The sequence below is a fragment of the Anaeroplasma bactoclasticum genome (assembly GCF_003550015.1).
Lineage (GTDB): Bacteria > Bacillota_I > Bacilli_A > Acholeplasmatales > Anaeroplasmataceae > Anaeroplasma > Anaeroplasma bactoclasticum.
The window spans coordinates 57,672-173,014 of the sequence record NZ_QXEV01000002.1 but is presented as its reverse complement, the minus strand read 5'-3'; the positions used below and the strand labels follow the sequence as shown (position 1 = coordinate 173,014).

The following is a 115,343-nucleotide window of genomic DNA, read 5'->3' as shown; positions in this document are numbered from 1 at the left end:
CCTTTGGTGTACCAATGCTTTTAATTTCTTCTCTATCTTCAAAGGTATCCATTCCTTCTATTTTATAATCATTTAAAAGCTTTAAATATTCTGGAATATTAATACTACTTGGACAATCATCTACACAATATCTACAGCCTGTACAAGGAATATAAATATCCTCATGGAAGATCTTACAAGCCTTAAATAGAATATCTATATCCTCTTTTGTTAATTTCGTATCATCATTAAATGTTTCAATATTATCTTTTATTTGTTCTAGGCTTGACATACCAGATAGGATAACTAAAACATTATCTAATGTTCTTACAAATCTTAATGCCCATGAAGCAATAGACCAATCTTTATGAGCATGCTTAAGTAGTGCCTCTGCAGGGTGAGAAAGCTTTGCAAGCCTTCCACCTCTTACAGGCTCCATTACCATTGTAGGAATATTTCTATCCTTTAATATTTGGTATTCTTCTTTAGTTTTACTATAATTCCAATCCAAATAATTAATTTGAAGCTGGGCAAAATCCCAATTCGTATAGTCAGCAAATCTTCTTAAGGTTTCAACTGATGCGTGAGATGAAAATCCTAAATATTTAATCTTACCAATTCTTTTCATTTCTAAGAAATATTCAATTCCACCACTTTGAATATAAGAATCAATATTATCATCTGTTAAGCAATGAATTAAATAAAAATCTATATAGTCTGTATTTAATCTTTCAAGCTGTTCTTGAAATACAGCCTTAAAGTCCGGGTTAGCACCATAATTCCATTTTGTTGCAAGATAAAAGGAATCCCTTTTATATTTTTTCATTGCTTGACCTAAAAACCTTTCAGAGTCTCCTTTAGAATATACATACGCAGTATCATAATAATTAATGCCATGGCTCATGGCATAATCAATAATCTCTTGGCTTTTTAAAAAATCAATAGTTTCTGTATTTTCAATTACAGGAAGTCTCATATTACCCATACCTAAGCGAGATAATTTAATTCCATCCTTAAAGCTTTTTACTTCCATAGCCACACCCCTTTTTATAATTCATGCTTTGGATTATTACCTAATTTAAAATCATTAATCTGCTCTACTAATAATTTACCAATATTTGCAAGTGCCTCTTTTGTATTTGATGCAATATGAGGAGAATATATTACATTTTTCTCCTTTATAAGTGGATTATCCTCCTTAAGTGGTTCTTCTTCAAATACATCTGTTAGATAACATAAAATATGATTATCTCTTAATGCATCAATAATATCTGCCTCAGAGACTATTTTACCTCTTGCGGTATTAATTAAAATTACACCCTTTTTCATATAAGAAATAGTTTCTTTATTTATAAAATGATATGTAGAATCATTTAAAGACATACAGATGAAAACAAAATCCTTATCCTTTAGTTTATCTTTTATATCATCATTTCTTTTATATATATCTACATCCATTAATAGTCCATCACTTAAGATATCCTTTAATCTTTTTCCAATATGACCATTACCTAAAACTAAAGCCTTTTTCTTATATAATTCCATTTTGTTTTGCCTTGCAGCCATAAGTGCGAAATATAGGGAATACTCAGCAACACTTTCATAATTTTGATATGGACAGTTAAATACAACTATGCCCTTAGTTTTAGCATAATTGATATCCACCTCTGATATACCTGTTCCATGAATGGCAATACATTTTAAATGAACTGCCTTATCAATAAAAGCTTTATCTATAGTTAGATTTCTAGTAATAACTATATCTGCTTCTTCAATATTATTTATAATTTCATTATCCTTTTTTAATTCATCTAAATAATAGCTATCCATCAATTCTATAAAATATATTTTCATAAATCATATTCCTTTAATTTATTAACATATTTATGATTTGTTTGATCTACTCCAACAGGAACAAAGGTAATATAGCCTAATCTTCCTAAGGATACATCCGTATCCAAATCTGTATCAAAGGTAATACTATCCTTTAATACATCATAAGATCCTATATTATTCTTCATAAATTCTGTTTTATAGCTTTTAATACCTTGTTTTGTAAAACGATAGCCTTTGGATTTATCAAATGAATTAATAGGGAAATTTACATTTAAAACATAATCTAAGGAATATAATTTATTATCCATAATATATTTAATTACTTGATCTATTTCTTTTTTTGCTAAATCAAAGGAGCCATGGTCTGCAGATATAGCAACCCCAGGAATCCCCTCAATAATAGCTTCCTTTGCAGCCCCAACAGTACCAGAATAAACTATATCTGTACCACAGTTTAAGCCATTATTGATGCCAGAAAATACAATATCAAATTCTTTTTTTAATACGCTTGTTGCAAGCCTTACACAATCTACAGGCATACCACTACATGCAAAGCATGAAATACCTGGGATGGCATTGGCTTCTTCAAAGCAAATTGTTCCCATATTAATGGAGTGAGATGCTGCGCTTCTACCTTGGTCTGGCGCTACAACAGTAACATTACCATAAGGAATCATCGCATTCGCTAAAATTTTTATCCCCTCTGCATATACTCCATCATCATTTACAATTAATATTTCCATAACCTCACTCCTTTATAGAATCTATAAAAGCCTTAAAAATCTTTTTAGAGGCATTTTCATTTTCAAGCATATATTCTGGATGCCACTGAACTGCCCACATAAATTTCATTTTAGGGTGATAAATAGCTTCAACTAAGCCATCTTCGGATACTGCCATACTCCTTAAGGATGAGGCAATTCTTCTTAAGGCCTGATGATGTAAGCTATTTACCTCTAGGGAATCTGTTTTAATTAATTCTCCAAGTGGAGAATTAGAAAAAACATAAACCGAATGAGATTTTCTATCATATGGATATTCCATATGATGAATAACCTTAGATGGATGATCCGTAGGTAAATCCTGGTATAAGGAACCACCCTCTAATACATTAATTAGCTGTATTCCCCTACATATACCTAAAATTGGCTTATCATCTCTTTTAGCTATTTGATATAATATCTTTTCTGAATTATCTCTTAAAGAATCAATAGGTCCACATTCATGCTTTCTTTTGGCTTTATAAAACTCAGGGTTTACATCATTTCCACCAGTAAATAAATACCCATCAATTCCCTTATTTAATTTTTCTAATTCCTCTTTTGTTGCTCCATAGGGTAATATTATAGGAATACCACCAGCATTCTTTATTCCATCTAAATACCCTGGTAACATCCAAATAGATTCTTTTTCTTTATCGTACAAAGGTAAAACACCAATAATAGGCTTCATATAATCATCTCCAATATGTTAAATTTTAACATACTCTTTCTTTATAATAAAGAAAAAGCTACATTATTCGTAGCTTTTCATAATCGATACAGAAACATGATCCTTATCTGGATACATTGTACCTGCGTTAATATTTAATAAATTCAATTGTTCTTGAATATATTCTCTATGAACAATGAATATTCTTTGTTTAGAAACAGTATTTAAATGCTGGTATTCTCCAGTTACATAATTACATAAACCAAATAAAATGAAGGAACCACTTTGAGCTATAATTCTTTCATTAATCATACCAACCTTGACATGCCTTGGTCTAAGTAATACATCTGGATTAAAGAAATCCTGATCAAAATATGGAAGCTCATTATATACTTCCGCAACAAATCTTTTATAAGCAATAGAATTCTTATATATAGATGGATCATTTTTCTCTTTAGATTCCATTATTTTTTCATATAATTCTTGCTTATAATTGGTTTCTAATACCGCTAAGGAGGATAATAATGTAACAGCATTAGAATCAGAATATTTCACATTTCTAATTGCCTCATTCATTACAACAACCTCTCCAATGACTAATCCCTTATTCTTATAGCCTTGTGGCTTATCACAGGCCATATATAAGGCAACTAAAGGATTAGAGGTTGTATCTAATAATCTTGTAGGCATTTTATAATGCTGCATTGTAGTTAATATTTCAATATATTTTTTACTTGAAAGCTCATTATAAAATTGTATTTTAAAATCCATATACATATAGGATTCATTATCATAATATTTCTTTTTTCTATATAAAGATGGAACTAAAGTATATTTATAAGAATAATGTCCTCTATAGAATGCTTCATCCTCTTTATTTTTTCTTTTTAATTCCTCTACTGCAGAAATATAATCTCCAACATTACCTATTACATAATTTCCATTAGGAAGTAATGTAACAGACGCTAGTAATGCTTTAAAGCCTACATTATCTAAAAAATCTAATTTAAAAGCTAAATCATCAAAGCTATAATAGAAGGCTAAATCTTCTTTTTTATTCTCCTGATTTACAAATAAATACATAAACCTGTTTTCTTGATTTATGGAATAAACCTTGTAATGAACATTCTCATTTATAATAGGATATATTTCATCATTTTCCATCTTAAATGTATCCATACTTTTAAACTTTAATTCAACATCCTTCCATTCTGTTACAAAAAAGTAACCGAAGTCAGGATCAGCTATAAATACACCATTTATAACCTTATCATCTACCTTAAGCTTATAAATCATAGAAATACCCCCCTCTTATATTACAATTTTATCATATTCTATCTATAAGTGGAAATATGAACTTTGCCAAATCCTTGGCTAATCGTTATATTTCCTCTATTATATGTAATATAAACCTTAGAATATTCTTCTATTCTTTTTAGGGTTAAATCCTTAGGTAGACCATATTTATTATTTTTAGCAACACTTATTATAGATATTTTAGGGCTTACCATATCTAAAAATGCTTTAGAGGATGAAGTATCTGATCCATGGTGAGCAACTTTCAAGATATCACTATCTAAGGATACTCCATATTTATTAACTAAATCATTCTCTTCATCCTCTGTCATATCTCCTGTAAACATATATTTTGTATCCTCTATTTTAAATGTTAATACTATCGAATTAGAATTTGGATCATCATAAGAATTTATTGGACCTAATATATCTATTTTAATAGAATCAAAATAAATAATATTTCCTGATTCTATTTTCGTTAGGTTAATATTTGGCATAATATCATCAAATACCTTATCGGTTTTAGGTGCATATATCTTTTTCACATTCATATTCTCTAAATAATCCTTATAATCACCTATATGATCAGAATCCGAATGTGTAAATAATAATATATCAATATTATTTATTCCTAAGGATTTAAGATAATCATAAGAATTATATGCATCTATTAGCATTACCCCTTTCCCATAGGGTAATTCTATTAAGCAAGAATCTCCTTGTCCACAGTCTATATAGGTTATTTTATAAAAGGGATATACATATCTTAAATTAATAAAAGATATTAAATAAATAGATAGAATAGCTATAGGAAAATATATCTTCTTCTTTTTTTCTATAGCTATAACCAAAAATATAAAGAAAATATAATAAAAGAGTATACCAAATATATTGAATGATGGAACAGCTATAGCTAAATTATAGGATGTTATATTTTCTAAATAGGAATTAATCAATATAAATATATATTTTAATCCATAATCTAATATAGGAAATATAGAAAGTATATAGGTAGAAGGTAATAAAACAAATGGTAAGCATAAGGCAAATATAGGAGATAATAATAAGGATAAAAAGGATATCTTATTGGTCATGTTTATAACTAAGGGGAATGTGGATAAATAAATTAGATAATAGGATTTATATAATCCTTTTAATCTTTTTTCTCCTTTATCCATAAATATTAATACAAAGGAAACTAAATAAGATAATAAAAAGCCTGTATTAAATAATTGGTTTGGATTTAAAAGTAGCATAAATATCATAGATATAGATAATATATCTAGCCTTGTATAGGATACCTCTCCTTTTTTATTCAATGCGCCTATAACTAAAAAGAGTAATGCTCTTAGGGCACTAGGTGGAGCACCTATAATAATGGTATAAGAAATGAGTAAAGTTAAGGGTATTGCCTTTTTATAATATTTAAATACCTTTAATAATATAAAGGCTAATACCTTATATAAAAATAAAATATGTAAACCACTTATCGCTAAAATATGAGAAATACCAAGTATGGAATAGGAATCTTTAATATTTGAATCTAGTGAATCCTCTCCAAAGACTAGCTCTGATACATAAGAGAAGGATTCACTACTTAAATGCTCCTTTAAATAATTCATATAAGAATATTTAATGCTATATGGGGAAAAATATTTCCCCTTTTTTTCTATAGTTTTACCTTTAGCTAAATAATATATTCCTTTTGAATATAGGTATTCCTTATAATCAAAATCTGTATCATAGCTTTTATCTTCTATTTCTTGGAATAGTAAATCTACTTCTATATAATCTCCTACTTCATTCTTATGATTATATTCATTTACTTTAATCTTTACACCTTTATAGAAAAGAATATAGGATGAATCACTATCAATATCATATACATAAGATTCAATATGATTATCTATTTTTATATTTTTCATATAAGAAGGTATTAACCACTCTACAAGAAAAACAAGTATAAATATTAATATTGGTAATAATAGATGAGTCTTTTTAAAAATGAATATTAAATATAATCCTAAAACAATAAAAAATGGCCAATATTTTAAAGATAATAAGAAAAGTAATATAGATATCAAAATGAAATGGAAATCATTACAAAACGGCTTTTTCCTTAATAGCTTCAATAACCTCATTTGAAACTCCTAATATTTTTTTTAAAGTATCCCATGAATCAATTTCATTTGTCTTTCTATATTCCATTATCTTATCCGCTCTTTTTTCTCCTATACCATATAGCATCATAAGCTCATCCTTTGATGCTGTAGATATTTTTATTTTACCTATATCTAAATCTATTTCCTCTTCTATGAAGCACTCATTATCTAAGGATTCAATAAAGATCGTCGTATCCTCATAATATCTTTTCCCTAAATCCTTATCTGGATTACTATAGCTATTAAAATATACTCTTACCTTAGATAGGATATATCCATAGGATGAACCATAAGGTACAGTTATAATTATTTGATCCTCCTTTATTTCTCCTTCTATTTTAATTTCTATAGTATTCTTATTCTTCGTAGTGGTTATAGCTATATCTTCTTTAATTTCTTCTTCAATATTGGAATTTAAATTAGAAATTAAAGATGGCAAGAATGCCAGTGCAATCGTTGTAATTAAAATAATTATGATAATAATGATTTCTTTCTTTTTATACATATTCTTCCTCCTCATATAAATACTAGGAAGAAAGAATTAAAAAATTAAAAAATAGCGGAAAAATCCGCTATTTAATAAATATATTCACTTACTATTTCTTTATCCATGGATAATAAGGTTATCTTATGGTTATCCCATATTGCATAGCCTCTTTTCGAATTATTCTTAGGAATCGTTATAGAACCTGGATTAATTAAATGAAAGCCTCTTATATCATAACTATTATCTGGAATATGGGTATGACCATATAATACTAGCTTAGAATCCCCTTTATATAAATCTAGATGATGGCCATGTTCTAGATGACATTTGATATCATTTATTATTCCATCAAAGGAATCTAGAATTTTGAAATCTAAAACCATTTGGTCTACCTCAGCCTCACAGTTTCCTTTTACACAAATAATTTTATCCTTATATGGATTTAATATAGATATAACCTTTTTAGGGTTATAAAATGCTGGTAAATCATTTCTAGGACCGTGATATAAAACATCCCCTAAAAGTAAAATGTAGTCACATTTTTCTTTATTAAATTCATTAATAATGAATTCTGCTGAATCAAAAGCCCCATGAATATCCGATACAATTAAATATTTCATTCACTTGTAACCTCAAGTAATAGCTTTAATGCTTCATAAACCTTATTAAACTCTTCATCATTTACAGAATCAAAGAATGGCCATGTATAATCCGATACATCTACTAAAATATTGCTAGCCATTTCCTTTGTTTTATCTGTTAGAAATACATGAGTAGATCTAGCATCCTCTTTGGATACCTTTTTCTTTAAATATCCTTTTTCAACTAAACGATTAATAAGTGGAGAAATTGTATTAGTAGATTTATGTAATCTTTTACAAATATCTGTAACTCTTCTTGCCTCAGGATGATGATATACATCTAGAATAATTACTGCTTGAATACTAGATAATCCATAGGGCTCACATAATTCATCTCGAATATTTGTAAAGTAGTTAGATAAGTCTTTAATCATTTCAATGATTTCTCTTCTATTTTCTATTGTATTCTCGTATGCCATATGCCACCTCAAATTAAATTATAAATTTATAATAAATTTATCACTGTTGACATAATTTTTCAAGGGTATTTATGTCAATATCGATGTATTATTGAAAAATGCAAGAAAAAAAGCGGTGAAAATCACCGCTTATAATTCTTATTCAGCCTTGTTAGAGTAATCCTTTGCTGCAAGATAAACGTAGTTGTTATAACGCTTAACTGCATCTGCAAAGTTAAGATCGAATAACTCCTGAGCCCTTGCAGGGTTAACCTTAGTTAACTGAGCATAACGACCTTCGTTCATTAAGAACTGCATGTAAAGATCCTTATTTGGTTCCTTAACATTATCTAACTGCATTGGGTTCTTGCCTTCCTTAACTAGATCAGGGTTGAAACGGAATGTTGGCCAATAACCACACTCTGTAGCCTTCTTAGCTTCCATCTGAGACATGAATAGACCCTTCTTAATGTTATGAGCAATACATGGAGCATAAGCAATTACGATAGATGGTCCATGGTAAGCTTCTGCTTCCTTTAATGCCTTAATTACCTGGTTCTGGTTAGCACCATGAGAAATTGTAGCAACATATACATGTCCATAAGACATAGCGATAGATGCTAAATCCTTCTTGAATGTTGGCTTACCAGCAGCAGCGAACTTAGCAATAGCACCTGTACGGCTAGACTTAGAAGCCTGTCCACCAGTGTTAGAGTAAACCTCTGTATCTACAACTAAGATATTAACATCTTCGTTGTTTGCGATAACATGGTCAAGTCCACCATAACCGATATCGTAAGCCCAACCATCACCACCGATGATCCACTGAGATACCTTAACTAGGTAATCCTTTAAGCTTAAGATTTCCTTAGCATATGGAGCATCAATAGCTTCCATAGCAGCAACGATCTTTGGAGCTAATTCCTTAGTCTTAGCGCCATCAGCTCTATTTTCTCTCCATTCCTTGCATAATGCTTGAGCATCAGCAGGCATAGCTTCTTCATTTAAAGCCATAACAGTCTGGATACGATCTCTTAATGTTTCAACACCCATTCTCATACCGAAACCGAATTCAGCATTGTCCTCGAATAATGAGTTAGCCCAAGCTGGACCACGGCCCTCAGCATTAGTTGTATATGGGCTGGATGGATAAGAACCAGAATAAATAGATGTACAACCTGTTGCGTTAGCAACCATCATACGATCACCGAATAACTGAGCAACAGCCTTAACGTATGGAGTTTCACCACATCCACCACAAGCTCCAGAGAACTCGAATAATGGCTTAGAGAACTGTACGTTCTTAGCGTTATTTGTACCTGCAACATCACCCTTGTATGTTACATTCTTAACTGTCCAATCATAGATTACTTCTTCCTTAGCTTCACGAGAAGCAGCCATTGTATGAGGCTTTAATGCAGGAACCTTTGTAACTGTTCCATCTTCAGCCTTAACTGGCTTACCAGGACAAACTGTTAAGCAGACACCGCAGCCTGTACAATCTAATGTAGATAATGCAAGAGTATACTTATAGCCCTTGAATCCTGTAGCTTCAAGTAACTGAACACCATGTTCTTCAGCTGCCTTAGCTTCAGCCTCATCTAATAAGAATGGACGGATACATGCATGTGGACATACGAATGCACACTGGTTACACTGGATACACTGCTTAGCATCCCAAACAGGAACATCTGTAGCTACACCACGCTTTTCATATGCTGCAGTACCCTGTGGCATATGACAATCCTTACCATACTTAGCAAATGCAGATAGAGGTAAGGAATCACCCTTAATAGAGTTAATTACATCAGCAATCTCACGAACGAATGCTGGACGTGTATTATCAACAACCTTAACATCATCAGAAAGGTTAGCCCAAGCTGGATCAACTGCAACCTCAACTAATCTTGAACCACCCATGTCGATAGCCTTATGGTTCTGATCTACTACATCCTGACCCTTCTTTAAGTAAGTCTTAGTAGCAAATTCCTTCATATGAACCTTAGCTTCTTCATAATCCATAATCTGTTCATTTAGCTTGAAGAATGCTGACTGCATAATTGTGTTAACACCTAGACCAGCACGGAAACCGCACTCTCTAGCTGCAGCATTTGCAGCAATGATATAGAACTTAGCATGCTTCTCAGCTAATAATCTCTTATACTTGTTAGGTAAACGATCTGCAATGTGGTCCTTATCAACAACTGTATTTAATAAGAATGTACCACCCTCACGTAAACCATCAATCATATCGAACTTGTCAAGATATGCATCTAGTGAGCAAGATACGAAATGTGGCTGGTTAACTAGGTATGTAGAACGAATTGGCTTCTTAGAGAAACGTAAATGTAATCTTGTAGAACCACCAGACTTCTTAGAGTCATATGCAGCATAAGACTGAGAATAGAAATCAGTATAGTCACCAACAATCTTAGCGATGTTCTTACAAGCACCTACTGTACCATCAGAACCTAAACCAAAGAATAATAATTCTGTTGTAGAAGGATCTGCAACGTCAACTGGCTTGCCAAGAGGTAAGCTTGTGTACTTGATATCATCATTAATACCAATAGTGAAATGATCCTTTGGATTTCTTGCCTTTAAGTTATCAAATACTGCAACGATCTGTTCTGGAGTTGTATCTTTAGAAGATAAACCATAACGACCAGCAACGATCTTTGGAGCATTTGCCTTGCCATAGAATGCAGCCTGTACATCTAATGCAAGTGGCTCATATAAAGCACCCTGCTCAATTGTACGGTCTAATACTGCAATCTTCTTAGCAGTTTCAGGGATAGCCTTTAAGAACTTATCTACAACGAATGGACGATATAGATGAACCTCTAGGATACCAACCTTTTCACCCTGCTTAGTTAATAAGTCAATTACTTCCTCAGCACACTGACATACAGAACCCATAGCAACGATTACTCTAGTTGCCTTAGGATCACCATAGTACTGGTATGGTCTATATGTACGACCAGTAGCCTTAGAAATAGCCTTCATATACTTTTCAACAACTGGATATACACCCTCATACTGCTGAGCCTGAAGCTCTCTAGTCTGGAAGTATACATCGTCGTTTTGTGCTGTACCACGAGTCTTTGGATGACCTGGGTTTAAAGCTTCCTCACGGAACTTAGCTACAGCCTCTCTGTCTAATAATTTATCGAATACCTTGTAATCAATAGGTTCGATTGTGTTAACCTCATGTGATGTTCTGAAACCATCAAAGAAATGTAAGAATGGAATAGAAGACTTAATTGCAGATAAGTGTGCAACACCTGCTAAATCCATAACTTCCTGAACGGAATTTGAACATAATAATGCGAATCCTGTCTGACGGCAAGCCATAACGTCCATATGATCACCAAAGATTGCTAAGGATTGTGCAGCTAATGTACGTGCAGAAACATGAATAACGCCTGGTAAGCATTCACCAGCAATCTTATACATGTTAGGAATCTTTAATAAAAGACCCTGTGATGCAGTATATGTTGTAGTTAATGCACCTGCCTGTAAAGAACCGTGTACTGTACCAGCAGCTCCACCTTCAGATTGCATTTCTACAACCTTAACAGGCATACCGAATAAATTTTTCTTTCCCTGAGAAGCCCATTCATCTGTATACTCAGCCATTGGAGATGACGGAGTGATAGGATAAATACCAGCTACTTCAGTGAAGGCATAAGATGAATATGCGGCAGCATAGTTACCATCAATTGCCATTCTTTTAACTTGTTTGCTCATTTTTTTCCTCCTGATGAGTTAATAAATTTCCATAGGATATTATAAAACGATTTCGTTATTTATTCAATACCACCAAAGGAAAAAAATCCCATTTTATACATAAGTATAATGTTATCGAAAATTATAAAGAAAAAGTTGGCATTTTTTGCCAACTATTTTCGTGAATTTTAGACTTTTTTTCTGCCTGACGCAATTAATTCCTCTTCATATTCCTTAGGGTTTTTAATCGCATAATTTTGATGTTCCTCTTCTGCCGTGAAAAATGGAGTATTATCAAGTATAGGAACCTTACATTCCATTCCACATTCTAAGGATAAATGATACTTATATTCAATAACTGCCTTCTTTTCTTCCTTATCTGAATTAAATACTGCAGGGCTATAAGAATCTCCTCTATCTATATACTGTCCTCCATCATCAAATGGATCAATATTTTCAAAATAGATATCTACCATTCTTGTATAATCTGTTTTAGTAGAATCATATTCTATTAATATAGATTCTCTATGATGTGTAAGCTGTGCTTTTACCTCTTTATATGTTGGATTAATTTCACTACCTCCAGCATATCCACTTAATACTCTTAATACACCATCTTGGTCATAAAAAGGCCCTGCAATACACCAAAAGCAACCACCCGCAAATAATGCTCTTTTTAATTTACCCTCTTCAAAGGAATAAATACTTCCAGTATCATCACTAGATACAAAAGATGCCTTACCACCAAATAGATTTATAAATATATCGGATACACTTTTACAAACCTCTAAAGTACCATGTACTCCACCAAGCTTTAAATTAAAATCCCATACTGCCTTTATGGCATTCTCTAGCAATTCCAAATCACCAGAAAAATTCATCATTCCACCATAAGGTGCAATAACATATAAGCTCTTATCTTTTTCTATATATCTAATTGCATAGGATTCTCTATTAAATCCTTTAATTACAGATGCTTCCTTTACAATATCTGTAAATGATGCACCACTTGTATATATCTCTACCATAATTACGTCCTTTCAAAATTAAAGGCTGGAAACAATTCCAGCCTCGGTTTTTTATGCTTGAACCTTTACTACGTGCTTTGCTAATTGACCCTTCTCGCCAACTTCAGCATCAAATTCTACTTCTTGTCCTTCTTCTAGTGTCTTGTAGCCTTCGCCTTCAATTGCACTGAAGTGAACAAATACATCCTTACCTTCCTCAGATAGAATGAATCCATAGCCTTTTTCAGCATTGAACCATTTTACTTTTCCCTTCATAGAGAGTACTCCTTTCAAAACCTAACCATCGAATTTTAAATAAATTCTATATTTAATTATATATCAAACCTTATTAAATAACAAGATTATTGTCGTACTTTTTTAGACATTTTACATTATTTTGGTTGTTTTCATATGATAAATAACAAACTTTCTCTTTTTGTGAATTATCTTAAACGAATAAGTCTTTCTCTAATTGAAGATATGCCTTATTTTTACTATAATAAACTCATAGGAGTTTAGAAAAATGAAAAAGAAATTATTAGATTATTTTATAAAATATGTAAAAATTGATACGATGTCTATGGAAGATCAAGATACTATTCCATCTACAAAGAAGCAATTTGATTTAGCTAAGGTTTTAGTTAATGATTTAAAGGAATTAGGACTTCTGGATATTAAACTAACCGATAACTGCTTTGTAACTGCTTTGCTTAAAAGTAACTGCAATTCTAATCTTCATATTGGCTTTATAGCCCATATGGATACAATACCTGGATTTTCAGGTACTAATGTTAAACCTAATGTAATAGAAAATTATGATGGTAATACAGTTAAGCTAAAAGGAATAGAGCTTAACCCTATTCAATTTCCATTCTTAAAAAACTTAAAAGGAAAAACATTAATTACAACCGATGGAACTACAGTACTTGGAGCAGATGATAAGGCTGGTGTTGCAAACATTATGACTATGCTTTATTATTTCGTAAATAACCCAAGCATTCCTCATGTGAATATTCATGTAGCATTTACACCAGATGAAGAAATTGGTGGAGGTATTAGCGCATTTGATATTGAAGGCTTCGGCTGTGATTTTGCCTACACTGTAGATGGTGGAGATTATAAGGATGTAGAATATGAATGCTTTAATGCTTCTTCTGCTAAAGTTACATTTAAGGGACTAGATATTCATCCAGGCTCTGCCAAAGGACAGATGAAAAATGCAGCATTGATCGCTATGGAATTCAATCAGCTATTACCAATAAATGAACGCCCTGAATTTACAGATGGCTATGACGGCTTTAATCACCTATGCTCTATGGAAGGTGAGGTTGGAAGTGCAAGCCTAGTATACATCCTAAGAAATCATAATAAAGATATTCTTAATCGTCAAAAGAATGATTTTTATAATGCAATGGATTTCATCAATAAGAAATATGGAAATAATACTTGTTTAGTTACAATTACTGATTCTTATTCCAATATGGCAGAAAAAATTATGGAAGACCCTAGATGCTTAAATAGAGCCTATGAAGCAATTAAAAGGGCAGGCTTTGTTCCATCTTCTACTCCAATAAGAGGAGGAACAGATGGAGCGAATTTAACAAAAAGAGGATTAAATACTCCAAATTTAGGTACAGGTGGATATAATTGCCATGGCCCATATGAATGTGCATGCTTAGAGGAAATGGAAAATGTATGCCATATTTTAATTGAAATTGCAAAAGAATAATCTGGTTCTTTCTATTTATATACTTTTGGTTATTTTTAAATTATTTTTATTCATATATAATAATATTTAAGGAGGTGCCTATGAGCAAAAAAATATTAACGATTCAAGATATTTCCTGTTATGGAAATTGTTCTACTACAGTTGCATTACCAATTTTAGCTAGATTTGGAATTGAAACAGCAATTCTTCCATCTGCAATACTATCTACCCACACAGGTGGATTTAAGGATTTTACATTCCTAGATTTAACAGATGAAATGCCAAAAATCATTGACCACTGGTGGCATGAGGGTATTAAATTTGATGCTATCTATACAGGCTATATTGGAAACCCTAAGCAATTCAATATCATATTAGATGCTAAAGAAAAATTGTTAAAGGAAGATGGATTATTCATTGTAGACCCTGCAATGGCAGACCATGGAAAGCTTTATACAGGCTTTGATGAATTCACCATTATTGGTATGAAGGATTTAGTAAGCGTTGCGGATTATATATTACCAAATATATCTGAAGCTTGCTTTTTAACTGGAAACACCTATGAAGAGGTACAAGATGATGATTATATCAATCGTCTATTAGCTGATTTATATCAGCTTGGAGCTAAAAACATTATTTTAACAAGTGTTGCTGACGATTATGATTCTCTTGGAGTGATTTCTTATGATGGAATTACTAAAACAACAATCATGAAGGAGCTCATCGATAAAAGCTATCATGGCACAGGAGATATATTCTCCTCCTTAGTTGTTGCAGGAATATTAAATGGTAAGCCAATTAAGGAAAACCTAGATTTTGCAACAGACTTCGTCATGGATGCAATTGATATTACACTTGATGATCCAGACCATGATTATTCTACAAAGTATGAAGAAATCCTAAAAAGAAACATAAAATAAACAAAAAATTAGATAAGGAAAATCAAGTATTAATTTAATAATTTTCCATGTGAATTAACGTATATTATTTAAACCAAGACCAAAAAACCTCAAAAAGAGGCATTTTTAAAAACTATATGGTATAATGTAGATGGTTATTTAAACAAACAACCATTTTTACATAGTGAATGAATTATTCTCAATAGTTTATTCATAGAAGCGACTAAGGCAGCAGGGGACGCCAATCCATCTGCCTTTTTTCTTTTATAGAATTCAACTATCTTAGTATCTCTATTTGTTCTAATCATACATGTGATTGCCAAATATAATAAACATCTTAATTTCTTGTTACCTTTTTTGGATATCTTTAAATGTAATCCAGATATTTGACCAGATTGATATATTTGAGGATCTATTCCTGCATAAGCTACTAATTGACTTGCATTATCAAATCTATCTATGTCACCAATTTCTGCTAATATTCTAGATGCCAAATTATCTGCTATACCAGGTATACTTCTTATAATTTCATAATTTGGTAATTTCTTTGCTATTTCAATTATTTCATCTAAAGTTGTTTCTAAATGCTTTATTTGAGAATTTAGAGTATGAATTACCGTATCAAATTGAGAAACTAAATATGATTTATATGAACATCCTGAGGCACAGTTTTCGGCATAATCCTTTAATGCTTGTGCTTGCTTTAAAGAAAATGATTCTTTATGGCATGTATGCTTTTCAATAAATTTTGCTATTGTATCTAATCTCTTTTTACGGATGATTTCTGGATGAGGATACTCAAGTAGTAATGCTTGAACATAATCAATATATAAATTCTCAAAAATCTTATCGAAACCTGGATAAATAATATCTAACAATCTTCTAAATTCAATCTTCCAGCGTTTCATTTCACCAACTAAAAAGTCATAATATCTGCATTTTTCTTTCAAATCACTATATATTTCATCCATTTTAGAATAAATTCTTAATTCTTTAAGATAAAATACTTTAGCTATTGATGAACAATCTTTCGCGTCTGTTTTAGTTCCTCTAATATCACTTTTCCTAACCTTAGCTGATAGTAGTGGACTAATGATTGTATATTTGAAATCATGCTCATCCAAATAAGTTTGTAATGCTTTGTGATAAACACCTGTTGACTCAAATATTACAATACAGTCTGAATCATATTCTTTTTTTATTGAATCTTTAAGCTTTAATAATTCTTTAAAGCCTTCTAAATTGTGTTCTATCTTTTTAGGCTTTGTTATTGGTTCATCAAAACCTTTAAAACCTTGATAGAAGCTTGAGCCCTTAGAAACATCTAAGGAAATACAAAATCCTTTCATTTTCATTACCTCCAATATTTTTTATTACTTTGAAAGCTAGTTTTAATTTCAATTTAATATTTATACCTATTTTCGTTTGCTTTATACGAGATGAAACTCTCCATTAGATTTAAGCAGATTAAAATAATAAATTGAAATTTGGACATTTTTTTGTACGAGATACATCGCTATTCTCAAAAGAGGTCACGCCCATAGTTTCAAAAACCTTTCTTTAAATCTATGCCTAGATAAAAAGAAAAGCTGAGAGTCAAATATTCTCTCAGCCAGCTTATTTCGATAACGATGGAAAGACCATTGAATAAAGAGTCAAAGCTCTAAATGGTTTTAACGAGATCGCATGTGTGTCTCAATGATTAAATAACTTTCCATCACTATTATTATACATTAATATTAGAAATAAAAAAACCAAGAGATTAACTCCTAGTTTTAGTATACGAAAAGAGGTTGCACGAGCAACCTCTAATTTTTTTATTCTTCTAATCCAGAGTCAGAAAGTACACCGCAAGCAGCAGCAATTGCCTTATATGCATTCTCATCGAAAATGCTATAGTAGCCAGAATCAACTAATACGCTTGAGAATGTATCTGTAGCTTCATGTGGAGCATATAACTTCTTATAATCTTCAACACCTAAAGCCCAGTCTTCTACTGCCTTTGCATAAACCTCAAGTGCAGCAATTGCAGATGTACTATAGCTGATATAGTAACCCTGGTAATTTAATAAAACTAATTCAACCCAGCTATTGAAAATCTTATCAGTATCATAGCTCTTAAGATTTCTTTCAGTACATACATCAGACCAAGCTTTTCTTAAATCCTTTTCAAACTGTAGAGCACCACCATCAACAGCATACTTTGTCATATCCTGTGTATATGCCCACTTTTCAAGCTCATTGATTAAGAAGCCTTCAATAACTGTATTAGACATAGAATAAATCTTATAATTTAAGAACTCTGCTGTAGCAATATCACTTGCTGCATCAGTAGTTGTTAAATATAGATAGAATAGCATTTCATTACCCTGAGAATGAACTTCATTTAAATCCATAGAATAGAATTCAGAATCTTTAGCAGTAATGTGCTCATTATAATGACCAAATTCATGAATGAATGTAGAAATATCCTGACAATCTGGTCCTAAGAACATAAGTGGTGTACCATCACTGAATGACCATACATAACCTGTTACATTATCATTTGGAGTTGCAGAATACCAATAATTTCCACTTGTGAAATAATACTTGAAGTTTTCAGCCATTTCATCGCCAATTTCATTTTCTGCATAATCAGCAAAATACTCGAAATAGTTTCCATAGTAATCTCTGTATAAGCCAAGGAATTCGTTCCATGCGTTTGCATAAACACGAGTAGTCTTAGCATCTGCTTCTGAAGCTGCATCAAACTCCATAAATACACTATATGCATAATCATTAACTGGTACGATATATTCTGCAATATAGTCTGCTAATGCATCAGTATCTGCAACAGTGTATTCTCTACCAAAGTTTTCAGTATAAGCGTACTCTAAATAGTTATCATAATTTACAAAATCAGCATATTCCTTAGCAGCTGTAAAGTATGTAGTTAATGCCTCTGCAGCTGTCTTTTCACCCTTATAGTAGCTTGATAGTGCACCATTCATAGTCTGGCTGATTTCATTTAACTGAGTAGTTGCTTCTGGATTTAAGCCTTCAGCATAAGCTTTAACAGCCTCTACATCTAAATCACCGTTTTCATCTAAGTACTCATCATACTGAGAATAGTAGAATTCCATATACTTATTAGAATTATACGCAGCAAGGTCAATTTCCTCATCCATTGCCCCAAAGTCATCCATTAATGCTTCAAGCTCATCAGCTAAATCATAAGACTCAGGAGTATTATCCTTATCAGATAAAATCTTAGCTGCCTTATATTCATCAACGATATAATAATACTTGTCGCAGAAAGCATTATATAAATCAATAACTGCCTGTGGTTCTAGTTCTTCAGCTGCAATTGCATCAAGTACAGCCTGACCATAAGCTAAATAAGTATCTTCAGTACCAAGCTCATATGTAGTAGCTAATTCTTTACCACTAACATCTACTGGACCTTCCTCATAAATATAATTCATAGCTTCAATCTTAGACTTAAATAATTCATCATCAATAGTCTTAAGCTTAAGCTCATCATCCTTAGCAAGACCTAAAGTTTCAGCAGCGTTTACGCCATTACCAACGATTAATACTTCGTCTTCTGCTACGATTGCAACATCGCCTTCCTTTAATTCTTCAGCCCACTTAACATAACCTACTTCCTTAACATCTTCACCATTTGTTAAGTCAAGCATGAATTCATACTTATAGGCAGCACGGAATTCTTCAGGAGTAACATCAAGCTTTACGGAACCATCTTCCTTAACCTCTGCAACACTAACTTCAAATTCTAGGTAATCAATGTATAAGTCTGCTGCAGATACTTCATTCATATCCTCATCATAAACCTTACCATCAGAACCATAATAAAAAGCCTTAAGACCCTTGCTGACATATGTAGCAGGAGTAGCTTCATAGAATTTGTAAGTAACAGTTTCTGTAGTACTCTCTGTTGTAGTTTCAGTTGTGGTTTCAGTTGTAGTCTCACCAGTGCCTGTTTCAGTTGTAGTTTCTGTTGTTGTCTCACCAGTGGCTGTAGTTGTTTCTACTGTTGTAGTTTCACCAGTTGTTGTCTTAGTATCATCTCCACAAGAAGCTAAAGCTAATCCTGCAAAAAAAGTCATACCAAGAGCGATAAATTTTTTCTTCATAAACAATACCCTCCATTTTCTTTTATGTAAGTAATATTCTATAACGTTTTTGTTTAATTTCAATAACAAAATTAAAATTTTTATCAATGAAAGCGTATTTATTTTGAATAAAAACATCAAAATTAAAAGAAAAAGCCGAACAAACGTCCGGCTAATAGTATTTATTCCATATTTTTTAACAAAGTTAAGGTAACAGATGCACTTCTTTCTGCCATATCTTTTTCAAATTTAAAATACTCTTCTTCTTGATTTTCTTCTCCAATAATATCAGAAATATATCTTAAAACAATAAAATCAATTCCTGCTCTAATACATACCTGGGCAATAGATGCACCCTCCATTTCAATAGCAAAGCCATCTCCAGCTTTAATACCATTTAGCTGATCAAAGGATACAACAAATTGGTCTCCAGAATAAATCTTTGTACACTTATATGGTAATTCTAATCGATTAAAAATACTCTTAACAAAAATTAATAAATCTGGATTAACCATAAACTCTTTTGGAAGTCCTGGTACTTGTCCTTTTTCATATCCAAATGGTGTAACATCTACATCATAGTATAAAAGACTTGATGCGATGACAGAATCTCTTTTCTTTAATGGACTAACACCACCAGCAATACCTGAATTAATAATTAAGCTACACTGGAATTCACTAATTAATAATGTAGCTGCAATAGCTGAATTTACCTTGCCAACTCCACATAAGGATAAAACTACCTCATGGTTATTAATACTTCCTTCATAGAAGGTACAGCCTAGCATTTTAACCTTTCTTCCTTCTCCAATGGCATTTAATAAAATGTCCATTTCGGATTTCATTGCACAAATAATACCTATTTTATTCATTTTTTATCTCCTTAAAAACTTTATTTATATATTTAGAAATATCTAAAGGACTCATACATTCCTCTTCTATTTCCATACTCGCAAATTCACTGGCTCTACCAAGTATATAACAAGAAAGATTAGCTGCTTCAAAGGGTGTAATATCTAAATAAGCTAAAACTCCAGATAATATACCACTTAAGGTATCTCCACTTCCACCCTTAGCTAAACTTGGATTCCCAAAATTAGATATAGAAATACTCTTTCCATCGCTAATAATAGATGATGCACTCTTTAAAATTATAGTTACATCATACATATTTGCAAATTCCTTTGCAATATCTATAGGGTTATTTAATATCTCATTTGTTCCTCTTAAGGATAATCTTTCCATCTCTTTAATATGAGGAGTCATAATAACCTTACATTTTTTATTCTTAAGTGGAGACATACCATATTTTGCAATAGTATTTAATGCATCTGCATCTAATACTAATGTTTTATCATAATTTACTAAAAAATATAATATAACCTCATATAAATCTATTGATATATCCATACCCATACCTATAGCTATAGAATCCATTTTTAAAAGTGGCTTTAAAGCCTCTTCATCATATTTAATATGACCATCTATAGATGGTAAGGATGAAACTATTACCTCAGGATGTCTTAAAGCATATAGCTCATATACCTCCTTTGGTACATATAAATAAGAATAGCCAACCCCCATTTTAAATTGATTTAAGCTACTATACGCTAGCATAGATGCCCCAGGGTATTTATAAGAACCACCAATAATTAAAGCTTTTCCATAGCTTCCCTTATTGGTATTTCTATTTCTTTTAGGTAAAACTCCTTTAAAATCATTTATTTCATTGATATGAACGAATTCATTTGTAGGTGTTATACCTATAGATATAATTTCTAATTTCTTATAAGAATCTAATCCATCATTTAAAAATAAACCAGTCTTAGGATATTCTATAGTGATTAATAAATCTGCCTTTATAAATGCACCATAAGAAATACCACTAGTAGCATCAATACCTGTTGGGATATCCAGTGCTACTATAGGTAGCTTAGAATGATTTACCTTCTCAATTACATCTATATAATTATCTTTTAATTTACTATTTAATCCAAAGCCAATTAAACCATCAATAATTAAATCATAATCTAGCTTAGGTAATTCATAATAAAAATCACCTAAAAATAAATCCTTATTTGTTTTACAATCGATAGATAAATTTTTAGAAACTAAATAAGCATCTACATGAATACCCATCTTTAAAAGGTATCTACCTAATACAAGCGCATCTCCACCATTACCACTAGAGCCTACTAAGAGTAATACCCTTTTAGGATTATAATACTTTAAAGTAACCTTAGCAAAAGAGGCTCCTGCTTCTTCCATTAAATCAATGGATTTTGTTATATTTTGACAGGTATAGCTATCAATTTTTTTCATTACTTCCTTTGTTATAGCCTCCATTGCTACCTCCTACACTCTTTTAGATAAAGTAATAGCTAATCTTCCACTTTTTGATGTTCCGCCAATAGAAGAAACCTTAACTCTTCCTTTATGTCTAACACTAATTTCATCATCTAATTTACAAATATGTGATGGGTTTTGATTTGGAAAATGATTAATAGATACATCTCCTCTTTCTAAGTATTCTAACGCTTCGCTTCTAGATAAGGAATATGCATTTGCGATTACAACATCTAATCTTAAGCTAGATAAAAAATAAACCTTATCTTGATATCTAATTTCATTTTCTATAGGGTAATCTACCTCTTTTAATTCAATTGGAGCCTTACCAACACTTTTAAATTCAGCTAATAAAAAGCTAGATATCTCCTCTGTAACTGCTACATAGCATCTTTTATCTAAAGTAATTACAATATCTCCAACACATTCTCTTTTAATTCCAAGGCCCATTAAAGCCCCTAAAATACTTCTATGATATAATTCATAATATTTTTTATTATAAATTATTTCAAATACACGAATTTTAAAATCTTCCTTTTCTATATCATAAGTAGTTATAATACATCTCTTACGATCCGAATTAATGATTCCTCCATCAAAATATACATTTATATTATTCTCATATTTTGTTAAGGAAAGTACAATACCTTCTTCCGCATCATCTAAAAATGGTAGTAATACTACTCCACCTTCTATTACCCTTTTAATAGAAGATTCTATCCTTCTTTTAAAGCTTTCTAATCCTTCCATAAAATCCTACCTAATCTTATATGAGTGGCTGATGCCTCTATAGCTTCTTTATAATCATCACTCATACCCATAGATAAATATGGAATATCTATTTTATATTTTTTAGAAACTAAATCCCTTAAATCTCTTAATCTTTCAAATTGATTCTTTAAATCCTCGATACTATCACCCTTAATAGCCATCATCATGAATCCTACAATTTTAACCTTATCGAATTGTAATACCTGATTCATGAAATCATCAATTTCCATATATGGTACACCATCTTTAGATTCCTCTAAATTAATCGATACCTCAATAAAGCAGTTTAGTGGTTTTTCTCTTTCCTTATTGATTATTTTAGCTAGTTCTATAGAATCTAAGGAATGCAAGTAATCTATTTTATTAATAATCTTCTTCGCTTTATTTCTTTGTAAATGTCCTATAAAATGCCATGTAGGATTTATATCCTTAAGCTTTTCATATTTATCTAGGAATGCTTCTACTCTATTTTCACCAAAATTTGTAATATTGGCATTATATAAATCTCTCATTTCTATATCCGAAACATATTTCGTTGCTGCAACTATAGTAACATTATTTGGAATAGTTTCTAAGAATTCTTTTATATCTTCTCTTAAATGCATAATTATCGCCTCATGTTAATTATAAATTATATTGTTAAAAAAAGAAATAAGGAACAGTGGGAGCTGTTCCTTATTCCTTAAATTGGGAGAGTTATAGTTTGCTTATGACAGTCATCATATTTTAGGGAGTTTATATGATAACTTATTTCTTAAGCAATTACATTATATTACATAAATCGACATAAATTGTCAAAAAATTATGTGAAATTATATTTTTTTAGACAATTTCACTAAAACGTCTAATAATTGTCGAAGGGTACTGTGTTGAAGGCGTAAAAGATTCGTCATAATCGTTTCTTGAGCTACAAGGAAGGTTTCCAGCACTCTCACAGCCAAATCTTAAACCCCATCCACCTTCATAATTTAAATATTCTTGGAAATCATTATAATGATTATAAGTATAGAAGACATATCTTTCATCAATACTTTTAACATCATAATCACTTACAAATACAAATCTACAAATGTTTCTTTCAATATATTCTCCATTATTATAAGAATTAACTGTTTGTTCTTTTCTACTATAGAATTTATATTTATAGCTACCTGTTGTACCAAAATCTGTTTCAGTATAATATATACTATCTTCACCCATAATATTAGGTAATAATGGCTCATAAGGGTATCTATTTACATCACCAGAAAAGTTTGCTTTATTTACTCTTCCATAAATTCCCCATGTTTCAATACATTCGTTTCTATCGTATGAACTTGTACCATAATTACTATTTGGTGGTAATTCACCAAATGCGAGTAAATATGCTGCTACATCCTCCATTGATACATAACCACATCCATAATATATTGCATGATAAGAGCCAAAGGTATTTGGAATATAACCAATATAATTACCATTAGTAGCTAAAATATAAGTTCCTGTAGATACTCTTATATAAGTATCTTCTTCTTTTATTCCATTATCTAAAGGTAAATAGCCCTGTGGTGTAATATCTCCTGCAATAAAGCCACATTCACTTCTATTTTTAGCATCCTCATAAGTTATTGCAATTTCATAATCATTATAAAATTCATCAAAGGATAAATTTGTATATGGATTAGATACATTTTTAGGCTCATAAAATATTGCAGAAATGTTAGATCCATAAATAGTTAAATCAATACCATATGGATTTGTATCATCTACATTATAAATAATAGTATCTATACCAAAGGCTTCTTCTATAAAGCTAGAATATGTATAGAATTCCTTTTTCTCCTTCGTTGTAGTAGGAGTAACTGTAGTTGTAGTAGTTTCTAGAGTTTCTGTTGTAGTCTCCATAGTACTACTAGTTGTAGTTGTTTCTATATTTGTAGTTGTTTCTGTTAAAGTAGCTGTTTTATTAGCATCTACTCCACAGCTTGTTAAAACAAAGATAGTAAATACAAATGGTATTAAATATTTTTTATTCATTTAAAGCTTCACCGACTTCCTTAATCAATTCATCATAAAAGCCTATAAATTCATGGTCACTGTTTGGAATAATTCTTAAAGATACATTAGAATACTTTTCCTTAAGGTTTATACTATAAGAAATTGGAACTAATATATCTTCGCTTCCATGAATGATTATAACTTTAGTGAATGGATTAAGATTATAATATGATTCATCAGAAATATCAAGAAAATATTCCTTGGTAAATGTCATATTCCATAAATGAAGGTCTTTTCCCTCTTTAATTGGTTTTCCAAAAAACATTTTATTTTTCACACAATCATATATATTAAATGCAGGAGCAAGTAAAATGACTTTAGTTGGGCAAAATAAAGTAGATAAGTAATTTGCAACAAGCCCACCTTGAGAATGGCCTAGTAGAATAAGCTTTTTATATCCTTTCCTAAATCTTTCAATCATAAAGCTAGCATCTTGGATTTCTTTTTCCAATGTCATATCCTTAGAATCTCCATAGGATTCTCCATGACCAATAAAATCGAATCTTAATACATCATAGCCCATTTTTAATATATCTTTAGCTAACTCATTAAAAGGATATATTATAGAAGACATTGTAAGTCCATGAAACATTACAACTAATGTATCATTACCAGCTTTATCATGGATATAATTTATATTATTACCATTATTATTTATTCTCATAGCTTATCATACTTAGCGCTATTACCATAAGCCTTATCCTTAGGGTACTTCTTAGCATTCTTCTCCATTTTCTTTAATATTATTTCTTTAACATCTAAATTTAGTACAGATGCAAGCTGGATACAATAATTAAATACATCCGCAAGCTCCTCTTCTACTTGATTTAAATCATAATCTGTATCACTCCATTGGAAGCACTCAAGTAATTCTCCTGCTTCTATAGAAATACTTTTAGCCAAGTTAGATGGTGTATGAAATTGATTCCAATTTCTTTCTTCTGTAAACTCGTCTATCTTTAATTTTAATTCCTTTAATGAGTCCATTTTTATTCTCCTTTGGGGTCAAAAAATCAGCCATTTTGTTGGCTGATTTCTATTTTATTTATTACTGCAAATATTTATTAGGCTCTTCATATACATATGAAGCATTAGGTACTGCATCTAATTTTACATCATTATTATATTTAACATCTAGTGTTAAATGAATATTTCCACTTGCTTCATCAGGTAGTGGGAAATAAGATGTTGGAACAGCTAGCTTTACTGCTGTAATGATTCTATCTACTCTTTCTAAATTTAATGTAACATTTGTTAATCTACCAGTTTTAGCATTCATAGAGAAAGATAGATTCAATAATGAATTATCATTATTAAACATTAATGATAATAAGGAATCTAAATTTGAAATTCCTAGGCTTTCTTTTAAGCCTAATTTCTTTGCAAGTGCTGGGATTTCCTTTTCATTTAAATCTAAAGCAAAGGTAATATTATCATTTTCTACCTTAGAAATGCTAATACCTATTGTCTCAACAACTGCCTTAATCATTTTATATGAATCACTTTCATAGAAAGACTCGTCAATATTCCCCATAGAAAGTAAAGATTTTGCATCTTCCATATTAAATGGAATTCCTAGGTATTTTAAATAATTTGGAATATAGGAGCCATCTGCTTCTAATAATTCAGTTAAAGTCATTGTTTGATAATCATGAAGTAATGAAGTTGCAACTACACTAGAATAACCCATATTATGCATATCTGCTTTTTCATGCATATGGAATTCATTTTGAAGATTTTCAAGATATTCACCTGAAGTTGGGCTAAATAGCAATTCCTTTGGCGTAGCTGAATCTACTTCAGTATAGCCATATCCTTCATACATAAATACTCTAGCATTAGCAGTTAAAGACTTTCCCTTAATCTTTTGAACTGCCTCTCTATCCTTTTGCATAATTTCATCGGATAATCCATCATATAATGAAGATTTTTCATCTAAAGAAATATCTGTAAACTTTAAAGAAGCAGATCCTTCTGCTAAGAATTTTAAATTATTAAGTAATTCTTCTTCAGCTCTTAACATATCTTCTTCTGATGGTTCCACTTGCATAGAATGGCCCTGATACTGGTGAGTACCAATAGATACTCCAGCTTTTCCGTTCGCATTTAATTCTATATTAAAATTTAATCCATTAAAGCCTGATACATTGATTTTACCATCAAGTGCTAAATCAGCTTCAATTGCATAAAGCTTTTCTTGATCCTCGCTTAATGCATTTTTGGAAGCTAAAACTAAAGCCTTAGATACAGCCTCTGTATCCTCTGTTTGGCTAATCTTATAAGTCTCTCCATTTAAATCCTTAATCTCTACTTCACTAGCTCCACCACAACTTGCTAAAGCAATGCTGCTTAAAGCTAAAGTGGCGATTGCACCACAGCTTAAAATAATTTTTTTCATTTTTTTCTCTCCTCATAATTTAAATTTTTTACTGCCTTTTTCATAATACTACCGTTATTAAAAAAAGTAAAGAAAAACCAGCACTAGGCTGGTTAATTAAATTTATTTAATTAGGATTTAAAGATATCACCAATAGATTCTACTTCTTGATAAGTCTTATCACTCTTTGGATTTTCTGCTACTTTAACATCACCATTATATTTAAAGTTAACTTCAAAAGAAATAGAACCAGATAATTCAAATGGAATTGGAGACATATTGGCTAAAATTTCTTCAACAGATTTATCTTTATTAAATGCGCCACCAATAATTACATTTACTAAAACATTAATCATTTGAGGAACGATATCTAATGCACCACTAGAAAGCTTAAAAGATATTAATCTACCATTTTCAACATTAATAGTAATAGATGCATCTAATAAGGATTTTTCACCAGAGAAGATTGCCTTTGCAATAAGTAATGCATCACTATCATCTAGCTTCTTTACAAATTCAACAACTTCCTTTTCTGTAACATTTACTTCAAAAGTAACATTACCATTAGAAACATTAGATACTTTAACCCCAATAGCTGAAACCATATCAACTAAAGTCTGATAATCCTTTGATTCAAAATAGTTCTCATCAAACTTTAAAGAAGGAATAGATACTCCCATGGAGCCTGTAATTAAAGTGCCATATGTATCATAGAATTCAGTTAAGCTCTTAGTTTGATAATCATTTAATACCTGGCAAACTTGTATAGCAGAATCTCCAAAATCATATGGAGCCTTAACATATGTATGATTGATTGCTTCAAGCTCGTTACCTACTTGTGTGAATACATTAGCAAACTCTTGTGGGATTTCTGCATCCATTTCACCATAAATATATCCACCATTGGAATACATACGATAGTTTGCGGTTAAATCCTTTCCATTTAAGGCAGAAATTACTTTATTTGCACTTTCTAATTCTTCTTCTGTGAAATTCTTAAAACTATCATCATTCTTATCTATTGTCATGCTTGTACAATGACTATTGGAACTAGCACTTAAATAGAAGGATAAATTATCTTTTAATTCTTGATTATAATCATAATCTCCAACTCCTTCTTCAGTCCAATCTCTATATGTTTTAGTACCAATTGATACACCTGCAGAAATAGTATTATTTGACTTTACAGAACCAGTAATACCATAAGATGATGCAGTAATATCTCCATTAATAGATGCATCTAAGCCAATTGCATAAATCTTATCTGTATTGGAAGATACTACCTGATTTACTGCTAAAACCATAGCCTTAGATACAGATTGTGCATCCTCTGTTTGGCTAATCTTATAAGTCTCTCCATTTAAATCCTTAATTTCTACTTCTTTAGCTTCACCACAAGATGCAAGAGCAAATGCACTTAGTGCTAAGCCTGAAAAAGCAAAAACGCTCATAAACGCTTTTTTCATAATTTTAAATCTCCTTTTTGTTTTTGTTTTAAGTACTTATATAATACTCTTTTTTTTAAAAAAGTCAAAAAAAAGGCCAGCCATGCGGCTGACCCTATACTATTTAATTAAGCAGCAAATGGTAATTCGCCTAAATCTAAATCAGCATATTCATAAGAGCTGTTTGGAGCAGCTGTGAAGCTTACATCGCCATCAACCTTGAAGTTAGCCTCAAATGAGAAATTACCAGTTAAAGCACCTTCAGGAATTAAAGCTGTACCACCAGTTGAGCCCTGCATCATAGAGATAACATTTGCAACTACATTTACTAATGTAGCAATAACATCTACTGCCTGTGAAGAAGCCTTAACTTGAGTTACTACGTTCTTTACAACATCATATGAAATAGATAAAGATAAGAATGTAGTATCCTTATTAACATTATCTAAACCTAAAGTAGAAACCATAGCAGTAACTGCTTCTTCACCTAGATAAGACTTAGCAGCCTCTAATAACTTGTTAACAGTTAAATCTACACTGAATGTAACATTATTGTTATTAACAGAAGAAATCTTAACACCTAAAGCCTTAACAGCATTTACTACCTTAGTATAATCTTCACTTGTGAAGAAATCATCAGGAATAGATAAGCTTCCCATTGGCATTGTAGGTAAAGAAATATTAAACATTTCTAACATAGAAGAATACTTCTCGATAAATTCATCATAGCTTAATGTCTGGTAATCAGATAAAGCTGTAGAAACCATAGCAGCCATATCATCTAAAGGTAATGCCATCTTACCATAATAATTTAAAGCTAAATCTTCTTTTGCATTTGCCATTTCCTTTGGAGCATTTGCATCTAATTCAACATAGAATGCACCATCATATAAGAATGCTCTTGCCTTTGCAGTTGCAGTCTTGTTATTGTATCCTGAAACTGATTCCTTAACAGCATCAAGCATTTCTTTAGAATAATTTGCAAAACCTTCATACTTTTCATCTACAGTAACATTAGAGAACTTAACAGAACCATCTAAAGATGCTAATAGACCTAAATTCTGCTTTAAGAATGCAGCTGCTTCAGTATTATCTGCCTCAGCATAACCTTCTTCTGTTGGAGTATAAGCCTTATAAGTCTTATTACCTAAAGTTGCACCTACATATGCACTAGCATTAGCAGCAATATTACCTGTAATTCCCTGAAGAGATACATTAATATTTGCATCAACCTTTGCATCAACAGAGAATGCATAATTCTTCTCTGTCTTTGTCATACCATTCTGAGCAACTACTACTAAAGCCTTTGTTACAGCCTCAGAATCCTCTGTCTGGCTAATCTTAACAGTATTGCCTTGTGCATCCTTTACTTCAACTTCGCTAGATCCACCACAGGATGCTAAAGCTAAAGCACTAAAAGCTAAGCCAGCGAAAGCACTAGCTCTTAAAAACATTTTTTTCATTTTTTTGTCTCCTTTTTTTGTTTTGTTTTTGCTTTATTGCATATTATATTATACTACATTTTCACATTTAATCAAATTATGGACACTCTACCAGTTTTTGTGCTTTTTATAACAAGAAAAAAAGATGTTATAGTTTGTCATAACATCTAATACTTATAATACTATAGCTCTAGTAGTTAAATCAATATTCTCACCACAAGAAGCTAATACAACAACAAAAACTGCTAAGCCAGCAAAAGCACTAACTCTTAAAAATTTTTTTCTATATTCTTATCTACTAATTTAAATTTTGCGATACTATCGCCAGCCTATAATGACACATATATTGCAAAAACAACAAAAACAAACGTTATTATTAGAAATGAAACACGGTGTCACTAAATATAATTTGAGAATAACATTGCATTTTAAAATTTTATTTCTAGGGATTATTTTTATTTTTTCATTGCATTTCAAACTGAATTTGATAAAATAAGACTAGTTATGTATTAAATTTTATTTAATAAACTGGCAAAACTGATTGTCTTAACATGAAGGGAAAGCAAATTTTTATTTCGTGTTAAGATTTTCTTTTTTACAAGGAGGTAAACATGGAAAAGGAAACAAATTACATAATTGAATTAAATAACGTCTTTAAGATGTATGAAAACAGCGAATTTTACGCTGTTGAGAACTTTAACCTAAAGGTCAAGAAAGGAGAATTTGTTACTTTTCTTGGACCTTCAGGATGTGGTAAAACCACAACATTAAGAATGATTGCAGGCTTTGAATTACCTACATCAGGTGAAATTTTATTAAATGGAAGGGATATTTCTCTTCTTCCACCACATAAAAGACCTATTAATACAGTATTTCAAAGATATGCATTATTCCAGCATTTAAATGTTTATGACAACATTGCCTTTGGATTAAAGCTTAAGAAAATCCCTTGTGAGGTTTTAGATAAGGATGGTAATAAGGTATTAGATAAGAATGGTAATCCAAAAATCAAATATAAGCATTTAGATAAGCAAGTCATTCACGAAAAGGTATCTAATGCATTAAAGATTGTAGATCTAGAAGGCTTTGAAAAAAGACCTATCTCTACATTATCTGGTGGACAGCAGCAAAGAATCGCTATCGCAAGAGCTATCGTTAACGAACCAGAAATTCTTCTTCTTGATGAACCACTTGGCGCACTAGATTTAAAAATGAGAAAGGAAATGCAGCTTGAGCTTAAAGCTATGCATAAGCAATTAGGCATTACCTTCATTTATGTAACTCATGACCAAGAGGAAGCATTAACTATGAGTGATACTATTGTTGTTATGAACGATGGTAACATTCAGCAAATTGGAGACCCTAAGGGAATTTATGATGAACCAATCAATTCCTTTGTTGCAGACTTCATAGGTGAATCCTCTATTTATACAGGAACTATGGCTAAGGATAACAAGGTACGTTTCTTAGGTGCATATTTTGATGCAGACCCAGTAGATTTTGGTAAATTTCAGGTAAACGAAAAGGTAGATGTGGTTATTCGTCCTGAGGATGTTATTTTATCCGAAGGAGGAAAAGGCACAATTGATGGTGTTATCGCATCAAGAATTTTTAAGGGTATGCATTATGAATATATTGTAATGATTGGTAAAAATGAGCTAATCGTACAATCTACAAAATATTTAGAGGAAGGCATCACTGTTGGTTTATCTGTAGATCCAGTTAATATTCAAATCATGAAAAAGCCATATACTTCTAATTTCTATGATGGCTTTATTACTAAGAATCATCAAATTGAATTTGCAAACGCAGACTTCGATTTTGATATTACATCCCTATTCCCTAATTCTTCTTTCAATGAAAATGATGAATTAGTGGATGAAAATGGTCGTGTTATCCATTATGAAAATATGGCAATTAATGTTGAAGTTCCATTTGAAGCAATTCAAATTTCAGATGATTTAGATGCAAGTGAAATCAAAGGTAATATCATTTCTATGATTTACTTAGGTGATCACTACGAAATCATCGTAAGAACTCCTGAGGAGGAGGATTTCATGTTAAATAGTGAATGGCTATGGAACGAAGAGGATACTGTTTCTGTTATTATTGATAAATCCCAAATTAAGGTTTCCTTAAAGGGAGGTAACAAATAATGGGCTTCCTAAAAAGAATCGGATATGGAATAAGACATATGAATTTTAAGGCTAGCCTTTGCATTCCTTATGCATTATTTATGATTCTATTCATTTTAGCCCCAATTGTATTAATCTTATTCTATGCATTTACGAATTCTAGTGGACAGTTCACATTTGAAAATTTCCAAACTATATTTTCAAATTCTTCTAACTTCAAGGTTATTGGAATGTCCATTATTGTTGGTGTATTAAATACCTTAGTATGCTTACTTATTGGTTATCCTATCGCATACTTTTTAGCGAATAGCAAGTATAACAAAAATAAGATTTTAGTATATTTATTCTTAATCCCTATGTGGATCAACTTCGTAATTCGAACTATCGCAACAAGAGATATGCTTGCGTGGATTGGAATTTCTGCTGAAAACCATGCATTATTATCTACAGTTATTGGTATGGTATATAACTATTTGCCATTTGCGATACTACCTTTATATAACCAAATGCTAAAGCTTGACCAAAGTCAAATTGAGGCTGCCAAGGATTTAGGAGCTAACCCTCCTCAGGTATTCTTTAAAACAATACTACCTATGACAGTTCCTGGAATCATTTCCGCAATTTTAATGACTTTCATGCCTACAATGTCAAGCTATGTCATTGCAGATAAGCTAGGTGGAGGTAAGGTTACATTAATTGGTAATTTAATTGCAAACCAATTCTCCTCTACTGCTCAAAACTCTTATAATGTAGGTTCTGTTTTAGCAATTATTATGCTATTAATGATTGGTTTAACTACATTAATTTCAAGCATTGCAAATGACAAAAAGCCTGTTAAGAGAGGAGGATTATTCTAATGAATACCAAAACTCTTTCAACAGATGAATTATTAGCAAGAAAAAGAAAAGCGGAAAAGCTTCAAAAGATACTTGTTAAAATATTTATATTTTTTATATTAATTCTTATGGATTTACCAATTTTCTATTTAATTGTTAATTCCTTTACTACAGCTAGAATTACAGGTACATGGAATGGATTTTCCTTCATTCCATACCAAACATTATTTAATTATGCAGGAAATAAATATGCTCAAAAGATTTGGAATGCTGCAGGAAATACAATCCTTGTTGCGTTATGTGCAGGTGGTCTTGCAACCATAGTTGGTACTGCAGGAGCTATTGGTACCCATTATATGAAAAGAAAATGGTTAAAAAGAACATTTAGCTTTGTTAACCAAATCCCAGTAGTTAATGCCGAAATCGTTATGGCAATTTCCCTATGTATTCTATTTGTTTCTATGCAGTGGCCAAGAACTTTCTTAACACTAGTCATAGGACATATGGTATTAACTGTTCCATTTGTTGTATTATCTGTTGAGCCAAAGCTTGAACAGATGGATAATTCCTTATATGAGGCAGCTCTAGACTTAGGTGCAACTCAGCCTCAAGCAATCTTTAAGGTAATGATTCCTGATATCCTACCTGGTATTATTTCAGGCTTCTTACTTTCTGTTACTCTATCCTTAGATGATTATATTGTAACTGCATTTACTAAGCCAGGTCAGGGCTTTGAAACTATTTCAACATATGTTGAGGCAGTAACAAAAAAGGAATCCCTACCTATTCAGCTTAGAGCGTTTACTACTGTATTATTTATTGTAGTAATGCTTGTAATGTTTGCAATTTCTATGAGACTAAGAAAGAAGGAACAACGCTAATGAAAAAAAGATTAATTCAGACACTTTGTGCTACTTCTTCCCTAATCTTAGGAACCATCTCCTTATCCTCTTGTACTCATTATGATTTAACCTTAGTTGTTTATAACTGGGAGGATTATATATTTGAGGGTACAGATGAATATGGAAATATTGAAGCAAAATCAACTGTCGATAAATTTTCCGATTATTATTATGAAACTTACGGTAAAACTGTTTATGTAAGCTATGAAACATTCTCAACTCCAGAGGATATGTATAACCAGATGAAGGCAGGTTCTATTCAACCAGATTTAATTTGCCCATCCGATTATATGATTCAAAAAATGGAAGCTGAAGGAATGCTTGAAAAATTTGACTTTGATATGGAAACAAAGGAATATGGAGATAAGCTTTCTAATTTTAGAGATTATGGCTCTCCATATATTAAAGACTTATTCTATGAACAAGGCTTTTCTACCTTCGCAGTTCCTTACTTTTGGGGAACAATGGGATATTTATATGACCCAGAAAATGTAGATATGGACGATGCATCTACTTGGGAATTACAGTTTAATACCAACTATAAAGGTAAAATTGCATTAAAGGATTCTATAAGAGATACTTACGCAACTGTAATCTTACATGTATACCAAGATGAAGTATTAGAATTAAAGACTAATCATGATAATGGTATCTTATCCGATACAGAATATAATGAACAGCTATCCTTAATCTTTAACAGATGCGATAATGAAACATTAGCTAAGGCTGAGGCTGCCTTAATCGGATTAAAGAAAAACATTTATGGACTTGAAACCGATGATGGTAAAAACGAAATGGTTAAGGGTACATATTGGATTAATACTGCATGGAGTGGTGATGCAGTATATGCAATGGATCAAGCTGATGAGCTTGGAAAGACACTAAACTACATTATTCCAGAGGAAGGCTCTAATGTTTGGTTTGATGGTTGGTGTATGCCTAAGGGTGCAAATAAGGATTTAGCACAGGAATTTGTTAATTTCATTTGTGATCCTGAAATTGCAGCCGAATGCATGGAATACACAGGCTACACTTCTCCTATTGTTGGAGATGCTATTTGGGACTTAGTATTAGATTGGTATGAAGAAGACCCAGAGGAAGTTGATTGTGATTTAGTTGATTTATCCTTCTACTTCGGCTATGAGGCAAAAATATATGTAGATCAAGAAGAGCGTGGAAGACAATTTGATGCCCAGTATCCAGATGAAGAAACATTAGTAAGATGCTGTATTATGAAGGATTTTGGAGATCAAACAGCCGCATTAAATCAAATGTGGTCAAATTTCAAAGCTGCATTCTAAAAAGTAAAGGACCTGTTTTTGCAGGCCCTTTTTCTATTTCTTATAAATAAATACACCATATCCTTTAACATATCCATCGGATACAACACCACTAATAAGATCCATTCTTAATTTTAATTCATCAAAGAATACTTCCTTATCACTAGCATTATAAATGATGACATAATGCTCCTTTTCTATACGAATAGTACCTAAATCATCATTACAAGTAACAAATAAATCCTCTTCTTCTAAAAAAGATGGATATGTCTTTCTTACAGAAATTAAATCTCTATACCAAGAATACATTTCTAAATCCTGATATTTTTCATCCCAATACATTCCTCTTCTGGAGTCTGGGTCATGTCCACCCTCCATACCATATTCATCACCATAATATATAAGTGGCATACCAGTGGATAATAATTGGAATGCTGAGGCAAGCATCATCTTCCCCTTATCATATCCAACACTATTATAGAACCTTTCTGTATCATGACTATCTAATAGATTCCATAATATTGGGTATACTCTGTAATGAACCTTACCCCTAATTGTAGATAAGTCATTATAAAATTCAGATACAGTTAGTCTATTCTCACTTAACAATCCCTTAACTGCGAATAGGAAATCATAATTCATAACTGTATCCCATTCATCACCATCTAAAAAGTCATCTGCATAATGCCATACCTCTCCAATGATTAAGGTATCTGGATATTCTTCTTTGATTTCATTTCTTAAATCTCTAAAGAAGGAATGAGCTATTTCATCTGCAACATCAAGCCTCCATCCATCAATCTTGGCTTCTTTAATCCAATATTTTGCAACGTCGATAAAATATTTTCTTACCTCTTTATTATTTTCTTTCAATTTAGGCATTCCACCAAAGTAGGAAAAGCATTTAAAATTAGGCTTTTTACCAAATTCCATTACAAGAGGGAAGCTATCAATATAATACCAATTCAAATATTTAGATTTTTCTTTATTCTCCATAATATCCTTAAATGCAAAGAATTCTCTGGATGTATGATTAAATACTCCATCTAAAATAATTCTTATACCAAGCTTATGTGCACTATCTACTAATTCAATTAAATCCTCCTTAGATCCAAAAGTAGGATCTATTTGATAATAATCAATTGTATCATATTTATGCATCGATGGGCTTCTAAAAATAGGAGTCAAATAGATGACATCCGCACCAAGCTCATGGATATGATTTAATTTTTTAGTAATACCCTTTAAATTACCACCTAGATTGGTCATATGGTTAATTGGTGCTTTATACCAAATTTCTTCAGATACATCGATAGATGATGCAAATCTAGATGGGAATATTTGATATACAACCTTATTCTTAGCCCAAGCTGGTACAATAAACATTTCTTCTTCTCTTAATGTTTGTGGTAAATCAAACATATAATCAATAGTTTCTATATTTTCTTTAAAAAATCTTTCATTACCAAAATACATTACAGAGCTATCACTACCAATAAGCTCAAAATAATATCTTAAGCATACTAAATGAATATTAATTTTAACCTGATAATAATCTCTAATAGAATCACTTGCATACTTTTCCATTTCTATAACTTTTCTTGTATCAAACCTAGAAACTGGAATGTATTTATCCTGGTAATGCAGAATGATTCTTTTCATATCATTCTTTTTTGTTGTGATGCGAATTAAAAATAAATCCTTATCTAAGGCATAGGCATATCTTTTATTCGCCCCATGTAGTACTGAAGAAATCTCCATAATAATCGTCCCCTTTTTTTATCTCTCATACTTAAAGTATAACATAACAAAACAAAAAGAAAAGACACATAAAATGAGATTTTGCCCCATCAAACATGTGTCTTTTCTATAACGATTTTATTGTTTTATACCTATAATTTTTTCTAGAGTTTTCTTTAAAGCGATAGCTTCTTCTACAGTTAAATTTACGCAATTATTCTTCTGCATAGCTAAAGGAACACTTACTGCCCTATCCCTTAATTCTTCGCCATCTTTAGTAATCTCTATAATCTGAACTCTTTCATCTTCCTTATCTCTAGATAAGGTAATATAATTCTTTTCTCTTAGCTTTCTTATTAATGGAGAAATTGTTCCTGTATCTAAATATAGCCTCTTACCAAGCTCTGTAACATGAAGCTTTTTTTCCTGCCAAATTACCATCATGGCAATATACTGTGTATATGTTAAATCCAGCTCATCTAAGAATGGCTTATATTTTCTTACAACTTCCTTTGCTGCAACATATAGTGGGAAGCATATCTGATTTTCAAGCTTTAAACAATCATATTTATCCATAATATTACTTTAATGAAGCCAAAATAGTAGCCTTCATTGTTACTCCTACAAATTGTTTTACCACTGAACCATTCTTAAAAATCAATAATGTTGGAATAGATACAATTCCAAAGCGCTCTGCTACTTCTGGAACATCATCTACATTTACTTTTGCAACAACTACATCACTATTTTCCTCTGCAATAGCATCCACAATTGGAGATTGCATTCTACATGGTCCACACCAATCTGCATAAAAGTCAACTAATAGTGGCTTTTCACCTCTAACTAATTCATCAAACTGCTTTTCATTTTCAATTAATACAACCATCATTTTTTACCTCTTCTCATTAATATATTTTATTGCATCTAAGGCAGCCTTTGCACCTTCATATACTGCCTTATTAATTTGTAATAATCCACCAACAACATTTCCTATAGCATATACACCAGGGACTGTTGTTTTCATATTCTCATCTACAATAATTAAATCTTTCTCCATATAGATTCCAAGCTTTTTAGCAAAATCAGCGCCCCCTGCTTCTCCTAGTGCGATAAATACACCCTTACATTCTAATTTTTCATCATCCTCAAATAAAACATAAGAAATTCTATCTTCTCCTGAAACTTCCTTTATTTTTCTTTCATCAAATGGAATATCTGTATCCTGCTCCATCTTTAATCCATTGGTTAAAATTTTAACATCAGAAGTTACATTTAGAAGTTCTGTTGCCTCACTAATTGCATAATTACCACTACCAATAACTACAACAGGCTTTTTTCTATAAAAGAATCCATCACATATAGCACAATAAGAAATTCCCCTACCTTCATATTCTTCTACACCTTTAATGTTTGGCTTTAATTTCTTATTCCCTGTTGCAAGAATAATAACCTTCGCTTGATATTCTTGACCTATAGTTTTTACATTAAATTCCATTTTTTCATTCATTAAAATGGATAATACTTCACTATCTAAAACATCTACTCCTAAAGCCTTGGCTTGAGAAATACCATTTTGGTATAAATTAGCTCCAGTAATACCATTTGGAAAACCATAATAGTTTTCAATCCTATGAGCTTTTTCAAGCTCGGATTCTCCATGATATAAAACTAATACATTTTTATTTGCTCTTTTTAAATATAAGCTTGCAGATATTCCTGCAGGACCTGCACCTATAATGATTGCATCATACATATTATTCACCTAATAATTCTTTAATTTTATCTTCCATTAAGGATGGCTCTTCAATAGGAGATAATCTCATTATAACATTACCAGCCTTATCTACTAAGAATTTTGTAAAATTCCATAAGATATCTTCCTTCTTTTTATAGGTTTTAGATAATCCCTTTACCATACCCATTTTCATTTTATGAGATACACCTCTTATATCATCCTCTTTAATTTCTTCTTTTAAGAATGTATATAATTCAAGCTCATTATCTCCATTCACATCCACCTTTTTAAACTGATCAAAGGATGTTTTATATTTCGCAGTACAAAACTCATGAATCTCATCATCGCTACCTGGAGCCTGGTGACCAAACTGATTACAAGGGAAATCTAAAATCTCAAGTCCCTTATCATGATATTTCTTATATAGATTTTCTAATCCCTCATACTGTGGTGTAAACCCACAGCCTGTAGCTGTATTTACAATAATTAATACATTCCCTTTTAATGATGAAATATCAAATATACTATCATCTCTTCTTTTTACTTTATATTCCTTATCATATATGCTTGCCATAAGGTTTACCTCTCTTTCATTGTTCACAATTATATTGTACACAATGTATTTCAATAAGTCAACATTATTTTATAAATCTTTACGCCATAAATAAAACCCCACTTCTTCTGAAGTGGGATCCATAAATTTATTTTTCTTTATCGGTAACAGAATGAGGTATAACCTCCCAGGTTTTACCTTTCTTCTTAAACATTCTAAAGAATGAAATAATATAAGTAGCTAAAAATATTGGATGATATAAGGATACTAAGATTGCTCTTATTGGCTTTATATCATTATTCTTTCTATCTAGTAAGAATATAATCAAGGATATAACAAAAACAACAATATAATAAAATGAAATACTTGCTATTACAAAATATATATGTCTTACATCACCCTTGCCAGTTACAAGCTCAATAATGGATAATACTAAATTATATAAAACAAAGGCGATAAAGGCTATAGCTGCACCAAAGGCAGAGAATCCTTGAAGATTCATCTTTTTTAAGCCCTTTTGATTATCCATAAACCCTTTAACCCAACGAGTTCTTTGCTTAATAGAATCCTTTAAATGAATTGGCTGCTCATCATAAAATATAGCATCCGATACATAACAGGATGTAAGCTTATTCTCTTCTGCATATTTAGATATTTCATAATCCTCTGTTAAAGAATGAAATGGCCATCCACCAAGGGAATTGATAATACTAGCCTTAATACAAAAGCCTGTACCAGTTAATAATACCATTTCACCAAATCTAGTTTTTAATTCATTTTGGAAATTAATAATTGAAAATGTTAATCCAGATGCTCCAGAGGTTGCACTAGAATTCCAATTCTTATTATTTCTATTTCCGACAACAATATCAAACCCATCTAAAAATGCATCATTCATTCTAGCTAAATATTCATATTCAACAATATTATCTGCATCTAAAACTAAATATGCATCATATACTCTATTTTCTTTTAATATCTTCTTTACTATCTCATCAAGTACATAGCCCTTTCCTTGATCCGTTGTTTCTCTTACATAACAATATACATTACTAAATTCTTTGCATATTTCAATTGTAGGATCATCAGGCTCTTGTACCATTACATAAATATCATATTTCTTATGTGGATAAGAGGAATCATAAAGAGCTCTTAGGGTTGAGGCAATTACCTTGGATTCATTTCTTGCCGCAATGAATATTGCAAATTTAGTTATAGAATTCTTTTTAGAAATTGTATATTTCTTAACTGTAAAATATTTTAAATTTGCAAATATGAATATAGTAATAAAGGCATAGAATAAAACAATTAATATTATATTGACTAAGGCTATAACATCAACAACACCATCTGTTAAATTTAAGCTCCAATAGATAGGCCCTTTTTTATCCTCACTCATTAAAATATTAACAAAGCCATATGTTAAATCTCCAATTAAAATGAAATAGAATATAGCTCCTCCTACCATTTCTCTTGGTCTATGCTTTTCCCTCATCATATTTAATATTGGATGATATACAAATTTTAAAAATAAATAGAATAATGTTGATATACCTAAGGTTGTAAAGAATTCTGCATATTTTGTTATATGAAGCGCCCATTTGCTATAATCAAATATATCTACATGAATTACTAAGTGCCAAAAATAACCAATTGCGATTTCCCCACCTAAGATTAATCCAAATAGGATAATAAAATAGATAATATTAGATATTATTTTTGTTTTTAGGGAATGAGATTTAATAATCTCTATTCCAAAAATAGATGGAGTATCTGGCTTACCAATAATATAGAATAAGAATGCCATTAAGCCATAGGCTGCATTAAATGGCAATATATAATTACAATTATCTATAGTACCTGTAGCTATTACCTTAACAACATTTTCTATTACAAAACCTACAAAAGAAAATAATATTGCAATAACACATAGATAACAAAAATCATGCTTGAATTTTGTAAAAAAACTATTCTTTGCCATAGGATACCTCCAATTATAGTTATTATAATTTTAAACTATTTTTTAAAAAAAGAAAACACTTGTACAAAATTAAAAGCACTCGAAAGAGTGCTCTATTTAATGATTTCTTCTTTTAATACTATTTCAAATGGCTTATTTGTTTTAACAGCTACAGAAATATAATAATCTGCAAGAGTTGTAAATTTTACCATATAAGAATTATCCTTATATTCAATTAAGCCTGTACCAACAGGAATATTTTTAATTTCACCAGATAAACCAGACCCCTCTGCCTTAGCGATAGCTTCCTTTAATGTCCACATTAAAAAGAAATCCTCAGGCTTTTTAATTAATTCCTTATCTGATTCAGAAAAAGCATAATTAATTAAGGATTCTTTAACCTCTCTTTTTTCTTCTATATCAATACCACATTCATTATCTGAAATAACAAATACGACATAATTTTTACAATGAGAAATATTAAAAAAGCCTTTAGGAGATACTAATTTACCAGAGGATGTTTTTTTCACATCATCATTAAAATACTTATGTACAAAATAGCCTGCACCTAAGGATAATAATTGATCCTCTTCATTTAAATAAGCTAAAACTCTTTTTTTTCTTTCCTCCGAAACCTGACTTAAAAGATATGTTCTATAAAATTTAATTTCAGATAAAGATAAATAATATACTGTATATTGCTTCATGTTATCACCATTTTTATTTAATCATATTTTAAGTTAAAGTAAAAGTCCCAATAGGGGCTAACTTACATAAAAGCTTTAACATTGAAGTTTCTTTTTTGGATGCTTTAAAGTGATATTTTAGTGTCTTGAATCTCATTTTTTCGCCTCCATTTCTATATTAATATTATAGTTCAAAAATAGCAAAAAATCCATTAGGTAAGTCATTTTTGAGTTTTAGAAATTCAATATAAAATAGAGTGAAAATGGCGTATTTTGAATTGTATTGTTATCAAAATCAAAGAATAAAACAAAATGCAGAAATACAATTTCCTAGTAAATAAAAAAGGATACCCCAGTATCCTCTTTTAAATTCTATAACGTAATATAACAAGCAGGATGTACACCATTTTTAGTTTGGGTAACCCAACTATAATTATTGTTCTTCTTTTGTTTCTAATTCATCTTTAATGCCATTAAAGTTTCTATCATCACAGTGATATCTTAATATGAAATATAAGATTCCTAAGACAATATAAATACCTGAGAATACAAAGAATACATAATTATTTATTACTCTAAATAATAATACACCAAGTACTCCACCTACTATAAAGCTTAAAATAGCAAATAAAGGAATAATTCCTGTAATAGCCTTTTCGTTTTTATTTCCTCTTAGCTTATATCCTATAAATACACCTAAATCAGTAATATTACCAGACATATGAGTCATTCTTACAACTACACCTTTAAACGATACTACCATACCATTTTGTAAGCCCATTATTAAAGCGAATAATAATACTCCATATTCTACATTTAAGAAATATGAAATGATTATTAATATTCCAATAGATACAATAATTAAACCATATCTTTTATGCATATAGAATGCTCTTTCTCCAGTTATAAAACCAGATATAACAGCACCTACTAAAAAGGCTAATATTACTCTAGTAACATCCCAAAAAGCAGTAAAGCTACCATCTGAAATACCAATAGCCGCTTTAGATACTAAACCTGTTAAATGGGAGACAGTTGTCCCATTATATCCTAAAATAGATATAGCATTAATAGCTCCTGCTAAAGCAGTTAATATACACATCCATAACAATAATGTTTTTTTATCCAAAATAACACCTTCTTATTATAAAGAATCTTATTTTAATTCAAATATAAAATAATTCTAAAACATTATAACATTTTATGCAACTTATAAAAATATAAAATAAAGCATTATTAATTACCTATAGTTTTATATGTTGGAATCTCATTTTCCATAATATAAATTAGTATTAAATCATAATTACATAGATCTTCAATTTTTCTTACCATAAAAATTAAATAATGGTTATTTTTATTTTCATATCCGATAAAGGATATGTATGGCAGGTATAAATATAATTAAATCTCTTATCCGTTGCTCTTCTAGAATCTCCCTTTAATATGAAGTATTCTCCATCTATGACCTTGCATCTACAAGCTCCACATTCACCACTTCTACAACAAGTTTTAATTAAAATACCCTCTCGCTCTAAGGCTACTGCTATTGCTTCATCTGCCCTTGCATCAATAATATCTTCTTTTATTCCTCTTACTACAGTTAATTTATAAATATTAGAAGCCTTCTCTATAGGATATCCTTCTTCCTTAGATATATCCTTAGGATTTCCTAAGGCTTCCATTCTTATTCTTCTTAAGGGTACATTTAATGCTTCTAATTCCCCTTTAATATAAGAATACATACTTCCTGGGCCACATATAAAATATGTGGTTTTACCATTTTTGGGAGCATTATCTATAGAATACTTCTTTATGATATCCTTAGATATATATCCTTTTTCATCATTATCATATAATTCTTCATCAATACCAGATATTACATGGATTACCTTAACCTTATTTGTTTTCTTTGTAATCTCATTTAATTCATCGTATAGAATAATATCCTTATGAGATATAGAGCCATATAGAATTGTTAAATTGATATCTAATGTACCATTTAAAATCTCTTGAGCCATAGAATAAAAAGGTGTAATTCCAGACCCTCCCGCAATTCCTACAATATTATTTGAATCTCTTAATGGCTCATAATAGAAATGTCCAAATGGCATTTCTACGGTTAATGTATCTCCTTCTTTAACACTTGAATACATATAATTAGAAATAAAACCATCTAAAGTATTTCTTACTGTTATTTCAAAATATGGATTATCTAGCTTTGCTTGATATGGTGCACTACAAATAGAATAAGGTCTTGTAGTAATTGTATTCCCTATTTGATACTTTATAGATACGTAATTTCCTGCTTGAAATACTGGTAAAAAGCCATCAATTGGAACTAAGGTATATTTCTTTGCAGTTTTAGATACATCCTTTATTTTTGATACAGTAACTAAAAATGGAGCAGGGTGAAGCATTCTTGAAACCATATTGATTGGATCTTTATAATTATTATCCCCACTCGCATTTTTAAATGCTTCTTCTCTTTTCTTAGTTACTCTAGATGCACCACTTACATCCTTTAAAAAGCAATTAATCTTTGTCATATTACTTACCCTCCGTATCCATTTGATCAAGTAGCGTTTTTGCTGCTTTTCTGCCATTGGAAATTGCAGGTGCCATACCATCCCCACTAATAGCGTGTGCACCACAGAAGGCTAAACCCTTAATATAGTTTTCACCATCAGCCATCATTAGTCTAGCTACAACATGGTCTTCCATAGAATGCTGATATCCATAGATTCCACCTAAAAAGTTAGAAGTATAATGAGCTACTGTATGAGGCATTTCAATTTCTATTTCTATAATATGATCAAATAAATTTACACCTAAATGATCAGAAATTGTTTTTATCATATCAAAGGCCATTTTTCTTTTTATTTCATGATAATTTAAATCTGTAATATCTAAAAATGCCAAAGGACTTGGTAGGTATGTAATCGATAAGGATGTATATCCTTCCTTAACACAAGAAGGATTTGCATAATTAAGACAAATGGTAGTTAAATAATCATATGGGCCTAAGGTTTTACCTTGCTCAAAGAATTTATCTAAATCCATATTAGATTCTGATGAAAAAACAGAATAATCATGAATATTTAATTCCTCTGGAGTCTTATCTAATATTAATACAACACTTACAACAGATACGCCCATCTTTCTAGCATTGGTATTTTGATATGCTTCCTTAGGAACACTATTTATAGGCTCAATCATACGTCCATAACAAGTATTAGGGTATGCACTACAAGCAACATAATTAGAATAAATTATATCTCCTCTTTTTGTTTTAACCCCATATACATGACCATCTCTAACTAATATTTTATCTACATCTTGTCCATATTCATACTGGACATTCATTTCCTCGCATGCCTCTTGCATACGTAAGGATAATTCATGAGAGAATTCCTTACATACATAAGATCCACCAATAAAATAATCAGCCATTAAAAATGCATATATAGTGAATGGTAATTCACTAAATGGACTTCCTACATATATCCAATAGGCCTTTAATATATCTATAACCTCACTTGGTAAATCAAAGCTTTTCAAAACCTCCTCTGTAGAATAGCCTGCAGTTCTTACTAAGCCTTGATGCTTAAGTAGCATTTGTAATTTGGACATACTCGAATCAGATAATACATTTACAGAATTATAAACCTCAGCACATAGATTCATAAACCTATTTACTTCTTTAAATGTATTTGGATATTTTTCATCAATTTCATGGGCCATAGTGAACTCACCAGGAATAAAAATATCATTTTTAACAGAACCAGTAAATCCAGCATGAAGTGTAATATCTATATTTTCTTTAGGTACACTTATTCTATAAGCCTCAGGTACTCTTAGCCAATCAACCATAACATTCATTTCTTCTAAAAATTGTCTTATTTTAAGTGGCATTTCCTTAGGTCCTATGGACATCATTTCATGTAAGGTGGCTTCCATTTCCATACCGCCTCTTACAAAGGATGTTGTAAGTCCGCCAGGTAAATTATGTCTTTCCAATATTAAAACATCTTTCCCATTTTTCGCTAAGGATAATGCACAGCTCATACCCGCTAAAGCCCCACCGATTATGATTGCATCATATTTTTCTTTAAAATACCCCATTCTTTTGATTCCTTTCTATTCCAAATCCACAATGGGAATTATACCACAAGTTGTTTCTTTTTAAATAGGTATATTTAAAAATAAAAAGGAACTTGCGTTCCTTTCAATTATCTTTTATATTGTTCCCCTTCTTGGATAATACTTGCCATTTCCTTTTTCATTTTGGAATTGTTTTCTTCTACCATTTTTATATTCTTTTTCTTAACAGAAATATAAATAACTCCTGGTATAATACCTAACAATAATAAAAACATTAAAGCAATTTCATTAATTTTAGGTAGAGGCTTTATTTGATTTTTAGCATCATAATATCTTTTTTCTAAATTAGAAAGAGTAATATAGTTTCTTAAGTTTTTATCTCTTGTTAAAACTACATATTTAATTTTTTTCTTTCCGCCACCCTCTTCTATTTCTTCTTTAACCTTCCAACCAAAATTCTTATTATCACTAATTTCTAATTTTTCACTTAGTGGTAATTTCTTTTCTTCAAACATATAATCCTCTCTTTTTATAGGTCATTGCCTTCTTCATTAACTAATAGAACATAAAATATATCCCCATATCTATCGTCATGAACTAAACGACCAAAATCTCTAACATGCTTAATTCTACCTGTTTTAGTTATAATCTTATATCTTACATAATCCCTATTTTCTGTTTTTCCAGAATGGATTTGTTCCCAAATTTCTTTATCCACTCTTTCATAATCACTTGGATGTACAACACCCTTAAATTTATAATCTACATATTCCATAAATTCATCGATGTCTTTACAATCAAACATGCGAATACAATCTAAATTCGCATATAGCATTCTTTCACTTTTCGCTTCATATATAAAGATAACGCCAGGTACATTTCCAGTAATTTCTTTCATTGAAAAGCCTATTCTTTGTCTTTCCCCTAGCATCATGGTTGCGTTATATCTATCGCAACCATTCTTGGAATGGAATTTTACATAATAAAGAGCACTATCCGCTTTAGAATATAAATCTACAAGCTTTTTCCCATCAAATGGATATATTGTATATCCTAAAGATATAGTATATGGGGTTTTTAAACCATTATTACTATATGTTTTTTCCTTTGCGACAAAAGAATTTAATATATCTTCAACATTCTTTTTAGAATTATCCTTTAAAATTAAACAGAATTCATCTCCACCTGTTCTACCTATAATCGCTTTAGCACCAAATTCTCTTGTTAATGATTTTGCAAATGCCTTTAAAGCTATATCTCCAACAGGATGGCCATATAAATCATTAATTGTTTTAAAATCATCAATGTCCATAACGGCATATATGAAATTAGAATCCTTATTCTTTTCATAAAATTCAGCTAATTTTTCATTAAATCCAAAGCGATTTAATAATCCTGTTAAAGCATCATACTTAGATGCTTTTTCTAATCTTTTAACTAATACATGATTTCCAACTCTTGATGAGATGAAGTGAGATGCATCTTCAATAATCTTTTCTGCATCTATTTCTGTATCTTCTATATAATTATCTACAACTAAAAAGCCAATTAATTTGCCTTCATTATATAAAGGATAAGCAAATAAGCGAGATACATTTAAATTATTTAATAAATCATATAAATATAAATCTTTTCCAATTAAGGATTCTACATCGTTAATTTCAATGAATGGTCTATCTTCTAGAATATCTAACCAAGTTCTAAACGCGGATAAGGGGATATTTTTTAAAGTATTTATGGATGGATATACTCCATCTTTGGTATATTCAAAGGCATTATCTACTTTTATACCATCTGTTTCTAAAACATATATACGATCAGAATCAATCGCTTTACCAAGCTCCTTCATTACTTGATTCATAGCTGTATTATAAGGAATATCTGAATTTAATAATTTAGCAATACGAATTATGATATTATCTGTCATAAATGCTTTTTTTAATTCTTCTGATTTTTTATTTTCTTCATCAATATTAAAAAATACACAGCTACAATATCCTTCTTCTTCATTAGGTGCTATTGCGTAAGCAATCCAGTATCCTAAGTCTAGAGCATAAGTAAAATTATGCCTTCTTTCCTTTTTATATAGGCATTTATATAAGTCATCCTTCCAAATATCATCTACGTTTGGAAATATCTCTTGAAATGATTTTCCTACAATTTCCTCTTGTTCTTTTCCTAAAATTTTACAAACATCATCATTGACATAAGAAATGATTGCATCCTTTACCATTGTTTTTTTGGCATTATATTCTACTTTATAAACCACATAAGCAATAGGAATATCATTATAAAAATTAGGAATATATCTCAAAATATCCTTCATAATACTAAACCCACCAATTAACAATAATCCAATTTAGAATTATATCGTATATTGATTTATTTTTCAATTAAGTAACCATTTTAATACATAAATAATTGAATAAATCCTTCAAAAAATGGTATACTAAAATATATAGAGTATTCTTCGATTACATAAATGAATAAAGGGGTGTTTCATATGAGTAAAATGAAGTATCAAACAATACTCCAAATGATTGAGAATCAATATGAGGGAAGTGTCGCACTTTCTTATGATGATAATGGAGAAATTCTTGATCTAACCTATAAGCATGTAAAAAATAGAGTCTTAGCCTATCCAGTAAATAAAGATAAAAAATGTGTAGGTATTATTTGTGATGGAAAGCTAGATACATTAATTGCAATGATGGCATATATAAATCAAAAAATTACAGTTGTGCTTATTTCTTTAATTGATAATATTTCTTTAATTCAAGAAGAAATATCTACTGTAGGCGTTGATTTACTTATTGGACCAGAGGATTATAAAAACAATTTTAGAATGCCTCCAGATTCTTCTAATCCTCCACAAGGTAAAATCCTATTTTTTACATCAGGTACAACATCTAAAGCAAAAGCGGTTATATTAACTGAGGAAAAGCTTTGTGCAGCTGCCTATAATGGTTCTTGCTGCTTAAGCCTTAAGCCACAGGATAAGCTACTTTCTTGTCTACCACTTTCCCATGTATTTGGCTTTATCTGTTCATGGCTTTGGGCATGGCAAAATGGTGCATCCATTATTTTATCTAGAGGTATTTATAAATTTTTTGATGATTTTGAATATTTTAAACCAACCGCTGTAAGCTTAGTTCCACAAATGGCATCTATTTTAGCCTTAAAGGAATTATTTAATCCAGAGCTTAAGCTTGTATTAATTGGTGCTGGAGATTGCCCAAGCCCAGTATTAACTGCAATTTCCTGTATGGGTATAAGAGTATCCTTCGGCTATGGCTTAACAGAAACCTCTTCTGGTGTTGCCCTATCCTTAGGGGATAACCCAAGAGCGTTTACGGTATGCCCATTAGATGATGTTAAAATTGCAGATGATTATGAAATCTTAGTTAAATCTGATGAAACTATATTTGAAGGATACTATCCAGATAATACTGGCTATAAAGATTTATTTACTGAAGATGGCTATTTTAAAACTGGTGATTTAGGCGCATTTGATGATTCTAATTTATTACACCTAAAGGGAAGAAAAAAGGATACACTAGTTTTACTTGATGGTACTAAGGTATTCTTACCAGAGGTTGAAGAGGATTTAATGGGACGCCTTGGAGTTACAGAACTTGCCTTAGGTACGGATAAGGATGGAAATGTTGTCTTATGCTTAGGCAAGGTATATAAGAGTGAGCTTGATGACTTTGAAGCAGATATTGATGATTATAATTCGAATCAGCCAAGATCAAAAAGAATTTCTAAAGTTATTTGTATACCAGAAGGATTACCAAAGAATAATACTGGTAAGGTTAAACGATATGAAATAAACTTTAACGAATAGGTGGGATAAAATGTCAAAACAAGATATAAAAAATAAGGTAATTGATATATTAAAAACAAATGTTGAAAAATTCAAAGAAATAGAGCTTGATGAGAATACAAAAATAAATACCCAAAAGGAATTAGATTCTATGACATTCATCTACCTTATGTGTAAGCTTGAAGAGGAATTTCATATTGAAATACCTGAAAAAAAGTGGGTTAATTTTAAAACCCTTGGAGATGTCATAGATGAAATTGAAAGGTTGATATAATGTTTCAAGCAACAAGAAAGCTATTAAGCATTGATTGTGGTGCAGATCAAAGATTAAAGCTTGCAAGGCTTTTAGCCTTCTGCCAGGAAATGAGCATTAAGGATTTAAAGGATACAGGTATCGGAATTGAAAATTCCTTAAGCCAAGGCTTATTATGGGTTATTGGTAAGCAAAGATATGTTATCCATCATCTTCCTTTATATGATAGTACTATTTATCTTACTTCTTGGTCTGGTAAAACCTTAAAGGCTTTATTTCCAAGATATTGTGAAATAAAGGATGGAACATCCATTTGTATTGAAGGAGTTTCCATATGGTCCTTAATAAAAAAGAAATCTAGACATTTTGTATTCGCAAGCGACTATGGCATCATTATTCCTGAAGAAAAATATGGCAATGAATTACCATTCCCAAATAAGCTTATTCCACCAAAAGTAAAAAAGAAAGCTATATTATCTGCAGATTACTCCAATTGTGATTTAAATGGACATTTAAATAATGCTTCCTATATAGACTTTATTTTAAGCTTAATTCCTATTTCATTCATTAAAAAAAATACAATTAAAACATTAGAAATTGATTATGAAAAAGAAATAAAAATAGGAAATAAAATGCCACTATTTTATGGTAAACATAACAATGATTACTGGTTTTATAATGAATATTTCACTATAAAGCTTGGATTTGAAAAAATGATATAGATATGGTCTCCTTTTTAGGAGACCTTTTTAATTAAAAAAAGGAGTTATAAAACTCCTCTAATCTACATACTATTTTCTATTCTTTTCTATCCAAGATACTGCATAATCTACTAATTCCCTTTGATTCATTAAACGAATTGAAGCATCTCCTATTTTTCCATAAGAAATAGTATTGTTCTTCTCAAAGGATTCACCAAGACTAATAAAATCCTCTCCATCCACATATAATGTTTCATAGGCCTTCCATACTCTTTTACCATTCTCTAAAATAGCACTATGACATATAACATTATGCTTAGATTCATAATTTGCTCTTACATCTGCTAAATGGATAGAGGTATTTTTATCATGTAAAACTCCAATTAATAATACCTTTCCATTTAAATCATATAATTTAGATAATGGAGACCCTTCTCCAAATATATTCGATAAGTCATGATTATCTGTTAAATACTTTGCATATTTACCAATTGCTGCAAAGCTTCTTGCAGGATGATCACTTCTATATGCATTAGGAAAAGTTCTAAATAATTCTGCACAAACTCCCATAGTGCTTGTAGGAGTTTTGAATTTATCATAAGCTGGGAATTCCGCTCTAATAATATCCCATTCCTCTTTAGATGCCTCCCAATGAACTCCTTCTTCTGGGTCTAAATTTCTCCAAGATTGTGTTGGCATCATTACTGTACCACTATCCTTAACAATCTCAAGTAGTGCCTCACAAACAGTTTGTGCTCCACCTAAAACATAGCCCATACTGCTTAAGGAGATATGACATAATACATTATCTCCTTCTTTTAACCCCATTTTAGTTAATTCATTAATAATATCCTTTTTTGTAACCATTCTCATAATCCCTCCAGATATTATTATAACAAAAGTAATGAAAAATGCACTGACAATAATCAGTGCATTTCATCTATTATAGCTTTAATAATGCAGGGATTTCTTCCCCTTCTTTACCATTATACCACTGTGGCTGTTCTATAAATCCAAAGGACTCATATAGCTTTTTCGCAACTACATTTTCAGGCTCATAGGATAACCAGCATAAATCTGCCTTCCCGCAAGGAAATGTACGAATATAATCTAAGGCAAGCTGCATAGCCTTTCTTCCATATCCCTTATTCTGATATCTTTTATCGATCATAAAGCGCCATAGGCAATAGCTTTTTTTAACCATTTCAATAAATAAAGGGTCTTCTCCTTCTAAATCCTCTTCATCCATTCCATAGCCTATCATTAAAAAGCCAATAGGCTTATTATTTTTACATATTGCAAATGGCATGGCAACACATCCATTTGTAATTGCAACATAAGCTTCCGCAAGTGAATTATTGTTTGATGCAACAAAATTCTTTTGGCTCCTTGATACTTTTAATCTCCAAATTACATCTATATAATTCTTATATGTAATTTTTTCTAATGTAATATTTTCCATAATATTTTTCCTTATTTATTTCACTTTTAAAACTAAAGTGATTTCATCCTCATAATTATCTCCATTTGGTTTAAAGCCAAAGGATTCATATATATGTTTAGCACATTCATTTCCTTCTACATAGCTTGTTGTAATAATATCTTCTTCTCCATCAGGAAAAGTTAATATATAATCTATTGCTAGCTTTACTGCATCTTTCCCATATCCTATATTTTGGTAATCCTTATCTATCATGATTCTCCATAAATCATAGCTATGCATAAGTGTTTTAGGACACCCCTCAAAGCTATAAGAATTATGTCCAATTAGTAAGAACCCTATAGATTCATCACCATCATATATGCCAAAAGCCTTAGCATATTTGCCTTCCATTACTGTTGCATATGCATAAGCCATAGATTTAAAATTATCTCCAACAAACTCTTCTTGTTCTTTTTTTAGTTCAAGCCAACCTATTTCCCAATAGTTTTTTGTTGTAATAGGGATAAGCTTTAAATTCTTATGCTTTAATTTATAATTCTTTACTTCCTCTAACATAAATATACTCTCCTAATAACATCTTTTTGTATCTACTAGCATTTTGTTTTTTATTCAGAAATAGTAATTGTTTGAGTTGTTGATACCTTCATATTAAATACATAAGGATCATTTACTTCAAATTTATCACCATCACTATAACGATTTATGTGTGCATATCTAGAATCTTTAAAGCTATCTACAGTAATTGTCTGCGTGCCAGTTTTTAATTCAAATCCATCTAAGATAAATGGAGCACTTGTTATTGATGTAAAATCACAACCAAAAGTATCACTAGATTCAGAATCATCGGATGCAGAATAGATATAACCAGATGTCAATATATTCACAAATTCATAGGATTGTCCCTCTTCAAATAGAGCTATAGTTAAAATGGAAGTTGAACCAGTATAACTTGTTTTTGGCACATCCGTAATTGTATATGTGGCATCCTTAAATGGCTCATATATGCTATGAAAATTAGTCCATAACTTATTACCTGCAACAACACTATAAGCTTTTTTTCCTTTTAATTCAGCAGCAGTGCTTTCTAATTTGGCTGTTATATTCTTATAACCAACCTCACCACTAAGAGAACCAAATTTAGTCCATGAAATTGTACCTTCTATATCATATTCAATCGTTATTTTTACTTTTCCAGGTTTGATAATATCATACTTAGTGTATTCATCTTCTTCATACCTTGATGGATCATAGCTATGCTCAAACTCATATGTTTCAACAATATGACCACTTAAATTATATGTATTGTCTTCTTCCTTTCTAAAGGTTATAGAGCCTTCCGCATGGGTACCAAAATCACCAGCCACATCAAATGTAACCTTAACAGTATCTTTTTCACCATCTTTTGATTTTACTGTAAATACTGCCTTACCAGAATCATTTGTTGTAACCTCAGTATTTTCTACACTTAAATGAGTAGGCTTTTGAATTTGTAATTTATAATTTGGTAATGCAAAATCCGGATATATAGTATTACCCGCTTTTGCATAATGACAATATACATTTACTGTTGCAACTTCGCCTCTTTTTAAGGTTGTTTTCGATGCAGTTAAATCAATAGTAGGCTTGATCATTTTATAATCTATGGTAACAGTAACATCTATAACATCTTTCTTTTCTTTAGTTTTACCTAGCTCTGATTTAGCTTCCGCATAAGATACAGTTTTACCGCCTACTTTAGAGTAACCATATGTATTACCAACCTTATTACTTTCGCCATATCTTTTAGTTAATTCATCTCCATCGCCTTGTTTGCCATTTAATTGATAAGCACCACCAATAAATAGGCCAACAGGTTCATAATAATATCCACCGGATTCTTCATAATAATCCATAACATGCTTTTCATTAACTAAATAATCCCTATAGGATTCCGTAATCCAAGAATCAGATTTTCCATCTCTTTGTGCTTGATTTACTAAATCAATATATTTACTATACATAGCTTCTGTAATATTTAAGCATTGGTATTTTGAAAAATGAGTAATTTTAAATGTAGCTGTCTTACCATTACAATTCGCATCAGTTATAAAATCCCATACATTATTTACTTCATCATAACAAAATACACATATAGTTGAATTTGATGGAGCTTCTGTCAAATTCATGCTTACTTCTACTGGTTCACTAAAAACTGTTCCAGAAGGCTTAAATTCAGCTGCACCTAAAAAAGAGGTTAAAAGATCTATAGAAACATGCTCTTTATTCTCCACATATTGTACGGATATGTTAGTATCCTTTTCTAATGCACCAGAAGGAATAGTTAACCCTAGTCCAGACTTTTCATCTTTTACTTCTCCACCATTTAATCCTATAGTCTTTTCTACAGCTTCATATTCTTTTGGTGTGTTATCTACTTGATTTGTATCACCACCATTTTTACATCCTGCAAGTAAAAAAGAGAACATTAAAACTGTAATTATAAACAATAAAGTTTTATTCTTAAAAATACTTTTTAAAATCGATCTCATAATAGGCTCCTTTCCATATCTTTTAAAATATTTTACCATAATATTTAATAATATGGTATAATACTGAATATCTAAAGGAGTTGTAAATGAAAAATCTTATTCAATTGAAATTACAACTTAATAAAAAAATTTTTGAGCCTTATTGCGAAATGCAGTAAGGCTTTTTTATTTGAGAAAAATAGGAGGAAAATATGAATATCAATGAAAAGAAATACAATTTAATTAAATTTGAAGATGGAGATTTTAGTTTAGATGTAAATGTATCGCCTAATGAAGATACAGTGTGGTTAAACCAAGATCAAATCGCCATTCTTTTGGGGAAAGCAAAATCAACTATTAATGAGCATATAAAGAACATTTTGAAAGATGAATTAGAAGAAAATGTCGTTATGAGAAAATTCGGAAAAACCGAATTATCTACTATCAATACCAAGCCCACATTATACTATAATCTTGATATGATTCTTGCCGTTGGTTATAGAGTTAATTCAAAATGTGGAATTCAATTTAGGCGCTGGGCTAATTCTATATTAAAACAATACTTATTGAATGGTTATGCCATAAATACGGAAAGAATTATGGCATATCAATCCAATATATTACAACTTGAAGCTAATGTAATAAATTTAGAAAATAGGTTAAAGAATTTAGAAATGACTATCTATTCGGATAATACTCAAATTATATTTGAAGGTGAAATATTAGAACCATATACCTTCTTAAGAAAGCTCTTCTTTTTAGCTAGAGATGAAATAACTATTATAGATCAGTATGCAGATAAATTCTTACTTACTATGTTATCGGATATAAAGGTTAAAATAACAATTGTTACTTCTACTTCATCTTATTTAAATAAAGAAATAATACCTGAAAATATAACTATTATTCATAATGATATTATTCATGATAGGTTTATCATTATTGATAATTTAGCCTATGCCATAGGTTCATCATTTAACGATATAGGCGAGAAAAGATTCTTTATGATGAAATTAGAAAACATAACTAAAGAAATGATTCTAGGGGAAAGGCAAGGTAAAAACTAAAATGAATATCAATGAAAAGAAATATGAATTAATAAAATTTGAAGATGGAGATTTTAGTTTAGACGTAAATGTATCGCCTAATGAAGATACCGTATGGTTAACACAAAATGATATGGCAGCACTATTTGATGTTGATAGAACAAGAATTACACGCCATGTAAATAATATTCTTCTAGAAAAAGAATTACCTAATTCAGTATGTGCGGAAAACGCACTAACTGCTTCTGACGGCAAAAAGTATTTAGTTAAATATTACAATTTAGATATGATAATTGCTGTTGGATACAGAGTTAATTCAAAACGAGGAACATTATTTAGAAAGTGGGCTAATTCTATATTAAAACAATATTTATTAAATGGTTATGCCATAAATAATAAACGTTGTATGGAATGTCAAGAAAACATAATTACCTTAAATAATAAAGTTAATAATTTAATAGAAAGTACATCGAATTTAAATACTAGAATGTTATCACTTGAATCAACAGATAACATACTATCAAATATGCTATTTTATGAAAATGATATATTTGAAGCTTATTCATATATTAAAAAGCTTCTTCTATCTGCCAAAAAAGAAATAATCATAATTGATGGATATATAGATATAACTGTTTTAGATATGTTAAATGAAATAATGATTCCTATTACAATTTACACATTACCATCAGCTAATATCACTAAACAAGATATTTCTAAATTTCAAATTAATCATAATTTAAATATAATAAGAACAAATATAATACATGATAGATTTTTAATAATAGATGCTGATATTTATTCAATTGGTTCTTCTATAAAGGATGTTGGAAAGAAAAGATTTGTTATGACAAAAATTATTACAATAAGCAAGGATGAATTGTTAAAGAATATATAAAAATAAAAGCCTTGATAACTATGTATCAAAGCTATTGTTTCAAGTGGCGCAGAGGAGGGGATTTGAACCCCTGCACGGTCTCCCGTCTGCACGCTTTCCAAGCGTGTCCCTTCAGCCTCTTGGGTACCTCTGCAAATGTCCGATATTCATTATATCGGATTTGTGTTTTAAATTCAAGAAGAATTTTACTTTTTTAAAGCTGCTCTTCTCATCTCAGCAAGCTCTAAAATAAGTTTTTCTGTCTTTTCAAAGCCTAAGCATGGATCAGTAATAGATTTACCATATACTCCATCTTCTACCTTTTGATTTCCATCCTCAATATAGGATTCAATCATTAAGCCTCTAAAGATCTTATCAATATTTTCATTATGACTTGCAGAATGTAATACTTCTTTTGCAATACGAATCTGTTCTAAATATTTTTTACCTGAATTATTATGATTACAATCTACAATAACTGCAGGGAATTTATATTTAGTAGGATCATACCTAGATGCTAAAAAGAACATATCCTCATAATGATAATTTGGTTGGGATTCACCATGCTTATTAACATATCCTCGTAAAATCGCATGAGCAAGTGGATTACCCATAGATTCAACCTCCCAGCCTCTATAAATGAAGGTATGTGGAGATTGTGCTGCACGAATAGAATTTAGCATAACAGATAAATCACCAGAAGTAGGATTTTTCATACCTACTGGAATATTAATACCAGATGCAGTTAATCTATGCTGCTGATTTTCTACACTTCTTGCGCCAACGGCAACATAGGATAATAAATCAGATAGATATCTATGGTTTTCTGGATATAGCATTTCATCTGCAGTTGAAAAGCCAGTTTCGGCTAAAACATCCATATGAAGCTTACGAATTGCAATAATACCCTGTAACATATCACTAGGCTTTGTTGGATCTGGCTGATGTAACAAGCCCTTATAGCCTTCTCCTGTTGTTCTAGGCTTATTGGTATATACTCTTGGGACAATAAAGATAACATCCTTTACCTTTTCGTATACGACCTTTAATCTTTTCATATAATCTAATACAGCATCTTCTCTATCTGCAGAGCATGGTCCAATAATTAATAATAATTTTTTGGAATCCCCTCGGATAATTGCTTGAATTTCTTCATCATTCTTTTGTTTTATTTTAGCAAGCTCATCGGATAAAGGAAACATTTCCTTTACTTCCTTTGGAGTAGGGAGCTTTCTTTTAAAATCCATATTCATAAATAATCAACCCCATTTTATAAGAAATTTACATCATTGTAGCAAAATTTGTCTAGTTTTTCAATAGAAATGGTACCTTTAGGTACTATTTCTTATTTAACTTGCGCAATTGCTTCTATTTCAATTAAAGCACCCTTAGGTAAGCTTTTTACTTCACACAAGCTTCTTGCTGGTTTAGATAGAAAATATTTATCATAAATATCATTTACTATACCAAAATTAGCTAAGTTAGATAGATAAACTGTAGTTTTAACTACATTATCTAAGTTAGAATTACCTTCCTTTAATATAGCTTCTATATTTTTAAATGCTTGTTCTGCTTGTAATTCAATAGTTTCCTCTAGCACATTTGTATTTGGATTAATCCCAAGCATACCAGATGTATAAATCATTCCATTTACTATTATTCCTTGAGAGTATGGTCCTAATGCCTTAGGAGCATCCTGAGTTTCAATTTTTATCATAATAACCCTTCTTTCTTTTAAAGTATTATATAATAATAAAACCCAAAAGAAAACAAAAAACTACACTTCTGTAGTTTTTAATGCTTCTTGTAATTCATTCCTATCCATATTATCTACATTCACTTCTTTATGCTTTCTTTTTACTATAATAGTTATTAAAGAAATTGTAGCTAATATAAAGGATAATAAATTAAATGCCATTGTTGGAATAAAATTCATACCATATCCATAAATTGTCCAGCAGGATGAGGATACCATAATAGCTATTTTTACTATTTCAATTCGAACCCTAGGAATTAATATAACGATAGAATACTCTAATGTTGCAACAACAGGTAATAATCCCCACCATTTGGCATGCTCAAAATCATAAATAAATACAAATATTCCAATACCTGTACCTAGTACAATAAATATAATAGCCAAAGCTGTATTCATCCATTTTTTTAATACAAATAAATTTCTTATAAAATTCACTGCATCCTGTACTAGTCCACTCCAAAGCCCTGTCATTCCTTCAGCAACTGCACAAAGTGCATTCGCAGTAGATTGACAAATTAGTAAATGCTTCTTCTTTTTTAATCCAGAAGCGATAGCAAATAAACCATAGCCTATAATGGATATTATATATGCAGTTATTAAATAAGGATTCCCCATAATGGATGTAAAATCCATAAAAAATTCACTCCTCAAAAAGATAAGGAACTATTCAGTTCCTTTATCTAACGAATTATTTTCTAGTTTTTTAATAATGTCTCTAGCGACAAATACACCATTCGCACCAGCCTGTGCTAAGCCTCTTGTTAAGCCTGCGCCATCTCCGCCAACATATAAGCCCTCTACAGACTTAGTTTCAAAGTTGTTTTTGATTTCTGGTCGAGCACTATAAAACTTTGCCTCAACACCATAGAATAATGTATGCTCATTTGCAATACCTGGTGTTACATGGTCTAAGGCTTCAATCATTTCAACAATAGATTTCATAGTATTATATGGTAATACTAATCCTAAATCTCCAGGTACAGCCTCTGTTAATGTAGGCCTTACAAAGCCTTCATCAATTCTCTTTTGTGTTGATCTTCTTCCTCTTACAATATCACCATATCTTTGAACGATAATAGACCCACAGGATAATTCATTCGCAAGACGAGATACTTGGTGTGCATATTCATTTGGTAAATCGAATGGATCAGAGAATTTATGGGATACCAATAGTGCAAAATTGGTATTGTGGCTTCCAAGCTCCTTAGATGCATAAGCATGTCCGTTCGCAAGCATAGTACCACTATGGTTTTCAATTACGACATGACCAGATGGGTTTGAACAGAATGTACGAACTGTTGTTCCAACACTTGTACGGTAAATAAATTTACCTTCATATAAATTGGAATTGATTTCTTCCATTACAATATCATTTGTTTCTACTCTTACACCAACATCTACTTGGTTATTTGTCATATGAATATTATATTTATGACACATATCCTCAAGCCATTTAGAACCATCTCTACCAACACCTAAGAATACATAATCACTATCAATGATCTCACCCTTTTTAAGGGCAATACCAGTAACCTTACCATCGGTAACTAAAATATCTGAAACCTCTGTTTCAAACATCATATCTACATGATCCTTTAAATCCTCATAGATTGCTGCTTGAATCTTTAGGTTATTCTCTGTACCTAAATGTCTAACCTGGCTTCTAAGTAGCTTTAAGCCAACAGATAATGCTCTTCTTTCAATTTCTCTAACCTTATCTGTTGTAGGGTTTGTGATTTCCTTTGGTGCACCATATTTTAAATTAATTTGATCGACATACTTAATTAATTCAAGTACTGTATTATCATCTAAATAATCGGTTAACCAACCACCAAATTCTGTAGTAATATTAAATTTACCATCAGAAAAGGCACCAGCTCCACCAAAGCCATTTGTGATAGAACAAGCAGGGTGACAACCAGATACACCTTCTCTATTGACAGGGCACTTTTCTAATAAATGCTCATTTACTGGGCATTTTCTTTTATAGATATTTTTACCCTTATCAATTAATAAAATTTTCGCATTTGGCATTTTTTCCATGAATTCATATGCACAAAATACGCCAGCTGGACCTGCCCCAACAATTATACAATCATACTTCACAAAAACACCCCCAAGCGATTTAGAAGTCGTACCTTATTATTATATCATTATTTATAAGAAAAAGAAAACAAAAAATTTTCATAAGAAAAAGGGAGATACACTCCCTAATCTTATGATACATATATAGAGATTGAAGATATTACTACTCTTGGATTATCACCCGCAATGGCAAATATAAATTCTCCATTAAATTCATCAAATGTTGCAGAAAAGCTACTTTGGCCAAGCGCACCACTATATAATACCTTATATTCTCCATTAGAAACTCCAATGATATAGCCTTTACTTACTGGTCCATGAGTACCAGTAAAATTAACTGTAACACCACATAAGCCTTCGGTAGAGAAATTTGATTTTAAATATGCTCCAGAACCTTCAGCACCAATAGTAGATAAAGCTACATCCGAAACCTTTTTACCATTTGTACCAAGTCTAAAGTCCGATGGAGCTACATAACAAGCGCTCGCATAAAATTCAAAATCAGATATACTAAATGTTACATCCTTTTTATAGGATGCTTCTCCACTAACTGATGAAAAATCAAAGGTCTTATATGCGTCATTATCTAAGCTATTACCCTTTAAATAATCAATTAAATACTTTGCTTCACTTAAAATAGAATAATTATTTACATAAAGCTTTTCTTGAGCATTTAAGGCTTTTACTCTATCTACTAAGGTATTCACAGCCTCTTCATCCTCTAAAGTAACATTAGAAGGTAAATTATTAATATCATCAATAAGTGCTTTTACTTTTTCTTTATTGATACTTAAATTTAGATAAGAGCTATCAAATACTTTATTTACCCATTCTGGGTGGTCAATAAATGGATTTCTATTTTTTTGATGCTTATAAATTATTTCATTTCTATTGATTTCTTCAAAAGAAACTGGGTCCTGATAATGCCATTTAATTAATGTAGAAAGCTTACCTATTTTTGCTTCTCCACTAGATGTTGGGATTTTTTCTGAAATAGTTAAATCTAAATTAGTATCATTATATCTTGCCATCATATAGAAGATAGCTCTTGCACAATCTCCTTTTGCCTCATCTCTTGGCTCATAACATACATTATTAATCCATTTATTTCCATAGGCATCTTCTTCTACTGTACCACTATTTAATGCTACCTCATCAAAATCTAAATCGCCTCTTGCGTTATTTGCTTGAGCTTGAGTTGCAGTTAAATGATGACAATCGGTATAGGCAGGATTTGTATCGCTTGCAAATCCATGGCTTTTAGGCCAAGTATGCTCTCTATTCCATGTGCCATGGGCATTCTTAGGAATAGATAGGCCTGTATATATACATACAATATTGTCCTTATTATATGGATCTTCATCAGCTTCTTCTAAAATATCCCAAGCATCAGAATATGAATATTTGATATAATCTTGAGATATTACACTTGTTATGGAGGCAACAAATTCATCTTTTTCTAAATTTGTATTTACATTAGAATAATAATTATTTACATCCTCTGGTAATTCTCTATAAGCTAAAGTGATTTCTTCTTTTGTTGTAGTTGAAATATCGGTAGTGGTCTCAGTAGTAGTTTCTACATTTGTTGTAGTATTACTAGTACCACCACAAGAAGCTAATATTAAAACTCCTAATAAAGGTAATATAAGCTTAATCTTCATCTTCATCCTCCTTAAAATATTCATATATTCTTTTCGCTAAATTCTCTGGCATACCAGATTTTTTAAGCTCATCAATAGATGCATTTTTTACATTATCTATTGTAGTAAAATATTTAATCAAGGCTTCTTTTCTTTTTGGTCCTAAGCCTTCGATTTCATCTAATCTAGATTGGAAGAAGCCCTTAGCCTTTTGGCTTCTAAAGAAGCTTATCGCAAAATCATGAACCCTTTGGGATATATCTGCTAAAAGTAAAAATACAGGGTCATTCTTATCTAAAGGAATTAATTTATCCTTAAAGAAAATAATGGTAGCCTTATGATGGTCATCCTTTTGAATACCCATAACTGGAATATCGACATTTAAAGAGGCTAATACCTCCTCTGCTGCATGAACCTGGATTTTTCCACCATCCATTACAATTAGATTTGGTAAGGTTGAATCTTCCATAAGAAGTCTTAAATATCTTCTATAAATGACTTCCTTCATGGATTCATAATCATTTGCACCCTCTACAGTTTTAATATGGTATTTTCTAAACTCTTTTGGTGCTGGTCTACCATTAATATAGCATACCATACCAGATACAGGGTATTCACCAAATAGATTGGAATTATCAAATGCTTCAATCCTTTCTGGTGGATCAATTCCAAGTAATTCTCCTAGTAAGTTAATAGTTTCTACTCTTTTTAATACTTGATTTTTATATATATTTCTTTTGTTTTCTAAATTATATTTGGCATTATAAACTGCCATATCTAATAATTCTTTTTTCTTTCCAAGCTTTATATCTACATAAGGAATTCCAAGTAATTCATCAATATTTTCTATATTAATACCAGATATACCAATTTCCTTAGGCTTTTCATTTATCTCATAAAACTGTCTTAAATAAGATAATACCTCATCCTCTTTGGATATATAAGAATTAATAATTGTTTGATGATTTTGAACTATAGAGCCTAATCTTGTAATAATGATATTTAAAGATAAATCTCCATTATCCTCATATACTCCGATATAATCTCTTGCGGTTAAATCATTAATAGATATCTTTTGTCTTTTAATTGTATTCTTAATAGAATTAATTAAATCTCTATATTCTATAGCCTTTTCAAATTCCATATTCTCAGATGCAGATATCATTTTTTCTTCTAATTCCTTTAATATGGAATCTGCATCTCCATTTAAAAAGGATGAAATTTTATTCTTATAAATAGAATAATCAAAATCCTCTTTATTTATACATGGGCCTAAGCATTGATGCATATGATAATATAAGCATTCCTTATCTGGAATATGATTACATTTTCTTAATGGATATAATCTATTTAAAAGTGTAACTGTATCCCTTGCAGCACCTACATTAGGGTATGGTCCAAAATATCTAGCCTCACCCTTTTTTCTTTTGTTTCTTGTAACTATTAATCTTGGATTTTTCTCATTTGTTAGGGCAACATAAGGATATGTTTTATCATCTGTTAGGGCGATATTATATTTAGGATTATATTCCTTTATTAAATTAATTTCTAAGACAAAAGCCTCAAGCTCACTTGAGGTTATAACATAGGTAAAGTCTTTAATCTCAGAAACAAGCTTTGTTGTTTTAGCATTATGAGCACCATGAAAATAGCTTCTAACCCTATTCTTTAGGTTCTTAGCTTTACCAACATATATAATTTTTCCATTTTTATCCCTCATCTGATAAGAGCCTGGGGAATCTGGTAATAAAGCCAGTTTTTCTTCAATAATGCCCAAAAGAATCACTCTCCTGATAATTTATCCTTAACCTTATTCATAAAATCCTTTAAGCTTAATCTTAAATGATTTGTTCTTGTTTTAATTTTAGCACTAGAATACTGTCTTTCTAATGCTTTAATAGATTTTACAACTCTTGTAGATTTTAAATAGTCCTTTAAAGATTCCATCTTCTTAGATGCTTCTTCCTTAGCATCCATAACGCTTCTTTGAAGCTCTAAGGCCATAGATTCTAGCTTCTTAATAATCTTAGAAATATTAACCTGCTTAATTGTAGAGAATACTGTATCTGTCATAATAAGTGAAAAAATAATACCAGATATTATATAAAACCATAAATCCCCTAAGGAGGCTATTAATCCTACAAAGGGTATAATCACATATGGATGTAATACATATAATACTAAAACGACTAATATAGCAAACATAGAGGAATTTCTAAGACAAACTCTACCATTAATATTTAAAAGCTTATCACTATAATCCCACCATCTCATATGGAATATCATTTCCATAGCCCAAGAAACAAAATATTCAAGTAGGGATGTTAATAAGAATCCTAATATAAATACAATAAATATAGAATACCAAGCATCTAGCCTATACGCCCAAGAAAGTGCTGTAATAATACCTACTGCACCAAAGCCATAAATTGGCACAAATGGTCCGTATAAAAAGCCTCGGTTCGTTATCTTTTTTGTACATATAGCAACATAGATAACCTCAGCTATATAGCCAAAGAAGGCATATATCATAAAATATAAAAAGTATTCGCATATGTTATACATGATATTTCCTCCTTTTTTCAAATTATACAACATTTTCTTTTAGCAAAAAAGAAAAATGATACCGAAGTATCATTCATCTACCTTACTTTTACTTGAAAGTCATCTTTGTCTGGTTATTTAAGATTTCTTCTAACGCTTGACCAACTGGCTTTACACACATACCATCTTCTGCAGCTGTCCACTCTTCCTCTTCAATGATATGAGCTCTTCTAGCTGCTGCATAAGCAAGCTTATATTTAGAATCAATAACCTTTAATAAATCATCTACAGATGGATAACGCATTCCATCATAATCTTTCTTTGACATATCTCTTGCCTCCAAATCAACAAAATTATTATACAATAAACTAAATTAAAAATCTAGTTTAATTTTATTCTTCATCCTCACCAATTAATTCCATATACTTATGGATGGATCTTGCAGTTTTCGCATGCTCAGCACGAATGATTGCCATAATACGGTCTGCCGCATTGGATACCTCATCATTTACTACGATATAATCATAGTACTTTGCAAGCTTAAACTCTCTATTGGCTTTTTCAATTCTTTGCTCTATGACATCCTCAGACTCAGTGCCTCTTTTTCTTAAGCGCTGATATAAGGCTTCCTTTCCTGGTGGAACGATAAAAATCATAACACAATCTGGAACCTTCTTCTTTACCTGAAGTGCACCCTCAACTTCAATCTCTAGAACAACCTCTTGGCCATCCTCTAATCTTTCATTTACCTTATCCAGTGGAGTACCATAATAATTTCCAACGAATTCTGCATGCTCTAAGAATTTACCTTCCTCAACACGCTTTAAGAATTCCTCTTTAGAAACGAAATAATAATCTACTCCATCTTTCTCGCCTGGTCTTTGCTTTCTTGTGGTCATAGATACACTATAGGTTAGGTTATGCTTTGGCATTTCAAATAATGCTTTACGAACGGTTCCCTTGCCTACTCCGGAAGGACCGGATACAACAACTAGAAGTCCTCTGTCATTTAGCTTCATGATTTATACCTCTCTTTTATGTAAGTAAAGTTTACTATAAGAAACTTAAAAATTCAACCAATTAAAGCTCATCAATTTCTTTTGAAAGAATAAATACGCTTTCAATAACTTCATGGATAATTTCAGACTTAGAAGAATCTACTTTAGTATTATATTCTAAGTATAAAATCCTATCCTTAATCTTTGCTTGAAAGTATTTACTTTTTAAATTAAAAGCATTGATTCTTTCATAATCACTAATCATTAAATCATTATCTATTTTTCTTAAATTGATAATAATGGATAATTCCTTTTTATCACTATTTGTTACGTAATATGGATATAAGCTATATCCTTCTTTAGGCATAATAAGTTCAAACGAGCCTTTGCCATTATCATCTAAAGTGACGGTAATATTTTTGGCTTCTAATTGCTTTTTAACGCCATCTTGAAGCTTTGTATTCTTTTTATTTTTGGAATTATCTTCATCTGTCTTCTTAAATCTGTCAAAAAGGCCCATAAAACTTATCCCCCTTATTTATATATATTCTACTATTTAATAATTTAAAACACAAGATAATAGAATTCCAAATTAAAAAATGATATACTGAATACACTAGGTGATAATATGAGTTTTGATGGTGTACTTTTAGAAAAACTTCATAAGGAAATTTCATTCTTAAAAACTGGTAGAATTTCAAAAATAAATGAATCTGGAGATACAGATTTTATTTTAACTATAAGACATGAAAGACAAAATTATCAGATGATGTTATCATTTTCTTCTGATTATTCAAGAATTCATTTAACAAATAGACTCTACGATAGTGTTTTAAATCCTAAAAGCTTTACCATGCTTTTAAGAAAACATATTGAAGGCTATTTTATTGATGATATTATCAATTATGAATGTGATAGAATTCTATATTTTAAAGTATCTGGCTATAATGAATTATCTGATTTAAATCATAAATATTTAATTTGTGAGGTAATGGGTAGATATTCTAATTTAGTTTTAACAGATGAAAATTTTATTATTATTGATGCCTTAAAGCATGATGGAGTTGGAGAATATAATAGAACTATTCTACCAAATGCCAAATATGAATTTCCATTAAATAATAAAATAAATCCAATGGCTTTATCTAAAGAAGAAATCGATAATATATTTATGGAAAAGAATCCTAAAAATCCTAAGGAATTAATGGATTTATTTAATGGAGTATCCCTAAATTTAGCATATCCTGTATTTAATACAGATTTTCATAGTGATAGCTTTTATGATTATTTACATAAGGATATAAAGCCTATAACATTTACTAATTTTAAAGGTAAAATGGATTTTTATTATTATCCACTTGAAGGGAATATCATTAAAGAATATGATACATTATCTAATTTATTAGATGATTATTATTATCAAATGGATTTAAGAGCTAAGGTAAAGCTTAAAACAAATGATTTATCTACATTTGTAAAAAAGCAAATCCAAAAATATGAAAAGAAAATCGAAAAGCTTAATTTAGAGCTTTTAGATACAGCTAAAGCAGATAAGCTTAAATTATATGGAGAGCTTCTTCTTTCATCACCAAACATGAAGGAAAAGAAATCTATGGTAAATATCTTAAATTATTACACTAATGAAATGATAGATATCCCACTAGATCCAAAATTTACAATTTTAGAGAATTCCAATCGTTATTTTAAAAAATATCAAAAGCTAAAATCTAGTGTATCTTATATCGAAGAACAAATGGAAATAGCTAAAAATGAAATTGAATATTTTAAAGTGATTGAATATCAATTAAAGGATGCTTCTATTAATGATGCTTTAGAAATACAAGCGGAATTAATTAATGGTAAATATTTATTTAAAAATGTTCCAAAGAATAAGAAAAAAGAAAAGCCAAAGCTTTTAACTTATATTTTAGAAAATGGTACATTGATTACTGTAGGTAAGAATAATGTCCAAAATGAATATTTAACACATAAAATGGCAAAGCCAAATGAAATGTGGTTCCACATTAAGGATGCACCAGGAAGTCATGTTGTTGTACATAATATGGGAGAGTTAACTGAAGAGGAAATAAGAGCTGGAGCTATGGTTGCAGCTTATTATTCCACCTACCAAGAATCAAGTTCTGTTGCTGTAGATTATACTAGAGTAAGAAATATTAAAAAGATTCCAGGTAAAAGAGCCTGCTTCGTATCTTACACTCACCAATCTACAATTTACATTGACCCTGATTCAGACTATATTTATAAGCTGAAGGTGAAAAAGCAATGAACAATGCGTATAAAAAATTTGGCTACTTCTATGATGAAATCATGGCATGTGTAAACTATGATTTATGGCTAGAGTTTGTAGAAGAATACTTAAAAGTTGGCGATTCTATTTTAGATTTAGCCTGCGGTACAGGTACATTTTGTAATTTACTAGCTCTAAAGGGATATCATGCCGATGGACTTGATTTATCAGAATCAAGTATAGAAATAGCGAACGAAAAGAAAAAACTAAATAGATTAGATATCAATTATAGAGTATGTGATATGTCTAAATTCAAAACAGATAAAAAATATGATTGTATGACATGTCTATTTGATTCTATGAATTTCTTACCAAAGAAAAAGGATATTCAAAATATGCTTTCTTGTGTTTCTAAAGGATTAAAGGATAATGGATACTTCATTTGTGATATTTTTTCTAAAGAAATGTTAAAGGAATATTCCAATAATGAAATGCATGAGGATTATGAAACATTTAAAATTGATTGGTATACAAAAAAGGTTAAAGATAACCAGCTTCATCATGATGTCATCATTACAGAAAAGGGGAATCAACCTTTTACAGAAACCTACGATGAATACTATTATGATATAAAAGATATATCTCATAAAAATCTTAAACTAATTAAGGTTTGTGGAGATTTTAATGAAGATTTACAGGATGAAGATGAAAGAATCTTATTAGTATTTCAAAAAATTTAAAGAATCAAAAAATGACCCAACTCAAAGTTGGGCCTTTTTTGATTCAATTAAAATTCTATAGTTCCATCACTAGGAATATGAATATGTGTTTGATAGAATTCAGTAATTGCTTTTACTAAATCCTCTAAATCCTTTGCTCCTGCTGTTTCATATGCAGAATGCATTGCAATTTGAGCAAGTCCAATATCAACAGATGGAATAGAAACCTTAGATTGGCTAATTGCACCAAGTGTAGATCCACCAGGTACATCACTTCTATTTGTATTTAGCTGATATCTTGCACCACTTCTACCACAAAGCCTTATAAATACTGCAGCAGATAATGCATCTGTTGTATAAGAGCCTCTTGCTGCATTTTTAATTACAATACCTTCATTCATATAGCAAGCATTTGTTGGATCATATTTACCTGCGTAGGATGGATGATATCCTTGAGCATTATCTGCAGAAATAATAAAGCTTGAAGCAAGGCTTCTTTTATATTCTTCTTTGGATAAGCCTAAGGATAATGTAATTCTTTCTAATAGGTCTGCAAGTACCATAGATGCTGCACCCTGACGTGTACCAGAACCAATTTCTTCATTGTCGAATAAGCACATTACATTAATAGTTCCAGCTGCTGGTGTAGCTTGTAGTAAGGATTTTAAAAGTCCATAGGAGCACTCTAAATTATCAATCTGAGGTGCCATAACAAATTCTTTTTTAGGTCCTACAAGCATTCCTCTATCTAGTAATGCTAAATATAAATCATAAGATATAATAGCTCCTTTTTCTACATTTAATTCTTTCGCAATTAAAGCTAATAAATCACTATTATTTCTATCATCTGTTAAAATAGGTAGCATTTCATTTTGAGGATTAAATGCATAGCCCTTATTTAATTCTCTATTATAATGAATAGAGCAATTTGGAATCATACAAATAGCTCTATTAAAAGATAATAGCTTTGTTGTAATTGTTCTATTATCCTCTCTTATTAATACTCTACCTGCAATATTTAATGGGCGGTCTAGCCAGCTCATGAAGATAGGTCCACCATATACCTCTGTATTTAATTTAATATAGTTACCTAAATCTAATGTAAAATTAGGCTTTAGCTTAAATGTAGGTGAATCTAGGTGTGCTGCAGTAATATTAAAGGATAATTCCTTTAAATCGCTAGGAATGACAAATGCATATACACTAGAATTATTTCTTGTAAAGAAATATTTTCCACCCGCCTCTAGCTTCCATTCACTTGATTCAGCTAATTCCTTATAGCCATTTTCCTTTAAAACATTTGCACATTTATTTGCTGCATGAAATGCAGTAGGTGTATCCTTAATAAAATCTAAAAATCCGTTCATTTTACTCCTCCGTCTCTAAAATTGCCATAAAGCAGGTATTCGCTCCTACAAGACCTATATAGCAATCTCCTTCTTCTGTATGCTTATAAAGAATATGGATAATCTCACCTACATGAGCTTCATTTACAAAAGATATTCTAACCTTTTTAACACGCTTTTGGCTTGCGTGCATATTATATAAAACATCTAGGTATTTCGCATTGTTTAAATGAAGATTATGGTCTAAATCGGTATATAAAACCTTGTAATCATAAGTCATATCAGGCTCTGTAATAGTAAATTTCATCTTACGATTAATCTTTTCTGGATAATTTGTATAATCGTAATATTCCCCCTTAAATACTACAGAATCTCCTCTTTCAAGCTTTCTTGTTTCTGTACTTATTACACACCAAGTAGATATACCCTTAACAAGTAATTCATCACTTTTATTTCTAAGCTCATATTCTCTTTCAAATTCAAGGCGGGTTCTAGATTTTGGCCAAGTTCTAGTCTTAACGATATCTCCCCACTCTGCATCTTTAAATATTTCAAATTCCTCATATAGAATTACCCAATAAAGATTTAAATCTAAAAGCTCATGGTAACCAACTCCCAAGTTTACTGCATGAACTGATGCAGCATCTTGAAAATAGCTTAATACAGATGCAGGTCTTAATTTATCCTTTAAATCTGTATCTACTCCATGAACATAAAAATTTGTTTCGTATAACATTACTGCCATAATACTAACCATTTATCTTTCTTATTTCATAACGAGCACATTATACCACAAAGAAGATAAAAAAGAAAACCTCCATCGTAAGATGAAGGTTATATATTATGCCATTAATTTAACTAATACGGCCTTTTGAGCATGTAATCTATTTTCTGCTTCTTCAAATATTTCATCCGCATGCTCTTCAAATACCTTATTTGTAATTTCTTCTTCTCTATGTGCTGGAAGACAATGCTGTACCATTGCGTCTGGCTTGGCAACTGCCATTACAGAATCATTAATTTGGTAAATACCCTTAAAAATCTTTTCACGCTCTGCTTTTTCTGATTCTTGTCCCATAGATGCCCAAACATCAGTAAATAATACATCGGCATCCTTTGCAGCAACTAGTGGGTCTTCTGTCATTTCAAACATACCCGGGAATTCTTTAGCAAATTCTAGAATATGTGCATCTGGTTCATATCTTTTTGGACAAGCAATGCTCATCTTCATACCTAAACGTAATACACCAACAATAATGGAATTTGCCATATTGTTACCATCTCCAATATAGCAGCATTTTAATCCTTCAAATGCACCCTTAAATTCACGAATAGTCATTAAATCCGCTAAAACCTGGCAAGGATGGCAATAATCTGTTAGAGCATTTACAACAGGAATAGAACCATATTTTGCTAAATCCTCTACTTCCTTTTGTTCAAATGTACGAATCATTATACCATCTAGATATCTAGATAATACTCTTGCAGTATCCTGAATAGGCTCACCACGACCAATTTGTAAATCTCTTGAGGATAGGAATAATGCTTGACCACCAAGTTCATGCATACCAACCTCAAAGGATACTCTTGTACGAGTTGAGGATTTTTGGAAAATCATACCTAATGTTTTTCCCTTTAATAATTCATGAGGGATACCATTTTTCTTTTGGAATTTTAGCTGATCAGCTAAGTTTAAAATATCTAACAATTCTTCTTTAGATAATTGTTCTAGTGTTAATAAATGTTTCATTTATGCCTCCTTCAAAACTTGAATAAGTATATCTAAGCCCTTATTCAATTCTTCAAATGTAATATTTAGTGGTGGTAATAGACGAATCTTTGTTTTCGCTGTTAATGGAATTAATCCATTTTCCATACACTTAGCAGCAATATCTACTGCCTTTAAGCCATCTTCAAGTTCAATACCAACCATTAAGCCCTTACCAGATATGGATTTTACCTCTTTAATATCGGATAGTCTATCTTCAATTATTTTACGGCATTCCTTAACATGTTTCAATAACTTATCATTAATTCTTGATAAGATAGATAATGCAGCAGCAGCACATACTGGGTTACCGCCAAAGGTAGTACCATGCTGTCCATAGGTAAGCACATTTTCTGTCTTTTCATCAAATAGGATTGCAGCAAATGGTAATCCACCAGCAAGTCCCTTAGCTGTAGTTACAATATTTGGTGTAACTCCATATTCCATATATGAATATAGGTAACCGGTTCTACCATTACCTGTTTGAACCTCATCAACGATAAATAAGATATCCTTTTCTTTACATACTTCGTCTATATATTTAATAAAAGCAGGATCAAGAGCAACAACTCCACCTTCCCCTTGAACAGTTTCAATCATAATGGCGCATGTTTTCTCACTGATTAAACCCTTTAATGCATCAATATCTGAAGCAGGACAATATTTAAAGTCTCCAACAAATGGGAAAAACCATTGGTGGAATACATCCTGACCTGTTGCGGATAAGGTGGCAATTGTTCTTCCATGGAAGGAATTTTGTAAAGTGATAATTTCACTTCTTCCTGCACCATATTTATCATATGAATATTTTCTTGCAGCTTTAATAGCACATTCATTTGCCTCAGCACCACTATTACCAAAGAATACCTTTTTCATATTTGTTTTATCACATAGCATTTTAGCAACTAAAACCTGTGGAGCTGTATAGTATAAATTCGAAGAATGCTGTAGCGTAGATGCCTGCTTTGTTACTGCATCTACCCATTCCTTATCACATGCTCCAAAGGAGTTTGTGCCAATACCGGATGAAAAATCAATATATTCTTTACCCGTATAATCCTTTAAAGTAGCACCATGACCTTCCTTTAGAACAACATTAAATCTCTTATATGTATTTAAGATATTTTCATTATCTAATGCTATTAAATTCTTTTCAAATTCCTTCATCTCTTCCATAGATGATCCTCCTATTTAAACTGTGTACCTACACCCTCATCTGTCAATACTTCAATTAGAATAGAATGTGGAACACGTCCATCAATAATTACAACATTGTTTACACCACGACGAATAGCCTCTTCACAGCAAGCAACCTTAGGTAGCATACCACCATCAATAATTCCTTGCTTTGCAAGCTGCTTGATTTCAGAAACGTTAATAGTTTGCATTAAAGTTGTAGGATCATCCTTATCCTTTAATACACCCTTAATATCTGTCATAGCGATAAATTTTTCTGCATCTAATGCACCAGCAATTCTTGCTGCTGCAGTGTCTGCATTAATATTATATAAATTACCATTTTGGTCAAAGCCAATGGTAGAAATTACAGGGATATAGCCTAATGTTAATGCATCTAAAATAACCTCTGTATTAATTTCTGTAATTGTACCTACATACCCAAGCTTAGGGTCCTTGGGTAATGCTTCAATCATTCCTGCATCTACACCAGATAAACCAATTGCCTTACCACCAGCTAAATTAAGCTGATTTACTAAGGATTTATTAAGCTTACCTGCAAGTACCTGAGTAACAACATCCATAGTTTCTCCATCCGTTACTCTTAATCCATTTACAAATTCACTTTGCTTATTAATCTTCTTAAGCATTGCAGAAATTTCAGGTCCACCACCATGAACAAGTACAACCTTCATTCCTAAGGAGGATAGCATTACAACATCCTCCATAACTAATCTTTTTAAGTTCTCATCGACCATGGCATTTCCACCATACTTAATTACCATAATCTTATCCTTATATTTCAAAATATAAGGTAATGCTTCACTTAATATTTTAGCTCTTTCTTCTAGATTAACCATTAGCTTCTATAGTCACCATTAATCTTAACATAATCATATGTTAGATCACAGCCAAAGGCAGATGACTCTCCTTCCCCATCATTTAAATCAATTTCAATAGTGATTTCATCTTCACTTAATACTTTCTTTGCAATTTCTTCACTAAATGGAATTCCTGCACCATCCTTGCATACAGGAACTAAACCAGCATTACTCTTAAATGCAACATCAACCTTTAATACGTCAACATTTGCTTTAGAATAGCCAATTGCACATAAAACTCTTCCCCAGTTTGCATCACTACCAAACATAGCAGCCTTAAGTAGACTTGAGCAAATAACACTCTTTGCTACAATTTTTGCATCTTCAATTGTTTTAGCATGTGCTACATGCGCAACAATTAATTTCGATGCTCCTTCACCATCCTTAGCCATCGCCTTAGCTAAATAAATAGTTACATATTTTAATGCATCTACAAATTCTGCATAATAATAATTCTTTTCTGTAATCTTTTCATTTTCAGCAAGTCCATTTGCCATAATAGATACCATATCATTTGTTGAGGTATCTCCATCTACAGATAGCATATTAAATGAATCAGAAACAGATTCTTTTAGGGCATCCTGTAATAGATTTGCAGAAATTGCAACATCGGTTGTAATAAAGCATAGCATAGTAGCCATTTGTGGATGAATCATACCAGATCCCTTTGTTATAGCTCCCATATGACATACCTTATTACCAAGCATAAACTCAATAGCAATTTCCTTTTTCTTTGTATCGGTAGTCATAATTCCTTGACATGCTAGATCTGCATGATTTAAATCATTTCCTAAACCCTTTACTATTTCAGGAATACCTGTTTTAAAAGGTTCAATAGAAAGTGGAAGTCCTATAACACCTGTAGATGCAACAATGACATCCTCTGGTTGAATTTTTAATTCTTTTGCTAAAATCTCACAGGTCTCTGTTGCAATTTCAATACCATCTGCATTACAAGTATTTGCATTACCACTATTACATAGCATTGCCTGAGCAATACCATTATTTAAATTTGCCCGTGTAACATAAATAGGTGCTCCCTTTACTAGATTCGTAGTATATACTGCTGCGGCAGTAGCCTTTACAGTAGATACAATTAAGGATAAATCAATTTTCGATTTATTCTGACGAATTCCAGCATGGATACCATTTGCATAAAAACCCTTCGGTGCACAAACACCACCAATAATCTCTTTCATAAGAACCTCCTACATATTAAGGCTTGTCTTTGAATCAAGTCCTAACATAATATTCATACATTCTAGTGCAGCTCCAGATGCACCCTTTCCAAGGTTATCTAAGCATGCAGTAATACTAATTCTTTCTTCATTACCAGATACATATATTTCTAAATAGTCCTTGCCCTCTAAATGATTTGCAGATAAAAATCCATCCTCTGTACCCTTTTCATCAAAAGGCATGACTCTAACAAAATCTTGATTAGAATAATAATTTTCTAATAAATCATGAATAGCCTTAGGGCTATATTCACCTTCAAGTCCATCTAGATATAAAGGTACTGTTACAAGCATACCCTCTAAAAATGGACAAACATATGGATTAAATAAAGGCTTTTGGGAAAGTCCAGGAATAGCCTGCATTTCCTTTAAATGTTTATGAGATTGACTCATAGCATATAATCTTGGAGCATCATACTTCTTATCTCTATTTTCATCCTCATATATAGCTATAGCCTTTTTACCAGCTCCAGAATAACCTGAAATAGCATTTGCACTAAATGGATAATCAACTCCTGCAATACCAAGCTTTACTAAAGGATATACAATAGACATAAACCCAGATGCATAACAGCCAGGTACAGCTACTCTATTTGATTTTTTAATTTTCTCTAAAAAATCTTGACCTAATTCAGGAAATCCATAAGCCCAATTGGGATCAGTTCTATGAGCAGTAGATGCATCAATAATTCTAACATTATCATTAGTAACTAAGGATACTGCCTCTATTGCTGCTTGATCTGGTAAGCATAGGAATGTAATATCTGAGCTATTAATATATTTTGCTCTTTCTTTAGGATCCTTCCTTAATTCCTCAGGAATAAGCATAAGCTCAATATCACTTCTATTTGCAAGCCTATCATAAATTCTTAAGCCTGTTGTTCCTTCCTTACCATCAATAAAAACCTTATACTTCATATTAGCTCCTTAAAGCCTTTATTTGGGCATCTACAGATTCTACTGCAGATGCACCCTGGCTTGTTCTTTTGAACGTACATTTTTCAATATTAATGTCTTCATATACATCATTATCAAATAAAGATGAATATGTCTTAAATACCTCTAAAGGTACTTCCTCTAAAATAATACCATTATCAATACAATAAGCAACTAAGGATCCAGAAATCTTATAAGCACTTCTAAATGCCATACCCTTTTTAACTAAATAATCTGCTAAATCGGTAGCATTAATAAAGCCCTTAGCTGCAGCATTTCTCATATTTTCTTTATTTACTTTAATAGTTTCAAGCATTGGCTTAAAGATTTTTAAGCACTGATCTAGGGTATTTAATGCATCAAATATTGCTTCTTTATCTTCTTGCATATCCTTATTATATGCAAGAGGAATACCCTTTAGCATAGTAAGTAGGGTAATTAAATCACCATAAACTCTACCAGTTTTACCTCTTACAAGCTCTGCAATATCAGGATTCTTCTTTTGTGGCATAATGGATGAGCCTGTAGAATAAGCATCATCTAAATCAATGAATTTAAATTCCCAGCTACACCAAAGAATAATTTCTTCAGAAAATCTTGATAAATGCATCATAGCTATAGATGATGCGCTTGCAAGCTCAACAGTAAAATCTCTATCCGATACACCATCTAAGGAATTCATTACAATTCCTTTGAATCCTAATTCCTCACTTACCATTTCTCTATCAATTGGATAAGTTGTACCGGCTAGGGCACAAGAGCCAAGTGGAGAATAATTCATTCTATCTTTCGCATCTATAAATCTAGATATATCTCTTTTAATCATAAATGCATAAGCAAGTAAGTGATTGGCAAATGTAATTGGCTGTGCCCTTTGTAAGTGTGTATAGCCTGGCATTACTGTTTCTTTATTCTTTTCTGCTAAATCAATGATTGTATTTAATAAGGCATTAAGCTTTTCTAAAATAGAATCTACCAATCCTCTTAAATATAATCTTACATCTAATGCAACCTGATCATTTCTACTTCTTGCAGTATGTAATCTTTTACCTACTTCACCAATTCTTTTAGTTAATTCTGCCTCAACAAACATATGGATATCTTCAGCCTCAGGATCAAGTAATAAATTGCCTTCTTCAATATCCGCTAAGATTTCTCCTAATGTTTTAATAATAAGACTAGAATCCTCTTTAGAAATAATTCCTTTATGCCCAAGCATTCTTGCGTGAGCCATAGACCCTACAATATCATCCTTAAACATTACTCCATCAAAGGATATAGAGGAATTAAAATCATTTACATCTTTACTTTCTTCCTTTTGGAATCTACCAGCCCACATTTTGGCCATAGGAATCACCTCACTAATTATTTCTTATTCTTTTCATTAACCATAGCCTGTACACGAACAGGTAAGCCAAATAGGTTAATGAATCCAGCAGAATCTGCTTGGTTATATGCTCCTCCATCATCATCGAAGGATGCAATATCCATATTATGTAATGAATATGGAGATGTAATAGATGCAGGAATAATATTACCCTTATATAGCTTAACCTTTACATCACCAGTTACAACCTCTTGTGTCTTATCTACAAAAGCACTAATAGCTTCTCTAAGTGGTGTATACCATAATCCGTTATAAACTAAGTCTGCAAACTTATCTGCAACAGTCTTTTTGAAATGAGAAGTTTCCTTATCTAATGTAATAGATTCAAGTAATTCATGTGCTTCATATAAAATAGTTCCACCTGGAGTTTCATATACACCACGGCTCTTCATACCAACTAATCTATTTTCAACGATATCAATAATACCAACACCATTTCTTCCACCAATCTCATTTAATTTCCAAATAAGATCTACAGAATCAAGCTTTTCACCATTCACCATTGTTGGAATACCCTTTTCAAAATGAATAGTTACATATTCGGGCTTATCTGGTGCCTGTTCAGGTGATACACCAAGCTCTAGGAAGCCTGGTTTATTATATTGTGGTTCATTTGCAGGGTCCTCTAAATCTAATCCCTCATGAGATAAATGCCATAAATTCTTATCCTTAGAATAATTTGTCTCTCTTGAAATCTTAAGAGGAATATTATGAGCCTCTGCATAATCAATTTCCTCATCTCTTGACTTTATATTCCACTCTCTCCATGGAGCAATAATCTTCATGTTTGGAGCGAATGCCTTAATTGTAAGCTCAAATCTTACCTGGTCATTACCCTTACCTGTACAGCCATGACAAATTGCATCTGCACCTTCAGCAAGTGCGATTTCTGCAATTCTTTTTGCGATAATAGGACGAGCAAATGATGTACCTAATAAATATTTTTCATATTTAGCTCCTGCCTTCATTGTAGGATAAATAAAGTCTTCTACGAATTCCTTATTTAAATCCTCAATATATAGCTTAGATGCACCTGTTTTAAGTGCCTTTTCCTCTAAGCCATCAAGCTCTGATTTTTGTCCTACATTACCAGAAACACAAATAACCTCGCAGTTATCATAATTTTCCTTTAACCAAGGAATAATAATGGAAGTATCCAAACCTCCAGAATACGCTAAAACTACCTTCTTAATACCATTTTTCATTTTCAAATTCCTCCTTAAAAAATATTTTAGCATAAAAAAAAGTCTCTTTCAAATGAAAGAGACGCATATAAGCGCGGTACCACTCTAATTGCTAATAATAATTAGCCACCTCAAATCCCTTAAAGCGGGAAACTATCTTCTCTAAAAAACGCGTTCAGCAATATTCGCATGTCTTGCTTCCACCCTCCAAGACTCTCTATAATGCTATCAAAGCTTACTCCTCTTTTTATCAATCAAAGATTACCTTGAGTAATAAAAAAAGGACTATATTAGTCCCACTTTTTATTTCGGGACTAATAATTATGAATCTAAGACTTAGTCCCATAATTATACTCAAGTTTATTTTATTAAACTATCTTTGCTAGGGGTATCTATTAAGGAACCGGCCCAAAATAGATACTTTAATTATAAAACCATAATCATACTTGTCAATAACTATTCTTATAAAAATGGATTAAAAAACGTTTTCAAGGGTTGTTTGTTTAACGTTTTTTCTACAACATTTTCGAATTATATGTATAAATAATGATAAATAATCAAATTTTAAACTGATTTTATTTTTTTATAGATTTCATATCCCCTTTGTGATACAATACTTGCGGTGATAAAAATGGATAATTATTTACAGAAAGCTTACTGTATGAATCAAACAGTAAGAATCTATGCAGCTATCACTACAGATATTGTCAAGCATGCGGAAGAGATTTTCAATCTATGGCCAACAAGCTGTAGCGCACTTGGAAGAACATTAACTATGGCTGCAATTATGTCATGTACATATAAAAATGATGATTATTTAACTATCAAAATTTTAGGAGATGGACCAATCGGTAAAATTATCGTTGGTGCAAATGATGGTAAGGTTAGAGGTTTTTGTGAAAACCCTGGTGTAGATTTAAGATATAACGATGGCAAACAGGCTGTAGCTAAAGCAGTAGGTGCTGGTCAGATTGAGGTTATCAAGGATTTACACATGAGAGCTCCATTTAGTTCTTCATCTGAAATCATTTCTGGAGAGATTGCAGAAGACTTCACTTATTATTTTGCTAAAAGTGAGCAAATTCCATCCTCTGTTGGACTTGGTGTTTTATTTGATAAAGAATCTAAGGTAAAAGCTGCTGGTGGCTTTTTAATTCAGGTTATGCCTGGCTGTAAGGAAGAGTATTTAGAGAAGCTTGAAGCTAAGCTTTCAACTCTAAAGAGTTGTTCTACTATGATTGATGAGGGATATTCTGCAGAGGATATCATCAAAGAAATCACTGATGGTGATTATCAATTACTAGAAACAAAAGAGTTAAAATATGAGTGCACTTGTTCTAAAGAAAGATTTGAGCGTGGCCTTTTATCTTTAGGTAAGGAAGAGCTTATTTCTATCCTAAATGAGGATCATAAAGCAGAGATTAATTGTAATTTTTGTAACAAGAAGTATATTTTTTCGGAAAATGATTTAAAAAGTTTAATATTAAAAGCTACTAAATAGGTAGTCAATTTTTGAAACTGTTTCGAGATTTTAAAGTTTGCTGTAAAGGGCAAACTTTTTCTTTTTTTATAAATATAACGATGCTATAATGCAAGTAAGTAAAACATTATACGTACATTTGTATAACAGAAGCGAACATTGTTCTTAAAGGATATTCTTATCCTATTAAATAAAAATAATAATGACTAGAGGTGAAAATTAACAAGTAAGCGCTTTTGAAGGTTATTTTTTAGCAAAAACAAGGAGACAACTAAATATTGAGTAGTAAAAAAAGTATTAATAAGTTTTAGAAAAGAATAAAGAGGAGACAAAACAAATTATGAAAAAGCTTTTTAAAGGAATTTCAATTGCAGCCGTTTTAGCTTTAACTGCAATTTCCGCCACTTCTTGCTCCACTGCAAAAAGTGAGGATGTTGAAAACATCGATACTCAATTAAATGCAACTACAACATTACCAAATGCTACTTTAGCAAATTCTATTGACAATGGTAATATTTTCCATGCATGGGACTGGTCAATGTCAACTATTAAGGCTAACCTAGATTCTATTAAGGCAGCTGGATTTACAACTATTCAGACTTCCCCAATGCAGCCACAAAAGGATTATTGGGCAGGAAACACTTCTAAGGAAGCATGGTGGAAATTATATCAGCCACTTGGATTTAGTATTGCAACAAAGAATAATGCACTTGGTACAAAATCTGAATTACAATCTATGGTTAATGCAGCTCATAATAAGGGCTTAAAGGTAATTGTGGACGTTGTTGCTAACCACTTAGCTGGTTCTTATGATCATTTCGATCAGGGCGTTAAAGAATATGAACCTACAATTTATGGTTCTAATGGTTATATTTCTGGTGGAGCTAAGCTTCATTCCGAAACATATAATGGCGCAAGTGATTCTTGGTGTACAACAAATGGTAATATCGGTTTACCAGATTTGAATACACATGATTCTTATGTACAAAAGAGAGTATTATCTCTATGTAAAAAATATATCGACTGTGGTGTTGATGGATTTAGATTTGATGCTGCTAAGCACATTGAAACAGATAATTCAAGTGAGCCTTATGGTGCATCTGCATTCTGGCCAACAGTAATCAATGGTACTACTTCTTATGCACAGTCTAAGGGTAAGGCAAAGCCTTATTACTATGGTGAAATCTTATATTCTTGTGGTAATAATAGATCTTATTCTTGGTATACAAAGTATATGGACGTTATCGATAACAAGACAGGTAACGATTTAAGAAATAGCTTTAACGCTAATTATGCAGCTGCACAATCTGCATATTACACAACTAACCTATCTGGTGATAAGGTAGTTGTATGGGCTGAATCTCATGATACATATGCAAATGATGATCAGGAATCAACTGGTACATCTATTTATAATATCAATAAGACTTATGCAATTATGGGTTCTAGAAATGGCGCAGAGTGCTTATATTTCGCAAGACCTACAGATGGAAATTGGAATTCTTGTACAACTAAGCTTGGTGCAAAGGGTTCTACTGCTTACACTTGGAGACAGGTTGAAGGCGTTAATAAGTTCAGAAATTACTGGGGCACAGCCTCTGAATATGTAGCTAACAATGGTGGTTATTCTCAGGTTGTTAGATACAATAGTAATGAATCTGGTATGGTATTAGTAAGCTCTGGTTCTAACTATTCTGTAAGCAATGTAACAGTACCTTCCGTTATGAAGAATGGTACATATAAGGATTATGTAACTGGTAATTCCTTCACAGTATCTAATGGTAAGGTTTCTGGTACAATGGATAACCAAAGTGGTATCGCAGTTCTTTATAAGGAAGGCTCTACTTCTGGCTCTGGTACAGGTACTGGTACTGGCACTGGTACAGGTTCTACATTACCATCTAATGTTAATAAGAATGTAATCTATTTCGTTAATACAGGTAACTGGTCTAATGTATATGTATACGCTTGGAAGGGCAATGGCGGTTCTGGTAACCAAAACTCTAACTGGCCTGGTGTTAAGATGACTAAGACTAGTGAAAAAGTTAATGGTTATTATGTATGGAAGCTTGAATCTACTAATTTCTTAACAAATTGGGAAAAGGTAATTTTCTCTAATGGTGGTTATTCTCAGACTAGTGATTTAGCAATCACTGGTAACTGCTTCAATGCAGCTGGTACAGCTTCTATTTATACTCCATCCACTTCTGGTTCTGGTACAGGCACAGGCACTGGTACTGGTACACAGACTACAGATAAGAACACAATTTACTTCATTAATAATAAAGGTTGGTCTACAGTTTATGTATACGCTTGGAAGGGCAATGGTGGTTCTGGTAACCAAAATTCTAACTGGCCAGGTGTTAAGATGACTAAGACTAGCGAAAAAGTTAATGGTTATTATGTATGGAAGTATACATCTACTAACTTCTTAACTAATTGGGAAAAGGTAATCTTCACTAATGGTGGTTCTTCTAAGACTTCAGATATTACAATCACAACAAACTGCTACAATGGTTCTGGTACAGCTTCTACATACACTCCAACAACTACAAATAATACAGTAAATAATAATGTAATTTACTTCATTAACAATAAGGGTTGGTCAAAGGTTTATGTATATGCTTGGAAGGGCAATGGCGGTTCTGGTAATCAGTTATCTAGCTGGCCAGGTGTTAAGATGACAAAGACTAGCCAAAAGGTTAATGGTTATTATGTATGGAAGCTTGAATCAACAGGCATTCTTACTAACTGGGAAAAGGTAATTTTCTCTAATGGTGGTTCTTCTCAGACATCTGATATTACAATTACAACAAATTGTTATAACTACTCAGGAGCAACTTCTAACTATACAGCTTAAAAACTAAAAATAAGGGATTGGAGTCATTCCAATCTCTTTTTTTCATACAAAAACATTGTTTTCTGTTACTTTTCAGTCATTTACATATTCCTTTCAAAATATAACTATGTTACAATTAAATATCATAGAGTATTTTTTAAACTACATAACAGAAAGGGTGGAGAGTATGAAAAAATACGAAAAACCGATGATTAAAGAAGACGAATTAGAGCTTGTCGATGTTATCGCTGTATCTAATGGTGGAGCAGGTACTGATGGACTTGTAATCAGTGCTGACGATCTATGGAGCTAGGGAGGATTATTGACATGAATAAAATGATTAAAACAGCTATTTTAGGCGTAAGTGCGCTTGCATTACCATTTACTTTCGCAGCTACAGTAAATGCAGCTGGTCCAAGCGACGCAGATACTATTAACACAAAACTTGAATATCAGATGAATGCAGCTGGTACTTCTATGCGTTTCATAAGTACAATGGAACTTAATGGTAAATCTCTAGATGATATCACAAGTATTGAAATGAACTTTAAACTAACTAAAAATGGGGAACAAGATAAAGATTCAATTCCTCAAACAACTACCACTGTTTATGAATCCATTTCTGGTGAAAATGGAAAAGCAAAAGTTGATGGTACATATTATGCAGTAGCAACTATTACAAATATCGATTCTAAAGCTGGTTGGAGAATCACTCCTACTTTCACTTATAACTATGCAGATGGTTCTAGCGAGGATGCAACTGCTTCTGCTTGGTTAATTGGTGGAAAGAGACAGTATTTTGTTCAAAAATACGATGATTGGGGAACAAACTTGTACTACTATATGTTTGGCACAAATGTTCAAAATGCAAACTTCCCTGGTGAACAAATGCATCTATATGATGCTGACAATAGTATTTATTATTTCGACTATATGCCAGATGCAGGCTTCACTACAGTAGTATTCAGTGATGGTTCTGACACCCATAAATCAGGCGATATGCCAGTTTCCTCAAGCGACAATTATTATATTCAGCAGGATGGAAATGCATATGCACATCCAACTACAGAGCATAATATTGTAACTCAACATAACGATAATAGACATTGGAGTCATTGTACAATTTGTGGTGATGATTTTGATGAAACACCACATAATCTATCTGGTTCTACATCAGGAACAACGAGAACAATTTCCTGTTCTGACTGTGGCTACAGTGTAAGCTTTGATACGACTGTACTATATGTGACAAGGAACTGGACTGATTGGACAAATCTTCATGCTCATATTTGGTATAATAATGGCACAGAGGATATTAACTTAACAGGTAATTGGCCAGGACAAGAAATGACATATGACCACACAAACGACCAAGGAGAAGAGGTTTATAAAGTGACTATTCCTGAAAACGCAGAATGGATTATCATTAATAATGGTGAATCCGACGATTGGAAGAAAAAACAAACAGTAAATATCAAATTATCCGATTACGAAAACTATAATGCATTCTATTTCGAATGGAGAGATGATAAAAATCAAGTTGGCGGATATCTATACATTCCAGAATAAAATATAATTTTACAAAGGCTTACCTTTAGGTAAGTCTTTTTCATTATTTTTTCACAAAATTGCAAGATATTTTCATTTTTTTACACGCTCCTTTCATATTCATTTCACTGTTGTTATATGGTACAATTAACCAAAGGAGTTTTTTTGTATGAAAATAAAATTTATTTTATTTCCATGTCTGATTGGTTTATTAGCTTTAGTCTCTTGTAACAGCAATACATCAGACAAAACCAAAACGACTAAGGGAGACGGATCGACCACCACTTCTATAGAAACTACTACAGAAGTACCAACCACTACTTCCGATGAAACTAAAACTAGCACTTTGGAAACCACAACAGGTCCAATTGAGACTACAACTAGTACCTTGGAAACAACAACAGAGACTACTACGGGAGTAGAAACATCTACATCAGGTGTTGCTAATGATGGCTCATGGGATGATGGAGATGACTGGGGAGAATTACATACCTAAAATTTTTTTGGGAAGAAAAGACAAAAAGGAGAACAAAACATGAAAAATTACGAAAGACCAGAAATTAAAGACATTAAGGTAAATTTAGAGGATATTATTGCAGTATCCAACAACGGCTCTACAAATGGTGGAGGATCTAGTTCACTATCAGATTTATTCGGTGGTAAGTAAGAGGTTTATTATGAAAAACGTAAAATCTCTTATCTTATTCTCAACTGCATTTGCTGTAGCTGGGATAAGCTGTGTTGCTGTAAACGCAGCTGCTACATATGCAGATCAAATTGATGTATCTCTTGAGCAACAAGAGAATACTGGGGGAGACAAAATTCGTTTTATCAGTACAATGACTCCAGTAACGGATTTAAATTCCATTACGAAGATTAATTTAAACTTCACATTATCTAAGGCTGGGGAGGCCACAAAGAATGCTAGTTTAACTACTACTTCTGTATATGATGAAGTTTTAGGAACAAACGGCAAGAATAAGTCATCAAATACTTATTATGCTGTTCATACATTAACAGATTTACAAGATTTTAAGGGTTGGACATTAGGAACAACATTTGAGTATGTCTACGCAGATTCAACAGTAGAAACAACAAATACTGTTTACTATGATATTCCAGCAAAATACACTTATACATCAGGTAGTGGATCATTTGAGGAATCCTCCTCTATTGCTGATTGTTTCACAGCTGATTCAATTACAAATGGTAATATTTTCCATGCATGGAACTGGCATATGGATGTAATCAAGGAAAATCTTGATAACATTAAGAATGCTGGATATACTACCGTTCAAACATCTCCAATGCAGCCTCAAAAGGATTATTGGAGTGGTGGAGATACAGCTAAGGCAGGTTGGTGGAAATTATATCAACCACTAGGCTTCTGTATTGCTCCTGATACTTGTCAAAATGCAATCGGTACTAAGACTAATTTAGCAAAATTAGTTACTGCTGCTCACAACAAAGGAATTAAAGTAATTGTCGATGTTGTAGCAAACCATTTAGCAGGTGATGCAACTTCCCTATCAAGTGGTGTTGCAGGATATGAACCAGCAATTTATGGTACTAATGGTACACTATCCGGTGGAGCATTATTACATTCAGAAACAGGAAGTTCTGCTACAGATAGTTCACATACAACTAATGGTAATATCGGTTTACCTGATTTAAATACTCATAGCGAGGTTGTTCAAGGTAGAGTATTATCTTTATTAAAAGAATACATTGACCTTGGTGTTGATGGCTTTAGATTTGATGCAATCAAGCACATTGAAACAGATAATCCTAGTGAGCCATGCGGTTCATCTAGCTTTATGCCAAATGTAGTTGGTCAAGCAAAAACTTATGCAAAAAATAAGGGTCAAGAATTATACTGCTATGGCGAAATCTTAAATGGCTGTGGTAGTGGTAGAAGCTATGATTGGTATTTACCATACATGGATGTTATCGCTAATAAGTGTGGTAATGAATTAAGAAAAAACTTCAATTCAGGTACTGCTGCTGCATCTTCTTCTTATAACCCAACTGGCTATTCAAGCGGTGAGCATTGTATCGTTTGGGCTGAATCTCATGATACATATGCAAACGATGAGCATGAATCACCTGATACATCTATTTATAATATCAACAAGACATATGCAATTATGGGCTCTAGAAATGGAGCTAAAGCATTATATTTAGCAAGACCTACAGATACAACCGGCACTTCTGCTTGGACAAGCTGCCAAACAAAGTTAGGCGCAAAGGGTTCTGATGCTTATAAGCTTAAGGAAGTAGCTGCTGTAAATAAGTTTAGAAATTACTGGGGTACTGAAGCTGAATACCTTTCTAATAGTTCTAATTTTGCTATGGTAGTTAGATACAATAGTGCAGAATCTGGTATGGTATTAGTTAATGCTGGTACTGGAACTTCCGTATCTAATGTAGAAGTACCTGATAAGATGAAAAATGGTACATATACAGACTTAGTATCTGGAAATACATTTACTGTTGCAAATGGTAAGGTATCTGGTACTATGGATTCTTCTTGCATTGCTGTATTATATTCAGAATCCGGAACAGGTACAGTATCTATTGAAGATGATATTGAAGACTTATTCTATACTGCAACTGAAACTGCTACATATACAATTAAAAATGCAGTTTCTGCAACATTAACTGTTGATGGTGAAACTTATAACATCACTTCTGGTGCTACATTAACATTCGGTAACTACATGGATGTTTCGGATAAACTTACTGTAACTATTAAGGCAAAGGATAGTAACAATGTAGAAACAACAAAGCAGTTTGTTTATAGAAGAATTCCTGCACCTACAATTTATACAGTAACATTAACTAAGCCTGAAGGCTGGGCCAATACTATTTATGCATATATGTATGGTGATGTTGATAAGAATGCTGCATGGCCTGGAGTTCTAATGAGTTCTGAAGGCGATACTTATTCTGCTACATTCACTTCATTTGATGATTATGAATATATAATCTTTAGTGATGGTACATACCAGAGTGAGGATTTAGAATTAGACCATACAAATGCTTCTTATTATGCTGATACAGTTTCAACTAGCCATTTCATTAATTCTGTTGGTTGGTCTACAGTTAAAGCATACATTTGGAATGATAGTGCATCAACAGAAGCTGCTGCATGGCCTGGAACTGCTATTTCAAAAGATTCTACTGGATTATATGCTGTAACATATAGCTCAGCTTATGACCATATCATTTTCAATAATGGTTCTGCCCAAACAGCTGATTTACCATTCAATGCATATATTTCTAAATATGATTACAATGGAACAGCTGCAACAATTTACTATAATATCGTAAAGAATTCTTGTGCATCTCATTCCTATGATGCAGGTGTTGTTACTACTGCTCCTACATGTGAGAATGCAGGAGTAAAGACTTATACATGTTCTAATTGTGGAAATACATATACAGAAACAATTCCTGCATTAGGTCATAATTACGATTATGCAAGTGCACCAGAATGGAGCTGGGTTGGCTTCAGCCAGGCAACAGCTTCATTTACTTGCAAAAATGATGCATCTCATAAGGATCAAGTTACTGCTACTATTACAAGTGAAACAGTAGGTAACGTAACTACTTATACTGCTACAGTTACTAAGGGCGGTCATACATATACTGACACTAAGGTAGATGATGGTTCTCATACTCATACCTATGCTCATACAGATGCAAAGGCAGCAACTTGCCAGGCTACAGGTAATTTAGAATACTACTATTGTGCTGGTTGTGACACATATTTTGATGCAAGCTACCATGAAACAACACTAGAGGCATTAACTCTAGCTAAGACTGATCATACAGTTGCATCAGGTGTATATAGTGCAGCTGATGGAGTTACATGCTCTGTTTGTCATGAAGAAATTGAATATACAGTAAATACTTCTACTGTTTACTATTTAGTAAATTCAACTTGGGGTGATGACTGGAATACTATAGTAAACATCCATTATTGGGGTGGAACTAGTAATACTACATGGCCAGGAAACCAAATGACTAAGGGTGGTACAGTAACATATAATGGAGTAACATATACAGTATATTCATATACATTTGCTAGTGGTTCTTTAACCGATTATACAGGTGTAATATTTGACTCAGGTACAAACGCAACTCAAAAAACTGATGATATAACTGTTCTAGCAGGAGTTAATTGCTACTTCAATGCATATGACACAAATTACTTAGCTACCCAATTCATTTATATTCCATAAGAGAAAAAGAGAGAAATAAAACAAGGGGAATTCAGGAATGAATAGGAAGAAAAAGTTATTTATTATTTCGGCAGGTCTTATTTTAGTTAGCTTTAGTACTACTTCTGTAAATGCAGCAACTACTACTGCAAATAATGTAGATGTATTACTAGAACAACAGGAAAATACAACAAACGATAAAATAAGATATATTAGTACATTAGAATTATCTAATGGCGTTACTTTAAATGATATTACTAAGATCGATATGCAATTATCTCTTAGTAAAGCGGGCGAGACTACATTAACAACTGAAAAAGAATTATTTTCAGTTTACGATACTGTAACTGGTACAAATGGAAAGGCAAAGATTGACAATACATATTATTCTGTATTTACAATCACAGAAGTTGCACAATCCTATCCAGGATGGAATCTTAGTGCTTCATTTGAATATCATTATTCTAATGGAACACACGAGGAAACCAATACAGTGAATTACAAGATTCCAGAAGCATATGCTTTAAAATCTTCTGGTTCTGGTGAATTTGTTACTACTTCAGAATGCTTCGCAGATAGCGTACAGGATGGACAAATATTGCAGTGCTTCTGCTGGAGCTATAATGAAATTATGAATTTCTTACCTGATATTGCAAACCAAGGCTTTACAGCTATCCAAACATCACCTGTACAGGTATGTAAGGAAGCTACAGTTGGTCAAACAGCTAAGGGCTCTTGGTGGGCATATTATCAGCCAGCTGCATTCACAATCGATGATACTGGTGATAATGCACTAGGTACACCTGAGGAATTCCAGGCAATGTGTCAAATGGCACATTCTTACGGCGTTAAGGTTTTAGTTGACGTTGTTGCAAACCACTTAGGTAACCAGTGGGTTGCAGATTCATTATGCGAGCGCGCATATTATTATGAATGGGAAATTGCAGGTATGAGTGCTCCTGCAGATAGAAATGCAAAACCTGGTGAGGCAGGTTATGTTCCATACACAGGTCAGGTTTGGGCATATGGCTCTGGTACACCAGTTGATCCAGGTACAGCTAATGCTTCTACTACTCCTGCAATTAACACATATTACTACAAAAATACATTAAAATTCCATCCATATGCAGTTCAAGATAATGACCAACCAGGCAATGTTACACAGGGTAATATTGGTATGATGGATTTGGATACATCAGATCCAGTTGTACAGGATGCTGTTGCTGATTATCTAGAAGAATTAATTAGCTATGGTGTTGATGGATTTAGATTTGATGCTGCTAAGCACATTGAAACTCCAGATGATGATCCATCCTTTGCATCTGATTTCTGGCCAAATGTAATGGGAAGAGCCTTTGCTGCAGGTAATGCACTAGGTAAAGATATCTATGCATATGGCGAAATCTTAAATAGACCTGGTACCGATAGAAGCTTAGGCTGGTATACAAAACATGGTGTAGCTATTACAGATTCAGGCTTAGGTCATGGTATCGTTGAAAGCGGAGGAACTGGTTTTGGTTCTTTCAATGGTGCTGATGGAAATAATTACATCGATTATAAAGAAAATATGGTTACATGGGCTGAATCTCATGATAACTACATGGGTACACAGGATACTCATAATAAGAGCGTACAAATTATTAATAGATCCTATGCACTTTTAGGTGCTAGAAAGGATTTCTGTACTTTATATTGTGCAAGATTTGAGGATTATGAAAAATCTAAGCTTGGAAGTGTTGCATGCTTAAATGGTTGGTCCTATGACTGCGTTGGAGCTGTTAACAAATTCCATAACTTCTATGCTAAATTAGATGCAGATGAATCTTGCTATAGCTCTAACGGCTATGATGTATGTGAAAGATTTGTAAATACAAATCCAACTCAAAATGGTGTTGTAATCGTAGGTGGTGCAGGTAATTGTTCTGTTTCTGTTCCACATATGGCAAATGGTACATATAAGGATTATGTAACTGGCAATACATTCACAGTATCTAATGGTACATTAAGTGGTACAGTTGGAGATTCTGAAATTGCAGTTGTATACAACAATACAGGTTCAACTCAGGGCGCATGCTCCATCTCTTCTAATGCACCTACAACATTCTATACTGCAACAATGGATGCAACTTACATTATTAGAAATGCTACTTCTGCAACTTTAACCATTGATGGACATAACTATTCTGTAACTTCTGGTGCTACATTATCCTTCGGTTACGATATGGAAGTAGGCCAAACTAAGACTGTTACGATTACTGCAATCGATAAGAATGGTAATCCAGTAACTCAAAGCTTTACTTATACTAAGGTAGCTGCTCCAAAGACTTATACCGTTCATTTTGTAAAGCCAGAGAGCTGGTCTAGCTTAAATGCATATCTATATCAAACAACAAATGGTACTCCTACATTAGCTTCCATGGAATATGATTCTTCATCATCTAGCTATTTTGTAGAATACCTAGAAACATATCATTATGTTGCCTTTGGTAATGGAGTAAATCAAACTGTATTAATTCCATTAACTGAAGCTGATACAACATATCAGGTAATTCCATATGATGGATATGTATATTTTGATAATACAGGATCTTGGTCTACAGTTAATGCATATATGTGGATAGATGAAGCAACACATAATGCTAAATGGCCAGGAGTAACTATTACTGAAGATTCTACAACAGGCTTATTCAAGGTAAATCCTAATGGATATACTTCTATTATCTTCAATAATGGTTCTGGTAAAACAGATGATTTAACTATCTACACAGATTATTCTTATGTATATAATGCATCATCCTATGCTGGAATCCGTGTTGAAGAAGCTGATGCATGCGATCACAAATATACAAACCCAGTATGGACTTGGAATGGATATTCTGCTGCAACATTAAAGCTAACTTGTGCTAATTGTGGTAAGACAATTACAAAGGATGCAACAATCACAAGTGAAATCACTGTAGAACCAACTACTACTACAACAGGTACAAGAGTATACACAGCTACTGTTACATTTAATGGTAATACGTATACAAATACAAAGAATGAAACATTACCAATGGTAGATAATTCTATTACAACTGTTCCAAGAGTTGAACCAAGCTGTACAGCTAATGGAAATATTCTATATTACATCAAGAATGGTAAGTATTATTCTGATTCATATTGTACTGTTGAGATTTCATTATCTGATACAGTAATTCCTGCAACAGGTCATACTCATGAAGGTAATGTAATTGTATCAAAATCTAACCTTTCTGCTACTTGCTCAACTTGTGGCGAAACATATACAATAGAGGTTGATTCTACTACTATCTATTTCGTTAATACTTCGGATTGGGCAAATGTAACAGCATATGCATGGAAAGGTGAAGGTGGAGAGGGAAATCAAAATCATGCTTGGCCAGGCATTGCTATGACAGATACTGGATTAACTTACAATGGCCATAAGATTTATTCTTACAAGAATACTGAGGGATATACAAAGATTATCTTCAGCAATAGTGGTTCTTCTCAAACAGCTGATTTGACCATTCCAACAGATGCAAATTGTTATATTTATAACGATTCCTTCGATTACGTTTTTGTTGGAGAATAAGACAATATGAAGATGTAGGGGCCAATGGTCCCTACATTGGAATATGTACATGAATCATCGTGTATATATTCCAATGTACTATTTTCATAAAGGAGGTCTTATTATTATCGATAACAAATTAAATATTATATTAAGACTTAGAAGAGGTGAACTATGAAGAAATTTTTTAAACCAATAATACTATCACTTTCATTTGTTCTTATAGCCATATTTGGTATATCTAAAGCATTTGCTTCTGCTACATTAATAGATAAGGTGGATATTCTATTAGAGCAACAGGAAAGTGTAACAAACGATAAAATTCGTTATGTAAGTAAATTTGTTTTATCGGATGGTGCAACCCTAGACGATATTACTAAAATTGATGTCGAATTACAATTAAGTAAAGCTGGAAATGATACAAAAGAAACTGAAGTATCTTTAACTACTGTTTATGATGAAGTCATTGGCGCATATGATAAAGTGGATGACACTTATTATGCTGTAATGACTATTACAGAGCTTTCAAAATCATTCCCACTTTGGACATTAAGTGCTACATTCGAATATAACTATGTCGATGGAACAACAGAAAAAACAAACACAATTCAATATTTAATACCAATGCCAAATACATATAATCATGTAGAGGCAACATCTCCTACTTGTGGAGATAGTGGTAATTATGAGTATTATTATAATCCAGAAAATAGTACATATTATGATGCTCATGGTAATGCAACTACACTTGAGGCATTAACAATTCCAAAGACAAATAATCACTCCTATGATGATTCTTCTGTCGTTGCTCCAACAAGATTAACCGATGGTTCTGTAACATATACTTGTACAGTATGTGGTAATGAAAAAACATTAACTATAGATAAGCTTGGAACAACAAGAGTTTATTTTACAAATGGACAATATTGGGATACTGTATATGCTTATATCTACGAGTCCGCTTCAAATACATATAATTCATGGCCAGGTACAGCTATGACTTATGTTGGCAATAATTCCTATGGACAAGGAATCTATTATATTGATTATGATTTATCAAAGTATTCATATATTATTTTCAACAATAATAGCTCTCAAACCGTAGATATTCCTGTAGATAAGACAACTAATAATGCATATTATCTTGGAGAAACTAATTCCGAAGGTAAATATACTGTAGGCACATGGGCATATTATGATATTCCAGCATCTAATTTAGATAATCATCACTGGAATAGTGGTATTGTAACAAAATCTCCTACTTGTACAGAGGTCGGTTATAGAACATATACATGTCTAGATTCAGGGTGCGGTGAAACTAAGGTTGAAATCATCCCTGCAACAGGACATACATGGAATAGTGGAGTTGAAACTAAGGCTCCAACAGAATCCACACCAGGTGAAATGACTTATACTTGTACAGTATGTGGCGAAACAAAGGTTGAAGCAATTCCTGTACTTGCTCATACACATAACCCATCTACTCCTACATATACTTGGAGTAGTGATCATTTAACCTGTGAAGCAACAGTTAAATGCTCTATTTGTGGTGAAGCATTAGAGTATGAATCTGTAGCTGCAAGCTATACAGTTACAAAGGCCCCTACCTGCCTTGCTACAGGTACAGCAGTTTATACAACTAAGGCTTTCGCAAGCTCATCATTTACTACTCAAACTTATACTGCTACACTACCAAAGAGTAGCCATACATTAGAAGTTAGTGATGCTATAACTTTAACTCCTACATGTGAACATTCTGGTATATCTACTCATACAGTAAGCTGTTCTGTTTGTGGTGAGGTTATCGATCAAACAGAAATGGTATTAGATGCTATTGGTCATAATTATGATACTAGCCCTATAGTTGTTGCACCAACTAGAACTTCTAGTGGTTCTGCAACTTATACATGCTCTAATTGTGGTGAAACTAAAGTTAAAACAATTGAAGCATTAGGTACAAATGGTGTTTACTTCACAAATAATAAGGGTTGGAGTACAGTTTGTGTTTATATTTATAATTCTGATGCTGATAAATTAACACCTACATGGCCAGGTACAGCTATGACTTATGTTGGTACTAATAGCGATGGAGATGGAATTTATTACTATGCTTATAATATAAACGCATATAAATACATTATCTTTAATAATGGTAATAATGGACAGCAAACAGAGGATATTACCGTAGATAGAGTAACTACAAATGCATATTATTGTGATGGTTCTTCAACACCATATGGTGGTGGCACATGGTCTAAGTATTCAATTCCATCTGCAGTTTGTGATACTCATACATGGAATGCAGAGGTTACTACTCCTGCAACTTCTACTACAGAAGGCGTAAGAACATATACTTGTACAGTATGTGGTGAAACTTATACAGAGATTATTCCTATGACTGGTCATAGCCATAACTATAGTAGTGAATATTCTTATAGTTCAGCATATCACTTCCATGAATGTCTAGTTTCTGGTTGTAGTGCTATATCTGATAAGGACGAGCATGATTTCGAATTAGTTTATGAGAATGATAAATACTATAATGTATGTAGTATTTGTGGATATATTGATGAAGTTACTATTGCAGGCTTAAAGATTCATTATCATAGAGCAGATAATAATTACACATTAATTAATTCCTTATGGTTATGGGGAGATAATTTAGGTGCTAATTTATATACTATGACCCAAAGTGATTCCTTTGGTAGATATTATACAGTACCATATTCTAGCTTTGCTGGTAATGATTCCTTCGGTTTAATTATTAAATGTCAAGGTGCAGATAACTGGTCTGCCCAAGATGGTACAAATAAATATTTCTCTTTATCTGATTTAAAACAAGATAGTGATAATTATTATCATGTATACTTTGTTGGTGGTTCTGAAGGAGTATATAGCTCTATTGCTGAATCTAAGGGTGCAAATATTTCATATTTCTGCATCTATCAAGATTCTGGTTCATATTTCTTAAAATATGGACTTGCAGAAGCATCTATTTCCTTCACAGTAACTAGAAATGGTGAAGAGCTAGTATCTAGTGGTACAATTGCATCTGACCCTAAGGCAACAGATTATGGTAATACATACCTATACTATAATTTAGGCACTACATTCCCAACTATGAATGACATTTATGAATTAAATGTTACATTCAGTGATGGTAAAGGCTCAAGAAAAGCTTCTATGTGGGATTTATATGATTTATCATCCTTTAATTCTGTATATGGCTATAATGGCCAATTAGGTGCAATTTATTCTAAGAGTGAAACAACATTCAAAGTATGGAGCCCTGTAGCAACAGAAATGAAGCTTAGAATTTATGATTCTGGTACTCCAGCTTATTTAGGTGGTTCTGATTCCTATACAGAATACACAATGACTGGTGGCTCTAAGGCTTCTAAGGGTGTATGGAGCTACACAATTAATGGTGATTTAAGTGGTAAGTATTATACTTATGTTGTAACAAATTATTTATACAAGAATGCTGAGGTTGTTGACCCTTATGCTAAATCTACTGGTGTCAATGGCTTAAGAGGTATGGTAGTTGATTTTGATTCTGTTAATCCTGATGGATGGGATGATATTTCAACTCTTGATATCAACCCACAGAATTTAGTTGTATATGAGGCACATATTGCCGATTTAACATCATCATCTACTTGGGGTGGACCAAGCGCATACCAAAAGACATTCAAGGGCTTTGCCTATGAAGGTACAACTTATACAAAAAATGGTATGACAGTTACTACTGGTTTTGACCATATCAAAGAATTAGGCGTTAATGCTGTACAGCTTCTTCCTATCTTTGATTCAGCAAATGATGAAATTAATCCATCATTTAACTGGGGTTATAATCCATTAAATTACAATTCCTTAGATGGTTCTTATTCTACTAATCCATATGATGGATATGAAAAGATTCGTGAATTTAAAGAATTAGTATATAAATATAATAAAGCTGGAATAACAATCATCATGGATGTTGTATTCAACCATGTAAGCGATGCTGCTGGTTCTAATTTCACTCATTTAGTACCTGGCTATTACTATAGATATACAGCTGATGGATATTTATATAATGGTTCTGGCTGTGGTAATGAAACTGCATCTGATCGTTTAATGTACCGTAAGTTTATGGTAGATTCTACTGAATTCTGGGCTACTGAATACAAGCTTGGTGGATTCCGCTTCGACTTAATGGGTATTCATGATGTAGCTACAATGCAAGCTCTTGCAGATAACTTACATACTAAGATTAATTCTAATATCGTAGTATATGGTGAGCCTTGGGCAGCTTCTAGCGAAGATTATGTTACAGCTGTATTATGTAATCTATCTAATTATAGTACATGGGGTAATTTCGGTTCTTTCAATAGTACAATTCGTGATGCAATGTTTGGTCAGGTAGGAACAGGTGGCTCTTATGGATGGGCATCTACTACTGGTATTGATTCAGATAATCTATATAGAATTATGAATGGTTCTATGGGTTATATGTATGATGATAGATTAAATCCAGTACAATATACTGTTGCGTATATTTCCTGCCACGATAATTATAATGTTGCAGACCATCTAGAAACTTGTGGTATTACTGGTTCTGCTGCAGTAAAGGCATCTACATTAGGTCATGCTATTGTGCTTACAAGCCAAGGAATTTCCTTCATGCAAGAAGGTGAAGAATTCTTAAGAACTAAGGATTTAAATGAAAATTCTTATAATGCTTCTTATCAAGTAAATGATTTAGATTATTCTTATAAGGTTACTTATAATAGTATGTTCCAAAACTTCAAGAAGCTAGTATCCCTTAAGACTAGTGGTGCAATTACTGTTCCATTATCCGAAATCTCTGCAAAGAGAAATACTATCGCATATGATCAATCTAATTTCTCATATTTCAAATATGAAATTGGAGATTACATCATTATGCATCATAATGGTAATGGCACAAAGATTAATATGTCTGGCTATACAGGATATACTGTATACTTAGATACATTAGGCTATATGAGTGGTACAATTACTACTGCATTTGATTTAAACCCATATCAAACTGTAATTCTTAAAAAGAATAGCTAATTCTATCTAATATAGCTTATAAAAGGCCGTAACTTTCAAAGTTACAGCCTTTTTCTTTTGAAAATGAATATTTATATATTTAATATATAAAAGCTTAAAATTTGCCAATTTTTTAGCAATAAAAAAGAGAGGAATCATCCTCTCTTAATCAAAACATTCTTTAATTTCTTTTGTTTTTGTTTTATATAAGATATCTTCTCTAAATGCTTCAAATACCTTAGCTGTAACCTCACTATCATTAAATGCATCATGAACTTGAATATCTTCATTATCATAATAGATTTGGAATAGTTTAAATAAGCCTGGATCATTTCTTAATTCATAATGTGTTTTAATGATTTGGCATAAGTTTACATATCTTGTTTTATCCTTTAGAGATGGAACATTATGTAATAGATAAGAATCATTTAAAACTAAAATATCATTTCTACCATATACAATGATAGCTGGATTATATTTATCAATTACTTCTTTAAAATCATTATAGAAATCTATATATGGAATTCTATTGGCTTCAAATTCCTCATTAGTAATGCCTAAGAATTTTTCTGCTCTTTTTGATAATGTTTTTGTAATCGAAGGTTCAATGAAATTACGATATCTCATAATTTCTTCACCATACTTATCAAAAATGATAAAGCCTGCCTGAATAACTTCTGTTCTAAAGCCTTTGCCTTTAAAATTATAAGGTGGCATTGTCATTTCTAAATCTAAGAACATAGTATTTTCTAGACTTCCTAAGAATTCATATAAGCTGGATGTTATTTCTTTTTTATCATAATAAACAATATGATCATGTAATCCATGTGCCTCAAGGCGATTTACATAGGAAATGACGTATGCAGAATATGGACCTCTTCTTATCATTTTAGAATCATCATACTCAATATCTATCCAATTTCCAATATATAAGTATCTTTTAAATACACTCATTTGAGAATTTTGAAAATAAAAGAAATCAATTTTCTTATAATTCTTAATTCCAATGATTTTATTGTCTAATTCAATCATATGAATTAATCCACGAATTCGCATAGAATCACCTCCTTACTTCTTTACTGAAATGGCTATGCCATCTCCTACTTCAAATAATGTAGTGTCAAAGTCTTCTTTAGCTAAAAGTTCATCATGGAATCTTGCCATTTTACGAATGATTCCTCTAACAGATCTAGAATAAGACATATATTCTTCATTATTATCTAATGCTTCCACCAAACCATGAAATTCCATATTATCACATACTACAACTCCATGCTCGGATAAAAGTGGAGTATATAAATTAAAGAATTTCATATATTGTGCTTTTGCAGCATCAATAAATATCATATCAAAGGTTTCATTAGAAACTAAATCAAAGGCTTCTAATGCATCCTTATAAAAGACATGTATTTTATCTTCTAGGCTGGCTTTTTTAATATTCTTTATAGCTTCATTATACATATCTTGATTTCTTTCAATTGTATAAATTTCTGAACCTATAACCTTAGCCATGCGAATGGCTGAATATCCAATAGCACATCCTATTTCTAATATTTTTTTAGGTCTTTTAATTCTAATTATCGATTCAAGCATTGCAAGCCCGTCATCTTGGATAATTGGAACATCATTTTTCATTGCATAATCTCTAAGCTCTTCTTCTAAGCTAGAAAATACAAGCTTATTGGTTGGCTCATGATCATTAATTTTGGCACTCACCGCAACCACCACATTCCTCACTAGAATGGCAGCCACTGCAGCCTTGGCATCCAGAGTGGCATGAATCTTCCACACTTGATGCATAATCATTTAATAAATCTTCAAGCATTTCCCATTCTTCATCGGTTTCGATTCTATCAAGGCTTCCCTTACCATTATCTGTAGGATGGTAAATTGCTGCAGAAGCACTACCCTCTCCACGAACCTGGAATACTACATAATCTTTATTAAATTCTTCAGAATGATATGTGAATAAAATATCACATAGGATTTCTCTTCCATCATCCTGTATTAATGTTAATGTACGGTCCTGCATAACCATTCTCCTTAAAAAGATTTTTTATCTAGATAGTTTTGTAAAATGACTACGGCAGCCATTTCATCCTTCTTTTGGTGTCTATCTTTTCTTCTAACGTTTGCTTCAATCATTGCCTTATCGACAATAACTGTAGTTAATCTTTCATCCATTAGGATGACCTTAATATTGGATAATTCTTCAATTTTCGCTTTAAAATCGAAGGAGATTTGGGCTCTTATACCCTCATCTCCATTCATATGCTTTGGAAGTCCAAGTACAATAGTATTTACATTTTCTTTTTTACAAACATCAATAGTATAGCTTATTGCTTTATCATAATCATCATCACGAAATCTAAATGTATCATAAGCTCTAGCTAAAATACCCATTTCATCAGAAATTGCAACACCTAATGTTCTACTTCCTAAATCTAGTCCAATATATTTCATTACTTTAAGAATTCCTTAACATGTAATAATGCTTCATTAACCTTAGAGGAATCTTTTCCACCAGCCTGAGCTAGATCCTTCTTTCCTCCACCACCGCCTCCGGTGATCTTAGTTGCTTCTTTAACGATAGCACATGCATCGTATGGAGCGTTAGCTGCACATACAAATGTAACCTTAGCGCCATCACAAGATGCTAGTAATACTACATTTAAATTCTTATTATTACGAAGTGCAGATGCCATATCCTTAATTAGATTTGTATCCTTTACTTCAACAGTAGTAAATAGCTTATCTCCTTCAATTAAGCTATCATACTGGTCTAAGCTCTTTAATGCACTTTGGCTCTTCTTTTGGTTATATTCTTTCTCTAATTCCTTAACTGCATTTTGAGCCTTAGCTACTTCCTTACGTAAAGCTAAAATATAACGATAACCCTTTTCTTCTAAATTAGCTGGAACATAAGATACTTCTAATTCAATACCTTCAGCCTTAGCCTTCTTAACTAATTCAGAAGCCTTCTCTATGATAGTTTTTAAAGTAGCCTGAATATTTTGAGTAGATTCAACTAAAAGCTCATGAGCCTTTGGTCCTGTAACTGCAGTTGCACGGAATACACCAGAACCGATGGATTCAACAGATGCAATCTCAAAATCCATAATTTCTTCTGTATTATATACATGTGTACCTGCACAGAATTCCTTAGATACGCCCATATCAACAACTCTTACCTGAGCACCATACTTTTCACCGAATAATGCCATAGCGCCAAGCTTCTTTGCCTCTTCAATAGGTAATACTAAAGTCTTAACAGGATGAGCTTCCTTGATGAAATCATTTACGATATCCTCAACCTTAATAATTTCTTCATCAGTTAATGCCTGATAATTATTAAAGTCAAAACGACAATACTCACTGCATACCTGAGAACCCATCTGATGAACATGGCTACCTAATACATTTTGAAGTGCAGCCTGAAGTAAGTGAGCACTTGAATGGTTCTTTCTAGTTAAATCTCTATTTTCCTTATCTACAACAGCCCAAACGATTTCGCCAACCTTAAATGGATTAGTATCTCCAGCTAATACATGTAAATGCTGTCCATTAGGCATCTTAATTACATCAATAACCTCTGTGTCATCGAGCTTACCCTTATCACATAGCTGTCCACCACTAAATGCATAGAATGGTGTCTCATCTAATACTACTGCATTACCAAAGATTGCAATAACCTTAGATTTTTGATTTGTAGTATTATAGCCTGAGAATCTAGATTCAGCCTTGAAGTTTAAGAATTCCTCATTCTGTCCTCCCATAGACTGATCATCCTTACGTGCATTTCTTGCACGTTCCTTTTGTTCATTTAAGTAAGCCTTAAAGCCAGCCTGATCTACAGTTAAGCCCTTTTCTTCAGCATACTCAATTGTAAGCTCAATAGGGAAGCCATATGTATCATATAATGTGAACGCATCAGAACCAGAAATAACCTTCTTATCCTTAGATGCTTCTGCAATTAATGCAAATCTCTTTTCACCATCAGCTAATGTCTTTAAGAACTGCTTTTCTTCTGCAGTAATTACTTGCTTAACAATTTCCTTCTTCTCATGTAAATATGGGTAGAATGGATCCATAATCTGAATAACTACATCAACAAGCTCAGACATAAATGGCTTATTAATACCAATTGATTTAGCATATTTAGAAGCTCTTCTTAATACTCTTCTTAATACATAGCCTCTACCTTCATTGGATAATGTTGCACCATCAGCTACTGCGAATGTTACAGTTCTTACATGGTCAGCAATAACCTTAAATGCCATCTGTCCTTCATATTTAACACCAGAAATCTCTTCAGTCTTCTTGATGATTGGTTGGAATAAATCTGTGTCATAATTTGTGTTTGCACCCTGCATTACACAGCATAACCTTTCCAAACCACATCCAGTATCAATATTCTTAGAAGGTAATTCCTTGTAGTTTTCTCTTGCTACACCTTCCTTAGAATTGAACTGAGAGAATACGATATTCCAAATTTCAATGAAACGATCATTTTCAATATCGTCACGAATTAATTCAGGACCTCTCTTATCATACTTTTCGCCACGGTCATAAAACATCTCTGTATCAGGTCCACAAGGTCCTTCACCAATTTCCCAGAAGTTACCATCTAATGGAATTAAATGGTCTTCTTTAATGCCATGACTCATCCAGCAATTTTTAGCATCAATGTCCTTTGTATAGTATGTAATATATAATTTATCCTGATCAAAGCCAAACCACTTAGGGTCAAATAATAATTCACATGCGAAAGCAATCGCTTCTTTCTTGAAATAATCACCAATGGAGAAGTTTCCAAGCATTTCAAAGAAGGTATGGTGTCTCGCAGTCTTACCTACATTTTCAATATCATTGGTACGAATACACTTCTGTGCATTAGTAATTCTTGGATTTTCAGGAACCATTGTACCATCAAAATATTTCTTTAATGGTGTTACACCCGCATTGGTCCATAATAATGTTGGATCATTGTGTGGGACTAGGGATGCAGATGGCTCTACACTGTGTCCTTTTGATTTAAAGAAATCCAACCACATTTGACGGATTTCACTTGAAGTCATATATTTCATAGACTCTTACCTCCACTAAGCACCATATAGGCGCTTTACAATATTTTGATTATATCAAAAAAGAGTTTCAATAGCAACAAAAAAACCAAAAGTAAAACATAGTTTTAAATGTAACCGATTTATTTCTCAAAAAGACATCATTTTCTTTCATAAATTGTTATGCTAAAATGCAATTAATGAGAGAAATTATTTAAAGGAGTTAAAATGAATTTCACTAATTTTTCAGAAATCATAAAACAAAAAAGAATTGCAAAGGGCCTATTACAAAAAGAAATGGCACTAAAAGTGCCAATTCAAAAAGCAAGATACAATAGAATAGAAAATGGGCTACTTGAGCCTACCTTTATAGAGCTTCAAGCAATATGTAGAATATTAGAAATTGATTTGACTGAGGTATTAGAATTAAAAAAGCCTATCCGAGAAGATATCTTCTTCGATTAGGCTTTTAATCCATGAATGAATAAGGAGTTATTCCTTCCATATCATATTCACCAAATGTATCAAAAGGAATATCCTTATCGTATATTTTGTTATCGATAACCTCAATTTCTTTTTTACCAAGTCTTTGAGTTAAATAGGTTTGTCTTTCATAATCCATAGAATGGATTGCCATATCTAATGAGCTGGTTTTACCTAGTAAAATCAGCTTTTTTTTCGCTCTAGTAATACCTGTATAAATTATTTTCTTTTTAAGCATTATTTGATAAGAAGGAAGTATTGGCATAATAACATTTTCAAATTCAGAGCCTTGAGATTTATGAATAGACATACAATAGGCTAGGGTTAAATTTTCTATATCGGATGCCATATATGTAATGATTCTTCCATCAAAATCAATTAGCATTGCATCCTTTTCTTCTACCTTAATGACATCTAATATTTTACCAATATCTCCATTCATAATTTCATGAATAGAATCATTTTTAAGCTGTAAGACCTTATCATTTTTCTTAAATAGCTTATTTTCTCTTTTTAATATCTTTTCCTTTTCTGGATTATATTTTTCTTGGATAAAGGAATTAATTGCATCAATACCTGCAACACCTGCATACATTGGAGCAAGTATTTGAATACCAGAATATAAATCTCCACCACTTGCAATAAAGCCATCTAATAGCTTTTCAAGCATAGGAATTGTTGAGTTTACATCAGAATTATAAAAGAATACTTCTTTTCTTTTATTGAAGATTTTATAATCTATATTTTCAGATAATACCATATGAGATAGGCTAATGATATCGGAATCCTTTGCCTGTCTCATAATTTGATTTAATTTAGTCGTTTTAAATATATCGGATTGAATTAAATCATGTAATACATTACCAGGCCCTACCGAAGGTAGCTGGTTGGAATCTCCAACTAAAATGACCTGGCATTTATCCCTTAGGGCAGTAAATAGACTCATCGCTAAGGAGATATCCATCATTGATGTTTCATCTACAATAAGTAAGGAATATCCCATTTTAGAATCCTCATTATAATTAAAGCCACCATCAAAATTATAGCCTAATGCCTTATGGATAGTAGATGCCTTAAAGCTTGTGGTTTCACTCATTCTTTTGGCTGCTCTACCGGTTGGGGCAACTAAGCATACCTTGTATGAAAAATCATCACTACCAATAGGCATATCATTCAATTTGGAATATACATTTAATATACCATTTAAAATGGTGGATTTACCTGTACCAGGTCCACCTGTTATAATGGATAATTTATTGGTAATAGATGTAAAAATAGCTTCCTTTTGCATAGGAGTATATTCAATATTTAAATACTTCTCCACATAGGAAATGGCATTTTTTACCTTTTCTTCTGGATATTTATTCATCTTAGCAGAGGCTAATTTTAATAATGCATCCTTTGTTTTAATCTCACAACTATAAAGGTAAGAATCAAAATATTTGCCTTCTTCTAGAATAATCTTTTTATTTTCTACTAGATTATCTAAAATAGGCTTTATTATACTAGGTGCTATTTCATTATCTAAAAGCCGAAGAATAGAATTTAGTAATTGTTCTTCCGTTAAAAATGTAAAGCCTTGCTGGTAGCATACTTGATTTAAGGTATAAAAAATAGCTGCCTCAAGTCTTAATGGATCATCCTTTTTAATACCTAAATTTAATGCTAAAGCATCACATTTTTTAAAGCCAAAGCCTTCTACCTCTGTAATTAAGCAATAAGGGTTTTCTTCTACCTTATTTGCTGCAGATACATTATATGTATTATATAATCTTTCTACCATTTTGGCAGTTAAGCCAAAGCCAAATAAGCGAATAAAAACCTGTTCGCTTGCATAGTTATCCTTTAATGTTTGATATAGGGTATCCATTTTAGGCTTAGTCATTCCATAAACCTTTTTTAAGACATCCTTATCCTTAAGTATCTTATCAATACAATCCAGTCCTAATTCTTCAATAATATTTGAAGCAAGCTTAGGACCTATTCCATAAAATTTATCTGAAGATAAATAATGAATTAATCCCTCTTTAGAAAATGAATTACTCTTTTGATAGGACAAAACGAAAAATTGCTCTCCATATTTTGGATGCTTTTTCATATTGCCAACAAATTCATAGCATAAGCCATCTTCTAAATGAGGAAATGAACCAACGATAATTAAGGTAGTATCATCCTCTTGTGTAAGCTCACAAACCTTATATAAGGAATCTTGGCTTTCATATATGTAATTAGAAATGTAGCCTGATACAACCTTACGTTCTTCCATTAATACTTTCTTCTTTCTTGATTCATATATACACTGTCTATGATAGCTCCGCCTAAGCAAACCTCACCATCATAAACAACAACAGCCTGTCCTGGAGTAACTGCACGTACTCCCTCTGGATAGAATACCTCAATTCTATTACCATCAAGCTTCTTTAATGTGATTGGATTATCCAAAGAGCGGTATCTAAATTTTGCAGTATATGCCTTACCATCTTCAGGAATATCACAAATCCAATTACAATCTGTTGCGATACAGCGGTTAGAAATTAAATATTCAGAATCATGGCCTTGGCCAACAATTAGCTGATTCTTTTCTAAATCCTTACCACAAACAAACCATGCAGCATTATCAAAGTCATGGCTTCCACCAATACCAAGGCCCTTTCTTTGACCTATAGTATAATACATTAATCCATCATGATGGCCAACTACCTTACCATCAAGAGTAACCATTTCTCCTGGCTTACTTGGTAAATAATTCTTTAAGAATTGATGGAAATTTCTTTCTCCAATAAAACAGATTCCTGTAGAATCCTTTTTATCCGCAGTCCAAAGGTTCGCATCCTTAGCAATTTTTCTAACCTCTTGTTTTGTTAAATCTCCAACAGGGAATAAGGCATGCCTTAGCTGGCTTTGAGATATTTGACATAAGAAATAGCTTTGATCCTTATTCGAATCCACTCCTCTTAATAAATAGCTCTTATCCTTTTCATGTCTTACTCTTGCATAATGTCCCATCGCAATATAATCTGCACCTAAGGTGGAAGCATGTTTAAGGAATGCATTAAACTTAATATATTTATTACACATGATATCTGGGTTTGGAGTTCTACCAGATTTATATTCATTTAAAAAGTAAGTAAATACTGTATCCCAATACTCTTCAATGAAATCAATTCGGTTAAGCTTAACTCCAATTTGATCTGCAACCTTCTTGGCATCTTGAAAATCCTTCTCCTGTGGACATACATCATCATTGATATCTGGATTACCTAATATATCATTATTTGTTGCTGAATCCCAGTTTCTCATAAACATGGCTTCAACATCATATCCTTGATCTTTTAAAAGCTTTAAAGCAACAGAGGAATCTACTCCTCCAGAAAGGCCTAAAATTACCTTCATGATTCAACACCACTCTTTTCGGATACATTATAGCATAAGCGATTTACATTATCTATGAAAACTTTTTGAAAAATTTTGAAAAAACACTTTACTTTTTCATGAAAATAGTTTACAATAATATTCCTTCAGAGGTGATACCCCTGAAGTATCACTTCTGATTTTATATACAAATTATTGGAGGTGAACATATAATATGTTATTAAAACTTTTGAAGGCAGTCGCTAAATGCTTCGCTGAATGGTTTGTTTGCCCAAATGATCAGCAGTTATAAAAGCGAAAGTCCAATCTTTGCTAGATCTAGAAGACTATAAACTCTTATTTATCTGCCGGGTCCAATTCTTTTCAGTATCTAAATGACCTTAAAAACTTTTACTTATACTGACGCATATCCGCTATTTAGACTAGTGTGGTGCAACTCCACAAGCGGGTACCAAAAAAAATTTTAAAAAACATAAAATAGTTGTTGACAAGGAAAAATATTTTGGTATAATTGTTACTGCAGTCGCATGTAAGCGACAAAATATGGACTGTTAGCTCAGTTGGTAGAGCAACTGACTCTTAATCAGTGGGTCTAGGGTTCGAGTCCCTAACAGTCCACCAGTTCTTTTAAAAGAATGGTTCAACAAAACCATTTTTTTTATTTTTATAACTCTCCTTTTAGATATAGAAAACAAAGGTTGGCAAGAAATTTTGCCAACCTTTTTTCTATCTTAATTTCACAAACTATAACTCTTGTCATCTAATCCCATAAAAGATAAATAAAAGGATCTTTTAATACTATAGATAACTTAATTTAATTTTTTGCCACAAAATTCGCAGAATACTGCATCATTTTCTAGCACATTACCACAGTACTTACAAAATTTATGATCCTTATCTGGATCCTCTACCCTCTCTCCTTTAGCAGAGTTTATAGTTACTGCAGTATCATGAATTACTTCTTGAATTGTTTCTTTGTAAGCCTGATACCCCTCACGAACAATTGGTTCACTTTGAGAAACCATAAAGCCCGTAATTTCTCTTCTATGGATGATTACGGATAGAGCTACTCCTCCAGCAAATGTTAACATCATTCCAATTCCAATCATGAATGCTCCTCCCATAATCATTCCAAGATTAAAACTAGGAGTAGATGTTCTATTACTTGAGTTCATGCCCATCATAAATTCATCTGGGGTTTGAGTATTCTTTGGCTCTTGATTAAAGCCTAAAACCATCAAAACAATTCCTCCAGCAAGTAAAGATACACCTAAGACTAATAAGATAATTCTTACAATCTTTAATATCTTAATTGCTTTTTGATATTTTTCTTCGTTTACATACTTTCTTTCCATATTAAACCTCCGAAATATAATTGTCGCTTATACCTCCCAAATATATATTTGAAAAAAATAAGACTCTTACAAAAGGTATTTTGTAAAAGTCTCGATTTTTAAATATATACCGGGTTTCCCGTCTTGACGATATATATACCCAAACTACTTGGGCACCTACTCCCTTTTAAAGAGTATTATTTAATTCATCTATATTTTATCACAGGGGACCCCCCTGTCAAGAAAAATCGTACCAAAATAATCCAATAACACAAAATAGGCCAAAGTGTGTAATTACTCTATCTCATTTAGGTGATATTTAAGCTCACAAGCATAATTATAAAGCTTCTTTTCATCATTTTTTAATTCTCGTTTGATTACTTTATTTAAAATAATTCTTAAAGCTTTACCTATTTCTTCTGCTTCATATCCAAGCCCTTGCAATATATCCCCATTAATTTTTAAATTCTTATAGGTTATAATTCTTTCTTCTTCTAGTAATCTTTTAATTCTTTCTTGAATAGAATCTATTTTATCTAACCTATAATAAAGATCAGGGTTTTGTCCTAAGATATCCGCTCTTTTTAAGCCTAAATATAAATCTAAATCCTTTATACCAAATTTATATAAAAAATCTAATACACTCTTATCTGTATCCTCTATAGGATAATCATGATAATAAATTAAATGACATACCCTATCAATAAAATGATGATTATATGTATATTTTTCTAGCATTACTCTAGCGTATTCTTCGGATTTTATAGCATGACCATAAAAATGCCCAACACCCTTATCATCTAAAAAATAGCTCATAGGCTTAGCGATATCATGGAAGAATGCAGCATAGCGTAAAGTTAAATCACATTTTGTTGAATCTAATACCTTTAGGATATGAGATAAGACATCTAAATTATGCCATTTTGGGCATTTTTGGTCAAAATCTATACATTTTCCAAGTTCAGGGAAAAGAGTAGAAAATACGCTAATATATTCTCTTATATAGAATGATGGAGTCTCCGTAAGTAAAATAGGATCTATTTCCTTTCCTACTCTTTCACTCTTTATTTCATTTAATAAATAAGAATATTTATTTATACCCATCTTTAATTCTAAAGTAGGTATTAGCCCTCTTGTTGCATGAAATCTTATTGCTCTTAAAATTCTATTTGGATCATAGGTAAATACTTCTTCTATATCCTTAACTGTTTTTAGTCTTTTAGAAACTAAATCACTTAATCCATGATATGGATCTATTAGCCCATACTTTGGATGATATGCCATAGAATTTACTGTAAAATCTCTATTGGATAAATCCTCTTCTATAGTAGAACCCTTGAAGCTTGAAAGCTCAAAATAGGTGTGATTTAATTTCACACCTATTGTTATATTTTTGGATATATACTTTTTACATTTGAATTCCTTAAATACCTCTATAGCTTGATCTAATGTGGCATTGGTTGCAATATCATAATCTGATACCTCTAAATCTAATAAGAAATCTCTTACAGCACCACCAACTAAATAAGCCTGATAACCATGACTTTCTAGTAATGAAATCGCATATAGGATATTTGGGTTAATTTCAAAAGAATCCAAAATATCACTCCTAGCTTGCTAAAATCTCAAGTCCATCCATTGTTACTACAATGGTATATTCCCACTGTGCAGATAATCCGCCATCATCTGTATAAATTGTCCAATCATTGCTAGAATCAATAAATACACCTCTAGAGCCTTCATTTACCATTGGTTCAATAGTGAATACCATACCTGGGAATAAAACCATACCAGTACCCTTTTTACCATAATGATAAATAAATGGATCCTCATGGAAATCAATACCAACACCATGACCACCAATTTCATGTACTACGCTATAGCCATGAGACTTAACATATTTTTCAATAATTGCGCCAATATCTCTTAAATGAGAATAAGGCTTTATACCCTTAAATGCTAAATCTAAGGATTCCTTAGCTACTTTAACCAAATCCTTAGCTGTAGCGGATGCCTCACCAATAATAAACATACGAGATGCATCTGCATAATATCCTTCATAAATTGTAGTACAGTCAACATTAATAATGTCGCCTTCTTTTAATATTACAGTAGGGTCAGGAATACCATGACATACTGCATCATTAATCGATGTACATACACTCTTTGGGAATCCTTCATAATTAAGTGGTGCAGGAATTCCACCAAGCTCTAATGTTTTTTCGTGTACAATCGTATTAATTTCTTCTGTAGACATACCAGCATGGATATGCTTTGCCACCTCATCTAAAACCAAATTATTGATGACACCAGCTCTTCTAATACCTTCAATATCTGCCTCAGTTTTAATCATATCAGGCTTTGGTACCTCATAACCCATCTTTTTATATTTTTCTACATTTTCTTCATAATTCTTCTTATAATCAATCATTTTCTTCTTCCTCGATAATTTTAGTAATATACATCTTCTGCATACTTAAATCTATCTGATATAATTGATCGGAATATAATTTAAGGTTATCCTTATCCTCGTCTGAAAATTCATATCCTGGAGATTTATAACGTAACTCATGCTCTAAGGATGCCCACATATCCATCGCAATTGTTCTAAATTGAATTTCAATTGGGACATAAACCTGTATATTGTCAACATAAATCGCCATTTCAAATACGATATGTAAGGAACGATACCCCGTTGGCTTTGGATTACGGATGTAATCCTTGCTGATTTTGATTTTTAAATCCTTTTGCTGCTTCATCATCGTTACAATCTGATAAATATCATTAATATAATTACAGATTACACGCATACCAGCAATATCATATATTTTTTCTTTTAAAACCTCCATAGTAACAGGATAACCTCTTCTATGGATTTTTTCTATAATAGCAGCTGGAGTTTTAACTCTAGATTCTATATGATGAATAGGGTTATGTGCAAAATGCAAGGAGCAATTGTCATCTAGATTTTCTAATCTTGCAGACATTTCTCTTAATGCATATCGATAGCACTTTTCAATTTTTAAATATTCGCCAATCAATTCGCGGTCTTCCTCTGTCATGCTTTGAAGCTCGCTTACCATGTCGTCTAGATTGGGTCTAGCATTCTTTTGTAAGATCACATTTCATCACCCATTTCATTGTATCACAATGAAGTAAAAAAAGAAACTCTAGGGAACCCTAGAATTTCACTTTTTATTATTCTGCAAAAAATTTTAAAATATCATCAATAACCATCTTATGATCATCTTCCATTAAAATTTCATGCTTCATATGAGGATATGTTTTATATTTTAAATCCACATAACCAGCTCTGATTAAGGTCTTCATTGTATCCCTCAATCCCTTTTCACCTTTAGTTGTTCTGTCATCTTCACCACTAAAGGAATAAATTCTTAATGTAGGATTTTTACACTGATATCTTTTAATCTTATGAAGATTATAAGTTAAAGTAAATAAAACCTTATTGGAGGCATTTGTGAATAATACTCCACAAAGTGGATCCTCTTCATAATTTTTAATATTTGTCTCACTATAGGATAACCAAGATAATGATGGATCAAAAGATGCATTATTACTCATTGCCCATAAAAGCTTAGAATGCTTCTTTGCACCATTACCAATACTTTTACACTTAGCCATAAATACACCTATAAAGCATAAAGGCTCATAGCCTACAGTACCAGATAGGGCTAATCTTTCAATTTCATCATCATGCTTTTCAATATATGCACGAGAAATTAAAGTACCCATAGAATGAGAAAAAACATACATTGGTAGATTTGGATTATGCTTTTTAAACCATTTAGTAACCTCATATTGATCACTAATTAATAAATCTAAATCTCCACCTAAATGTCCTAAAAAGTATTCATCATTTATAGATTCACCATGACCTCTCATATCAGAAATAATAACTGTAATTCCACTATTATTTAGTGCTTCAATTAATTCAATATATCTTTCCTTATGCTCTGCCATACCATGCATAATTTGACAAATTGCTCTTGGTTCTTTTGCTTTACTATATAAACAGGAAAGCTCAAGCCCATCGGTTGCTTTTATCTTAATTTTTTCCATAATTAAAACCTCGCTTATGTGTAATTATTGTAACACAAAAACGTTAATAAAAAAAGCCTTATACAAGGCTTGTTCTAAGAATATCTTCTTAATGCAGATATCGCTGCAAAAGAATTAATAAATGTTAAGCTTATAAATCCAAATACCCTCATAAGCTTAGTACTACTATAGGTCTTTTTATGTAATGCGATTGCAGATACAACTATATTAATCACTATCGTTGCTGAATAAAATAATAATATAATTAAGAAAAACACGAGATATATTTCGAGCCAGGCAGCACTCTCATCACCAGGTTCAACCCTTGTATTATGTATCAACAAATAGAATAAAAGTGCAAATAAAACTAAATAAGTGGAAGCAAAAGCTATTCCTAAGGAAATCTTTGTTTGCTCAGCGGAAGTAAATTCTACATGAGTAGGAGCTTTTCTTTTTGCTGGAACTTCTCTTTTTACTGGAGCTGGAATTAAATTAGGTTCATCACCTATTATTCCATAATTTTCCACTCCTTCTTGATTTAGCCATTCTTCCTCTGCTATTTTCGCCTTTTGATTAAGCTCGCTAATTGTTCTTAATGTTAAAATAGCTGCAATAAAAATCAAAACATTAAAAGCAAATATAGCACATATCAAGCTTATAATAGCTGTAGCTTTATTTGGCTTAATAATAAATAGAATACCAATACCTGTCATTACAAAGAAAATAAAGATATTAAATTCTCGATTTTGAACCATCCAATCAAAAGCCTTAAGATATCTTATAAAATGCATTTGAAAGCCATCAAGCAGTAATAATATAGCAAATACAAAGGAAATTGATACTCCTATAACGGTAAGGGCAAAAGCCTCTTTTTTTAATTTTAATAACATAAAACTATCCTCTCTAACTCCTTAGGTATTATAAATAAAAAGAGAAAATCTGTCAAATTTTAAGTAAATTAATTAAATCCCTTTACAATCTTAGAAATTAATGTGTTATTACCTGATCCTGGTAATTTGCTTTAAAATACTTCATTGCTTATGTATATTTTTTTTACACAAAAAACACTAAGAAAAAAAGCCTTATACAAGGCTCTTTCCAGAAACTCTATTGATTGCGTGTATTCCGGCAACAGAATTAAATATTGTAAGGCTTATAAAGCCAAATGCTCTCATGATTTTAACACTCTTCACGCTCTTTTTATTTAATGCAACACCAGATACTACAATATTCACAATGAATATTGATGAATAAATAACTGCTACAAAAACTAAAAAGCCAAAAAAGAAAACATTTAATGAGTATTCAGAATTACCCTGATATTCTCTAGTAAAGACACTATATCCTGCATAAATGGTAAGACCTAAGCATAAGGCTAAATAAATAGATGCAAGTGCAATACCAGCTGTAATTTGAGATTGCTCATGAGCTGTAAACTCTACATGAGTAGGCATCTCCATTTGCACTGGACTAGGAACATTTAATTCCTCTTCCTCATTTGCTATTATTCCTTGATCAGCTAAAGCTTCATTTCTCTTTTTCTCTTCCTCTTGACCTATCTCTTTCATTTTTACTAATACTAATATATCAGCAATAAATATAAACACATTAGCGGTTAAAACAGCAAATACCATAGATACAATTGCCCAAGGCCTATTAGGCTTAAAAATAAATATAGTTCCAACAATTAACATGGCTATTGTCAAAAGTGAATCAAAAGATTGACTTCTAAAAATCCAACGAGATAATGTTAAATAATCTGCATATGGTATATAATATCCAGCTGTTCTCAAAAAGGATATGATTAAGATTATAAATGAAAATGATAATCCTATAACGGTAAGGGCAAAAGCCTCTTTTTTTAATTTTAATAACATAAAACTCTCCTCTCTAACTCCTTAGGTATTATAAATAAAAAAAGAATACCTGTCAATTTTTCAAAAAAAATAGACGATTTCAAATCGTCTATTTCAAGTAAATTAATTAAATTCCTTTGCAATCTTAGATACTAATGCATTATCCACCTGACCCTGGTAATTTGCTTTAAAATACTTCATTACAGATGGAATCTTCTTATCCTCTAATGATTGAATAATTGCTCTAATTTCATCTTCAGATAATTGCTTAGGTAAATACTTAGAAAGTAAATCCATTTGAGTCTTTAATACTTCAACCTTTTCTGCTCTTGAAGCCTTCTCAAATGCGATTTTTTCTTCTTCTAGCTCCTTAATTGTCTTTTGAATAATTCTTAATGCTTCGCTATCAGGAAGCTTACGATCAGCATATCCCTTATCAATAGCTTCATTTTTACATTTTCCAAATACTAAGGAAATAATTTCATGTGCCACCTTATCGTGGTCTTTCATTGTTTGAATGTTTGCTTTTTGTAAATCATCAAATATCATAATATCATCTTCTTTCTTTATTTATTCTAGCATTATTACATATTACTTTCAATAATAACCACCCCAAAGAACAAAAGAACCATAGGTTCTTCTTTATAATAAATCATTTAAATTATGAATAATAATATCTGCAGATATATCGATAGGGCTTCCTTCTTTTTTATATAGTATTCCTTTAATATTTGCATTTTTAGCACATAGGATATCTATTGGTCTATCTCCTACATAATAACAATCTTTAGGGTTAATATGATACTTATTCATAATATATTCAATAGCTTCTGGGTCTGGCTTTCTTTTAAAATGATTTTCTGCTGTAACTATTTCAGTAAACAAATGATATATACCTAAATTCTTTAAGGTTAAAGATGTTGACCATCCTTTATGTGTATATATGAAATGATTATGACCTCTATTTTTTAATCCTACTAATGTTTCTTTTGCATATTTTTCTAAGGATACATCGAATTGATTTTTTTCTCTATAATCGGAATACATTTTTATAGTTTCATTACTATTAATATTATATTTTTCTTCTATCTCATTTAAAAAGTCTAAAACACTTTTTTGCATAATCTTAGAATATACATCTTCTTTTTTTATAGAGATATGAAAATAATTCATAATATGCATTAATGCATCTAAAATTCCTGGATAGGAATCGATTAATGTACCATCTAAATCCCATATATATGTCATACTATCACCCCCAAAACAGTCCTTATTATACCATAAAGAAAAAAAGACTCAACGGAGTCTTAATTTCTTCTTGAAAACATAAGGATAATCCTTAAGATGTAAATATAAATATAAATTAAAGAAATCTCTATACCTAGTGCTACACTCCATTCTGCTTTCTTAGAAGCACCAAGCTTTACAACAGCTTCAGCTTCCGCAAAGTTAAATGCTAGTGTGATAACACCATAGATTAATAATCCTGCTTGAATTAAGAAATAAATAGAATTCGATTCATATCCTTTAAAAATGATTAATAATAAATCAAAGATTGCAAGTCCAAGTACTGAAAATAATATACCAAAGGCAATCATTCTTAGCATTGAACCATTTCTTATAAATCCTAAGGAATATAATACAAGCATTATAGCAAATACAACTAATGTTGCTGCAATTGCCATAGAACCAGCACCAGGGAAATACTGATTTACTTTTGCTGTAATAGTTCCTAATAATACTCCTTCACATAAGGAATATATAATGGAGCATACCATGGCTAATCTTTCACTAAATCTACCTACAATTGCACAAATAAATCCTACAATTATAGATGCAATTAAGAAGCCA

General features: G+C 31.7%; 98 protein-coding genes and 2 tRNA genes (2 of these 100 cut by a window edge). 23 read left to right on the top strand and 77 right to left on the bottom strand.

The window, feature by feature from the left end:
- The 12 genes from EI71_RS01675 to EI71_RS01620 all read right to left on the bottom strand — a co-directional run.
- On the bottom strand, positions 1-1,012 hold the 5' portion of the coding sequence (locus tag EI71_RS01675; protein WP_119015511.1) for an aldo/keto reductase. The gene continues 92 nt to the left of window position 1, outside the view; only the first 1,012 of its 1,104 coding nucleotides appear in the window; it begins with the start codon at positions 1,010-1,012; its stop codon lies off the left edge, out of view.
- A gap of 14 nt (positions 1,013-1,026) precedes the next feature.
- Positions 1,027-1,833, bottom strand: coding sequence for an NAD(P)-dependent oxidoreductase (locus EI71_RS01670; RefSeq protein WP_119015510.1), 807 nt, complete (start codon positions 1,831-1,833; stop codon positions 1,027-1,029).
- Positions 1,830-2,558 (bottom strand): 5'/3'-nucleotidase SurE, encoded by a 729-nt coding sequence (gene surE, locus EI71_RS01665; protein WP_162849669.1) that lies wholly within the window; start codon positions 2,556-2,558, stop codon positions 1,830-1,832. Before surE ends, EI71_RS01670 begins: the two co-directional genes overlap by 4 nt.
- A gap of 4 nt (positions 2,559-2,562) precedes the next feature.
- On the bottom strand, positions 2,563-3,267 hold the full coding sequence (locus tag EI71_RS01660; RefSeq protein WP_162849668.1) for a gamma-glutamyl-gamma-aminobutyrate hydrolase family protein: 705 nt from the start codon (positions 3,265-3,267) through the stop codon (positions 2,563-2,565).
- Between the two features lie 63 nt (positions 3,268-3,330).
- Complete coding sequence (locus EI71_RS01655) at positions 3,331-4,542, bottom strand: FRG domain-containing protein (protein WP_119015507.1); 1,212 nt, start codon at positions 4,540-4,542, stop codon at positions 3,331-3,333.
- A 38-nt stretch (positions 4,543-4,580) separates the two neighbouring features.
- A complete protein-coding gene (locus EI71_RS01650; protein WP_162849667.1) occupies positions 4,581-6,467 on the bottom strand; it encodes a DNA internalization-related competence protein ComEC/Rec2 in 1,887 nt (628 codons plus the stop codon).
- 175 nt (positions 6,468-6,642) lie between these two features.
- Complete coding sequence (locus EI71_RS01645; protein ID WP_162849666.1) at positions 6,643-7,209, bottom strand: ComEA family DNA-binding protein; 567 nt, start codon at positions 7,207-7,209, stop codon at positions 6,643-6,645.
- Positions 7,210-7,280: 71 nt separating this feature from the next.
- Complete coding sequence (gene yfcE / locus EI71_RS01640) at positions 7,281-7,811, bottom strand: phosphodiesterase (protein ID WP_119015504.1); 531 nt, start codon at positions 7,809-7,811, stop codon at positions 7,281-7,283.
- Entirely contained in the window at positions 7,808-8,251 is a 444-nt protein-coding gene (locus tag EI71_RS01635) for a MarR family winged helix-turn-helix transcriptional regulator (protein WP_162849665.1), read from the bottom strand. Before EI71_RS01635 ends, yfcE begins: the two co-directional genes overlap by 4 nt.
- Before the next feature lie 138 nt (positions 8,252-8,389).
- Positions 8,390-11,980, bottom strand: a complete 3,591-nt coding sequence (nifJ, locus tag EI71_RS01630; RefSeq protein WP_119015502.1) for a pyruvate:ferredoxin (flavodoxin) oxidoreductase — start codon at positions 11,978-11,980, stop codon at positions 8,390-8,392.
- A 167-nt stretch (positions 11,981-12,147) separates the two neighbouring features.
- The gene (msrA, locus tag EI71_RS01625; protein WP_119015501.1) at positions 12,148-12,987 is read right to left on the bottom strand and encodes a peptide-methionine (S)-S-oxide reductase MsrA; all 840 of its coding nucleotides are present in this window, start codon (positions 12,985-12,987) and stop codon (positions 12,148-12,150) included.
- A 51-nt stretch (positions 12,988-13,038) separates the two neighbouring features.
- The gene (locus EI71_RS01620; RefSeq protein ID WP_119015500.1) at positions 13,039-13,242 is read right to left on the bottom strand and encodes a cold-shock protein; all 204 of its coding nucleotides are present in this window, start codon (positions 13,240-13,242) and stop codon (positions 13,039-13,041) included.
- Between the two features lie 247 nt (positions 13,243-13,489).
- On the opposite strand from EI71_RS01620, the gene pepT reads away from it, so the two are divergent.
- Positions 13,490-14,695, top strand: coding sequence for a peptidase T (gene pepT, locus EI71_RS01615; RefSeq protein ID WP_119015499.1), 1,206 nt, complete (start codon positions 13,490-13,492; stop codon positions 14,693-14,695).
- A gap of 80 nt (positions 14,696-14,775) precedes the next feature.
- The gene (locus EI71_RS01610) at positions 14,776-15,594 is read left to right on the top strand and encodes a pyridoxamine kinase (RefSeq protein WP_119015498.1); all 819 of its coding nucleotides are present in this window, start codon (positions 14,776-14,778) and stop codon (positions 15,592-15,594) included.
- Between the two features lie 134 nt (positions 15,595-15,728).
- Here EI71_RS01610 and EI71_RS01605 read toward each other — a convergent pair whose 3' ends face one another.
- The 12 genes from EI71_RS01605 to EI71_RS01550 all read right to left on the bottom strand — a co-directional run bounded on the left by EI71_RS01605 (position 15,729) and on the right by EI71_RS01550 (position 30,127).
- Positions 15,729-16,922, bottom strand: coding sequence for an IS110 family RNA-guided transposase (locus tag EI71_RS01605; protein ID WP_162849664.1), 1,194 nt, complete (start codon positions 16,920-16,922; stop codon positions 15,729-15,731).
- A gap of 468 nt (positions 16,923-17,390) precedes the next feature.
- Positions 17,391-19,709, bottom strand: a complete 2,319-nt coding sequence (locus EI71_RS01600; protein WP_119015496.1) for a gluzincin family metallopeptidase — start codon at positions 19,707-19,709, stop codon at positions 17,391-17,393.
- A 161-nt stretch (positions 19,710-19,870) separates the two neighbouring features.
- Entirely contained in the window at positions 19,871-20,560 is a 690-nt protein-coding gene (locus EI71_RS01595) for a 5'-methylthioadenosine/adenosylhomocysteine nucleosidase (RefSeq protein ID WP_119015495.1), read from the bottom strand.
- Positions 20,553-22,034 (bottom strand): NAD(P)H-hydrate dehydratase, encoded by a 1,482-nt coding sequence (locus EI71_RS01590; RefSeq protein WP_119015494.1) that lies wholly within the window; start codon positions 22,032-22,034, stop codon positions 20,553-20,555. Before EI71_RS01590 ends, EI71_RS01595 begins: the two co-directional genes overlap by 8 nt.
- Before the next feature lie 9 nt (positions 22,035-22,043).
- The gene (locus EI71_RS01585; protein WP_119015493.1) at positions 22,044-22,784 is read right to left on the bottom strand and encodes a YlmH family RNA-binding protein; all 741 of its coding nucleotides are present in this window, start codon (positions 22,782-22,784) and stop codon (positions 22,044-22,046) included.
- Positions 22,772-23,410, bottom strand: a complete 639-nt coding sequence (locus EI71_RS01580; RefSeq protein ID WP_119015492.1) for a YggS family pyridoxal phosphate-dependent enzyme — start codon at positions 23,408-23,410, stop codon at positions 22,772-22,774. The genes EI71_RS01585 and EI71_RS01580 overlap by 13 nt, the downstream gene beginning before the upstream one ends.
- Positions 23,411-23,627: 217 nt before the next feature.
- The gene (locus EI71_RS01575) at positions 23,628-24,821 is read right to left on the bottom strand and encodes a hypothetical protein (protein WP_119015491.1); all 1,194 of its coding nucleotides are present in this window, start codon (positions 24,819-24,821) and stop codon (positions 23,628-23,630) included.
- The gene (locus EI71_RS01570; protein ID WP_119015490.1) at positions 24,814-25,506 is read right to left on the bottom strand and encodes an alpha/beta hydrolase; all 693 of its coding nucleotides are present in this window, start codon (positions 25,504-25,506) and stop codon (positions 24,814-24,816) included. Before EI71_RS01570 ends, EI71_RS01575 begins: the two co-directional genes overlap by 8 nt.
- Entirely contained in the window at positions 25,503-25,829 is a 327-nt protein-coding gene (locus EI71_RS01565) for a nucleotide pyrophosphohydrolase (RefSeq protein ID WP_162849663.1), read from the bottom strand. The genes EI71_RS01570 and EI71_RS01565 overlap by 4 nt, the downstream gene beginning before the upstream one ends.
- A gap of 61 nt (positions 25,830-25,890) precedes the next feature.
- The gene (locus EI71_RS01560; RefSeq protein ID WP_119015488.1) at positions 25,891-27,240 is read right to left on the bottom strand and encodes a hypothetical protein; all 1,350 of its coding nucleotides are present in this window, start codon (positions 27,238-27,240) and stop codon (positions 25,891-25,893) included.
- A gap of 110 nt (positions 27,241-27,350) precedes the next feature.
- A complete protein-coding gene (locus EI71_RS01555; RefSeq protein WP_119015487.1) occupies positions 27,351-28,685 on the bottom strand; it encodes a hypothetical protein in 1,335 nt (444 codons plus the stop codon).
- Positions 28,686-28,792: 107 nt separating this feature from the next.
- Positions 28,793-30,127: a hypothetical protein gene (locus EI71_RS01550; RefSeq protein ID WP_119015486.1), complete on the bottom strand. Its 1,335-nt coding sequence runs from the start codon at positions 30,125-30,127 to the stop codon at positions 28,793-28,795.
- A gap of 590 nt (positions 30,128-30,717) precedes the next feature.
- Between EI71_RS01550 and EI71_RS01545 the strand changes: the two genes are divergently transcribed.
- From EI71_RS01545 to EI71_RS01530, 4 genes are read left to right on the top strand one after another with little or no spacing between them, the layout of a single operon-like run.
- Positions 30,718-32,262, top strand: coding sequence for an ABC transporter ATP-binding protein (locus tag EI71_RS01545; RefSeq protein ID WP_119015485.1), 1,545 nt, complete (start codon positions 30,718-30,720; stop codon positions 32,260-32,262).
- Positions 32,262-33,098 carry an ABC transporter permease gene (locus EI71_RS01540; RefSeq protein WP_119015484.1) on the top strand — a complete coding sequence of 279 codons (837 nt, stop codon included), beginning with the start codon at positions 32,262-32,264 and terminating at the stop codon, positions 33,096-33,098. Before EI71_RS01545 ends, EI71_RS01540 begins: the two co-directional genes overlap by 1 nt.
- Positions 33,098-33,958: an ABC transporter permease gene (locus EI71_RS01535; RefSeq protein ID WP_119015483.1), complete on the top strand. Its 861-nt coding sequence runs from the start codon at positions 33,098-33,100 to the stop codon at positions 33,956-33,958. The genes EI71_RS01540 and EI71_RS01535 overlap by 1 nt, the downstream gene beginning before the upstream one ends.
- Entirely contained in the window at positions 33,958-35,280 is a 1,323-nt protein-coding gene (locus EI71_RS01530) for an ABC transporter substrate-binding protein (RefSeq protein WP_119015482.1), read from the top strand. Before EI71_RS01535 ends, EI71_RS01530 begins: the two co-directional genes overlap by 1 nt.
- A gap of 33 nt (positions 35,281-35,313) precedes the next feature.
- Here EI71_RS01530 and EI71_RS01525 read toward each other — a convergent pair whose 3' ends face one another.
- The 12 genes from EI71_RS01525 to EI71_RS01470 form a co-directional block, all read right to left on the bottom strand.
- A complete protein-coding gene (locus EI71_RS01525; RefSeq protein ID WP_119015481.1) occupies positions 35,314-37,020 on the bottom strand; it encodes a glycoside hydrolase family 13 protein in 1,707 nt (568 codons plus the stop codon).
- Positions 37,021-37,137: 117 nt separating this feature from the next.
- Entirely contained in the window at positions 37,138-37,575 is a 438-nt protein-coding gene (locus EI71_RS01520; RefSeq protein WP_211320995.1) for a MarR family winged helix-turn-helix transcriptional regulator, read from the bottom strand.
- Positions 37,576-37,579: 4 nt separating this feature from the next.
- A complete protein-coding gene (trxA, locus tag EI71_RS01515) occupies positions 37,580-37,888 on the bottom strand; it encodes a thioredoxin (RefSeq protein WP_119015479.1) in 309 nt (102 codons plus the stop codon).
- A 3-nt stretch (positions 37,889-37,891) separates the two neighbouring features.
- A complete protein-coding gene (locus tag EI71_RS01510) occupies positions 37,892-38,752 on the bottom strand; it encodes an NAD(P)/FAD-dependent oxidoreductase (RefSeq protein WP_119015478.1) in 861 nt (286 codons plus the stop codon).
- Between the two features lies 1 nt (position 38,753).
- Positions 38,754-39,308 (bottom strand): glutathione peroxidase, encoded by a 555-nt coding sequence (locus EI71_RS01505; RefSeq protein WP_119015477.1) that lies wholly within the window; start codon positions 39,306-39,308, stop codon positions 38,754-38,756.
- A 127-nt stretch (positions 39,309-39,435) separates the two neighbouring features.
- On the bottom strand, positions 39,436-41,268 hold the full coding sequence (locus EI71_RS01500) for a glycosyltransferase family 2 protein (RefSeq protein WP_119015476.1): 1,833 nt from the start codon (positions 41,266-41,268) through the stop codon (positions 39,436-39,438).
- Between the two features lie 92 nt (positions 41,269-41,360).
- Positions 41,361-41,954, bottom strand: coding sequence for a 4'-phosphopantetheinyl transferase family protein (locus tag EI71_RS01495; protein ID WP_119015475.1), 594 nt, complete (start codon positions 41,952-41,954; stop codon positions 41,361-41,363).
- Positions 41,955-42,366: 412 nt separating this feature from the next.
- Entirely contained in the window at positions 42,367-43,062 is a 696-nt protein-coding gene (locus tag EI71_RS01490) for a YoaK family protein (RefSeq protein ID WP_119015474.1), read from the bottom strand.
- A gap of 208 nt (positions 43,063-43,270) precedes the next feature.
- Positions 43,271-44,479 (bottom strand): iron-sulfur cluster-binding domain-containing protein, encoded by a 1,209-nt coding sequence (locus EI71_RS01485; RefSeq protein ID WP_162849662.1) that lies wholly within the window; start codon positions 44,477-44,479, stop codon positions 43,271-43,273.
- Between the two features lies 1 nt (position 44,480).
- Positions 44,481-46,055 (bottom strand): phytoene desaturase family protein, encoded by a 1,575-nt coding sequence (locus EI71_RS01480; RefSeq protein ID WP_119015472.1) that lies wholly within the window; start codon positions 46,053-46,055, stop codon positions 44,481-44,483.
- 107 nt (positions 46,056-46,162) lie between these two features.
- Positions 46,163-46,549, bottom strand: a complete 387-nt coding sequence (locus EI71_RS01475) for a hypothetical protein (protein WP_119015471.1) — start codon at positions 46,547-46,549, stop codon at positions 46,163-46,165.
- A 14-nt stretch (positions 46,550-46,563) separates the two neighbouring features.
- Positions 46,564-48,360, bottom strand: a complete 1,797-nt coding sequence (locus EI71_RS01470; protein ID WP_119015470.1) for a diguanylate cyclase domain-containing protein — start codon at positions 48,358-48,360, stop codon at positions 46,564-46,566.
- Positions 48,361-48,537: 177 nt separating this feature from the next.
- On the opposite strand from EI71_RS01470, the gene EI71_RS01465 reads away from it, so the two are divergent.
- The 3 genes from EI71_RS01465 to EI71_RS01455 are packed head-to-tail and all read left to right on the top strand — an operon-like array spanning position 48,538 to position 50,835.
- Positions 48,538-49,881 carry a class I adenylate-forming enzyme family protein gene (locus tag EI71_RS01465; RefSeq protein ID WP_162849661.1) on the top strand — a complete coding sequence of 448 codons (1,344 nt, stop codon included), beginning with the start codon at positions 48,538-48,540 and terminating at the stop codon, positions 49,879-49,881.
- Between the two features lie 10 nt (positions 49,882-49,891).
- Positions 49,892-50,134 (top strand): acyl carrier protein, encoded by a 243-nt coding sequence (locus tag EI71_RS01460; RefSeq protein ID WP_119015468.1) that lies wholly within the window; start codon positions 49,892-49,894, stop codon positions 50,132-50,134.
- Positions 50,134-50,835: an acyl-ACP thioesterase domain-containing protein gene (locus tag EI71_RS01455; RefSeq protein ID WP_119015467.1), complete on the top strand. Its 702-nt coding sequence runs from the start codon at positions 50,134-50,136 to the stop codon at positions 50,833-50,835. The genes EI71_RS01460 and EI71_RS01455 overlap by 1 nt, the downstream gene beginning before the upstream one ends.
- 69 nt (positions 50,836-50,904) lie before the next feature.
- Here EI71_RS01455 and EI71_RS01450 read toward each other — a convergent pair whose 3' ends face one another.
- The 4 genes from EI71_RS01450 to EI71_RS01435 form a co-directional block, all read right to left on the bottom strand.
- Positions 50,905-51,687: an AAC(3) family N-acetyltransferase gene (locus EI71_RS01450; RefSeq protein WP_119015466.1), complete on the bottom strand. Its 783-nt coding sequence runs from the start codon at positions 51,685-51,687 to the stop codon at positions 50,905-50,907.
- A 70-nt stretch (positions 51,688-51,757) separates the two neighbouring features.
- Complete coding sequence (locus tag EI71_RS01445; RefSeq protein WP_119015465.1) at positions 51,758-52,276, bottom strand: GNAT family N-acetyltransferase; 519 nt, start codon at positions 52,274-52,276, stop codon at positions 51,758-51,760.
- A gap of 15 nt (positions 52,277-52,291) precedes the next feature.
- The gene (locus EI71_RS01440) at positions 52,292-52,813 is read right to left on the bottom strand and encodes a GNAT family N-acetyltransferase (protein ID WP_119015464.1); all 522 of its coding nucleotides are present in this window, start codon (positions 52,811-52,813) and stop codon (positions 52,292-52,294) included.
- Positions 52,814-52,863: 50 nt separating this feature from the next.
- A complete protein-coding gene (locus EI71_RS01435; protein ID WP_162849660.1) occupies positions 52,864-54,786 on the bottom strand; it encodes a hypothetical protein in 1,923 nt (640 codons plus the stop codon).
- A gap of 191 nt (positions 54,787-54,977) precedes the next feature.
- On the opposite strand from EI71_RS01435, the gene rhuM (EI71_RS01430) reads away from it, so the two are divergent.
- On the top strand, positions 54,978-55,832 hold the full coding sequence (gene rhuM, locus EI71_RS01430; protein WP_119015462.1) for a RhuM family protein: 855 nt from the start codon (positions 54,978-54,980) through the stop codon (positions 55,830-55,832).
- Between the two features lies 1 nt (position 55,833).
- The gene (gene rhuM, locus EI71_RS01425) at positions 55,834-56,709 is read left to right on the top strand and encodes a RhuM family protein (RefSeq protein ID WP_119015461.1); all 876 of its coding nucleotides are present in this window, start codon (positions 55,834-55,836) and stop codon (positions 56,707-56,709) included.
- 44 nt (positions 56,710-56,753) lie between these two features.
- Here the strand turns inward: rhuM (EI71_RS01425) and EI71_RS01420 are convergent.
- The 11 genes from EI71_RS01420 to EI71_RS01370 form a co-directional block, all read right to left on the bottom strand.
- Positions 56,754-56,842: transfer RNA gene (locus tag EI71_RS01420), tRNA-Ser, on the bottom strand.
- A gap of 52 nt (positions 56,843-56,894) precedes the next feature.
- Positions 56,895-57,941 carry a 3-deoxy-7-phosphoheptulonate synthase gene (locus tag EI71_RS01415; protein ID WP_211320994.1) on the bottom strand — a complete coding sequence of 349 codons (1,047 nt, stop codon included), beginning with the start codon at positions 57,939-57,941 and terminating at the stop codon, positions 56,895-56,897.
- A gap of 92 nt (positions 57,942-58,033) precedes the next feature.
- Complete coding sequence (locus tag EI71_RS01410) at positions 58,034-58,405, bottom strand: Rid family detoxifying hydrolase (RefSeq protein WP_119015460.1); 372 nt, start codon at positions 58,403-58,405, stop codon at positions 58,034-58,036.
- 60 nt (positions 58,406-58,465) lie between these two features.
- Complete coding sequence (locus EI71_RS01405; protein WP_119015459.1) at positions 58,466-59,080, bottom strand: YgjV family protein; 615 nt, start codon at positions 59,078-59,080, stop codon at positions 58,466-58,468.
- A gap of 30 nt (positions 59,081-59,110) precedes the next feature.
- Complete coding sequence (locus EI71_RS01400) at positions 59,111-60,553, bottom strand: NAD(P)/FAD-dependent oxidoreductase (protein WP_119015458.1); 1,443 nt, start codon at positions 60,551-60,553, stop codon at positions 59,111-59,113.
- 110 nt (positions 60,554-60,663) lie between these two features.
- Positions 60,664-62,196 (bottom strand): endonuclease I family protein, encoded by a 1,533-nt coding sequence (locus EI71_RS01395; RefSeq protein WP_162849659.1) that lies wholly within the window; start codon positions 62,194-62,196, stop codon positions 60,664-60,666.
- On the bottom strand, positions 62,186-63,961 hold the full coding sequence (uvrC, locus tag EI71_RS01390) for an excinuclease ABC subunit UvrC (protein WP_425453574.1): 1,776 nt from the start codon (positions 63,959-63,961) through the stop codon (positions 62,186-62,188). The genes EI71_RS01395 and uvrC overlap by 11 nt, the downstream gene beginning before the upstream one ends.
- A complete protein-coding gene (locus EI71_RS01385; RefSeq protein ID WP_162849658.1) occupies positions 63,958-64,740 on the bottom strand; it encodes a putative ABC transporter permease in 783 nt (260 codons plus the stop codon). Before EI71_RS01385 ends, uvrC begins: the two co-directional genes overlap by 4 nt.
- A gap of 88 nt (positions 64,741-64,828) precedes the next feature.
- Positions 64,829-65,047 carry a DNA-directed RNA polymerase subunit omega gene (rpoZ, locus tag EI71_RS01380; RefSeq protein WP_211320993.1) on the bottom strand — a complete coding sequence of 73 codons (219 nt, stop codon included), beginning with the start codon at positions 65,045-65,047 and terminating at the stop codon, positions 64,829-64,831.
- A 64-nt stretch (positions 65,048-65,111) separates the two neighbouring features.
- Complete coding sequence (gene gmk / locus EI71_RS01375; protein ID WP_119015454.1) at positions 65,112-65,738, bottom strand: guanylate kinase; 627 nt, start codon at positions 65,736-65,738, stop codon at positions 65,112-65,114.
- Between the two features lie 61 nt (positions 65,739-65,799).
- The gene (locus EI71_RS01370; RefSeq protein ID WP_119015453.1) at positions 65,800-66,237 is read right to left on the bottom strand and encodes a hypothetical protein; all 438 of its coding nucleotides are present in this window, start codon (positions 66,235-66,237) and stop codon (positions 65,800-65,802) included.
- 108 nt (positions 66,238-66,345) lie between these two features.
- Between EI71_RS01370 and EI71_RS01365 the strand changes: the two genes are divergently transcribed.
- A complete protein-coding gene (locus EI71_RS01365; RefSeq protein WP_162849657.1) occupies positions 66,346-68,004 on the top strand; it encodes an Rqc2 family fibronectin-binding protein in 1,659 nt (552 codons plus the stop codon).
- The gene (locus EI71_RS01360) at positions 68,001-68,705 is read left to right on the top strand and encodes a class I SAM-dependent DNA methyltransferase (protein WP_119015451.1); all 705 of its coding nucleotides are present in this window, start codon (positions 68,001-68,003) and stop codon (positions 68,703-68,705) included. Before EI71_RS01365 ends, EI71_RS01360 begins: the two co-directional genes overlap by 4 nt.
- Before the next feature lie 47 nt (positions 68,706-68,752).
- Here EI71_RS01360 and EI71_RS01355 read toward each other — a convergent pair whose 3' ends face one another.
- The 9 genes from EI71_RS01355 to EI71_RS01315 all read right to left on the bottom strand — a co-directional run bounded on the left by EI71_RS01355 (position 68,753) and on the right by EI71_RS01315 (position 78,621).
- Entirely contained in the window at positions 68,753-70,051 is a 1,299-nt protein-coding gene (locus tag EI71_RS01355; protein WP_119015450.1) for a M18 family aminopeptidase, read from the bottom strand.
- Position 70,052: 1 nt separating this feature from the next.
- Positions 70,053-70,775, bottom strand: coding sequence for an acyl-[acyl-carrier-protein] thioesterase (locus EI71_RS01350; RefSeq protein ID WP_162849656.1), 723 nt, complete (start codon positions 70,773-70,775; stop codon positions 70,053-70,055).
- 96 nt (positions 70,776-70,871) lie between these two features.
- Positions 70,872-71,780 carry an ornithine carbamoyltransferase gene (gene argF, locus EI71_RS01345; protein WP_119015448.1) on the bottom strand — a complete coding sequence of 303 codons (909 nt, stop codon included), beginning with the start codon at positions 71,778-71,780 and terminating at the stop codon, positions 70,872-70,874.
- On the bottom strand, positions 71,781-72,974 hold the full coding sequence (locus EI71_RS01340) for an acetylornithine/succinylornithine family transaminase (protein WP_119015447.1): 1,194 nt from the start codon (positions 72,972-72,974) through the stop codon (positions 71,781-71,783).
- A gap of 11 nt (positions 72,975-72,985) precedes the next feature.
- Positions 72,986-73,834, bottom strand: coding sequence for an acetylglutamate kinase (gene argB / locus EI71_RS01335; RefSeq protein WP_119015446.1), 849 nt, complete (start codon positions 73,832-73,834; stop codon positions 72,986-72,988).
- Positions 73,834-75,054, bottom strand: coding sequence for a bifunctional ornithine acetyltransferase/N-acetylglutamate synthase (argJ, locus tag EI71_RS01330; protein ID WP_119015445.1), 1,221 nt, complete (start codon positions 75,052-75,054; stop codon positions 73,834-73,836). The genes argB and argJ overlap by 1 nt, the downstream gene beginning before the upstream one ends.
- 9 nt (positions 75,055-75,063) lie before the next feature.
- Positions 75,064-76,011 carry an N-acetyl-gamma-glutamyl-phosphate reductase gene (gene argC, locus EI71_RS01325; RefSeq protein ID WP_119015444.1) on the bottom strand — a complete coding sequence of 316 codons (948 nt, stop codon included), beginning with the start codon at positions 76,009-76,011 and terminating at the stop codon, positions 75,064-75,066.
- 1 nt (position 76,012) lies between these two features.
- Positions 76,013-77,377 (bottom strand): argininosuccinate lyase, encoded by a 1,365-nt coding sequence (argH, locus tag EI71_RS01320; protein ID WP_119015443.1) that lies wholly within the window; start codon positions 77,375-77,377, stop codon positions 76,013-76,015.
- A gap of 17 nt (positions 77,378-77,394) precedes the next feature.
- Entirely contained in the window at positions 77,395-78,621 is a 1,227-nt protein-coding gene (locus EI71_RS01315; RefSeq protein WP_119015442.1) for an argininosuccinate synthase, read from the bottom strand.
- 610 nt (positions 78,622-79,231) lie between these two features.
- Between EI71_RS01315 and hslO the strand changes: the two genes are divergently transcribed.
- The 8 genes from hslO (at position 79,232) to pulA (ending at position 97,346) form a co-directional block, all read left to right on the top strand.
- The gene (gene hslO / locus EI71_RS01310) at positions 79,232-80,101 is read left to right on the top strand and encodes an Hsp33 family molecular chaperone HslO (protein WP_119015441.1); all 870 of its coding nucleotides are present in this window, start codon (positions 79,232-79,234) and stop codon (positions 80,099-80,101) included.
- A 319-nt stretch (positions 80,102-80,420) separates the two neighbouring features.
- Positions 80,421-82,940: a starch-binding protein gene (locus EI71_RS01305; protein ID WP_119015440.1), complete on the top strand. Its 2,520-nt coding sequence runs from the start codon at positions 80,421-80,423 to the stop codon at positions 82,938-82,940.
- Positions 82,941-83,246: 306 nt separating this feature from the next.
- Positions 83,247-84,488 carry a starch-binding protein gene (locus EI71_RS01300; protein ID WP_162849655.1) on the top strand — a complete coding sequence of 414 codons (1,242 nt, stop codon included), beginning with the start codon at positions 83,247-83,249 and terminating at the stop codon, positions 84,486-84,488.
- A 325-nt stretch (positions 84,489-84,813) separates the two neighbouring features.
- Entirely contained in the window at positions 84,814-84,963 is a 150-nt protein-coding gene (locus EI71_RS10315; protein ID WP_211320992.1) for a hypothetical protein, read from the top strand.
- A gap of 39 nt (positions 84,964-85,002) precedes the next feature.
- Positions 85,003-85,134, top strand: coding sequence for a hypothetical protein (locus EI71_RS10465; protein ID WP_281268641.1), 132 nt, complete (start codon positions 85,003-85,005; stop codon positions 85,132-85,134).
- 10 nt (positions 85,135-85,144) lie between these two features.
- On the top strand, positions 85,145-88,714 hold the full coding sequence (locus EI71_RS01290; RefSeq protein ID WP_162849654.1) for a starch-binding protein: 3,570 nt from the start codon (positions 85,145-85,147) through the stop codon (positions 88,712-88,714).
- A 37-nt stretch (positions 88,715-88,751) separates the two neighbouring features.
- The gene (locus EI71_RS01285) at positions 88,752-92,288 is read left to right on the top strand and encodes a starch-binding protein (protein ID WP_119015436.1); all 3,537 of its coding nucleotides are present in this window, start codon (positions 88,752-88,754) and stop codon (positions 92,286-92,288) included.
- 153 nt (positions 92,289-92,441) lie between these two features.
- On the top strand, positions 92,442-97,346 hold the full coding sequence (pulA, locus tag EI71_RS01280; RefSeq protein ID WP_119015435.1) for a type I pullulanase: 4,905 nt from the start codon (positions 92,442-92,444) through the stop codon (positions 97,344-97,346).
- A 144-nt stretch (positions 97,347-97,490) separates the two neighbouring features.
- Here the strand turns inward: pulA and EI71_RS01275 are convergent, their stop codons facing one another.
- Genes EI71_RS01275 through alaS form a run of 5 tightly spaced genes read right to left on the bottom strand, consistent with a single transcriptional unit; the run spans position 97,491 to position 102,412 of the window.
- The gene (locus EI71_RS01275) at positions 97,491-98,381 is read right to left on the bottom strand and encodes an exonuclease domain-containing protein (RefSeq protein WP_119015434.1); all 891 of its coding nucleotides are present in this window, start codon (positions 98,379-98,381) and stop codon (positions 97,491-97,493) included.
- Between the two features lie 12 nt (positions 98,382-98,393).
- A complete protein-coding gene (locus EI71_RS01270) occupies positions 98,394-99,041 on the bottom strand; it encodes an O-methyltransferase (RefSeq protein ID WP_162849653.1) in 648 nt (215 codons plus the stop codon).
- Positions 99,025-99,357, bottom strand: coding sequence for a DUF1292 domain-containing protein (locus EI71_RS01265; protein ID WP_162849652.1), 333 nt, complete (start codon positions 99,355-99,357; stop codon positions 99,025-99,027). Before EI71_RS01265 ends, EI71_RS01270 begins: the two co-directional genes overlap by 17 nt.
- Before the next feature lie 11 nt (positions 99,358-99,368).
- A complete protein-coding gene (ruvX, locus tag EI71_RS01260; RefSeq protein WP_119015432.1) occupies positions 99,369-99,788 on the bottom strand; it encodes a Holliday junction resolvase RuvX in 420 nt (139 codons plus the stop codon).
- Positions 99,788-102,412: an alanine--tRNA ligase gene (gene alaS, locus EI71_RS01255; protein ID WP_119015431.1), complete on the bottom strand. Its 2,625-nt coding sequence runs from the start codon at positions 102,410-102,412 to the stop codon at positions 99,788-99,790. Before alaS ends, ruvX begins: the two co-directional genes overlap by 1 nt.
- Before the next feature lie 204 nt (positions 102,413-102,616).
- On the opposite strand from alaS, the gene EI71_RS01250 reads away from it, so the two are divergent.
- Complete coding sequence (locus EI71_RS01250; RefSeq protein WP_119015430.1) at positions 102,617-102,853, top strand: helix-turn-helix domain-containing protein; 237 nt, start codon at positions 102,617-102,619, stop codon at positions 102,851-102,853.
- Between the two features lie 4 nt (positions 102,854-102,857).
- Here the strand turns inward: EI71_RS01250 and recD2 are convergent, their stop codons facing one another.
- Together recD2 and mnmA are read right to left on the bottom strand one after the other, a co-directional pair.
- Positions 102,858-105,137, bottom strand: coding sequence for an SF1B family DNA helicase RecD2 (recD2, locus tag EI71_RS01245; protein ID WP_119015429.1), 2,280 nt, complete (start codon positions 105,135-105,137; stop codon positions 102,858-102,860).
- Complete coding sequence (gene mnmA / locus EI71_RS01240) at positions 105,137-106,264, bottom strand: tRNA 2-thiouridine(34) synthase MnmA (protein WP_119015428.1); 1,128 nt, start codon at positions 106,262-106,264, stop codon at positions 105,137-105,139. Before mnmA ends, recD2 begins: the two co-directional genes overlap by 1 nt.
- A gap of 524 nt (positions 106,265-106,788) precedes the next feature.
- Between mnmA and EI71_RS01235 the strand changes: the two genes are divergently transcribed.
- Positions 106,789-106,864, top strand: a tRNA-Lys gene (locus EI71_RS01235).
- A gap of 188 nt (positions 106,865-107,052) precedes the next feature.
- Here the strand turns inward: EI71_RS01235 and EI71_RS01230 are convergent.
- From EI71_RS01230 to EI71_RS01185, 10 genes are all read right to left on the bottom strand, one after another.
- Positions 107,053-107,598 carry a zinc ribbon domain-containing protein gene (locus EI71_RS01230; protein WP_119015427.1) on the bottom strand — a complete coding sequence of 182 codons (546 nt, stop codon included), beginning with the start codon at positions 107,596-107,598 and terminating at the stop codon, positions 107,053-107,055.
- A gap of 273 nt (positions 107,599-107,871) precedes the next feature.
- Entirely contained in the window at positions 107,872-109,176 is a 1,305-nt protein-coding gene (locus tag EI71_RS01225) for a CCA tRNA nucleotidyltransferase (protein ID WP_119015426.1), read from the bottom strand.
- Between the two features lie 10 nt (positions 109,177-109,186).
- Entirely contained in the window at positions 109,187-110,008 is an 822-nt protein-coding gene (gene map, locus EI71_RS01220) for a type I methionyl aminopeptidase (protein ID WP_119015425.1), read from the bottom strand.
- A complete protein-coding gene (locus tag EI71_RS01215) occupies positions 110,001-110,699 on the bottom strand; it encodes a GTP pyrophosphokinase (protein ID WP_162849651.1) in 699 nt (232 codons plus the stop codon). The genes map and EI71_RS01215 overlap by 8 nt, the downstream gene beginning before the upstream one ends.
- Before the next feature lie 76 nt (positions 110,700-110,775).
- Entirely contained in the window at positions 110,776-111,657 is an 882-nt protein-coding gene (locus EI71_RS01210) for an alpha/beta fold hydrolase (protein WP_119015423.1), read from the bottom strand.
- 74 nt (positions 111,658-111,731) lie between these two features.
- Positions 111,732-112,526 carry a hypothetical protein gene (locus EI71_RS01205; protein ID WP_119015422.1) on the bottom strand — a complete coding sequence of 265 codons (795 nt, stop codon included), beginning with the start codon at positions 112,524-112,526 and terminating at the stop codon, positions 111,732-111,734.
- 192 nt (positions 112,527-112,718) lie between these two features.
- Positions 112,719-113,513, bottom strand: a complete 795-nt coding sequence (locus tag EI71_RS01200) for a hypothetical protein (protein ID WP_119015421.1) — start codon at positions 113,511-113,513, stop codon at positions 112,719-112,721.
- 102 nt (positions 113,514-113,615) lie between these two features.
- Positions 113,616-114,041 carry a GatB/YqeY domain-containing protein gene (locus EI71_RS01195; protein ID WP_119015420.1) on the bottom strand — a complete coding sequence of 142 codons (426 nt, stop codon included), beginning with the start codon at positions 114,039-114,041 and terminating at the stop codon, positions 113,616-113,618.
- A gap of 93 nt (positions 114,042-114,134) precedes the next feature.
- The gene (locus EI71_RS01190; protein WP_162849650.1) at positions 114,135-114,740 is read right to left on the bottom strand and encodes an HAD-IA family hydrolase; all 606 of its coding nucleotides are present in this window, start codon (positions 114,738-114,740) and stop codon (positions 114,135-114,137) included.
- 59 nt (positions 114,741-114,799) lie between these two features.
- Positions 114,800-115,343: the 3' portion of a Bax inhibitor-1/YccA family membrane protein gene (locus tag EI71_RS01185; protein ID WP_119015418.1), read on the bottom strand. It continues 185 nt past the right edge of the window; only the last 544 of its 729 coding nucleotides appear in the window; the start codon falls outside the window, past its right edge; its stop codon occupies positions 114,800-114,802.

Bases quoted from the DNA above. Each gene is read 5' to 3' on its own strand.
- EI71_RS01445 (WP_119015465.1), bottom strand. From the start codon at position 52,276: ATGGAAAATATTACATTAGAAAAAATTACATATAAGAATTATATAGAT.
- EI71_RS01525 (WP_119015481.1), bottom strand. From the start codon at position 37,020: ATGGAGATTTCTTCAGTACTACATGGGGCGAATAAAAGATATGCCTAT.
- pulA (WP_119015435.1), top strand. From the start codon at position 92,442: ATGAAGAAATTTTTTAAACCAATAATACTATCACTTTCATTTGTTCTT.
- EI71_RS01410 (WP_119015460.1), bottom strand. From the start codon at position 58,405: ATGATAAAAATTGAAACTCAGGATGCTCCTAAGGCATTAGGACCATAC.
- EI71_RS01350 (WP_162849656.1), bottom strand. From the start codon at position 70,775: ATGGCAGTAATGTTATACGAAACAAATTTTTATGTTCATGGAGTAGAT.
- EI71_RS01395 (WP_162849659.1), bottom strand. From the start codon at position 62,196: ATGAAGATTAAGCTTATATTACCTTTATTAGGAGTTTTAATATTAGCT.
- msrA (WP_119015501.1), bottom strand. From the start codon at position 12,987: ATGGTAGAGATATATACAAGTGGTGCATCATTTACAGATATTGTAAAG.
- EI71_RS01585 (WP_119015493.1), bottom strand. From the start codon at position 22,784: ATGGAAGGATTAGAAAGCTTTAAAAGAAGGATAGAATCTTCTATTAAA.
- EI71_RS01535 (WP_119015483.1), top strand. From the start codon at position 33,098: ATGAATACCAAAACTCTTTCAACAGATGAATTATTAGCAAGAAAAAGA.
- EI71_RS01550 (WP_119015486.1), bottom strand. From the start codon at position 30,127: ATGAAAAAAATGTTTTTAAGAGCTAGTGCTTTCGCTGGCTTAGCTTTT.
- EI71_RS01370 (WP_119015453.1), bottom strand. From the start codon at position 66,237: ATGGGCCTTTTTGACAGATTTAAGAAGACAGATGAAGATAATTCCAAA.
- EI71_RS01600 (WP_119015496.1), bottom strand. From the start codon at position 19,709: ATGAAGAAAAAATTTATCGCTCTTGGTATGACTTTTTTTGCAGGATTA.
- recD2 (WP_119015429.1), bottom strand. From the start codon at position 105,137: ATGGAAGAACGTAAGGTTGTATCAGGCTACATTTCTAATTACATATAT.
- EI71_RS01655 (WP_119015507.1), bottom strand. From the start codon at position 4,542: ATGATTTATAAGCTTAAGGTAGATGATAAGGTTATAAATGGTGTATTT.
- EI71_RS10465 (WP_281268641.1), top strand. From the start codon at position 85,003: ATGAAAAATTACGAAAGACCAGAAATTAAAGACATTAAGGTAAATTTA.
- EI71_RS01355 (WP_119015450.1), bottom strand. From the start codon at position 70,051: ATGAACGGATTTTTAGATTTTATTAAGGATACACCTACTGCATTTCAT.
- EI71_RS01660 (WP_162849668.1), bottom strand. From the start codon at position 3,267: ATGAAGCCTATTATTGGTGTTTTACCTTTGTACGATAAAGAAAAAGAA.
- EI71_RS01575 (WP_119015491.1), bottom strand. From the start codon at position 24,821: ATGAATAAAAAATATTTAATACCATTTGTATTTACTATCTTTGTTTTA.
- EI71_RS01565 (WP_162849663.1), bottom strand. From the start codon at position 25,829: ATGGACTCATTAAAGGAATTAAAATTAAAGATAGACGAGTTTACAGAA.
- EI71_RS01620 (WP_119015500.1), bottom strand. From the start codon at position 13,242: ATGAAGGGAAAAGTAAAATGGTTCAATGCTGAAAAAGGCTATGGATTC.
- rpoZ (WP_211320993.1), bottom strand. From the start codon at position 65,047: ATGTCAAAGAAAGATTATGATGGAATGCGTTATCCATCTGTAGATGAT.
- EI71_RS01250 (WP_119015430.1), top strand. From the start codon at position 102,617: ATGAATTTCACTAATTTTTCAGAAATCATAAAACAAAAAAGAATTGCA.
- EI71_RS01545 (WP_119015485.1), top strand. From the start codon at position 30,718: ATGGAAAAGGAAACAAATTACATAATTGAATTAAATAACGTCTTTAAG.
- argH (WP_119015443.1), bottom strand. From the start codon at position 77,377: ATGGCCAAAATGTGGGCTGGTAGATTCCAAAAGGAAGAAAGTAAAGAT.
- rhuM (WP_119015461.1), top strand. From the start codon at position 55,834: ATGAATATCAATGAAAAGAAATATGAATTAATAAAATTTGAAGATGGA.
- EI71_RS01605 (WP_162849664.1), bottom strand. From the start codon at position 16,922: ATGAAAGGATTTTGTATTTCCTTAGATGTTTCTAAGGGCTCAAGCTTC.
- EI71_RS01570 (WP_119015490.1), bottom strand. From the start codon at position 25,506: ATGAGAATAAATAATAATGGTAATAATATAAATTATATCCATGATAAA.
- EI71_RS01290 (WP_162849654.1), top strand. From the start codon at position 85,145: ATGAAAAACGTAAAATCTCTTATCTTATTCTCAACTGCATTTGCTGTA.
- EI71_RS01210 (WP_119015423.1), bottom strand. From the start codon at position 111,657: ATGGAAAAAATTAAGATAAAAGCAACCGATGGGCTTGAGCTTTCCTGT.
- EI71_RS01285 (WP_119015436.1), top strand. From the start codon at position 88,752: ATGAATAGGAAGAAAAAGTTATTTATTATTTCGGCAGGTCTTATTTTA.
- EI71_RS01510 (WP_119015478.1), bottom strand. From the start codon at position 38,752: ATGTATGATGCAATCATTATAGGTGCAGGTCCTGCAGGAATATCTGCA.
- EI71_RS01485 (WP_162849662.1), bottom strand. From the start codon at position 44,479: ATGACAAAGATTAATTGCTTTTTAAAGGATGTAAGTGGTGCATCTAGA.
- EI71_RS01315 (WP_119015442.1), bottom strand. From the start codon at position 78,621: ATGAAAAATGGTATTAAGAAGGTAGTTTTAGCGTATTCTGGAGGTTTG.
- EI71_RS01265 (WP_162849652.1), bottom strand. From the start codon at position 99,357: ATGCAGGACCGTACATTAACATTAATACAGGATGATGGAAGAGAAATC.
- mnmA (WP_119015428.1), bottom strand. From the start codon at position 106,264: ATGAAGGTAATTTTAGGCCTTTCTGGAGGAGTAGATTCCTCTGTTGCT.
- EI71_RS01450 (WP_119015466.1), bottom strand. From the start codon at position 51,687: ATGAGAATGGTTACAAAAAAGGATATTATTAATGAATTAACTAAAATG.
- rhuM (WP_119015462.1), top strand. From the start codon at position 54,978: ATGAATATCAATGAAAAGAAATACAATTTAATTAAATTTGAAGATGGA.
- ruvX (WP_119015432.1), bottom strand. From the start codon at position 99,788: ATGAAATATATTGGACTAGATTTAGGAAGTAGAACATTAGGTGTTGCA.
- EI71_RS01670 (WP_119015510.1), bottom strand. From the start codon at position 1,833: ATGAAAATATATTTTATAGAATTGATGGATAGCTATTATTTAGATGAA.
- alaS (WP_119015431.1), bottom strand. From the start codon at position 102,412: ATGAAATATATGACTTCAAGTGAAATCCGTCAAATGTGGTTGGATTTC.
- gmk (WP_119015454.1), bottom strand. From the start codon at position 65,738: ATGAAGCTAAATGACAGAGGACTTCTAGTTGTTGTATCCGGTCCTTCC.
- EI71_RS01455 (WP_119015467.1), top strand. From the start codon at position 50,134: ATGTTTCAAGCAACAAGAAAGCTATTAAGCATTGATTGTGGTGCAGAT.
- EI71_RS01340 (WP_119015447.1), bottom strand. From the start codon at position 72,974: ATGGAAGAGATGAAGGAATTTGAAAAGAATTTAATAGCATTAGATAAT.
- EI71_RS01385 (WP_162849658.1), bottom strand. From the start codon at position 64,740: ATGTATAACATATGCGAATACTTTTTATATTTTATGATATATGCCTTC.
- EI71_RS01475 (WP_119015471.1), bottom strand. From the start codon at position 46,549: ATGTTTGAAGAAAAGAAATTACCACTAAGTGAAAAATTAGAAATTAGT.
- EI71_RS01440 (WP_119015464.1), bottom strand. From the start codon at position 52,813: ATGTTAGAGGAAGTAAAGAATTATAAATTAAAGCATAAGAATTTAAAG.
- EI71_RS01595 (WP_119015495.1), bottom strand. From the start codon at position 20,560: ATGAATAAAATAGGTATTATTTGTGCAATGAAATCCGAAATGGACATT.
- pepT (WP_119015499.1), top strand. From the start codon at position 13,490: ATGAAAAAGAAATTATTAGATTATTTTATAAAATATGTAAAAATTGAT.
- argB (WP_119015446.1), bottom strand. From the start codon at position 73,834: ATGGTTAATCTAGAAGAAAGAGCTAAAATATTAAGTGAAGCATTACCT.
- EI71_RS01205 (WP_119015422.1), bottom strand. From the start codon at position 112,526: ATGTTATTAAAATTAAAAAAAGAGGCTTTTGCCCTTACCGTTATAGGA.
- EI71_RS01300 (WP_162849655.1), top strand. From the start codon at position 83,247: ATGAATAAAATGATTAAAACAGCTATTTTAGGCGTAAGTGCGCTTGCA.
- EI71_RS01465 (WP_162849661.1), top strand. From the start codon at position 48,538: ATGAGTAAAATGAAGTATCAAACAATACTCCAAATGATTGAGAATCAA.
- surE (WP_162849669.1), bottom strand. From the start codon at position 2,558: ATGGAAATATTAATTGTAAATGATGATGGAGTATATGCAGAGGGGATA.
- EI71_RS01495 (WP_119015475.1), bottom strand. From the start codon at position 41,954: ATGAAGCAATATACAGTATATTATTTATCTTTATCTGAAATTAAATTT.
- EI71_RS01560 (WP_119015488.1), bottom strand. From the start codon at position 27,240: ATGAAAAAAATTATTTTAAGCTGTGGTGCAATCGCCACTTTAGCTTTA.
- EI71_RS01500 (WP_119015476.1), bottom strand. From the start codon at position 41,268: ATGGCAAAGAATAGTTTTTTTACAAAATTCAAGCATGATTTTTGTTAT.
- yfcE (WP_119015504.1), bottom strand. From the start codon at position 7,811: ATGAAATATTTAATTGTATCGGATATTCATGGGGCTTTTGATTCAGCA.
- hslO (WP_119015441.1), top strand. From the start codon at position 79,232: ATGGATAATTATTTACAGAAAGCTTACTGTATGAATCAAACAGTAAGA.
- EI71_RS01610 (WP_119015498.1), top strand. From the start codon at position 14,776: ATGAGCAAAAAAATATTAACGATTCAAGATATTTCCTGTTATGGAAAT.
- EI71_RS01200 (WP_119015421.1), bottom strand. From the start codon at position 113,513: ATGTTATTAAAATTAAAAAAAGAGGCTTTTGCCCTTACCGTTATAGGA.
- EI71_RS01650 (WP_162849667.1), bottom strand. From the start codon at position 6,467: ATGAAAAATATAAAAATAGATAATCATATTGAATCTTATGTATATGAT.
- EI71_RS01415 (WP_211320994.1), bottom strand. From the start codon at position 57,941: ATGAATATGGATTTTAAAAGAAAGCTCCCTACTCCAAAGGAAGTAAAG.
- EI71_RS01505 (WP_119015477.1), bottom strand. From the start codon at position 39,308: ATGGCAAGCATATATGATAAGGAATATAAAGTAAAAAGAAGAGATGAT.
- nifJ (WP_119015502.1), bottom strand. From the start codon at position 11,980: ATGAGCAAACAAGTTAAAAGAATGGCAATTGATGGTAACTATGCTGCC.
- map (WP_119015425.1), bottom strand. From the start codon at position 110,008: ATGATTGATTATAAGAAGAATTATGAAGAAAATGTAGAAAAATATAAA.
- EI71_RS01435 (WP_162849660.1), bottom strand. From the start codon at position 54,786: ATGAGATCGATTTTAAAAAGTATTTTTAAGAATAAAACTTTATTGTTT.
- EI71_RS01195 (WP_119015420.1), bottom strand. From the start codon at position 114,041: ATGATATTTGATGATTTACAAAAAGCAAACATTCAAACAATGAAAGAC.
- EI71_RS01645 (WP_162849666.1), bottom strand. From the start codon at position 7,209: ATGTATAAAAAGAAAGAAATCATTATTATCATAATTATTTTAATTACA.
- trxA (WP_119015479.1), bottom strand. From the start codon at position 37,888: ATGATGGTTGTATTAATTGAAAATGAAAAGCAGTTTGATGAATTAGTT.
- EI71_RS01305 (WP_119015440.1), top strand. From the start codon at position 80,421: ATGAAAAAGCTTTTTAAAGGAATTTCAATTGCAGCCGTTTTAGCTTTA.
- EI71_RS01460 (WP_119015468.1), top strand. From the start codon at position 49,892: ATGTCAAAACAAGATATAAAAAATAAGGTAATTGATATATTAAAAACA.
- EI71_RS01635 (WP_162849665.1), bottom strand. From the start codon at position 8,251: ATGGCATACGAGAATACAATAGAAAATAGAAGAGAAATCATTGAAATG.
- EI71_RS01530 (WP_119015482.1), top strand. From the start codon at position 33,958: ATGAAAAAAAGATTAATTCAGACACTTTGTGCTACTTCTTCCCTAATC.
- EI71_RS01230 (WP_119015427.1), bottom strand. From the start codon at position 107,598: ATGGAAAGAAAGTATGTAAACGAAGAAAAATATCAAAAAGCAATTAAG.
- argC (WP_119015444.1), bottom strand. From the start codon at position 76,011: ATGAAGTATAAGGTTTTTATTGATGGTAAGGAAGGAACAACAGGCTTA.
- EI71_RS01360 (WP_119015451.1), top strand. From the start codon at position 68,001: ATGAACAATGCGTATAAAAAATTTGGCTACTTCTATGATGAAATCATG.
- EI71_RS01555 (WP_119015487.1), bottom strand. From the start codon at position 28,685: ATGAAAAAAGCGTTTATGAGCGTTTTTGCTTTTTCAGGCTTAGCACTA.
- EI71_RS01190 (WP_162849650.1), bottom strand. From the start codon at position 114,740: ATGACATATATATGGGATTTAGATGGTACATTAATCGATTCCTATCCA.
- EI71_RS01365 (WP_162849657.1), top strand. From the start codon at position 66,346: ATGAGTTTTGATGGTGTACTTTTAGAAAAACTTCATAAGGAAATTTCA.
- argF (WP_119015448.1), bottom strand. From the start codon at position 71,780: ATGAAACATTTATTAACACTAGAACAATTATCTAAAGAAGAATTGTTA.
- EI71_RS01540 (WP_119015484.1), top strand. From the start codon at position 32,262: ATGGGCTTCCTAAAAAGAATCGGATATGGAATAAGACATATGAATTTT.
- EI71_RS01405 (WP_119015459.1), bottom strand. From the start codon at position 59,080: ATGGATTTTACATCCATTATGGGGAATCCTTATTTAATAACTGCATAT.
- EI71_RS01275 (WP_119015434.1), bottom strand. From the start codon at position 98,381: ATGCGAATTCGTGGATTAATTCATATGATTGAATTAGACAATAAAATC.
- EI71_RS01580 (WP_119015492.1), bottom strand. From the start codon at position 23,410: ATGCATTTAAGAGAAGATATAAAAGAATTCTTAGAAACTATTCCAAAT.
- EI71_RS01480 (WP_119015472.1), bottom strand. From the start codon at position 46,055: ATGGGGTATTTTAAAGAAAAATATGATGCAATCATAATCGGTGGGGCT.
- EI71_RS01590 (WP_119015494.1), bottom strand. From the start codon at position 22,034: ATGGAGGCTATAACAAAGGAAGTAATGAAAAAAATTGATAGCTATACC.
- argJ (WP_119015445.1), bottom strand. From the start codon at position 75,054: ATGAAAGAGATTATTGGTGGTGTTTGTGCACCGAAGGGTTTTTATGCA.
- EI71_RS01520 (WP_211320995.1), bottom strand. From the start codon at position 37,575: ATGGATAAATATGATTGTTTAAAGCTTGAAAATCAGATATGCTTCCCA.
- EI71_RS01470 (WP_119015470.1), bottom strand. From the start codon at position 48,360: ATGAAGGATATTTTGAGATATATTCCTAATTTTTATAATGATATTCCT.